The following is a 115,343-nucleotide window of genomic DNA, read 5'->3' as shown; positions in this document are numbered from 1 at the left end:
GACGGCCTCCTCGAAGAGCGACTGCTTGTCCCCGAAGGCCGCGTACAGGCTCGGGGCGCCGATGTCCATGACACGGGTGAGGTCGGAGACGGAGGTCGCCTCGTAGCCGTGTTCCCAGAAGGCGAGGATCGCCTTCTCCAGGGCGGTCGCGCGGTCGAAGGAACGGGGACGGCCACGGCGCTTGGACGCCGGCGGGGCGGCCGCCCTGATCTCGTTGCTCACCATGGAGTGCATTTTATAGCGGGCGCTAGACAAATACTCCGGGCGTGATCTACGGTCATTTCTGTATCGATCGCTAGCGAATGATGGAGGGGGCGGCGGCATGGGTGCGCTCGCGGGCAGGACGGTGCTCGTCACAGGGGCCGGCAGGGGGATCGGCCGGGGAATCGCCGAGCGGCTGGGGCGCGACGGCGCTCGGGTCGGCGTGCACTACGGCAGGAACGAGGCTGCGGCGAAGGAGACGGCAGCCGCGATCGAGGCGGCCGGCGGCTCGGCGTTCACCCTCGGTGTCGAGTTGGGGGTGCCGGGGGACGCCGAGGCGCTGTGGCAGGAGTTCGATCGGCACGCGGACGGGTTGGACGTGTTGGTGAACAACGCCGGGATCGGCAACACGCGACCGATCGAGGAGATCGACGAGCGGGAGTACGACGCGGTCTTCGCGGTGAACGTGAAGGCGCCGTTCTTCATCGTCAAGCACGGCATGACGCGCCTGCGCGACGGCGGCCGGGTCATCAACATCTCGTCGGGACTCGCCCGGACCGCGGTGATGCCGGGCAACATGGCGTACGCGATGACGAAGGGAGCGCTGGACATCCTCTCCCGCGACCTGTCCAAGGTGCTGGGCCCGCGCGGCATCAGGGTGAACTCGGTGGCCCCGGGTCTGATCGACACCGACAACACCGCAGAGTTCCTGCACGGGACCGAGGACGGCTGGGCGCAGGCCGAGGCGATATCGGCGCTGGGACGGGTGGGGACACCGGCGGACGTCGCGGACGTCGTGGCCTTCCTGGCCTCGGACGAGGGCCGGTGGGTCACCGGGAGCTGGGTGGACGCCACGGGAGGCTCGATCACCTGAGGGGACGCGGGCATCGGCCTCAGCCCGTCCCGGGACCCGGGGCAGCCGCTCGGGCCGCCTGGCGTGCCGCTTTCCGGCACGCGGAGCGCCCCCGCCGGGGCGGAGACCGGTCCGTCACCGTCAGCGCGTCTCCGTCACCTTCGCCAGGGCGCGCGGCGCGTCCGGGTCCTGGCCCCGGGCGATCGTCACCTCGTAGGCCAGGAGCTGGAGCGGGAGGATCTCCAGGATCGGCTGCACCTCCTCGGCGGCCTCGTCCGTGGGCAGTACGAAGCCGGCCGAAGCCTGCTCGACCTGGTGCCGGGGGCCGATGACGACCAGGTCGGCGCCGCGGCCGCGCAACCGGTCGAGGACCGGCTGAAGGGCCTCACCGCCCTTGCCGTCGGTGACGACGGCGATGACCGGGGAGACGTTGTCGACCATGGCGAGCGGGCCGTGCAGGAGGTCGGCGCCCGAGTAGGCGAGCGCCGGGATGTAGCTGGTCTCCATCAGCTTCAGGGCGGCTTCCTTGGCCGTGGGGTAGCCGTAGCCGCGGGAGGTGATCACCATGCGTTCGGCGAAGCGGTAGCGGGCGGCGAGGGCGCGGACCTCGTCCTGCCGGGCGAGGAGTTGCTCGGCCAGGCCCGGCAGGACCCGGGCGGGCGCGCCGTCGCCGCCCCGCAGCCCCTCGGCGAAGAGGTACAGAGTGAGGAGGGAGGCCGTGTAGGTCTTGGTCGCGGGCAGGGCCCTCTCGGGTCCGGCCATGATGTCGAGGTGGTGCTCGGAGACGGCGGCCAGTGGTGAGTCGGGGTTGTTGGTCACCGCGAGCGTGATCGCGCCGGCCTCGCGGGCGGCCCTCGTCGAGGCGACGAGGTCCGGGGAGCCACCGGACTGGCTGACCGTGACGACGAGGACATCGGTGAGGTCGGGGCGGGCGCCGTACGCCGTCGTGGTGGACATGGAGGTCAGCCCGCAGGGCAGGCCGAGGCGGATCTCCAGGAGGTACTTGGCGTAGAGCGCGGCGTTGTCGGAGGTGCCGCGGGCGGTGAGCAGGACGAAGCGGGGGGCGCGGGCGGCGATCTCCTGGGCGACCTTGCGGACGGCGGGGGCGCCCTGGGAGAGGATTCGGCGCAGTACGGCGGGCTGTTCGGCCATCTCCCGGGCCATGATGCGCCCGGGGAGGTCGTTGTGGGGGGCGTGGGGGTCGGGAGGATACGGGGTCGAGGGGGCGGTCGTCATGGGGCCCTTCCTGCTCTCGCGCGACATGCCGGACAAGGCGCCTTCCGGTTCGGGCGGACAGTCTCCATTGCACTGCGGAACACGGGATGACGCCTGCCCGAAGGGCTCGGAAAACGCCTCGTCCTCACGGCTTCGCGGAACGTCCGCGCCCTCCTCCTCCACCTGGGCCTCGCAGCCCTGCTCTGTTAGATTGGTCTAAACCACATGCCCCTTCAGGGCGCCCATCGAGTCCCTCTGCAGATCGGCAGGCCCAGCGTGGAAGTTGTCATCGTTCCGGACGCCAAGGCGGGTGGCGAGCTGATAGCCGAGGCCATGGCACAGCTCCTCAGGCGCAAGCCCGACGCGCTGCTCGGCGTGGCCACCGGGTCGACTCCGCTGCCCGTCTACACGGCGCTCGTGAGCCGGGCGCGCTCCGGTTCCGTGGACGTCTCGCGTGCTCGCATCGCGCAGCTCGACGAATACGTGGGGCTGCCCGCCGAGCACCCGGAGTCGTACCGGTCGGTGCTGCGGCGCGAGGTGCTGGAGCCGCTGGGGATCGGGATGGACGCGTTCCTGGGGCCCGACGGCACGGCCGAGGACGTACAGGGGGCGTGCGAGGCGTACGACGCGGCGCTGGCCGCCGCCGGCGGTGTCGATCTGCAGCTGCTCGGCATCGGGACGGACGGCCACATCGGGTTCAACGAGCCGTGCTCGTCACTGGCCTCGCGGACCCGGATCAAGACGCTGACCGAGCAGACGCGGATCGACAACGCGCGGTTCTTCGACGGAGACATCGAGCAGGTACCGCACCACGTCATCACGCAAGGGATCGGCACGATCCTGGAGGCCCGGCACCTTGTCCTGCTCGCCACCGGTGAGGGCAAGGCCGACGCGGTCGCCGCCACCGTCGAGGGCCCGGTCGCGGCCGTCTGTCCGGCCTCGGCGCTCCAACTGCACCCGCACGCCACGGTCGTCGTCGACGAGGCCGCCGCGTCGAAGCTGAAGCTCGCCGACTACTTCCGGCACACGTACGCCAACAAACCGGAGTGGCAGGGCATCTAGGTTCGTCGCCAGGATCTGGGCCGGCGTTCCCGCGGGGGCTGCGAGCCGGGCCGGAGCCGCACGCGGCGGCGGGCGCCCGACGGGGGTTCCGTCGTGCGCCCGCCGGAAATGGGCCACCGGTCCCGACCGGCGCCGGGCCGGGCCCGCGAAGTCCCGCCCACCCCAGGCGCCCGGCACGGCCTCCGGATGGAGGACGGGACTGCGCGGGGCACGACCTAGAGCAGGGCCGCCTCGTCCTCGGCCGGCTCGTCCTGGGCGGCCAGGCCGGCCACCCAGGACGGCATCACGAAGTGGGCCACCAGGACAGTGGCGAGGGCGGACACCGCGTAGGTCCGCAGGGCGTCACCGTCCGCGCCGGCCACCCCGAAAAGACCGATCACGGCCAGGACGAGGAGACAGAGCGTGATGCGGTAGGACCGGGCGAGCACCCGGTTGCGCTCGGCCACCTGCCGCTCGTCCAGGGCCCGGGTCCGCAGCTCCAGCAGCCCCCGGGTGGCGCTGTTGATCAACCCTTGCGCCACCATCCAGGGCAGTAGCAGCGCCGCCATGGCGAGGGCGGACCACATCGCCTCCCCGCGGGACAGGCAGAAGTGCCCGAACAGCGTCGCGATCGCCACGGTGAGCGCGGCGTGCGCCGCGACGGCCAGCCGGCGTCGCGCGACCGTGGCGTGCAGTTCCCTCCGCCGGGGGTCGTTCATCAACCGCAGCATGCTCCGGTCGTAGCGCGTCATCCGCGTCGTCGTCATGGCTGGTTCCTCCCGTAGACCTCGTCCGTGAGCGGCCGGAACGGTTCGAGGGAGAACAGGGCCTCGACCGGCAGACCGAAGAACTTCGCGATCTTCAGTGCCAGGTCGAGGCTCGGGTTGTACTGCCCCCGCTCGATGTAGCCGATGGTCTGGTAGTGGGCTCCCACTGCCTCGGCCAGGCTCTGGCGCGACACCTTTCGCTCGGCACGCACCATCGCCAGTCTGTTGTGCACCTGCTCGCTCATGTATAAGAAGTACTACATTCAGAGGCAGAGCTGCAACCGTCGCCCTTCGAGGCGTAAGGGGCGACGGTGCTCCGTCGGCGCCCTACGCCCCGGCGCCGCCCTCCGCCACCAGCACCTCCGCCGCCGCGCGTCCGCACACCCGGGCCGCGCCGTGCGTGGCGATGTGCAGGGCGCCGCGAGGGGGCGCCTGAGGGACGCCCATCTCGACCACGATCGTGTCCGGGCGGGCTCGCAGCAGGGTGTCGAGGGCCGTCACCATCCAGGAGTGGCGGTGCTCGTCGCGGACCACGGCCACGATCCGCCGCTTCCCCGCCGCGGCCAGGGCCTCCCGCCCCGCGTCCTCCCCCGCGAAGCTGCCCGTCTCCGTCCCCGGCAGCATGCGGCTCAGCTCAGCCGCCACGCCCCACGGCGTCTCGTCGCCGACGGCGATGTTCGCCACCGGGGTGAAGGCCGCTACATAGGGCGCCTCGGTGAGCGGACGGAAGTCCCCCGCCCCGGTCGCCCGCAGGGCGCGGCGGGCGGCGACGAGGCCGATGTCCGGCCGGGGCTCGCCCCCTCCCCCGACGGCGGTCGCCGTCCAGCGGGCCAGCTCACGCACCCGTCCGGCCGCCTGGGCCAGCCGTTCCTCGGGGAGTTCACCGGCGCGCACGGCGGCGACCAGGGCGTCGCGCAGACGCCGTACCGTGTCGTCGTCCGCGAGCCCCCCGCCCACGCAGATCGCGTCGGCGCCGGCCGCGACGGCGAGGACGCTGCCGCGTTCGATGCCGTAGGTGGCGGCGATGGCCTGCATCTCCATGCCGTCGGTGACGATCAGGCCGGTGTAGCCGAGTTCGCCTCGCAGGAGGTCGGTGAGAACCGGGCGGGAGAGGGTCGCCGGGTGGTCCGGGTCCAGGGCGGGGATCAGGATGTGGGCGCTCATCACCGCCCTGGTGCCGGCGGCGATCGCCGCGCGGAAGGGGGAGAGTTCGCGGTCCGAGAGCACGTCGCGGGAGGCGTCGATGCGCGGGAGCGCGTGATGGGAGTCGACCGCCGTGTCGCCGTGCCCCGGGAAGTGCTTGGTGCAGGCCGCGACGCCCGCCGACTGCAGGCCGGTGACATAGGCCGCGGTGTGGCGGGCGACCAGGGCGGTGTCGGCGCCGAAGGAGCGTACGCCGATCACCGGGTTGGAGGGGTTGGAGTTGACGTCCGCCGACGGGGCCCAGTTGAGGTTCACTCCGCAGGCGGCGAGGCGGCGGCCCAGTTCGGAGGCCACCTGCCGGGTCAGCTCCACGTCGTCCACCGCGCCCAGGGCGTGGTTGCCGGGGAAGCTGGAGCCGCACCTCACCTCCAGCCTCGTCACATCACCTCCCTCCTCGTCGATCGCGACCAGCACGTCGTCCCGCTCCGCGCGCAACTGCGCGGTCAGGGCGGCCAACTGCTCGGGCGAGGCGATGTTGCGGCCGAAGAGGCCGACGGAGGCGAGGCCCTCGCCCAGGCGGCGCAGCAGCCAGTCGGGGGCGCTGGTGCCGGTGAAGCCGGGCTGGAGCACGGTCAGGGCATCACGGGTCAGAGTGTCGGTGCCGCTGGCGATTGTCGTCATCGGGTGCGTTATCCCTTCACCGCGCCGGCCGTCAGGCCGCTGACAGCCCTGCGCTGCAGGAAGACGAAGAGGATCAGGATCGGGACGGCGAAGAGCGAGGAGGCCGCCATCGTGGCGCCCCAGTCGTTGCCGAAGGCGGTCTGGAAGCTGGACAGCCACAGGGGCAGGGTCTGCGCCTCCGCCTCCTTGTTCAGCACCAGGACCAGCGGGAATTCATTCCATGCGGTGATGAAGCCGAACAGGGACGTGGACATCAGGCCGGGCGCCAGCAACGGCAGGATGACCTTGCGGAAGGCCTGGGCCCGGGTGCAGCCGTCGACCATCGCGGCCTCCTCCAGCTCCCGGGGCACCGCGGCGACGAACCCGCGCAGCGTCAGGATGGTGAAGGGCAGGATCATCATCATGTAGAAGACCGTCAGCGGCAGCAGACTGTTCAGCATCGACGCGTCCCGCACGATCATGTACATCGCGATGATCATCACCTCCCACGGTGCCATCTGGGCCAGCATGAAGCCGATGACGAACCCGCGCCGCCCCTTGAACCGCATCCGGGCGAGGGCGAAGGAGCCGGCGAGCGCGATGACCAGGGCGAGGACGACCGCGCACAGCGTGACGATCAGCGAGTTGGTGACGTACGTCCAGAAGTGGTCGACGCCGGTGGCGCGCTCGAAGTGCTCGAAGGTGACGTCGGTGGGGAACCAGACCGGGTTCTCCGAGATGATGTCGCCGGTCGGTTTGAGGGCCGTGGCGAACATCCAGTACACGGGAAAGACGAAGCCGGTGAACAGGACGACGGCGGTGACGCCTGGCCACAGGCGGCCGAAGAGCGAGCGCTTCACAGCCCGGCCTCCTCTTCCTCTCGCTTGAGCACGATCCTGAGGTAGTAGGCCGTCAGGCCGAGCAGGATCAGGATGGTCAGGACGGCGATCGCCGCGCCCATGCCGTAGTGCTGGTTGCCCACGCCCTCGATGTAGGCGTAGACGGGCAGGATCTCGGTGAGCCGGTCGGGGCCGCCGCCGTTGATGGTGAAGACCTGCACGAACGCCTTGAAGACCCAGATGATCTCCAGGAAGGTCGTGGCGTAGAGGAACGGGCGCAGGAAGGGAAGCGTCACCGTCGTGAAGCTCTTCCACACCCCCGCCCCGTCCAGCGCCGCCGCCTCGTACAGCTCGTCGGGGATGGTGGTCGTGGCCGCGTACAGGTTGATCGCGACGAACGGGATCGACTGCCAGACGATCAGCACCGTGACCACGAAGAACGTCGACAGCTGGCTGCTGGTCCAGCTGTAGTCGGCCATGGAGTGCCAACCGAGCTTGTCCAGGACCCAGTTGACGACACCGAAGCGCTGCGCGAACAGCCACTGGTAGACGGTGGTCGCGGCGACCACGGGCATCGCCCAGGCCAGCACGAGCCCGACCATCAGGGTGACCCGCATCCGCTGCCCGAGGCGGGCGAGCAGCAGGCCGACCAGGGCGCCGAAGACCATGATCAGGACGACGTTGACCGCCGTGAACAGGATCGAGCGCAGGGTGACGCGCCAGAAGTCCTCGCCGCTGAGGACCTCCTTGTAGTTGTCGATGCCGTTCCACTCGGTGACGTGCTGGATCAGCTGCGCCATGTTGAGGTTCTGGAACGACAGCAGCACGTCCTTCACCAGCGGCCAGCCGAGCAGCAGCACGGTGGCCGCGCAGGCCGGCAGCAGCAGGAGGTACGGGGCGAGCGCGCCGACGCGCCACGCGGCTCGGCGCCCCGGCCCGGCGGGCCCGCTCTCGTCCCTTTTGACTACGTCCACCGGACCGGAGGGCGGCCGTTCGGTCTGCACGGTCATGCTCGCGCTCTCTCTTCTCGACCTGCGTACGTGGACCGCGTACGGTCGCCGGGGCGGGGGCGTCACGCGCGCCCCCGCCCCGGCGCGCACACCGGTGCCGTTACTGCTGCTGCGCCAGACGCTTGTTGAACTCGTCCTCGACCTGCTTGGCGGCCTCGGCCGGCGACTTGCCGTTCAGAACGGCGGTCATGTACGTCTTGACCGGGTTGGGCGCGTTCTCCACGGCGGCCCACTCCGGGATCAGCGGCGTGGTGCCACCGCCCGCGGCGGCCGGCGCGGCGGCCTCGGCGACGGCGTTGCCCTTGAGGTTGGTCTGCAGCGACTCCTTGTTCGGGATGACGCCGTTGAGCTTGGCCAGCTGCCCCTCGTGCTTGTCGGACAGGGCGATCCGCAGGAACTCCTCGGCCAGCTCCTGCTTCTTGCTGCCCGCGGCGACGGCGAGGTTGGAGCCGCCGAGGAAGACGCCCTCGGGCTTGTCGGCCGTGGCGCCCGGAATGGTGAAGTAGCCGATCTCCTTCTCGATCTTCGGGTTGGCCTTGATGGCGATGCCGGCCTCCCATCCCATGCCGATGAAGGCGCCGACGTTACCCTTGCCGAAGACCTCGCCCTGCTGCGGGGTGGCCTCGTCCTTGTCCTTGGGCGCCTTGGACAGCGACTGGAACTTCTTGTACGTCTCCATGGCGGCGGCGACCTTCGGGTGGGCGAGGTTGGAGACGTACTTGCCGTTCTGCTGCTTCACCAGCTGGACGCCCTCACCGATGGTCAGGCCCACGAAGTGGTACCAGTTCTGACCCGGCAGGTAGATGGGTTCGGCGTCGGTCTTCTCGCCGATCCGCTTGAGGTCGGCGTAGAACTCGTCGCGGGTCTTGGGGGTGTCCTTGATGCCCGCCTCGGCCCAGACCTTCTTGTTGTAGAGGACCACGCGGTTGGCGAAGTACCACGGCGCCGCGTACTGCTTGCCCTCGAAGATCGAGGACTCGTTGAGGGACGCGGTCCACTCGCCGCCGATCTCGTTCTTGAGCTCGCCCAGGTCGGCGAGGCCGCCGGTCTTGGCGTAGGCCGGGGTCTGGGTGTTGCCGATCTCGAAGACGTCCGGCGGGTTCTCCTCGGACAAGGCGGTGGTCAGCTTCTGCTGGATGCCGTTCCACTGCTGGATCTCGAACTTGACCTTCGCCTTGGTCTTCTTCTCGAAGGCCGCGGCGACGTCCTTCTGCCACTGGTCGGGCGAGGAGCCGTCCATCACCCACACCGTGAGCGTCTGGCCCGCGTAGCCGTCCGCCCCCGTCTTGTCCCCGTCGTCGCCGTTGTCTCCCCCGCACGCCGCCAGGGAGATCATCATGCCCGCGACACCGATCGCGGATATCAGCTTGCGCTTCACGCCACCCTCCTCAGGGATGCCACAAACCCCCCTGCCTCCCCGCACGAGCGTTGGGCCGGGACCTGGACCAATGGTGTAGACCAGTACCGGGAGCTTGGACCAGACCAGAAAGGGTGTCAAGGGTGCTCGAATAGGCTCCGACCAGCCGTTATGCGACCTACATATGCAGGAACCTTTAAGTAAGAAGGCAGCGAAAACAGCGGCGCCGGGGTACCCTCGTCCGCTAGACCACTGGGGACTGTGGACTAGACCAAAAGAGGTGGCGACGGTATACAGAGGGGATCACCGATGTGATCCGCATCCGGAGCCGGGAAGGCAGGCCATGAGCACCGACGTCAGCAGTGCGGAGAACGAGAACGGCGCCGCCGTCCGTACCGCCCGCGTGCCCAAGTACTACCGCCTGAAGAAACACCTCCTCGACATGACGGAGACCCAGGCCCCCGGCACCCCGGTCCCGCCCGAGCGCACCCTGGCCGCCGAGTTCGACACCTCCCGCACCACCGTTCGCCAGGCCCTCCAGGAACTGGTCGTCGAGGGGCGTCTGGAGCGCATCCAGGGCAAGGGCACGTTCGTCGCCAAACCGAAGGTCTCCCAGGCGCTGCAACTGACCTCGTACACCGAGGACATGCGCGCCCAGGGCCTGGAGCCGACCTCGCAGCTGCTGGACATCGGCTACATCACCGCCGACGACCGCCTCGCCGAGCTCCTCGACATCACCGCGGGCGGACGGGTGCTGCGCATCGAGCGGCTGCGCATGGCGAACGGCGAGCCGATGGCCATCGAGACCACGCACCTGTCGGCCAAGCGCTTCCCCGCCCTGCGCCGCTCCCTGGTGAAGTACACCTCCCTCTACACGGCGCTCGCCGAGGTCTACGACGTCCACCTCGCCGAGGCCGAGGAGACCATCGAGACCTCCCTGGCGACCCCGCGCGAGGCCGGCCTGCTCGGCACCGACGTGGGCCTGCCGATGCTGATGCTGTCCCGGCACTCGCTGGACCGGGAGGGGCAGCCGGTGGAGTGGGTGCGCTCGGTGTACCGGGGGGACCGGTACAAGTTCGTGGCGAGGCTGAAGCGGCCGCGCGAATAAGCCACTTGAGGCGGTGCACGCGGTGTGGCGCATCACCTCTTCCTGTTCTAGGTTCCTCCCGTCGCCGCATGGACGGGAGGCTCCCCGATGCGTACCGCGAACGTCCGCACCATCGCCGTCTGGACCCTGGTCGCGCTCGTCGGTGCCACCGGCTGGACCGTGCTCGCGCTCTCCCGCGGCGAGGAGGTCTCCGCGGCCTGGATGGTCGCGGCCGCCCTCGGCTCGTACGCGATCGCCTACCGCTTCTACGCCAAGTTCATCGCCGACAAGGTCCTGAAGGTCGACAGGACCCGGGCCACCCCCGCCGAACGCCTCGACAACGGCATCGACTTCCACCCCACCGACCGCCGCGTCCTGCTCGGTCACCACTTCGCCGCCATCGCCGGGGCCGGACCGCTCGTCGGCCCGGTCCTGGCCGCGCAGATGGGCTACCTCCCGGGGACCATCTGGATCATCGCGGGCGTCATCTTCGCGGGAGCCGTCCAGGACATGGTGGTGCTGTTCTTCTCGACCCGGCGCGACGGCAGGTCGCTGGGTCAGATGGCCCGCGAGGAGATCGGCCCGTTCGGCGGCGTGGCCGCGCTGCTCGCCACCTTCGCCATCATGATCATCCTGCTCGGCGTGCTGGCGCTGGTGATCGTCAACGCCCTCGCGCAGTCCCCCTGGGGCACCTTCTCCATCGCGATGACGATCCCGATCGCCCTGCTGATGGGCTTCTACCTGCGGGTCCTGCGGCCCGGGCGGGTCACCGAGGTCTCCCTCATCGGTGTGACGCTGCTGCTGTCCGCCCTGGTCGCGGGCCGCTGGGTCGCCGAGTCGTCCTGGGCCGACACCTTCACCCTCGCGCCCTCGACGCTGGTCGTCTGGATGGTGGCGTACGGCTTCATCGCCTCGATCCTGCCGGTGTGGATGCTGCTGGCGCCGCGCGACTACCTGTCCACCTTCATGAAGATCGGCACGATCGTATTGCTCGCGCTGGGCGTGGTCGTCGCGCTGCCGACGCTGAGGATGGACGCGGTCACGGACTTCGCCTCGCGCGGCGACGGCCCGGTCTTCGCGGGATCCCTGTTCCCCTTCGTCTTCATCACCATCGCCTGCGGCGCCCTGTCCGGCTTCCATTCGCTGATCTCGTCGGGTACGACGCCGAAGATGATCCAGAAGGAGACGCAGGTTCGGATGATCGGCTACGGCTCCATGCTGATGGAGTCGTCGGTCGCGGTGATGGCGCTGGTCGCGGCGAGCATCATCGACCCCGGCCTGTACTTCGCGATGAACGCACCCGCCGGGGTCATCGGCGACACCGTGCAGAACGCCTCGCAGGTGGTGGGCGGTTGGGGCTACCAGATCTCCCCCGAGGCGCTCGCACGGGCGGCGGAGAACGTCGAGGAGGCGTCCCTGCTCTCGCGCACCGGCGGCGCGCCCACCCTCGCGATCGGTGTCTCCGAGATCTTCTCCCAGGTCACCGGCGACGGCCTGCGGGCCTTCTGGTACCACTTCGCGATCATGTTCGAGGCGCTGTTCATCCTGACCGCGCTGGACGCCGGCACCCGCGTGGGCCGGTTCATGCTCCAGGACATGCTGGGCAACGTCTACCGGCCGTTCAAGAACGTCAGCTGGAAGCCCGGCCTGGTCCTCACCAGCGCGCTCGTGTGCGGTCTGTGGGGGTACTTCCTGTGGGTGGGCGTCCACGAGCCGCTCGGCGGCATCAACCAGCTGTTCCCGATCTTCGGCATCTCCAACCAGCTGCTCGCGGCCGTCGCCCTCGCCGTCTGCACGACGCTGCTGGTGAAGTCGGGGCGCCTGAAGTGGGCCTGGATCACCGGGATCCCGCTCGCCTGGGACGCCACGGTGACGCTCACCGCGAGCTGGCAGAAGGTGTTCTCCAGCGATCCGAAGGTCGGCTTCTTCAAGCAGCGCCAGGTCTTCCAGGACGCCATCGACCGCGGCGAGGTCCTGCCGCCCGCCAAGAGCATGGACGACATGCACACCGTGGTCACCAACTCCACGGTGGACGGCGTTCTTTCGGCCGTCCTCGCGCTCCTGGTCGTCGTGGTGATCGCCGACGCCGCGCGCGTCTGCGTCCGGCATGTGCGCCGGCCCGCCCTGTCCACGCTCAGCGAGGCACCGTACGTCGAGTCGAAGATCACCGCCCCGGCCGGGCTGTTCCCGACCAAGGAGGAGAAGGAGGAGGAACGCCGTGCGGTCGCTTCGTCAGGTCCTCGGTAGCGTCCGCTGGTACGTGCGTGAGCTGACCGACGAGTCGGCGTACGACCGCTATGTCGCGCACGTACGGCGTCAGCACCCGGACGCACGGGTGCCCTCGCGGCGCGACTTCGAGCGCATGCGGACCGACCGTCAGGAGGCGGACCCGCGCCAGGGCTTCCGTTGCTGCTGAGCGCCCCACCGTCGCGCACACCATTCCTCCACATCCGATATGCGGACGGGGTCTTCCGCTGTCGTCGCACCGTCACCTACATTGCCTGCGCGTTTCTCAGGTGATCAATGAGGGGACGGAGCCGTCAGATGTCAGATGCCCCAGAAGTGAACAGGGGGGTGGTGACCGCCGTGCGGGTGGTCATCGCGCTCTGCCTCGTGGCGCCGTTCGTGGCCATGCTGTGGGTCGGTTCGTACGCCAAGACCGATCCGGAGGTCGCCGGCATCCCGTTCTTCTACTGGTACCAGATGCTGTGGGTCGTGGTCTCCACGCTGCTGACGATGGTCGCGTACAAGCTGTGGCAGCGTGACCAGCGCTCCCGCACGTCCCAGAAGGGTGGTGCGTCGGAGTGAAGGACGGCGTGAACGGCGTCGCACTCGCCGTCTTCATCTTCTTCTTCCTGCTCGTCACGGTCATGGGCTTCCTGGCCGCGCGCTGGCGCAAGGCCGAGAACGAGCACAGCCTCGACGAATGGGGCCTGGGCGGGCGGTCGTTCGGCACCTGGGTCACCTGGTTCCTGCTCGGCGGCGACCTGTACACGGCGTACACCTTCGTCGCGGTCCCGGCGGCGATCTACGCCGCCGGCGCGGCGGGCTTCTTCGCGGTGCCGTACACGATCCTCGTCTACCCCCTGATCTTCACGTTCCTGCCCCGCCTGTGGTCGGTGTCCCACAAGCACGGCTATGTGACGACCTCCGATTTCGTGCGCGGCCGCTTCGGCTCCAAGGGCCTGTCGCTGGCCGTGGCCGTCACCGGTCTCCTGGCCACGATGCCGTACATCGCGCTGCAGTTGGTCGGCATCCAGGCAGTGCTCGACGTGATGGGCGTGGGCGGCGGCGAGACCACCAACTGGTTCGTGAAGGACCTGCCGCTGCTCATCGCCTTCGGCGTGCTGGCGGCGTACACCTACTCGTCGGGCCTGCGCGCCCCCGCCCTGATCGCGTTCGTCAAGGACACGCTGATCTACGTCGTCATCGCGGTGGCGATCATCTACATCCCCATCAAGCTGGGCGGGTTCGACGAGATCTTCGCCGCGGCGGGCGAGAAGTACACGAAGGCGGGGGCCGGCGGCCTGGTACCGCCGGAGGCGGGCCAGTGGACGTACGCCACCCTGGCGTTGGGCTCCGCGCTCGCGCTGTTCATGTACCCCCACTCGATCACCGCGACGCTGTCCTCCCGCAGCCGTGAGGTGATCCGGCGCAACACCACGATCCTGCCTCTGTACTCCCTGATGCTGGGCCTGCTGGCCCTGCTGGGCTTCATGGCGATCGCGGCCGGAGTCACGGTCACCAACCCCCAGTTGGCGATCCCGCAGCTCTTCGAGGACATGTTCCCCTCCTGGTTCGCCGGCGTGGCCTTCGCCGCGATCGGCATCGGCGCGCTGGTGCCGGCCGCCATCATGTCCATCGCGGCCGCGAACCTGTTCACCCGCAACATCTACAAGGACTTCATCAAGCCCGACGCCACGCCCGCCCAGGAGACCAAGGTCTCCAAGCTGGTCTCCCTGCTGGTGAAGGTGGGCGCCCTGGTCTTCGTCCTCACCATGGACAAGACGGTCGCGATCAACTTCCAGCTGCTGGGCGGCATCTGGATCCTGCAGACCTTCCCGGCCCTGGTCGGCGGTCTGTTCACCCGCTGGTTCCACCGCTGGGCGCTGCTCGCGGGCTGGGCGGTCGGCATGCTCTACGGCACGATCGCCGCGTACGGTGTGGCCTCGCCTACCCAGAAGCACTTCGGCGGCTCGGCGAAGGAGATCCCCGGCATCGGGGAGATCGGCTACATCGGCCTGACGGCGTTCGTCATCAACATCGTCGTCACGGTGGTCCTGACCTTCGTCCTGAAGGCGGCGAAGGCCCCCGAGGGCATCGACGAGACGAAGCCCGAGGACTACACGGCGGACGCCGGCGACCCCGGAGTGCAGGTCGAACTGCCCCCGGCGACGGCGGGCTCGTCCCACTGAGTGTTTCCGTGCCGACGGGCCGCCGGATCGATCCGGCGGCCCGTTGCCGTCGTGCTTGCCGTGCCCTTCCTGTCGCTCGTCGGCGAGGCGCGGACCGCGGCACCCGGGCCTTCCACGCCCTGATGCGCCTGGAGGTGGCGGCCGTGCCGATCCCGGACTGAGCGGCAGGTCTCCGAAGCCGCAGCCGGTGCCGTTGACGTCGGGGCGGCCGTCGGCCGGCATGGTCGGCCGACGGCCGCCTGCATGTACGGCAGTCACCCACCCGGCCGATCAAGCACGAGACGTCGTCACAGCCCCCAGGTCAACGATCGAGTCGCAACCCGTTCAGCAACCGGTCCAGGGCCTGCTCCGTCTGTTCCAGCGCCTGCGGACCCGCTGATCGGGCCAGCCACAACGCGGCCTCGTTCATCGCGCCCGAGAGCAGTCGCGCCAGCGGCTCCACCGGCTGGTCGGCGATGACTCCGGCCGCCACGAGGGCCTCCAGCGCCTCGGTCAAGTGCCGGGCGGAGGACTCCTCGTCCATGGCCCGCCATTCATCCCATCCGAGTACGGCCGGCGCGTCCATCAGCACGATTCGGCGCACCGTCGGATCGCGGCCGGCGGCGAGGAAGGCCCGGCAGCCGGCCTGCAGTTGCTCCCAGGGACCGTCGTACCGTTCGGCGGCCGCCGCGACCCGCTCACCGAGTTCTCGCTGCACCTCGGCCACCACGGCCCGAAAGAGCCCCGCCTTGCTCCCGAAATGGTGATAGGCCGCCCCCTTGGTGGCCCCTACCGCCTGCGCCACCTCGGCGAGCACCACGCCGTGATAGCCGTCGGCGGCGAACCTCCGTCGCCCCTCGGCCAGCAGTGCCCGTCGTGTCGCCGCCCGCTGCTCGGCCCTCGTGACAGCCATCCTCGGCCCACCCTCCGATTTCGCATACCCCCGGTATGCTACCGTCGATTTCACATACTCCGGGTATGCGAAATCGACGAACAGGCAGAGGGAGACAGGCCATGACGGTCAAGCTCGGCAGCTTCTACCCGGTGATCGCCACCCGCGATGTCGCCGCGTCACGCCACTTCTACGCCCGTCACCTCGGGTTCGAGGTGACGTTCGAGGCCGACTGGTACGTGAGCCTCCACCGCCCTGACGCCCCTCAGTACGAACTCGCCTTGCTCGACCACTCCCATCCGACCGTCCCCGAGGGGTACCGCGCCCCCCTCCAGGGCGGCCTGCTGCTCAACTTCGAGGTCGACGACGTCGATGCCGAACACCACAGGCTGGTCGGACAAGCGGGTCTGCCCGAACTCCTCTCCCTGCGGACGGAGGAGTTCGGGCAGCGCCACTTCATCGTCGCGGCGCCGGACGGCGTCATGATCGACGTCATCACCGTGGTTCCCCCGACCGACGAGTACGCCGGGCAGTACGCCGCCAAGCCCACCGAGCCTCGACAACTCCCTTGATCAGGGGACCTACGTCGTGCCAGGCGTCGCGGGGCAGGCGGGACTTTGCGGACACGACCTAGTCCCGCGTGCGCCGGGCCATCGCGCCCCAGAAACCGTCCAGTTCACGCACCCGCATGCTGACCCAGGGCGGGGTCTTCCTGCGCAGCCCCCTGGGCAGCCACCGCCGCACCCTGCCCGGCAACAGCGCCTGCTGCTGCCGGCAGAACGGCTCCCGGATCTCCCCCCTCGGCACACAGCCCCGGGGCGGATAGGGGCAGAGCTGGAACTTGCAGTCGGGCAGGCAGAAGGTGCCCGGCGTGGGCGGGTCCGAGATGCCGACCCGCAGGTCGGGCCGGAGCGGGCCCCGATCGCTGCGGATGCACGGCGGCAGCGACATACCCGGCTGCTCCGCGCGGGCCATGCGCTCCTCGACCTCGTCCGGGTGCCCGTCCCGTTCGATGAGGTTCAGCATCACCAGCACGTCGGCGACGAGGCGCTGGGCGCGTGCGTCGAGGGTGCTCCACCCGACCGAGGGCGGGATCCACAGACTGTGCCTGCGGTATCCCGCGGGGTTGCCGGTGCGCGCGCCGATGTTGTCGGCGACCCCCTTCTCGTCGATCCAGAGGAAGCGCTCGGGCTGTCCGGTCTCCAGCGCCAGCGCCACCAGGTCACCGGCCTCGGCGACGAAGGGGTGCAGGGCCCGTCGGGACGTCTCCGCGTCCGTATGGGGGTGGCCGGGTGGCCTGTTCACGGTGCCGGCCATCGACAGCCAGCGCTCCACGGTCTGCACGGCGGTCGCGCCGCCCATCGCCGGGGCCGGCTCCGGTGCCCCGGCGCGGTGGTCCCGGGTCCGCCGCGTCTCCTCGTCGTGCTCGTGGACGCTCGCGCTGTCCGGGAGCTCCCACAGACACAGCGCCTGGAGCAGGATGAGCTGCGAGTACCAGCACCGGGACTGCTGCAGCACGGTCTCCGCCTGGCGGATCAGGTCGGCACGACCGCCCGGGAACGCCTGCGGGTGCCGGATGCGCCGGTTGGCCGCGTACTTGAAGCCCTGGGCCAGCGCCGCTTCGAGGGCGAGGGGCAGGTCCGGGGTGCCGCCGGTGGCCTTCGGGTCGAGGTGGCGCAGCCACCTGGTGAGACGTTCCTGGGCCTCGTCGCGGTGCGCCTCGTCGACCGAGCCCAGCAGCATGGGGATCAGCCAGGCCCGCATCACGAACTCCCGGAACAGATCGACGCGCTTTCGGCGGTAGTCCTGGTTGAGCGCCCTGCGGTACTGCTGCAGGCGGCCGATACGCGCGGACCGCGCGCGTGAGGGAGGCGCGGCCCTCGCCGCCCCCATGCGCTGCGCCCACTTCTCGTACTCGTGCCGCTTCCAGGTCTTCAGCTCGCCGAGCCGGTCGTCGTACTCCTTGATGGGGTCGGTGTTCAGTCCGACCCGGGCACGGATCACGGCGAACGCCGCGTTGCCGCCGGTGCCGAACTCCTGGGCCGCGGCCAGGCGTATGGAGTAGTCGGGCTCCTGCACGCCGATCTCGAAGAGCTGCTCGTACAGCGGCGTGGTGTCGATCCGGTCCGAGACGCTCCGCAGCGCGGCCCCCAGCTGCTTGAGCAGCCTCAGTTTCGCGTCGTCGAGGGTGCGCCGGTCGCCCTTGAAACCGGCCCAGCTCCTGCGCACCCGTGCCACGATGTCGCCGAGCAGTCGCGGCTCGTCCTCCGCGCTCTCGACCTCCATGGCGGCCGCGTAGAGGTCCAGGGCCTTCGGGTCGTCCGTGCGGCGGTCGGCGGCCCGGCAGAGCCGGTGTGCCAGGGTGTGCCCGCGCACGGGTGACTGGCGGACCAGTTCCTCGATCTCCTTCTTCACCTCGGCGCGGACACCACCCGCGCGGGCCCGGAGCCTCGCCGCGCGCCGACGGGACAGCAGCACCAGGGCGATCAGCAGCTCGCGACTGGGGCCGGGCGGCTGCAGGGCGTGCTCGACGAGTTCGCCGGCGCCCCGCTCACCCAGGTGGTTCAGGACGCGGTAGCCGAAGTAGGCCTGCAGGATGCTGTGCGGGAACCTGACCCTGCGCTCGAAGCCCTCCACCAGGGCCAGCTTGTCCGCGTTGCTCGCGAAGCGGGCGAGGGCGGCCCGGCACTGGTCCATGTTCCCTTCACGCAGCCGCTTGCGCTCCTCCTCACCGAGCCGCTCGCACAGCGCGTCCCAGATCTGCTGGCGGTGCCACTCGGAGAAGACGTTGCCGCGTCTGCCGTACCGGTCGAAGGCGCGCCGGCTGGTCCACAGATGCTCGGCCCTGGCCTGCGCGCGCCGGGCCGGGCCCGGGTGGACGTCCGTGTCCAGCAGTTCCTCGAAGCCGACCTCCAGCTTGTCCTGGAGCAGGCCGACGCAGGCCAGCGCGGAGACCACCTCAAGGGTGTCACGGCGCTCCCGCGGCGTGAGTGCCACGTGCTCGCGCAGCCGGCCCCGGCACAGCGCCTGGTCCCATGTCTCCAGCAGCCACAGCCGCAGCGTGGCCCGGTCCCGGCTGCGGGTGTTCATGTGCTGCGGATCGGTGTCCGGCCGGTCGTGCTCCAGGGCTCCGTGACGGTGCAGTTCCCGGGCGATCTGGAGGTAGACGGGGGATTCGGTCACCTCCGCCGTCTCCACGATCCAGTCCACGCGGCGCTCGTCCGTCTCCGGGACGTGTGCCTGGACGAAGCGCAGCGCCTCCTCCTCGCTGAGCGGTTCCAGCTCCACGATCGCCGCCGAGGTGCTCTCCAGCGGGCTGTGCGGCCGTGAGGCGATCACGAGCGGCAGCTTCTCCTCGCGGGCGCGCTCGATGGCCCGCCGGATGATGTTGTCCCGGTTCTGCTCGTGACCGTCGCCGAGCAGGGCCTCCTCCAGTCCGTCGGCGATGACGACCGGCTTGTCGTCGGCGAGCAGCTGCTGCCAGACCCGGTCGATCTTGCCGCGCGCGAGGATGCCCCGGGGCGCCTCGTCGGCGAAGCGTTGCCTGGCCATGCGTTCGAAGTTCAGTTCGGTCCCGTCGGTCGCGTCCCGCAGCCGGATCGGCACGGGCACGGCGTTCTGCCGTGCCAGCAGTTCGGTGAGCCGGACCAGGACGGCGGTCTTGCCCACCCCGACCCCGCCGACCAGCAGATACGGCCTGCGGGTGTCGCGCTCCCGCAGCCGTTCGGCGATGACCTGGGCGACCTCCTCGCGGCCCACGATGTCGGCGGTGTCCGGGCCGGCGGTGGGCACCAGTCGGCGCGGATCGCCCCGCGCCTTCGCGAGGTAGCGCCGCTTGGTCCACCGGTACCACCAGAACAGGAAGAGGGTCGCGGCGACCGACGCGGTCAGTACCGGGCCGACGAAGCGCACGATGGTGTCGAACCCGTCGTTGCCCTCCCGCCACTGCTCGAAGCCCGTCGTGTTCTGCGAGATCAGGATGTACAGGCCCTCCACGCACCAGGCGAGCAGCGCGAGGACGGCCAACAGCCAGATGGCACGGGTGACGTTGGTGTAGGACACCGATCGGCGCCACTTCTTGGGGCGGGTGGTGCCGCGACGGGCCTCCAGACGGATCGTCAGCGCATGCCAGTGGCCCACGAATCCGCGCCTGACCCAGCTGCCGGCACGTCTCGGGGCCAGCGTCGCCATCGGCGCGTTGCGCGGCCGCTCCTTGCCGGGCGGGCGACGGACGACCCTCGTCATCATGCGTCTCCTTACGAGAGGGCTCTCGAACGGAGGGACCGCGGGCGCCGACACCTACCTCCATGGAATCACTCGCGGGACGGCACGCAACCCGGCCGCCCGCGCGAAAAGACGATCCGGATGCCCGCCCTCGACCGCGCGGCACACGGCCGGGGCACCGGGGAAGCGCTCGTGCGGGCCTGCATCGACCGCGCGAGGGCCACCGAGGGCCGCGCACGCATCGCCCTGGCGACCCAGCGCTCCATGCGCAGCGCCCACCGCGCCTACGAACGCCTGGGCTTCGTTCGCACACCCGAGCGGGACCGGAACCCGCTCCCCGAGCTCCTCGACCTCACTCTTCTCACCTACGAGTTGACGCTCTGAAACCACCGAGACACTACATCTGGGGGTGACACGACAGCCCGGCACAAGATGTATGCTCATGCTCGCTGTCGCCGCAGGGGAATCCGGTGCGAATCCGGAACTGTCCCGCAACGGTGTACTTGTGCATGTTTCGTGCACATGGTCAGTCCGAGGTCCTGCCGACAGCGCACCCGGCCGTCCGGCCGGTGTGCCCCTGACGTCCGGGCCTCGCGGAATGGGCCGGTGGACGCGACGCCGCGTGCGCTCGTGTGCTGCCCCCTGCCCTCGACGAGGCCCCCGTGCCGAGCGAGGGAGAGCCCCACGTGACCATCGCGCCAGCCGAACCGGCTTCAGCGGTCGAGCAGGAGAACGACGGTCCCGGTGCCGCGCTGCTGCGGACCCTGACCGAGCTGACCGCCGACCTCCCCGACGCCGACCCCGGCCGGGTCGCGGCCGCAGCGCTGCGGGGCCGGTCGTCCCGGGCCGACGAGGCGGAGCTGCGTGAGCTGGCCACCGAGGCGGCCGCCGGGCTCATCTCCGAGGACCCCGCCTACAGCAGACTGGCCGCCCGCCTGCTGACCATCTCCATCGCCGCCGAGGCCGCCTCGCAGGGCGTCACCGCCTTCACCGAGTCGGTGGCGGTCGGGCACCGCGAGGGCCTCATCGCCGACCGGACCGCCGACTTCGTACGGATCCACGCGGCCCGCCTCGACGCGCTCGTCGACCCGGCCGCCGACGACCGCTTCGGCTACTTCGGCCTGCGCACCCTGCACAGCCGCTACCTCCTGCGGCACCCCCTCACGCGCAAGGTCGTCGAGACGCCCCAGCACTTCATGCTGCGCGTCGCCGCCGGTCTCGCCGAGGACGACACCCCCCGCTCCGTCGACGAAGTCGCCGCGCTCTACGGGCTCATGAGCCGCCTCGACTACCTCCCCTCCTCCCCCACCCTGTTCAACTCCGGCACCCGGCACCCCCAGATGTCGTCCTGCTACCTCCTCGACTCCCCCAAGGACGAGCTGGACTCCATCTACGACCGCTACCACCAGGTCGCCCGGCTCTCGAAGCACGCGGGCGGCATCGGTCTGTCGTACTCCCGCATCCGCTCCCGGGGTTCGCTGATCCGCGGCACCAACGGCCACTCCAACGGGATCGTCCCGTTCCTGAAGACGCTCGACGCCTCGGTCGCCGCCGTGAACCAGGGCGGCCGGCGCAAGGGCGCGGCCGCGGTCTACCTGGAGACCTGGCACTCCGACATCGAGGAGTTCCTGGAGCTGCGCGACAACACCGGTGAGGACGCCCGGCGGACGCACAACCTCAACCTCGCGCACTGGATCCCGGACGAGTTCATGCGCCGGGTCAACGCCGACGAGCAGTGGTCCCTGTTCTCGCCGTCGGACGTGCCGGAACTGGTCGACCTGTGGGGTGCGGAGTTCGACGCGGCGTACCGCGAGGCGGAGGCGGCGGGGCTCGCGAAGAAGACCATCCCGGCCCGTGACCTGTACGGCCGCATGATGCGCACCCTCGCGCAGACCGGCAACGGCTGGATGACGTTCAAGGACGCCGCCAACCGCACCGCCAACCAGACCGCCGAGCCGGGCCATGTCGTCCACTCCTCCAACCTCTGCACGGAGATCCTGGAGGTCACGAACGACGGCGAGACGGCGGTCTGCAACCTGGGGTCGGTCAACCTGGGCGCCTTCGTGCACGACGGCGACATCGACTGGGAGCGCCTCGACGCCACCGTCCGCACCGCGGTCACCTTCCTCGACCGGGTCGTCGACATCAACTTCTACCCGACCGAGCAGGCGGGCCGTTCGAACGCCAGGTGGCGGCCGGTGGGCCTGGGCGCGATGGGGCTGCAGGACGTCTTCTTCAAGCTGCGGCTGCCCTTCGACTCCGCCGAGGCCAAGCGGCTCTCCACGCGGATCGCCGAGCGCATCATGCTGGCGGCGTACGAGGCGTCCGCCGACCTGGCCGAGCGCAACGGCCCCCTTCCGGCCTGGGAGAAGACGCGTACGGCCCGGGGCGTGCTGCACCCCGACCACTACGACGTGGAACTCACCTGGCCGGAGCGCTGGGCGGCGCTGCGCGAGCGGATCGCCACGACCGGCCTGCGCAATTCGCTCCTCCTCGCCATCGCGCCCACCGCCACCATCGCGTCCATCGCCGGCGTCTACGAGTGCATCGAGCCGCAGGTCTCCAACCTGTTCAAGCGCGAGACGCTGTCCGGCGAGTTCCTCCAGGTCAACTCCTACCTGGTGCACGACCTGAAGCAGCTGGGCGTCTGGGACGCCCGTACCCGTGAGGCGCTGCGCGAGTCCAACGGCTCGGTGCAGGGCTTCGCCTGGATCCCCGAGGACGTGCGCGCCCTCTACCGCACCGCGTGGGAGATCCCGCAGCGCGGCCTGATCGACATGGCGGCGGCCAGGACCCCGTTCCTCGACCAGTCCCAGTCCCTGAACCTCTTCCTGGAGACGCCGACCATCGGCAAGCTCTCCTCGATGTACGCGTACGCCTGGAAGTCGGGCCTGAAGACGACGTACTACCTGCGCTCGCGCCCCGCGACCCGTATCGCCCGCGCGGCACAAGCCCAGGCTCAGCCCGAGAAGACCATCCCCGTGCAGCAGGCCGCCGAGCCCGACGCCGTCGCCTGCTCCCTGGAAAACCCCGAGTCCTGCGAGGCCTGCCAGTAATGCCCAGCAACCAGAACCTGCTCGACCCCGGCTTCGAGCTGACTCTGCGCCCCATGCGCTACCCGGACTTCTACGAGCGCTACCGGGACGCCATCAAGAACACCTGGACGGTGGAGGAGGTCGACCTCCACTCGGACGTCGCCGACCTCGCCAAGCTCAGCCCCGCCGAGCAGCACCTCATCGGCCGTCTGGTGGCCTTCTTCGCGACGGGTGACTCGATCGTCGCGAACAACCTGGTGCTGACGCTGTACAAGCACATCAACTCCCCGGAGGCGCGCCTGTATCTGTCGCGCCAGCTGTTCGAGGAGGCCGTGCACGTCCAGTTCTATCTGACGCTGCTGGACACCTACCTGCCCGACCCGGAGGACCGCGCCGCCGCCTTCGCGGCGGTGGAGAACATCCCCTCCATCCGCGAGAAGGCCGGGTTCTGCTTCAAGTGGATGGACTCGGTGGAGAAGCTGGACCGGCTGGAGTCCAAGGCCGACCGGCGTCGCTTCCTGCTGAACCTGATCTGCTTCGCCGCGTGCATCGAGGGCCTGTTCTTCTACGGCGCCTTCGCGTACGTCTACTGGTTCCGCAGCCGGGGCCTGCTGCACGGCCTCGCCACCGGCACCAACTGGGTGTTCCGCGACGAGACGATGCACATGTCCTTCGCCTTCGACGTCGTGGACACCGTCCGCAAGGAGGAGCCGGAGCTCTTCGACGACCAGCTCCAGCAGCAGGTGACCGACATGCTGCGGGAGGCCGTCGAGGCCGAGCTGCAGTTCGCGCGCGACCTGTGTGGTGACGGCCTCCCGGGCATGAACACCGACTCGATGCGGCAGTACCTGGAGTGCGTCGCCGATCAGCGTCTGACGCGCCTCGGCTTCGCTCCGGTGTACGGCTCCGAGAACCCCTTCTCCTTCATGGAGCTCCAGGGTGTTCAGGAGCTGACCAACTTCTTCGAGCGGCGTCCGTCGGCGTACCAGGTGGCGGTGGAGGGCACCGTCGACCTGGACGAGGACTTCTGAGTCCGTTCCTTGTCGCGCTCCTGGGCCTCCCTGATCTGGCGGTCGATGCGCCGGTCGTGCACGATCCCGATCACTGACGGGAGGATCAGGAGGGCGAACATGCCGAGCACGGCGACCATGGCGAGCAGTCCTTCTGTCTGTGCGGTAGTCATGACACCACTGTCGCGTCGGACACTCCTTACGAACAGTGGCAGGACTGCCGTAGACCCTCGATTTACTGCCAGTGGCGAGGCACACTGGCAGCATGCTGAGGAACGTGGTCGCCGTCCTGCTCGACGGTGTGCATCCCTTTGAATTGGGTGTCGTGTGCGAGGTTTTCGGCATCGACCGTAGTGACGAGGGGTTGCCCACCTATGATTTCGCCGTCGTCTCGGCCGAAGGGCCGACGCTGGGAACGCATGTGGGCGGGCTCTCCGTCTCCACGCCGTACGGTCTGGAGCGGCTGGAGACAGCCGACCTGATCGCCGTGCCGGCCGGCAGCGGCTACGTCACCCGTGACTATCCGCCCCGGCTGCTGGACGCCCTGGTCAGGGCTGTCGACCGGGGCGCGCGCGTGCTCAGCGTGTGCTCCGGCGCCTTCGTGCTGGGCGCGGCCGGGCTCCTGGACGGGCGGCGGTGCAGTGTGCACTGGCGGCAGGCCGAGGAGCTGGCACGGCGCAACCCGAAGGCGGTGATCGAACCGGACGTGCTCTACGTCGACGAGGGCTCGGTGATCACCAGCGCCGGCACCGCCGCCGGCATCGACGCCTGTCTGCACATCGTGCGCCAGGAGCAGGGGCCCGAGGTCGCCAACAAGATCGCCCGGCGCATGGTGGTGCCGCCGCACCGGGACGGCGGGCAGGCCCAGTACATCGAGCGCCCGCTGCCCCGCTCCTCGTGCGACACGGTCGGTGAGGTGCTGGCGTGGATGGAGCGGCACCTCGACGAGGAGGTCACCGTCGAGCAGCTCGCCGAGCGCGCGCACATGTCCCCGCGCACCTTCGCCCGCCGCTTCCAGCAGGAGACCGGCACGACTCCCTACCGCTGGCTCCTGCGCCAACGGGTTCTGCTGGCGCAGGAGTTGCTGGAGGTGACGGACGAGACGGTGGACGCGATCGCCGGTCGGACCGGGTTCGGTACGGCGGCCGCGCTGCGGCACCAGTTCGTACGGGCGCTCGGGACGACCCCGAACGCCTACCGGAGGACCTTCCAGGGGCCGGCCGCCGCCTGAACCGGCCCCTCGAACCGCCCGGCCCCCGGCACTAGTGCCGGGGCAGCGGCCTCAGCAGCAGTTCGTGCGGGTGCAGCGTGATACCCACCCGGGTCGCGTCGTTCGAACCGGGCACCTGCTCGAACCGGTACCTGGCGGACAGCGCCGCCGTGAGCAGCGTCAGCATGGCCATGGAGAAGTGGTCGCTCGGGCATTTGCGGTTGCCGACCCCGAACGGACTCATGGCGTATTTGGGCACTTCCTTGGCACGCTCCGGAAGCCAGCGGTCCGGGTCGAACCGGAGGTGGTCCGGGTACGACTTCGGGTCACGCTGGACGGCGTAGGGGCTGTAGACGATGTCGGCCCCGGCTGGAATGCGATAGCCACCGAGGGATGTGTCGGCCACCGCTCGCCGCGTCAGAATCCAGATCGCCGGGCGCAAACGCATCGCCTCCACGACGACATTGTTCGTGTACCCGAGCTTGCGGACGTCCTGGAATGCCACAGGACGGCCACCGGTGACGGATTCGACCTCCGCACACACCTTGTCGGCGTGTTCCGGGTGGTCCGCGAGGACATGAAGCAGCCACATGATCGTGGAGGCCACGGTTTCGGCGCCCGCGGTGAGTATCGCGACGACCTGATCGTGGATCTCCTGCTCCCCGATCGGGTCGCCTTTCTCGTCCTCGGCCTCCAGCAATGCCGTCAGCAAATCGTCCGGCTTTTGACCGGATGCCCGGCGTTCGGCGACGATCTCGTCGACCAGGAGATGGAAATCGGCCAGAGCCCGGTTGAATGCGCGGTTGGCCGGGAGGGGCAGCTTGTAGAGCGGCCCGAGCGGGATCACCATCCGCCGGTACATGCCACGGAAGAGGGTGTCGAGCGCGGCGCACAGCCGCTCGGCCCGCACGTCCATGTAGGCGCCGCGCAGCAGACAGCGGGCCGCGATCCGCACGGCGATACGGAAGGACTCGGAGGTGCACTCGATCGTCTCGCCGGGTTTCCAGCGCTCGGTCAGCCCATGCGCCTCCTCCTCCATGATCGGCCCGTACCCGGGTATCGCGTCGAGCCGGAAGGCGGGCTGGATGGTGCGCCGCTGGCGGCGGTGCCGGGGGCCGTTGGCCGTGGCCACGCCCTCCTTGCCGAGCAGGCCTTCCAGGGACTCCCACAGCGGTCCGGCGATCTCGAAGTCGGTGCTCAGCGCCAGCGCGCCGGTGAGGTCCGGGGTGGTGACGGCGTACACCGCCTTCGGACCTAGCTTGATACGTACGACGTCGCCGTGCTCCCGGAGCGCGGTCATGAAGGCCAGCGGATCACGGACCAGCTTCCAGCCGTGGCCGAGAAGCGGAACCCCACCGCCGGCAAGGGGCGGTTCCCGCAGCTCCGAAGACGAACGGGGCCGGTCTTCGGGCTTCACGGACTCGACGGTCATTTCCCACCTGCCGCTTCGTCGCTGACGTACGGGGGCGTGGACCGGTCGTCCCAGTTGTCGATCCGGTACCGGCCGGACTCGTGGTGGAACCAGTAGACCGAGCTGAACCAGTTGCGCATATTGCCGACGCAGGCCCGCACGGCGGCACCGAGTTCCTTTCCGCGGACGGTGCCGTCGGCCAGGGAGTCGGCGAATTCCAGGGCGTCCCGCTCGGCGTCCAGGAAGTCGCAGACACAGGTCTCGGCGCGCCGCCTGACTTCTGCCACCGCCTCTTCCAGAGTCAGCCCCTCATGCACGACGAGACTGATTCCGAGATTGTGCACCTCATCCCCCGCGATTTCCTTCGGGAGCGAGCACAGATCGTTGTACCAGGCGGCGAATTCCTGACTGAGTAATGCCGCCCGCCGATATGCCGGATGTTTTCGCACACCGTCCGGGAGTTCCAGCTCGGCGCTCGGCTCCAGCAGGTCGGTCCAGATCCGGTGCGCGAAGGTGAGCCTGCGCAGTGCGAGGTATTCCGCGACGGTGGGAATACGCCCCTCGGTGCGGTTGCGGAATTCCCGGTCGTACGCCTCGATCACCGCGTGGAAATGCCGGGCGAACCGGGCGTTCCAGGTGCGGGGCAGGAACGAGTACAGCCGCACCATGCTGTCGGCGAGCCCCGCGACCAGCGGGTCGCCGTGGCGCAGATGGTCCCCGGGGGAGTCGAGGGCCGCGTGCAGCCGCAGGCGCAGCCGTCGCCAGGCGGCCCGGCGGTGGTGGACGACGTCCCGGTCGTGCCGGTCGTCCCAGACGAAGAACCATGCGCTGTAGTCCGCGATCGCCTGGAGGACGTTGTCGGGGGCTCCGATGTAGTACCCCGCCATGAGGTCCGTATAGCAAAGGCCGTCGGCATATTCTTCAACCTTGTCGGCCGGCATCAGCCGCTTTTCGAGGAGCCAGGTGCGGGTCTTCTCCTGGAGTCTGGGCCAATACGGGTGGAGCCGCCTGGGAAACGCCGTTTCGATCACCGGGAGAGAGAGCGCTGGTGGTACCGCGACCGCCGTCGGTGTCGATGTGGTGCCCTGTGGGAAAGCATGCACGAACAAACCCCTCTCAGCCCGCCGCCTGCGCACGCGGTCCCGCTGTGCCGGGCGTGCGCCGTTGCGTATCCCCGCACTTCCATTCAGCACCACAACTGACTGATCTGGGAACGCATTTGCTTCATTCACTACCCCCCAGGATCGGTATCTGCGGGTACGGGATCGAACGTGCGACGGACATGCGAACGGCGCCCGCCCAGGACGAGGGTCCTGAACGGGCGCCGTACGTAAGCGACTTGAGAGGGCTTCGAGCGAACCTCAGTCGTTGGCGACCACGGGGTAGCGGGGCTCGTTCTCGGCCATCTGCCGCAGCGCGTCCTTGCGCTCCCGCTTGGAGAGGCGGTCGATGTAGAGGTAGCCGTAGAGGTGATCCGTCTCGTGCTGCAAACACCGCGCGAAGTAGCCGGTGCCACGCACCTTGATCGGGTTGCCCTTCTCGTCCTGCCCGGTCACCTCGGCGTAGTCGGGGCGGGCCAGCGGCGCGTACGCCGTCGGCACGGACAGGCAGCCCTCGTTGCTGTCGTCGAGGCGGCGCCGGTCGGCGGGCAGGTCGACCAGCTTCGGGTTGCAGACCACGCCGACGTGCCGCACGCCCTGGTCGTCCTGGCAGTCGTACACGAAGACCTTCAGGTCGACGCCGATCTGGTTGGCGGCGAGGCCCACGCCCTCGGCGGTGCGCTGCGAGGCGAACATGTCCGCCACCAGCTGGTCCAGCTCCGCGCCGAACTCGGTGACGTCCTTGCACTCCTTGTGCAGCACCGGGTTCCCCACGACAGTGATCGGCCGCGAGGTGCCGCGCTCACGCCAGGCGTTCTCCCGCTCCTCCGCGTCCTCGGTGTCGACGACGAAGCCCTCGTCGTCCACGGGGAGCACGCCCGCGTGCTGCTGCTCGGTGTCCTGCTGGGCCATGGCCTACGGATCGCCTTCCTGCACAAACAAAGGAAAAAGGGGGATGTGATGCTGATACAGGGTACGGCGAATCCTCAGCAGACCTCTTCGAGGTCCCGCCAGTCCCTGGAGTCCGGGCTGTCCGCCACCCAGCCGTCCAGCAACCCCCGCACCAGCGAGGGCGGCGCCGCGACCCCGCACTCCCGCTCCGGCACCCACAGCTGCCCGTCGGTCCGATGTCCCAGCGGCCCGGGGTGACCCGGCTCACTGTGGTCATGCGGATCCAGGTGCTCGCCGTCACCCTCGTCGGACGGCATCCGCGACTCGGAGCACATCCGGCACAGCAGCCGTACCGACGACGACCAGTCCTCCGCGGCGAAGCCGGCGTCGGCCGCGAGCTGCTCCAGGGCGTCCCGGTCGGCCTCCGTCGCCGCCTCCAGGAGGACCACCCAGGTGGGCACCGGCGAGGGCGCCCACAGCTCGATCTCGTCGAAGACCGGATAGGCGTGCCCGGACGACGTGGTCCGCTCCCCGTGGGGCACCCCGTCGTGCAGCACGACCTCGCCCCAGCGCCGCCCGGACGACGGCAGCGGGATCGACAGCACCTCGATACGGGCCGGGTCGAGGCGCCGCCCCCACACCACCTCGGCCTCACCCTCGGGTGACAGCCGTACGGCGGCGCTGCCGAGGTCCATCCCGAGCGGCTCACCGGACTCGGTGGCCCCGCCGGGCACCCGCAGCCCGTACGCCTGCCAGGCGCGCCGGGCCAGCGGCCAGTCCTGCAGGGCTGTGGCCGCGATGCCCACGTTCCACCAGTCGGGCGCCCCGGTCTCGCGGTCGAGCAGCGCCACCGCACGCAGCCCCGCCGCGCGGGCCTGCTCCCAGTCGTGCCGGAACTTGTGCAGCAGCGCGAGGTTGAACCAGGACTCCGACAGCCAGGGCTCCAGATCGGCGGCCCGCGTCAGCAGCGCGCCCGCGTCCTCGTACCGGCCGTCACCGATCAACGTGAACGCCCGGTCGGTGGCCTGCCGCCAGGAGGCGGAGGGCCGGTGCCGTCCCTTGCCGAAGATCCTCACGATTCCCGCCTGCCAGTTCCGTGGAGTGGGCTGGCTAGTGCTGCCCCCGGACACCCTCTCATTCGCATCCAACCACGTACGGCTGGAAGGGCGCTCATTACCCATGGGTTACCCAGCTACAGGGGATGTCAGACAGTCTCTGGCCAGCACCCGTGCGAGCGATCCCACCACCTCCGGCGCATAGTCCCCGGCGGTGCCCAGCCGCAGCTCCTCCAGCGCCTTCAGCGGCCCGCCGGGCCCGGCGTCGCGCGCCTTCTCCTCGTAGGCGTTCACCGCCCGCACGATCCGCGCGGCCACGGGCTGCTCCGGGCAGGGATCGGCCAGCCGCTCCACGACCGTCGCCACCTGCGGGTTCACCCCCGTCTGCCGTACGACCGCGCCGCCCAGCAGCGCGATCCGCCGCTGTTCCTCGACGGGCAGCGCGGCGGTCGCCCCGGCGGGCACCGGATCGACCAGGCTGAGCTGCCCGATGTCATGCATGAGGGCCGCGTACTCCAGCACGGTGAGTTCCGCCTCCGTCAGACCCAGGTCCCGCCCCACCTCCCGGCTGAGCGCGGCCACCCGGCGGGCGTGTCCGGCGGGCGTGTAGCCGGCGATCTCGGTGGCCCGGGCGAGGGAGGCGATGGTCTGCCGGTACGTGGCCCGCACCGCGGCGTAGCGGCGCAACGACATCTGGGTGAGCAGCAGAGGCAGCGAGAAGACCGGCAGCGCCCAGAGCCCGACCACGGCGACCGCGAGGGCCATCACCGCGCCCGTCGCGCAGACGGCCGACCCGATGCCGAGCGTGGCCCGCATCTCGTCCCGCAGGAGCGGTCCGAAGGGCCACCGGGTGCGCGCGTGGGCCAGCGCGGCCGCGAGCAGGGCGTCGCACAGGGCGGTGAGGGTGAGGATCGCCAGCAGGAGCAGGGCGTACGCGGTGCCCCAGCCGTGGAACGTGCCCTGGTTGAACAGGGGCTGGAAGCACACGGCGGCGAAGCCGACGGTGAGTGCGCGCCGGGCGAGGTGGTCGAGCACGGGCCGCCCGCGCGCGATGTGCGGCACCGCGCCCAGGAGCGAGGCGACGAGGACGACGGTCAGGACCTGGAAGGCCCCGTGGTGCGTGGGGTCTCCGCCGTCCTCTCCCAGCAGGGCGTAGGCCAGGGCCGCGGCGGCGCCGAGCGGCGCGGCCTCTCTGCGCTCCGTGCCGGTCCACCGAGTGAGTTCACCGACGGTGACCAGGGCGCCGAAGGCGAGGGCGAGACCGCGTTCGTCGAGCCCGTGCCGCAGGGTGTCGAGGAGGGAGACCGCGGCCAGCAGGGCGGCGGCGGCGTGGACGAGGGTGAGCAGGAGCGGCGGCCTGCCGACGGCGCGCGGGGCGATCACCGGCGTGCTCCCGGTGCGCTGGTGACCGGCGGACGGGCCGGGGGCGTACCCGCGTCGTCGGCGGTGACCGTGGGATGCCAGCCGTAGCGGTCCACGGCTCTGACGAGGGCCGTGACCATCCGGGGGTCGAACTGCGAGCCCGCGCACCGCTGCAGTTCCCGCAGGGCGACCGGCACCGGCCGGGCCCGCGAATAGGACCGGGTCGACGTCATCGCGTCGAACGCGTCCGCGACCGCGACCACCCGAGCGGACTCCGGGATCTGGCGGCCCCTCAGCCCGTAGGGGTAACCGCTGCCGTCCAGCCGCTCATGGTGGTGCAGTACGGCGGCCCGCGCCTCGCCGAGGAAGGAGATGCCCCGGACCATCTCGTGCCCGTACTCGGGATGCAGCTCGATCACCCGCCGCTCCTCGGGTGTGAGCGGCCCGTCCTTGCGCAGCAGCCGCGTGGGCACCCCGAGCTTGCCCACGTCATGCAGGATCCCGGCGAAGCGCACCACCTCCACGCGTTCGTCGGCCATGCCCAGCTCCCGCGCGATCAGCATCGCGGCCTGCCCGACCCGCTCGCTGTGGCCGCGGGTGTAGCCGTCCTTGATGTCGACGGCCTGGACGAGGGCCCGGATGGTCGCCTGGTGTGCCGCCCGCTCCTGGTGGTACTGGGCGAACACCCACCACGAGACGCACATCGGCAGCAGCACGAGCAGCGCGGCGACCGGGCCGTACGGGCTGCGCCACAGCACGGCCATCATCAGCCCGGCCAGACCGTGCACGGCGATCGGCGCGAGCGAGCGCAGGAACAGCCCCCGCCAGACGCGCTGCCCCGACAGCTTCCCCCACTGCCTCAGGGACGCGGGCGGTGCCCCCGTCGCGAGCCTCAGGATCCCGCCTTCGAGCGCGGTCAGAACCAGGCAGAACGTCAGCACCGCGGCCCCGGCGGGCGCGAGGGCGTACGGGAAGTCGGACGCGGCGACGGCGTCCCGGCCGCCGAGCGCCTCATGCACCCGCGCCGCCGCCCACACCGCGAGGGTGAGCTGGGCGGCCCGCCACACCCGCCGCAGCCGGCGGGGCGGTCCGTCGACCGGGGAGGTCAGCGCCCCCGGCACCGCGACCAGGGCGGCGGCCGACGGCGGCAGCAGGAAGGCCCCGGCGAGGAGAACGGGGTAGAAAGGGCCCGAGATCCGGCCCCGGGCGGCGATCTGCTCGCCCCCGGCGTACAGGGCCGCGAGCAGGGCGACCGCCCACAGGGACGCGGGGGCCGGGGGCGGGGAGAGCAGGCATCCGACGGCGGCCGGCACCGCGCCGGCGACGTACGCACGCGCCCGGACCGGTGTCGCCTCCATGTCCGTCGCCCCTCCCACCATGACCTGCTCAGCTCACGCGGAGCTTAGGGGGGAAAGAGGGGCAACTGCGGGCCTATCACCCGCCGATTAGCACGTTCGAGTGACGACAGCCCGTTCCCGGAAGGGAGTTCAGGACTCCTGCGGCGTCGCCGTCACATCGTGCTCGGGGACGGCCTGGCCGGAGCGGATCAGCTCGATCCGCCCCATGACCTTGGCGCGCAGGTCCGTGGGCACGTCGTCATGGCCGCAGCACCGCTTGACGAGCTTCTTCACGGCCTCTTCCAGGCCGTACTTCTCCAGACACGGCGAGCACTCCTGGAAGTGCTGCTTGAACTTGACGCGATCGACGTCCGGCATCTCACTGTCGAGGAACTCGTACAGATGGTCCAGGACCTCACTGCAGTCCGTCTCGTGCGGCTCTCCGCAGCTCATGAGCCCGAGCCTTTCGCTTCGTTCGACTCTCCGGCGCCGGCCGGGACCAGCCCGCGCTCACGGGCGTAGTCCTCCAGCATGCCGCGCAGTTGACGGCGGCCCCGGTGCAGCCGGGACATCACCGTACCGATGGGTGTCCCCATGATGTCCGCGATCTCCTTGTACGCAAAGCCCTCGACATCGGCGAGGTACACGGCGATGCGGAACTCCTCGGGGATCGCCTGGAGTGCTTCCTTCACGTCCGAGTCGGGCAGGTGGTCGAGCGCCTGCGACTCGGCCGAGCGCAGACCGGTCGACATGTGCGACTCGGCCCGTGCGAGCTGCCAGTCCTCGATCTCCTCGGCGGCGGAGCGCTGGGGTTCGCGCTGCTTCTTGCGGTACGAGTTGATGAAGGTGTTGGTGAGGATCCGGTACAGCCAGGCCTTGAGGTTCGTGCCCTCACGGAACTGGTGGAAGGACGCGTACGCCTTGGCGTACGTCTCCTGGACCAGGTCCTCGGCATCGGCCGGGTTGCGCGTCATACGCAGGGCGGCCGAGTACATCTGGTCGAGGAATTCGAGTGCGTCCCGCTCGAAGCGCGCGCTGCGCTCGGCGGTCGTCTCCGTGGACGTCTCCACGCTCGTGCCCAGGCCCTCGGGCTGCTCCGCCTGGCCGTTGTCGGTCCCTGCGTCGGTACCGGGAACCGGACCCACCTCCTCAAGATTGCGGGCAGGACCGGCTCCGGTCCCACCTGAATCGGAGGATAGACGACCTGCCGTACCTGCCGCCCCTCGAATAGGAGCGGTCCTGGCCGCGTGCAGCACCGTCCAGTCCAGGTCTGCACGGCTGCCGGCGGTCGGGCAGAAGGTCGAACCCATGCGGCGGACTTCCTCTCCTACGACGTCTGCGCTGCTGCTTCAGCCTCGCTGTCCGCCACAACAGAGGTCCGGTCCACAACATTCCCGAAGCTTTACCCGAGTGACCCGGCCCACTTGACCACCGCGTCCGTGACGATCGCCACGGCCTCGTCCTGGCCGAGCGGCGCCCGCTTGGGTACGGCGAAGGCGTGATCGCCGTGCGGCACCTCGACGATCTCGTAGTCCCCGTCCGGGAACTCCTCCGGCTTCCCGAACGGATCGTTCCCGCCTTGTACGACGAGGGTGGGCACCCCCGCCCCGAGCAGTTCCTGCGCGCGGGACTTCTCGGGCCGGCCCGGCGGGTGGAGGGGGAAGCTGAGCGCCAGGACGGCGTGCGCGCCCAGTTCCGCGGCGGTACGGCAGGCGACCCGGGCGCCCGCGCTGCGGCCGCCGGAGATCACCGGCAGTCCGGGCGCGGCGAGCGCGGGCCACAGGCCCCGCCAGCCGACGTCCAGGGTCTTCGGCGCGGGCGCCACCTTCCTGCCCGCCACCCGCCAGGGCTGCTCCACACGGGCGACGGTCACGCCGTGGGCCGGGAGCACCTCGGCGAGCGCCCTCAGGTCCCGCGCCTCGATGCCGCCTCCGGCGCCGTGGCTCACGGCCAGGACCAGGCGCGCCTTCTTCGCCGGGTGCCAGGTGATGCGGGCGTCCCCCGCCTCGGTACCGATGATCCGGGTGGTCGTCTCGGAGTCGTTCGTCACGTCAGAAGAGTGTGCCCTCTTCGGGCCCGTCCAGCTCCTTCAGCAGCTCCGGGCCGTTGTTGCGGACATTGCTGACCAGGGTGGAGACGGGGTACGCGCGCATCATGCCGGGCGGCGGCGGGTCGAGGAGGGTCCGCAGCTCCTGCGGGTCGGTGCGGGAGGGGTCCAGCCAGGCGTCCCAGCGGTCCGGGGTCAGCATCAGCGGCATCCGGGGATGGATGTCGGCCAGTGAGCGCGGGCCCTCGGCCGGGGACACCGCCAGCGGAGCGGTCTCCGCCTCGGTGGTGATGACGGAACAGGTCACCCACCAGGCCTGCGGGTGCTCGTCCGGGAGCGTCTTGTCCCGCCAGAACTCGTACAGGCCCGCCATCGCGAACACCGACCCGTCGGCGGGCAGCACGAAGTACGGCTGCTTGCGCGGCCGCTTCTTCTTCCCCTCGACCTCCAGGTCCCGCTCCTGCTTGCCGGTGACCCACTCGTAGTAGCCGTCGGCGGGGATGATGCAGCGGCGGGTGGCGAAGGCACGCCGGTACGACGGCTTCTCGTGCACCGTCTCCGCCCGCGCATTGATCATCTTGAAGGCGCTCTCGGGGGTCTTGGACCAGCTGGGCACCAGTCCCCACTTCAGCTTCCGCAGCTGCCGAACCGGCCGGGGGTCGTCGGCGTCCTTCAAGGGACGGTCGAGGACGACGTGGACCTCCTTGGTGGGAGCCACGTTGAAGTCCGGTTCCAGGGTCTCCTCGGGCTCCCACTTCTCGATCTCGAAGATTCCTGCGAGATCCTCTGGTCCTCGACTCGCCGCATACCGTCCGCACATGCGTGCCACACTGCCAGATTCCATCCGACCCAAGGGAGCCTTCGCCGCACATGGACAGCACCGCATCCGCCTCGCTCGCCTCCCTCTGGGACGAGGTCTCCGGCACTCAGCCCGATCCCGACGTGTGGGTGGTTCTCGCCACCCTGGTCGCCGCTCTCGTCGTGGTCGTCCCGCACGGCCTGTGGCGCGTCTCGCGCAACGCGATCACCATCGCGCACGAGGGCGGCCACGGCCTGGTCGCGCTGCTGACCGGCCGGACCCTGACCGGCATACGTCTGCACTCCGACACCAGCGGCCTGACGGTCAGCCGCGGCAAGCCGTACGGCCTCGGCATGATCCTCACGGCGGCCGCGGGCTACACAGCTCCGCCGCTGCTGGGGCTGGGGGGCGCGGCGCTGCTGGCGTCCGGCCGGATCACGTTGCTGCTGTGGCTGGCGACGGCCCTGCTGATGGCGATGCTGGTGATGATCCGCAATGCGTACGGGGCACTGACGGTGTTCGTCACGGGGGGCACGTTCGTGCTGGTGAGCTGGTTGACCGGACCGCAGGTGCAGGCGGCCTTCGCGTACGCGGTGGTGTGGTTCCTGCTGCTGGGCGGAGTCCGGCCGGCGTTCGAGCTGCAGGCCAAGAGGTCGCGGGGCGGCGCGGGGGACTCGGACGCGGATCAGCTTTCGCGCCTGACCCATGTTCCGGCGGCGTTGTGGCTCTTCCTGTTCCACGCGGTGTCGCTGTGTTCGCTGATCGGCGGCGGCAGGTGGCTGCTGGCGCTGTGACCAGCCCGCCCGAGCGGTTCGGGCCCGTACCGTTCCTCGGCTCCGCCGCGGGGCGCGACCAGCCACAACGGCGCCGCACCCGAACGACTGCCTCCTTATAAAGTGAACCCATGGCCCAAAACCCCGCCGCACACACCGCCCTCTGGCCCGCCCCGCACGCGAGCGGAGCCGTCGACGCGACGGTCCACGTGCCCGGGTCCAAGTCGGTCACCAACCGCGCCCTCGTTCTCGCCGCCCTGGCGAGCGAGCCCGGCTGGCTGCGCCGCCCGCTGCGCTCCCGCGACACCCTGCTGATGGCCGGCGCGCTGCGCGCGATGGGCGTCGGCATCGAGGAGGGCGTCGGCCCCGAGGGCACCGGCGAGGCCTGGCGCGTGCTCCCCACGGGCCTGCGCGGCCCCGCCACGGTCGACGTCGGCAACGCCGGCACGGTGATGCGCTTCCTGCCGCCGGTCGCCGCGCTCGCCGACGGCCCCATCCGCTTCGACGGCGACCCGAGGTCGTACGAGCGCCCCCTGAACGGCGTGATCGACGCCCTGCGCGTCCTCGGCGCCCGCATCGACGACGACGGGCGGGGCGCGCTGCCGCTGACGGTCCACGGCGGGGGTGCCCTGGAGGGGGGCCCGGTGGAGATCGACGCCTCCTCGTCGTCCCAGTTCGTCTCGGCGCTGCTGCTGTCCGGCCCGCGTTTCAACCAGGGGGTGGAGGTCCGCCACATCGGCTCCGCGCTGCCCTCCATGCCGCACATCCGCATGACCGTCGACATGCTGCGCTCGGTCGGCGCCCAGGTGGACACCCCGGAGTCCGGGGGCGAGCCCAACGTCTGGCGGGTTACGCCGGGCGCCCTGCTCGGCCGCGACCTGACCATCGAGCCGGACCTCTCCAACGCCCAGCCCTTCCTGGCGGCGGCGCTGGTGACCGGCGGCAAGATCCTCATCCCCGACTGGCCGGCGCGCACCACCCAGCCCGGTGACCGGCTGCGCGAGATCTTCACGGAGATGGGTGGTTCCTGCGAACTCACCGAGTACGGGCTCGTGTTCACCGGTTCGGGTGCCATCCACGGCATCGACGTGGACCTGAGCGAGGTCGGCGAGCTGACCCCGGGCATCGCGGCGGTCGCGGCCCTCGCCGACTCCCCCTCCACCCTGCGCGGGGTCGCGCACCTGCGCCTGCACGAGACCGACCGCCTGGCCGCGCTGACCAAGGAGATCAACGAACTCGGCGGTGACGTGACCGAGACCGCCGACGGTCTGCACATCCGCCCGCGCCGGCTGCACGGCGGCGTCTTCCACACCTACGAGGACCACCGCATGGCGACGGCCGGAGCGATCATCGGCCTCGCGGTCGAAGGCGTACGGATCGAGAACGTGGCGACGACGGCGAAGACCCTGCCGGACTTCCCTGAGCTGTGGACCGGGATGCTCGGGGCGTAGGGACGCGGGGACACAGTCATGCGCCGCTACGGCAAGCACACCGACGAGGACGACATCCGCACGCGTCCCGGCCGCCGGAACACCCGGCCGCGTACGAACATCCGGCCCAAGCACGAGGACGCCGCCGAGGGCATGGTCCTCACCGTCGACCGAGGGCGGCTGACCTGCCTCGTCGAGGACCGGGTCGTGATGGCCATGAAGGCCCGCGAGCTGGGCCGCAAGGCCGCGGTGGTCGGTGACCGGGTCGCCCTGGTCGGCGATCTGACCGGCAAGAAGGACACGCTGGCGCGGATCGTGCGGATCGAGGAGCGCACGTCGTTGCTGCGGCGTACCGCCGACGACGACGATCCGTTCGAGCGGGTGGTCGTGGCCAACGCCGACCAGCTCGCCATCGTCACCGCCCTCGCCGACCCCGAGCCGCGGCCCCGGCTGATCGACCGCTGCCTGGTGGCGGCGTTCGACGGCGGCCTTGAGCCGCTGCTGGTGATGACCAAGTCCGACCTTGCGCCGCCGGACAAACTCCTAGAGCTCTACGGGGCGTTGGACATCCCGTATGTCGTCACCAGCCGTGAGGAACTGGAGGACGGCGGTGCGGCGGACCGGGTGCGGGAGCATCTGGACGGCCGGGTCACCGCGTTCGTCGGGCACTCCGGGGTCGGCAAGACGACGCTGGTGAACGCGTTGGTGCCGGAGGAACGCCGGCGTACGACCGGTCATGTGAACGCGGTGACGGGGCGGGGGCGCCACACGACGACGTCGGCGCTGGCGCTGCCGCTCGCGGTGGCGGACGGCTGGGTGATCGACACCCCGGGTGTGCGGTCGTTCGGTCTGGCGCATGTCGATCCCTCGCGGGTGATCCACGCGTTTCCCGACCTCGAACCGGGAACCGAGGGCTGCCCGCGTGCGTGCAGTCATGACGAACCGGACTGCGCGCTGGACGGCTGGGTGACGGAGGGGCATGCGGATCCGGCGCGGCTGTATTCGCTGCGGCGGTTGCTGGCCACGCGGGAGCGCACGGAAGGCGACTGACCTCCGCGTTGTTTGTCTCCCCGTGAGTCCGGTAAAGGCATAATCGCACCGAGCCGGACGCAAGCCTGATCAAAGCCTGATGAAGCGGTCACAGTTGGCGGGGATACGGGAGGACAGCACATGGCGTGGCTGCTGGTCATCGTGGCGGGGCTGCTCGAAACCGGCTTCGCCGTCTGCCTGAAGCTGTCGCACGGGTTCACTCGACTGTGGCCGACGATCGCCTTCTGCGTCTTCGCGCTGGGCAGTTTCGGGTTGCTGACGCTGTCTCTGAAGAAGCTGGACGTGGGGCCGGCGTACGCGGTGTGGACCGGGATCGGAGCGGCGGGCACCGCGATCTACGGGATGATCTTCCTCGGGGACATCGTGTCGACGCTGAAGATCGTGTCGATCAGCCTGGTGATCGTAGGGGTCGTCGGGTTGCAGCTGTCGGGGTCGGCGCACTGAGCGCGTTCTCCGGGTGGGGTCAGCCCGTCAACTGCCGGTGCAGCGCGAAGCGTACGAGGTCGGAGACGCCGCCTTCGCCGGGCGGGGCGGCGACGCAGGACAGGGCCAGTCTGACGGCCAGTTCGCAGGAGCGGGCGAGGTCGGCGGTGTCGGGCTTGTCGATGCCGGGACCGGGGCCGGGGCCGGGGCCGGTCAGAACGGCCATCGCCCGGTCGCGCACGATCGTCACGAAGTCGCCGGGCGAGGGAAGTGGCCCGTCGGCACGCCGCTGCGCCGGTACGGACGAGGAGGACGGGACGGCGGTCAGTGTCAGGGAGGGCAGGCGCTCGCTCCAGCAGCCGGTGAGCATGGCGCGGACGAGGGCGTTCTCGCGGGCGAGTGCGGCGGTCCACTCGGCGGTGGCGGTGAGGCGTTCGCGGGCGTCGCTGTGGGTGGCGAGGGCGCGGTCCACGCCGGCCAGGTAGCCGTCGGCCTCGCGGCGGACGAGGGCGCGGGCCAGGCCCTCCTTGCTGCCGAACTCGTTGTACAGCGTCTGCCGGGACACTCCGGCCGCCGCGGCCACGTCCACCATCCGCACGGCGGACCACGGCCGGCGCGCCAGCGCCGTGTAAGCGGCGTCCAGCAGGGATTCCCGCGCTGCAGGCATCATCGCCTCCCTGGGCGAGCGGCTCTGCGCCCAGATTTGACGCGTACAGACGCACTGTCAAGGGTTCGCGAGGGCACTCGGGGGCGCCATCCGGCCACACTGCGCGGGGGTGACGGGGCGGTGTGGGGGGCGCGTTGTGTGCCTGTGCGGTTCGGTGGGGGTGCGCGTTGAGGTCTGCGGTGCCTGTGCGGGGTCGGTGGGGGTGCGTGTTCTGTGCCTGCGGCGCCTGTGCGGGGTTATGGGGGTGCGTGTCGCGCCTGCGGGGGGTGGGTGGGGCGGGGCCGTGCCGGGGGGTGTCCGTCCTCGGGCCGGCGGTTGGGGGCGTGTGAGAAGTGCTGTTTCTTGACGCCGGCCGCTGCGGGCGGGCACCCCCCGGCACGGCCCCTCACCGCCGTGGGCGGCCGCGGGGAGGTGGGGGTACATCGTCGGCGGGCCGCGGGGCGGTGGGGGTGCGCCGTCGGCGGGCCGCGGGGCGGTGGGGGTGCGCCGTCGGCGGCCGTGGGGCGGTGGGGGTGCGCGGCCAATGATCGCTAGGCCCGGTGGCCCCATCCCTACCATGGCAGATACCGTTCGTTCCATGCCGGACTACCTTGACGATCTCCGCCTCGCCCACGTCCTCGCGGACGCCGCCGACGCAGCCACGATGGACCGATTCAAGGCGCTCGACCTCAAGGTCGAGACCAAGCCGGACATGACCCCGGTGAGCGAGGCGGACAAGGCCGCCGAGGAGCTGATCCGCGGGCAGTTGCAGCGGGCCCGGCCGAGAGACGCGATCCTCGGGGAGGAGTACGGCGTCGAGGGCACCGGTCCTCGCCGCTGGGTGATCGACCCCATCGACGGCACCAAGAACTACGTCCGCGGCGTTCCGGTCTGGGCCACCCTCATCTCGCTGATGGAGGCGGGCGAGGGGGGCTACCAGCCCGTCGTCGGCGTGGTGTCCGCCCCCGCCCTCGGCCGCCGCTGGTGGGCGGCCCAGGGGCACGGTGCCTTCACCGGCCGTAGCCTCTCCTCCGCGACCCGGCTGCAGGTCTCCCGGGTCTCGAAGCTGACGGACGCCTCGTTCGCGTACTCCTCCCTGAGCGGGTGGGAGGACCAGGGCCGGCTGGACGGTTTCCTCGACCTCACGCGGGAGGTGTGGCGCACGCGCGCCTACGGCGATTTCTGGCCGTACATGATGGTCGCCGAGGGCTCGGTCGACCTCTGCGCGGAGCCGGAGCTCTCCCTGTGGGACATGGCCGCCACCGCGATCATCGTCACGGAGGCCGGCGGTACCTTCACGGGTCTCGACGGCCGCCCCGGCCCGCACAGCGGCAACGCCGCCGCCTCGAACGGGTTGCTGCACGACGAGTTCCTGGGGTATCTCAACCAGCGCTACTGAGGCGCGCGGAGCCGGCGCCGGCGTATGGCGCCGGGCGCACACGGAGCCGCGTAACCAGCCGCACGCGCCCCCTTGTTGACCCGCGCTTTGCCTGCCACTCTGAGAGTCCCCCCACTTGTGAACTTGTGAAATGCCGAACAAAGGCGGGGGTACTCCAGGAGGTGGCTCCATTCCATGCTCGTCCGTGACGCCATGAGCACAGTGGTCCTCACCATCGGTCCGACCCACACCCTTCGCCAAGCCGCAGCACTTATGGCCGCCCGCCGCGTCGGCGCGGCCGTGGTCCACGACCCCGACGCCGGCGGCATCGGCATCCTCACCGAACGCGACATCCTCAACTCCGTCGGCCTCGGCCAGAGCCCGGACATCGAACGCGCCCACGACCACACCACCAACAACGTCGTGTTCGCGACCCCGTCGTGGACCCTGGAGGAGGCGGCCCGCGCCATGGCGCACGGCGGCTTCCGCCATCTGATCGTCCTGGACCACGAGGAGCCGGTCGGCATCGTCTCGGTCCGCGACATCATCCGCTGCTGGGCGCCCGCGCGGCAGCACGTGCCGGCATAGGGGGTCGGCGGCACACGGGACGGGCCGGAGGCCGGCGGGTGCCGGCCCGTCGCGTGTGGAGGGCTCCGCATGGTGTGGACTTTGTCCAATTCGGGTATTGATCCAAAGTCACACCCATTCGGAACCTGGTTACCCGGCTGTTAAGGTGTTCTCCATGAGTGACCTTCTGGAACGGCTGCGCGGACGCGGATGGCGGATGACCGCGCAGCGTCGCGTCGTGGCCGAGGTCCTCGCCGGCGATCACGTGCATCTGACGGCCGACGAGGTACACGCGCGAGCCGTCGCCAAGCTGCCCGAGATCTCCCGCGCGACCGTCTACAACACACTGGGCGAGCTGGTCACCCTGGGCGAGGTCCTTGAGGTCTCCACCGACAAGCGCGCCAAGCGCTACGACCCGAACGCCCACCGGCCTCACCACCACCTGGTCTGCGCCCAGTGCGGCGCGATCCGGGACGTCCACCCGACGGGCAACCCGATGGCCGACCTTCCCGACTCCGAGCGCTTCGGCTTCACGGTCTCGGACGTCGAGGTGACGTATCGCGGCCTCTGCCCCAACTGCGCCAAGGCCTGACCCGCATCCACCCCCGGCACCGGAGAGCGCCGGGGGCATTTGTGTGCGCCTACACAGAGCAAGGGCCGGGATCCCTAAGGATCCCGGCCCTTGGCCTTCAGTAGCGGGGACAGGATTTGAACCTGCGACCTCTGGGTTATGAGCCCAGCGAGCTACCGAGCTGCTCCACCCCGCGTCGGTGAACGCAACATTACGTCAACACCGCGGACAGAAGCAAATCGCTGATCATCGCCCGGCCCACCCTCACGCCGACAGCTCCTCCCGCAGCGCGTCCCGCAGCCGAGCCGCCCGCTTCGCGACCTCCTCCGGGCCCAGCGCCACCGCGCGGTCCGCCCAGCGCTGCCCCTCCGCCAGCTCCCCGCGACGCGCGTAGACCAGGGCCAGCCGCAACGCCGACCGCCCGTGCCCGGCGTCGGCCGCCCGCGTCCACCACATCGCCGCCTCCGGCTCACTCCCCTCCCGGGCGAGCAGCAGCCCCAGATTGAACGCTCCGTTGCGCGACCCGGCCTCCGCGGCCTCCCGGTACCACCGTGCCGCCTCCACCACGTCACCCCGAGCCGCGGCCAGCATCCCGACCCGCACCATCGCCCGCCGGTGACCCTGGGAGGCCGCCCGCTCGTACCACTCCTCGCACTCGGTCTTCTCGTGCACCGACTCCCCGAGCTCGTGCGCGGGCTCCGGCGGCCGCCGAGCATCCAGCAGGGTCGCCAGCCGGTACGCCGCCTCCGCGCTGCCGGCGCCGGCCGCGCACCGCAGGTGCCGCTCCGCCTCCGGCTCGTCCCCGTCCCGCAGCCGCGCGATGCCCACCTGGAGCGCCGCCTCGGTGTGCCCGGCGGCGGCGGCACGCTCGTACCACCGCAGCGCGGCCCGCTCCTCGCCCCGCCCGGCGTGCAGGATGCCCAGGTTGAACGCGGCGTCCACGCTGCCCGCCTCCGCGGCCTTGGAGAACCAGGGCTCGGCGCCGGTCGCGTCCCCGCCCTGCAGCAGCAGGATCGCCAGCGCGTTCGCCGCCTCACGGTGTCCCGCGTACGCCGCCCGCCGGTACCACTGCTCGGCCTGCGGGGTGCGCCCCTGCTCGGCGCAGAGCAGCCCGAGGTTGTACGCGCCGTTCACGTCCCCGGCGTCCATCGCGGCCCGGTACCACCGCTCGGCCGTCTGCGTCTCGCCGCGCTCGGCGTGCAGCGCGCCCAGCGCGTTGGCCGCGTTGCCGTCGCCGTCCTGCGCGGCCCGCAGCCACCACACGGCGGCGCTCTCGGTGTCCCCCGCGTCCCGCAGCAGGAACCCGAGCGCGCAGGCGGCCCGCGCCTCCCCGTCCTTCGCGGACGTCAGGTACCAGCGCCCGGCCTCTTTCAGCTCCCCGCGCTTCTCCAGGATCGCCCCGAGGTGCAGCGCGGCTCTGCGGTGCCCGCGCGCGGCGGCCTGCCGATACCACTGCTCGGCCTCCTCCAGCAGCGGCGCGTCCGCAACGACACCGTTGTCAGGCCCGTCCTCGCCCGCACGCACCGCCTGCCGGTCCAGCGCGCGCGCCAACCGGTACGCCGCCTCACGGTGCCCGCGCTCCGCGGCGGCCCGCATCCACTGGCGGGCCCCGGCGTCGCCTCGGTGCTCCAGGAGATCGGCGAGGGCATACGCGCCCAGCACATGGCCCTGCTCGGCGGACTGGCGCAGCCAGTACTCGGCGGCGGGCTCGTCGCCCCGCTCGCGGTGATGGCGTCCCAGCGCGTGCGCGGCCGCCGCCGACCCCGCGACGGCGGCGATCCGCCACCAGCCGGCCGCCTCGTCGGCGTACCCGCGTTGATGCAGCAGGACTCCCAGGTTGTTGGCGGCGGCCCTGTCCCCGGCGGCGGTGGCGGCGCGCAGATGAGGCTCGGCGTCGTCCAGATCACCGCGGCGCAGGAGCATCGCCCCGAGCACGCTCATCGCCTCGACATCACCGGCCTCGGCGGCGAGCCGCTGCCGCGCCACCTCCGCGGCCTCCCCCGCCTCGTCCCGGTCCGTCGGCCGGTCGAGGGCGAGGTCGCCCTCCTGCTGTGCGACGTCCCCCGCCAGCTGCACGAAATCGCCCGTCGGCTGCTCAAAGTCGGCAGGCTGCACAAACCGCCCTGTCTCCCACAGAGTTGCCTTGTCCCCCATAACGTCCATCGTCGCACCACCTGCAACCTGGGTACACCTCGTATACCGCAGCCAGTGAGGTCACTTCAGCGTTTTGTCGACATGCCCACAGAGAGACAAGTCAAACACAGTTCTGCCAACTCCCCGCAGTGGCACGACCGTCCCGCCCTCCGGCACATGCGTTCGCACACGACGAAGGCCCGGATCCCTTGTCGGATCCGGGCCTTCGCTGTCGTACGAATTTCTCGTCGACTTCAGTAGCGGGGACAGGATTTGAACCTGCGACCTCTGGGTTATGAGCCCAGCGAGCTACCGAGCTGCTCCACCCCGCGCCGTTGCGTTGCAACCGTATCACGGCGCGGGATGGGCTTTTCGATCAGCCGGCGTCCCTACGTGCCGGTGGGGCTGCCGGACGGCTTCGGACTCGGGCTCGCTCCGCCGTCACCGGCGCCGCCCGTGCCCTTGTCCGCCTGCTCCTGGGCGTCCTCGGCCCGCTGCAGCGCCTCCTGGAGGTCCTCCTGCGCCCGGCCGTACGCTTCCCAGTCGCCCTTCTTCAGAGCTTCCTGACCGGCGTCGAAGGCCTTCTGCGCGTCGTTGAGCGCGTCTTGGACCGTCGGGTTGGTCGACGTCGGCGGAGGCGGCGTGGTGCCGCCCTCCTCCTCGCCCTCGTCCGGTGGCTCGGTGGTCGGGCCCTCCGCTCCGAAGACCTTGTTCAGCGCCTCGTCGAGGGTGTCCTCGAAGGCGGTCGTGCCGCCGTAGGACACCAACACCTTCCGCAGCAGCGGGTACTTGAGGCCACCACCGCGCACATAGACCGGCTCCACGTAGAGCAGTCCGCCGTCGAGCGGTACCGCCAGCAGATTGCCGTACTCGACCTCGGAGTCGCCGCCTCTCAGCAGCCTGATGGTCTCGGCGATGTTCTGCTCGGAGTTGAACTGGCTCTGGACCTGACTGGGGCCGTTGACCGTGGTGTTGGTCGGCAGTTTCAGGATTCTGATCTTGCCGTAGTCACTGGTCCCCGCCTCGGCGTCGACCGCCACGAAGGCACTGAGGTTGTCCCGTCCACTCGGCGTGAGCGTCGTCGTCAGCGAGAACGCCTGCGCCTTCTGGTCGGGCATCTTCATGCTCAGGTAGTACGGCGGCACCGCGCTGCCCGACTTGTTGGTCGGGTCGTCCGGAACCTCCCAGACCTCGCTGCCGCTGAGGAACGTCGTGGCGTCCTTCACGTGGTAGCGGGTGAGCAGCTCACGCTGGACCTTGAACAGGTCCTGCGGGTAGCGCAGATGGGCCATCAGGTCCTGGGAGATCTCGCTCTTGGGCTTCACCGTGTCGGGGAACGCCTTCATCCAGGTCTTCAGGACCGGGTCCTTGGTGTCCCACTGGTACAGCTTGACCTCGCCCGTGTAGGCGTCGACCGTCGCCTTCACCGAGTTGCGGATGTAGTTGACCTGGTTCTGCTGCGCCACGACCGCACGCTGGTCGTTGTTCGCGGTCAGCGAGTCGGCCGTCGTGTCACCGAGGGTCGTGCGGGACGAGTACGGATAGCCGTTCGTCGTCGTGTACGCGTCGACGATCCACTGGATACGACCCTTCACGACCGCCGGGTAGGCGTCACCGTCGATGGTCAGCCACGGGGCGACCGCCTCGACGCGCTCCTTGGGCGTGCGGTTGTACAGGACGCGCGAGCCGTCTCCGATCGCACCGGAGTACAGGATCTGCGGCTCGCCGAACGCCACGGCGTACGCGGCCCGGTTGACCGGGTTGGACAGGCTGACGCCGCTGTCGCCCTTGTAGCTGTAGGTTTTCTCACCACTGTCGTCGGAGTAGTCGATCTCCTTCTGGGGACCGCCGACGATCGAGTACATGGTGGTCTTCTCGCCGTAGTAGACCCGCTGCTCGTACGTCCCGAGGTCGCCCTTTGACGGCAGGTCGGACTCGGTGAAGTCCGGCCGGCCCTGGGAGTCGGCGCTGGTGCCCTCGGCGGCGACCACGCCGTAGCCGTGGGTGTAACGGAAGTGGTCGTTGATCCAGTTCCGCTTCGGGATGCCGTTGAGGTTGATCTCGCGCAGACCGATGACCGTGTCCTGGTCCTTGCCGTCCTTGCTGTACCGGTCGACGTCCAGGTTGGTCGGGAACGCGTAGTAGTTCCTGATCTGCTGGAGCTGCTGGAAGGTCGGCGAGACGATGTTCGGGTCCATGATCCGGATGCTCGCCGTGGCGTCCACGTCGTCGCGCAGCTGGGTCTTGTCCTCGGTCGTGCTGGTGCCCGGGTAATCGGTGACCTTGGTTCCGTCGATGCCGTAGGCCTCGCGCGTCGCCTTGAGGTTCTTCTCGACGTACGGCGCTTCCTTGGCCTGCTCGTTCGGCTGAACCTGGAACTTCTGGACGATCGCCGGGTACAGGCCGCCGATGAGGATCGCCGAGAGCACCATCAGGCCGAAGCCGATGACGGGCAGCTGCCAGGTGCGCCGCCACAGGGTGGCGAAGAACAGCAGCGCGCAGATCACGGCGATGCAGAACAGGATCGTCTTGGCCGGCAGATAGGCGTTGGCGTCGACGTACCTGAGTCCGGTCCAGCTGTCGGTCGCCTTGAAGTCGCTGGACTTCACCGCGAGTCCGTACCGGTCGAGCCAGTACGCGATCGCCTTCAGCGCGACGAAGATGCCGAGGAGGACCGACAGATGGCCGGTGGCCGCGGCCGTGGCACGTGCGCCGGGGCTGGTGATGCGCAGCCCGCCGTACAGGTAGTGCGTCAGCGCGGCGGCGATCACGGAGAGGATCGCGGCGGCGAAGCCGAAGCCGAGCAGGAACCGGTACCAGGGCAGGTCGAAGGCGTAGAAGGAGACGTCGAGATTGAACTGCGGGTCCTTCTCACCGAAGGACACGCCGTTGACCCACATCAGCCAGGTCCGCCACTGGCTGGAGGCGGAGGCGCCGGCGATCAGGCCGACCAGCGCAGTGATGGCGATCAGCAGCCACTTCTTGTACGGCGCGATGCCCATGCGGTAGCGGTCGAGACTCTGCTGCTCCATGGACATGGCGCTCAGCGGCGGGCGCAACCGGTGCGCCAGCCAGATGTTGAGGCCGACCGCGAAGGCCATGAGCAGGCCGAAGACGAAGAAAAGCCCGATCTTCGTCCACAGTGTGGTGGTGAACACGGACGAGTAGTTCACCGACCGGTACCACAGCCAGTCCGTCCAGAAGCCCGCGAACATGGTGAAGGCCATGCCGAGGACGGCGAGGACGCCCAGTGTCATGAGCAGGGTCCGGACGCGCCGGGACGGGCGGCCCACTCTCATCCGTGGCCCGGTCGGGCCTCCGCCGCGGTCCGGCATCTGGAAAGCCAAGGTTCGCACCCCGAAGTTCGCTGTTGATCCGTCAGGCCCGCGTCTTCGTGGACCCTCCGTGGCCCCCCGTGATCGTGGGCCCACACCTATGCAACTTACTCACCCTTTACTCGGTTCCCGATTCCGGTCAGGAACGAGGCAGGATTGTGACCATGTCCAACACTCCCATGGCGGCGAGCCCGCTGACCCGGGCGGTCCTGGAGATCGACGAGTACGCCTCCGGTCTCGGCTGGGATCAGCCCGCCCGCCTCTTCGCCCTCGTAGACACCGCACGGCTGCGCGCCCAGGAACCCGGGCTCGCCGCCCAGCTCGGCCTGGGGGACGAGCAGGAGTCCTCCGGCCTGACCCCGATCGAGCAGGACGAACTGCCAACGGGCAAGCCGCTCGACGAGTTCCTGGGCACGATCGCCTGGCCCGACGCGGTGGTGGGCTGTGCGCTCACCGTCGAGCGCCTGATGCTGCCCCCGTCCGCCGAGGCCCAGGTTCCGCAGGGGCTGAGCGAGGCCAAGCTCACCAAGTGGGTGGCGGAGCATCCGGACCGCCAGGAGGTCCGCATGACGGTCGCGGTCCTGCGCGACGGCGCCCGTGAGTCCGCCCTGCGGCTGCGCGAGAAGGACACTCCGACCGAGGTTCTGACCGGCCCTGACCTGGTGCCCGGCCTGGCGGAGGCCCTGGCCGCGACGTTCGCGGACTGAGCTCTTCCGGTACGGCGACGATCTTGCGCCGGTACGGCGGTGGGGGTGCCCCTGAGGTGAGGGGCACCCCCACCGCCGTACCGCGTCCGGTCTTCAGCTCTTCGCCGTGCAGCTGGGCAGGCCGGCGGTGTCGCCGGAGCGGATGTCCTTCAGCGCGCCGAGGGCGTCGTCCATGGTGCCGACCTTGACCAGGGTGAGCCCTTCGGGGACGTCCTCGGCGGCGGTCGCGCAGTTGTCGGCGGGCGTGAGGAAGTACTGCGCGCCCTTCTCGCGGGCGGCGATGGTCTTCATCTCGATGCCGCCGATGGGGCCCACCTTGCCGGCGTCGTCGATGGTGCCGGTGCCGGCGACGAACTTGCCACCGGTGAGGCTGCCCGGGGTGAGCTTGTCGTAGAGCCCGAGCGAGAACATCAGGCCGGCGCTGGGCCCGCCGACGTCGGCGAGCTTGATGTCGATGGTGAACGGGAAGGTGTGGTCGGTCCCGGCGGAGATGCCGACGATGGCACGCTTGGTGCCACTGTCGTCGGACTGGGCGGTCCTGATCGTGACCTTCTCGGTCTTCGTCGGCGTCCTGCGTTCCTTCTCGGCGGCGATCTGCTCCTTCGCCGGCACGATCGTGAAGACGACGTCCTGCCCCGGCTTGTGCTTGGTCACCAGCTCGGCGACGTCCCCGGGCTTCTTCACCGCCGTACCGTCGACGGCCTTGATCACGTCGCCGGCGTGCAGCTCTCCCTCGGCGGGGCTGCCCTTGACGACCGTCGAGACGATCACCCAGCTCTGCACGGGGATGTCCAGCGCCTTCAGGGCGGCGACCTTGGCGCTCTCCTGGGACTGGCTGAACTCCTCGGCGTTCTCCTGGGTGGACTCCTCCTCGGTCTTGCCGTCCGGGTAGAGGGTGTCGTGCGGCACGACCTTGTTGTCGTGCGCAAGCCACCCGTACACGGCCTCCACCAGGTTCATCTTGTAGTCGGCGCTGGTGACCCGGACGGTGGTCATGTTGAGGTGCCCGGTCGTCGGATAGGTCTTGCGCCCGGAGATCTGCAGCACCGGCTCGCCGTCGTGCCCGCCGAGGGTGTTCACCGTCGGCCCCGGGGACATCTCCGCGTACGGCACGGGGATGAAGACTCCCGCGCACAGGAGCGCGATCAGCATCAGGGTGGAGGCGAGCATCGTCGCGGTGCGGCGTGGCATGCCAAGACAGTACGTGACACTCCTGTCAGCGCCCCGTCAGGGCCGCTGAACCAGGCTCCTGATCATGTGCGCGACGGAGGCTTCTCCATGGCCGCGCGGAACCGGGCATAGCCGTCGAGCTCCGGCCCGTCCCCTCGTACCCTCCGGGTGCGGTTGGCCCAACTGCCCCACAGACCGGCGCCGATCGCAGCCACAAGCGGAATCAGCAACCAGGCGAGCGCCGCCATGCCGTCCTCCCATCCCCAATGAGTGACCGCAACTGACTGATCAGCAGATTAACCACTGGCACTGACAACGCTCACGCCAGGGGTGCGGTTACGCAACCGGAGTGGGATGGACGGGTAGGACGCGGACGTCAGCAGGCGCCGACCCACTCCTCGGTGCCGTCGGAGAACCGCTGGTGCTTCCAGATGGGCACCTCGTGCTTGAGGTCGTCGATCAGCTTCCGGCATGCCTCGAAGGCCTCACCGCGATGGGGGCAGGAGACCGCGACGACCACGGCGAGATCGCCGACCTTCAGCTCGCCGACCCGGTGAACGGCCGCGAGGGCCCGCACCGGGTACTCGGCGACGACCTTCTCGGCGATGCGCCGCATCTCGGCCTCGGCACTGGGGTGGCACGAGTATCCGAGCTCGTCGACGTCGGCACCCCCGTCATGGTTGCGCACGGTTCCCACGAACAGCGCGGTCCCGCCGGCGGCGGCGTCCCCGACGGCCTGGAAGACCTCGTCCACGGAGAGGGCCGTCTCGCGTATCCCGATGAGCTTGACGGGGTCCTGAGCGCCCTGCTCGCCGGGGTGGTCGTTGGTAGGTGCCATGGCCCCATCGTGCCCCACGCGCGCGGGGACGGGGAATAGCGTCATCGCCCGGCACACACGTGTGCCGCTTTGGAGCCTCCTACATGTGGTGAGGTTCCTGCGGCCGGGAGGCGGGCCCACCTGCTGACCTGGGCCGTGGTCCTCTCAGATCCGCCGCCGGGCCTTCCGCGCCCGTCGCACCACTGCCGCCGCGCCCAGCAGGGCGACGGTCGCTCCCGCGGCACCGGCCGCCGTCGCGTCCTTGCGCCCGAGCCTGCGCCCGGCGACGGTGTGCCGTCCGGCGACCTCCTCCAGCAGTTCCTCAAGCACTTCCTCGTTGGTCCACTGCGGACGCCACCCCGCGTCATGAAGCCGGCTCCCGCTCACCACCCAGGGGTACATCGTGTAAGCCAGATCACCGGCCGGGGAGGGGGTCAGTCCGATCCGGTGCAGCCGGGCCGCCGCACCCAGGGCGACCGCCGACGGCAACTCCATGCGCCGGATCCCGCTGAGCTCCTCGACCTCCTCCTGTTCCAGCCATCCGTCGCATCCCACGGCGAGTTCCCCGTCGACCTTCTCCAGGACGGCGTACTCCAGGGCGCTGCACAGGTCCTCGACGTGGCAGAACTGCCAGGCGGGCCGCGAACCGGCGACGACCAGCAGCCGAGGCGACTCGAAATACCTGGTCAGCGCGGTGTCGGTGCCTCCGACCAGTACGGCGGGGCGGACGACGGTGACATTGAGTCCGGGGTGGGCCCGAGGCGCCCTGCGCGCGAGACGCTCGATCTCCAGCAGGTCGCCGACTCCGGTGGCCTCCGCGGTCGCCCGCAGCTCGGCGTCCTCGGACAGCGGAAGCTCGTTGTCGGGCAGCGCTCCGTAGACCATCGCGGAGGTGCACAGCACGACCCGGTGGATCCCGGCCGCCGCCGCGGCCGTCAGCACGGTCTGCGTCCCCCGGACGTTGTAAGCCGTCCGGGCGGCCGGATCCGTCTCCAGATCGAGGTCGAGGGCCAGGTGCACGACCACGTCGGCACCCCGCAGCTTGTCCGCGATCGCCGGGTCCCGGACATCCAGGATGTGCCACTGCGCCTCGGCGCACTCGCCGCGCCGCTCGTCGATGGCGATGACCTGCTTGACCTCGTCCGACGCCGCGAGCCGCTCGGTGAGCAGCGCGCCGATGCCCGACGCGGCACCGGTCACCGCGACGACGGGTCCGCGCGCGGCGGCAGGGGTTGACCGGTTTCGCGCTGCGCGAACCTGCGGATCAGGGGAACTCACCGGGCGTCTCCTGCGGTTGTCTTCAGTACGTGCGCGAGTGACGCGTACGTACCAGGTGGCATCCATCCTGCCGCAGGCAGAGAGTCGGCGAAGCACCGAGGCCCGAACGGCTCGCGGTGTCTACGCTGGGTGGTGTTATCGGGCAGTCGCGCCGCCGGTACCAGCCGGTGGCCTTACCAGCCGAGGAATCCCGTGAGTGACACCCCATTCGGATTCGGCCTTCCGCCGGAGGAGCCGGACGACGGCGACGAGGGCAAGAAGAAGGACCAGCAGAGCGGCGGTGGTCAGGGACCGGCCAACCCGTTCGGTTTCGGCGGGCTGCCCGGAGCCGGGGGCTTTGGCGGCCCGGGCGCCGACAATCCCTTCGCAGCCATGTTCGGTTCGCTCAACCCCAGCGACCTGGGCGCCGCGTTCCAGCAGCTGGGGCAGATGCTCTCGTACGAGGGCGGCCCGGTGAACTGGGACATGGCCAAGCAGATCGCCCGCCAGACCGTCTCGCAGGGCACCGCGGACGGCACGAAGGACGCCAGTGTGGGCCCGGCCGAGCGCAACGCGGTCCAGGAGGCCGTCCGCCTGGCCGACCTCTGGCTGGACGACGTGACGTCCCTGCCGTCGGGCGCTGGGTCAGCCGTGGCCTGGAGCCGCGCGGAGTGGGTCGAGGCGACCCTCCCCGCCTGGAAGGAGCTCGTCGACCCGGTCGCCGAGCGTGTGGGCACCGCCATGGGCGACGTCCTGCCGGAGGAGATGCAGGCCATGGCCGGCCCGCTGATCGGCATGATGCGCTCGATGGGCGGCGCCATGTTCGGCACGCAGATCGGGCAGGCCGTCGGCGTGCTCGCGGGCGAGGTCGTCGGCTCGTCCGACATCGGCCTGCCGCTCGGCCCGGCCGGCAAGGCCGCACTGCTGCCGGTGAACATCCAGTCCTTCGGCAAGGACCTGAGCGTCCCCCAGGAGGAGGTGCGGCTGTACCTCGCCCTGCGCGAGGCCGCACACCAGCGCCTGTTCGCCCACGTGCCCTGGCTGCGCTCGCATCTGTTCGGCGCGGTCGACGGCTACGCGCGCGGGATCAAGGTGGACACGGCCAAGCTGGAGGACGTGGTCGGCCAGTTCGACCCGCAGAACCCCGAGCAGCTGCAGGACGCACTTCAGCAGGGCATGTTCCAGCCCGAGGACACCCCGGAGCAGAAGGCGGCCCTGGCCCGTCTGGAGACCGCTCTGGCCCTCGTCGAGGGCTGGGTCGACGCCGTGGTCCACGCGGCCGCCAAGCCCCGCCTGTCGTCGGCGGACGCCCTGCGCGAGACGCTGCGCCGACGTCGCGCCTCGGGCGGACCGGCGGAGCAGACGTTCGCCACGCTGATCGGCCTGGAGCTGCGCCCGCGCCGTCTGCGTGACGCCTCCCGGCTGTGGGCCTCGCTCACCGACGCGCGCGGCGTCGACGGCCGGGACGCCCTGTGGCACCACCCGGACATGCTGCCGACGGCCACCGACCTGGACGACCCGGACGGCTTCGTGCACCGCGAGCAGATCGACTTCTCCGAGCTGGACAAGATGCTCGGCGAGGCGGCGGACGGCTCCGCCGGGAAGCCGAACCTGAACAAGGACGACGACTCCAAGGGCGACGACACCGAGTGAGCCTGTACGACGACGCGGTCCTCGTGCTCAAGGGGTACGAGGACCAGGAAGAGTTGCGCCAGACGTACCTGGAGCACTTGGAGACCCATCCGGACGGCATGTGGAAGGCCTGCGGCGACGGGCACATCACGGCGAGCGCGCTGGTGATCGACCCCGCGCGCGAGCGAGTGCTGCTGACGCTGCACAGGAAGCTGCGCATGTGGTTGCAGATGGGCGGTCACTGCGAGCCGGTCGACGAGACGCTGGCGGCGGCCGCCCTGCGCGAGGGGACCGAGGAGTCGGGCGTCGCGGGACTGTCGCTGCTGCCGGGCGGCCCGGTGCGCCTGGACCGCCATCGCACGCCGTGCGCCTGGCACCTCGACGTCCAATACGCGGCGCTCGCTCCGGCCGGCGCTGTGGAGGCGATCAGCGACGAGTCCCTCGACCTGCGCTGGTTCGCCTATGACGAGGTCGCGGAGGTCGCCGACGAGTCGGTCGTACGGCTGCTGGAGGCGGCGCGGGCGAGACTCGCGGCCCGTGCCTGAGGTGACGGGTTCCTGGGACGACACCGGTCGGCTGAGAGGCCTGACGTACGGGTAAGGGGCGACCGCCATGGCGGTCGCCCCTTACGTCTGCTTTCCGGCGGGTCAGTTCCAGACGTTGCCCTGGTTCTGTGCCCGGGCCCCTTGCTGGCCCATGCCGTACTGCGCGGCGAGGCCCGAGCCGATCTGGGCGTTCTGCGGCGGCAGCAGCTCGCTGGGCTGGACGATCGCGTAACCGCTGCCCATGAAGCTGAGCTCCCAGCCCTCACCGGTGTTGCCGCGGCGCCGCCACACCCCGGAGGAGTGGGTCTGTGCCTGCATCTGGACACGCAGGCCGGTCGACCAGGCGACGATCGCGTCCGCGTCGCAGTTGACGTACTTGTCGGGCGTCACCTGCATCATCAGCGGCATGCCGGAGGTCATGAGGGCGACCTTGCCGCGACCGGTGATGTTGAGCTGGTACTTGCCGGAGCCGGAGATGCCGTAGAGGCTGTCGACGGCGATCACCTCGTGGTGGAGTGAGGACTCCATCGCCAGCACATAGCTGCTGTCGACGGTCAGCCCGTCCTGGTCCACGTCCACCAGGTGCACGTGCTGCTTGAGGTTGGCGAGGTAGACCGTGCCCTGCCCGTGGCAGCGCATCAGGTCCAGGCCCTCGCCGGTCTGCGCACGCGCGCGTCCCTGCTGGTTGCTCTGGAACTCGGCGTCGAACTCGACGAGTCCCTGGTAGGCGACCATCGTGCCCTTGCGGGCGAGGATGTCGTCGTGGCCCTCCAGGTTGACGCGGAGCATCTGCTTGTTCTGCAGGCTCCAGCGTTCCTGGGTCTGCTGGTCGTTGTAGGCGAAAAGCGGGCTCTGCATGGCTTTCTGGCTCCCCCTCAGCCCCGGACCCGGAGGCGGTCGGTGCTGTCCTCGCTGGGCTGGACTACGACGATGCCCTGGCCGGAGAAGGCCATCTGGTAGGCCTCCCCGCTGCCCCGGCCGATGAGCGACTGCGCCTTGAAGCTGCGCTTGCCCTTCACCTTGAGGTTCGGCGACCAGGCGACGAGCGCGTCGGGGTCGACGTAGGTCTCGTCCTCGCCGCCGCCGCAGTCGACGACGACCGGCTTGCCCCGGGAGGTCAGCGCGACCCAGCCCTGCCCGGAGATCTTGGTGTTCCACAGGCCCTGCCCGGCGAACTTCGCCAGGCCCTTCACGCGCTCGACGCCCCACGTGAGGTGCGCGTCGAAGGCGAGGAGGTTGGTGGCGTTGACGGAGATGCCGTCGCCGTTGAGGTTGATGACGACGACATTGGCGCCGTAGTCGGCGAGGTAGAGCAGGCCGTCGCCGGAGCACTTCATCAGGGGCGCGCCCTCACCGGTCATCCAGTCCTTGGCGATCTGGCGAACGGCCGGCGGGTTCGGCTCGTACTGGACGAAGCCCTCGTAGGCGACCATCGAGCCGACGCGCGCGAGGAGGTCGTGCCCGGTCTGCATGGCGACCTTCAGCATGTGGTTGCCGTGGTTCTCCATGCGGGCGGTGACGGGTGCGGGGGCGTAGCCCGCGAGCGGCTGGTTCATGACGGGCTCTCCCTCAGATCTCGTAAGGCTGGACGACGATGAAGTTGCCGGGCGCGCCACGGAACTGGAGGTTCACGCTCTCGCCGGTGTCGCCCGGGTAGGCGTTGCGGCGCATCCGCACCTGGCTGGAGACGACCACCTGGGAGGCGGCCGACCAGGCGACGACCGCGTTGCAGTCGGCGAACGTCGTGGGCGTGACCGGGAGGACCACGGGCGTGCCGTGGGTCTTCACGACGATCGTGCCGGTGCCCGTGAACTGCATCGTGAACAGCGCGCCACCGGGGATGCCGTGGCCCTCGATGCGACGGATCTCGTACTGGAGGCTCTCGTCGAAGGCGAGGACGTTCTCCGCGGAGACGCAGATGCCGTCGCCCTGCAGCTCGATCGGGTGCAGCATCGTCGAGTTCTCGGCGAAGAACACCTGGCCCTGGCCCGTACAGCGCATCAGCTGCATCTCCTGGCCGGTCGCGTTGCCCACGATCCGGCCGGCGAACCCGGCGCCCTTGTAGCTGAAGTCGACCTTGCCCTGGTAGAGCACCATGCTGCCCTGCCGGGCCAGCACGGCCTGCCCGCCGATCCCGAGGTCCACCCGGACCAGCTTCTTGTTCTGCTGCGTCCAGCGCTGACCGGTGGGCGTCTCCTTGAACTGCTGGAGCGCCGCGGCCACCCCGGGGCCCTGGGGCGCGCCCTGCGGGGCACCTTGCGTGGCTCCGTGGGGGGCCTGCTGGCCCGGGACCTGGCCGTAAGAGGGCTGCTGGCCGTAGCCGGGGGGCGGGGTGGGCTGGCCGTAACCGGGCGGCGGGGCCGGGGACTGGGGTGCCTGGGGCTGGGCGTAGCCGGGGGGCGGTGGGGCGGTCGGGGCGGCGGCCTGGCCGTACGGCGCCTGCTGCGCGGGCTGGCCGTACGGCTGCTGCTGGCCCGGCTGGCCGTAGGGCGCGGGCGCCGGCGCGGGAGGCGGCGGGGTGCCGCCCGGCGGCGTCATGGGCGCGACGATGGTGGGCTGGGCGTGCACCGGGGGTGCGGGCACCTGCGACGGGGGCGGCGGGGTGGATCCCGGCGGGGGCGCGAAACCCTGGGCGGCGGGCTGAGGTGCGGGCGCGGGGGCCGGCGTAGGTGCGGGCGCGGGAGCCGGTGCCGCCGGGGCGCCGAACGCGGGCGGTGCCGCGGCCTGCGCGGGCGGCGCAAAGCCGGGAGCCGCGCCGGTCTGGGGCTGCTGCGGGGCGGCCGGCGCCTCTTCCTCGGCGACCTCGCCGCCGAAGTTCCTCAGCAGCGCGTCGAGGCCACCGTCGAAGCCCTGCCCGACGGCGGCGAAGCGCCAGACGTCCTTGAGGTAGAAGTCACCCAGCATCACCGCGCGCTCGGTGGAGAACTCCGAGCCGTTGAAGGCGTACCGGGCCACCTCCTCGCCGCCCGCCACGATGCGGATGTATCCGGGGTTGATCTGCGACATCTGTCCGGCGCCGTCGATCGTCGCCGTGAAGGACAGCTTCTGGATCTGCGGGGGGATCCTGTCGAGCGTGACCCGGAAGGACTCCGTGTCGCCGGCCTGGGCGCCCAGGAGCTGAATGGACTCCTCGGGGGTCTTCGGCTGGTTGAAGAAGACGAAGTAGCGGTCGTCCGAGAGCCGTTCGGCGGCGTCGAGACCGAAGCAGCTGATGTCGAAGGTCAGCCCTGGAGCGGAGATCTGCACGCCTACGTACAGATCCGTGCCCGCGGTGAGGTCACTGATCCGGGCCTTGTGGCCGCGTTGGAATTCCCTGGCCATGCGTAACGACCGTCCCCCATCCCGAGTGTGAGTGCGTCGCGCCAGGCTAACGGCAAACTCCGACATCGGACGAAGCCGGTACAGACCCGGTACACAACGCGTGCCCGGCCGGAACGGAAGCACTGCCTCCGCAGGGGCCCCGCAGGTGTCTCAGCTCGCGGTCACTCGCCGCGCGCGACGGGCACATGGGGCAGTCGCTCGGCGGCGACGACGCCTTCGAGGTAGCCCTTGGCCCGCTCGGTGCGCGGATACGCCTCCAGCAGCCGCCAGAAACGGGGCCCGTGACCGGGCACCAGCAGATGGGCGAGCTCATGGAGGAGGACGTAGTCCACGACGTACTCCGGCATTCCCTGCAGGCGGTGCGAGAGACGGATGCTGCCCTCGGCCGGCGTGCACGAGCCCCAGCGAGTGTTCTGGTTGGTGACCCAGCGCACCGACCTGGGCCGGGCACGGCCGTCGAAGTACTGCGCCGACAACTGCTCGGCACGCTCGGCAAGTTCGGCGTCGCCGAGGACCTGCTTGCTCTCCTGGGCGGCCAGCTTGTCGAGCATGACGTTCACCCAGCGCTGCTCCTCCGCCTCGGACATCCGGGCGGGGATGAGCACAATGGTGCGATCGCCCTCGCGGTACGCCGAGACCGTCCGGCGGCGCCGGGCGCTCCTGCGGACCTCGATCACGCTCGCCCCCGAGCCGCCCGACGGCAGGCTCGTCGTACTGCGCTGTGGGGTTCCGGCGCGGTGCAGTGGGTCGGCGGACACGCCCCGACGTTACCCGCTGCACACGGGGGAAGTCCCGACTCCGGAACGGTTCTGTGCCGATCCCCCACCGAGCGTTTGATTTGTACGACGAATATCCACCGCCTGTGGACAACTTCGGACGACCAGCGACACTCCAGGGCATGCTGGCTGTGGCCGGCGGGGCTGCGACCGAGCGCCACCGGCAGACGGGGACGTTCCACGACGGCTACGGGGGCTCGTTCATGCATGCGGCGATTTCATCCACTTCATCATGTTCATCTACTTCGTCGGGTTCATCGGCTCCATCGACTTCACGGGCCTCATCGGCTCCATCGACTCCATCGGCTTCAACCGCCGCAACGGGTTCGACGGCTTCCGCAAGTACGGCGCACATGCCAGCAAAACCGAACACGTTGGACGCGTCGGACTCGCTGGACGCGCCGGGCTCGCTGACCACCTCGGGCTCCGCACGGTCGGCGACCATGGTGGCTCCGCTCATGAAACCCGCGCTCAGGCGCGGATGGCGTGACCTCAACACCGTGCAGTTCGGAATGGCTCCGGCACATGCGATGACCCTGGGCCCGGTGGACACGGCGACGGGCAGTTTCCTCGACCTGCTCAACGGCACGCGCGGGATGGAGTTGCTGCGCGAAGAGGGCCGCCGCATGGATCTGCCGGACGGCCATGTCGACGAGTTGGTGCGGCGACTGGAACGGGCCGGACTGCTCGACGACGCCAAGGGCGGCGGCCCGGCCGCCGACGAGCTGCGCCGCAGGAAGGAAGTCCTGGACCGGCTGCTCCCCGATCTGGCCTCACTGTCCCTGGCCACGTCCGAGCCTGGCGAGGCGATCGGCCGCCTGATCGCCCGCCGCTCCGCCCGGGTCCAGGTGAGGGGTGCCGGCCGGGTGGGGGCGATGGTGGCCTCCCTGCTGTCGGGCGCGGGGGTCGGCGAGGTCGACGTGCGCGACGTCGGCCGTGTCGAACCGTGGGACGTGGGACCGGGCGGACTGCCCGCCGAAGCGGTCGGCGACCGCAGGGACGAGGCCGCGCGACGGGCCGTACGACGCGCGGCACCCGACCGGCCGCCGCGCCGGACCCCGCAGTCACCACCTGGGCACGAGTGTGCGGGTCACTCCCTTGTGATCATCGCCCCCCGGGACGACGTCGCCGTGCACGCCCCCTCCCCCTCGGCGGCCGAACCTCTCATCACTTCCGGCACGCCCCATCTGTACGCGGGCGTCGTGGAGGGAACCGGTGTGGTCGGCCCGCTCGTCCTGCCGGGCGAGACCGGCTGCGCCGGCTGTCTCCATGAGGGACGCGCAGACCGGGATCCGGTCTGGCCGCGTCTTGTCGCGCAGTGGCGCTCGGGGGCGGGGAGGACGCGCCATGTGCGGCCCTGCGACCTCGCTCTCGCCACCACGGTCGCCGGGCTGGTGGCCGCGCACGCCCTCGCTTTCCTGGACGGCCGCGTTCCGTCCAGCGTTGGTGCACGCTGGGAGGTGTCACTACCCGGTCTGAGCTGGCATGCCCGGCCGGTGTGGGCGCACCCCGCATGCCCGTGCGGCGCCGCGGAGAAAGGTGAGGGAGAACACCCCTCCGAGTACGAGGACTCGCACGAGACAATGGCGGAACAAGGGCCGTCGTCCGGGTCACGCCGCAAGGCGGACGCGGAGCGGCCGGCTGGGACCTGGAGGGCGCATGTCTGATCTTCCCCGCAAGGCGGTCACGCGTACCGCCAAGCTCGCCGCGCTTCCCCTCGGCTTCGCCGGGCGGGCGACCTGGGGACTGGGCAAGCGGATCGTCGGCGAGTCCGCGGAGCTCGTCGGCCGCGAACTGCAGCAGCGCACCGCCGAGCAGATGTTCAAGGTGCTCGGCGAGCTCAAGGGCGGCGCGATGAAGTTCGGCCAGGCCTTGTCCGTCTTCGAGTCCGCGCTGCCCGAGGAGATCGCCGGCCCCTACCGGGTGGCGCTCACCAAGCTGCAGGAAGCGGCACCACCGATGCCGACCCGCACCGTGCACACGGTGCTGGCGGAGCGGCTCGGCGAGGACTGGCACGACCTGTTCCTGGAGTTCGAGGACAAGCCCGCGGCGGCGGCGTCCATCGGCCAGGTGCACCGCGGGGTGTGGCACGACGGCCGTGAGGTGGCGGTCAAGGTGCAGTACCCGGGCGCCGGTGAGGCCCTCCTCTCCGACCTGAACCAGCTGAGCCGTTTCGCGCGGCTGCTGGGCCCGCTGGTCCCCGGCATGGACATCAAGCCGTTGATCACGGAGCTCAAGGACCGCGTCTCCGAGGAACTGGACTACGGCCTGGAGGCACAGGCCCAGCAGGCACACGCGGAGGAGTTCGCCGACGACCCGGACGTGGTCGTGCCCGCAGTGGTCCACCACTGCGACCAGGTTCTGGTCACGGAGTGGATCGACGGTATTCCGCTTTCCGAGGTGATCTCCGGCGGAACCCAGGAGCAGCGTGACCGTGCCGGCCAGCTCCTGGCACGCTTCCTCTTCTCCGGCCCGGCCCGCACCGGCCTGCTGCACGCCGACCCGCACCCCGGAAACTTCCGCCTGCTGCCGGGCGGCCCGGACGGCGAGGACGACTGGCGACTCGGAGTTCTGGACTTCGGTACGGTCGACCGCCTCCCGGGTGGCCTGCCGGTCCCCATCGGTGACTCCCTGCGCATGACCCTGGACGGCGAGGCGGATGCCGTCTACGAACTGCTGCGCACCGAGGGCTTCGTCAAGGAATCGATCGACCTGGAGCCCGACGCCGTCCTGGACTACCTCCTGCCGATCATCGAGCCGGCCCAGGTCGAGGCGTTCACCTTCACCCGCGGCTGGATGCGCAGCCAGGCCGCCCGGGTGGCCGACCCCCGCTCCCCCGCCTACCAGTTGGGCAAGCAGCTCAACCTGCCGCCGGCCTATCTCCTCATCCATCGTGTGACATTGAGCACCATCGGCGTCCTGTGCCAGCTGGGCGCGACGGTACGTCTGCGCGAGGAACTGGAGGAGTGGCTGCCGGGGTTCGCGCCGGAGGCGATGACGGACGAGGAGGACTCAGCGGTGGAGGCCTGAGCAGCCGTCCGGGCCTACCACCAGTCGGAGTCCAGTCGCCCTTCGATCGCCCTCAGGTTCTCCCGGGAGCAGGTGTCGCAGAAGTAGTGGCGTTCGCCGCTCTCCACGGAGAAGGTCCAGGTGGGTTGCGGGACCTCGGCCCGGGTGCCGCAGCGGGCGCACACGAGGGGCTGGGGTTCTTCGGCTGAGCCGGCGTCGTCACTGGCTCCGGAAGGACTCGTCACTCGGCGACGATAACGCCGCCGTGACAGATCGGCGGGCCCAACGCACCGCGGGGGCCAGCCCGTTCGCACGGACCGGCCCCCGCAGGGAGTGGCTGCCTTCGAGGCAGGAGGGTCACCGCCTGGCGGTGTGGGCGACTACTGCATGACCGCCATGGCGAGCGCGCGGCGGGCACGCAGCGAGGCGCGCTCGGCCCTGCGCTGCATGCGGCGAGCGGACGCCAGGCGCACGGCCCGGCGTTCCCGCTCGGCCTCGTACTGTCGCTCGTGCATATGCGCACGTGCGAGGGCTTCTTGGATGAGTTGCATCTCTCGGGTCCTGTTCTGACGCGAGTCGTTCGCGCCACTGGTGGTGAAGTCTTCGGGCGTGGAGCCCGCTGGTTCGTGGGTGGACGGCTTCATCGGGGCCTGCTTCTGGGGATCGTGCGTGAGGGGGCGGTCGATTGTTCCTGCGATGTTCATGCCGTGACCGGGTTCTTGCGCGGGCGGCCACGCGGCCGCTTCCGGGCGACGACGACACCCTGGACGAACAGCTCGCCACCCCAGACGCCCCAGGGCTCACGCCGCTCCTTGGCGCCGGCGAGGCAGGCCTCCATCAGCGGGCAGGTGCGGCAGAGGGACTTGGCGTACTCGACGTCCGCCGGCGACTCGGCGAAGAAGACCTCCGGGTCGTAGGAACGGCAGGGGACGGGTACGCCGAGGTTCTCGATGGCGTCGTCGAGCGCGGTGAGCGCAGTGAGCGGGGTCAAGGTGGAGTCCTCCGTGAGGCCGGGCTTGGGGATCGTGTCTGAGGGCGGTACGGACGGGGCGTGCGCTTCGAGTTGCACGGTTCGTCTTCCTCGTCTGGTCGTTCCGGCCCTGTTGGGCCGGGTGGCGGCTGGTACCGGGTCTTTTCTTGTCCCGAGGCCCCTTCGCTCCGTCATCCCTGTTCAGGGACAAACAGAAGGGCCGCGGATCCCGGATGGGGTTCCGCGGCCCTGAAGGCGCCGGCCTGATCGGCGATCAGGCTGGATCACTCCAGGGTTCTGGCCCACGGAAGGCCCACATCAGGTGGTGCTGCGTCGTCTGCTTCCGGAATCCGGCACCGGTCGCCGTAAAGGCATAGGCCTGCGCCTGTGCCGCTACTGCCGCTTCCAGTGCCTTGGTCGGTCGCTCATTGCGCTCACGGACGGGAAGGCCCGCGAGGGACAGGGAGGACGCCGGACGGACGGCACGAATGCCGGACAGACCGGTGCCCTGGTCCGAGGCGCCGAGCATGCACAGGGAGGCGACGACCGAGCGATCGGTCATTTTGGCGGTGCTGATGGAGCTGGCGTTGATGCTGATCACTGGACTCGCCTCCTCTCGGCGTATCGGGGGACTGGGGTGAACCAGTCCGGCGGGTATGCAAGTACATCACGGAATTGGGGCCTCCGAGAAGGCCTCCGTTCCCGTGGCTAAGAACCTATGGGGATTGCCGGGGCATGCGCAAACTATTTTTTCGACGAGTTCGCTTCATTCCCCTTCCGCTCTCTCACCGAGCGCCTGACCAGCGCAGATGGCCAGGACATCGGATCCGTAGCGGTCCAGTTTGCGTTTGAGGACGCCTGGGATGGCGGACAGTTCGACCGGAGTAGTTGGCTCCGCTTCGGCGATCGCCATCAGCGTCCGATCCGTGAAGACGCAGAAGTCCGGCTGCCCGCTGAGCCGGGCCTGGACCGCACGCCACTCCCGGAGCCGTTCGTAGAGGCCCTCGTCCATCTCGGAGGGACAGTCCTCGCAGCGCATCAGCTTCATCTCGCCGGCGTCGGTGAGGGTGCGTCCGCAGACGCGGCAGCGGGCCGGGGTGCGCTTGATCCGTCTCGGGGCGACATCCGGCCTGCTCGTGAAACCGCGCTCCACACCACCGCCCCGGCCGGCGGCGGAGCGGCCGACGGTGGCGGCCGAGCCGGGACGCAGGCCGTCGAGAAAGCGGCTGGGGCGGCGGTTGGGCCGACCACCGGGCGCTCGCGTGAGCGCCCACGAGACATGGAGGTGCTGCCGGGCGCGGGTGACACCGACATAGAGGAGGCGGCGTTCCTCCTCGACCTGTTCGTCGGTCCTGGCGTAGGTGATCGGCATCATGCCCTCGGCGACGCCGACCAGGAAGACGGCATCCCATTCCAGGCCCTTGGCCGAGTGCAGGGAGGCCAGGGTGACGCCCTGCACGGTCGGGGCGTGCTGGGCGTTCGCCCGTTCGTCGAGTTCGGCGACGAGGTCGGCGAGAGTGGCGCCGGGTTTGGCGGCGGCGAAGTCCTGGGCGAGGTTCACCAGGGCGGCGAGCGACTCCCAGCGCTCTCTGACGGCACCGGAGCCGGCCGGGGGCTGGGGCGTCCAGCCCTCCCCCGACAGCACGGCGCGTACCTGCGAGGGCAGGTCGACGGCGTCGTCGAGAAGTGAGTCGTTGCCGCCGAAGCGGGCCGCGCCGCGCAGGGCGATGCCAGCCTTGCGCACCTCGGGCCGGTCGAAGAACCGCTCGGCACCGCGCAGCTGGTAGGGGACGCCCGCGTCGGCGAGGGCCTGTTCGTAGGTCTCGGACTGGGAGTTCGTACGGAACAGGACGGCGATCTCGCTGGCCGGGACGCCCTCGTCCATGAGTTCCCGGATGCGACGGGCCGCGCCCTCGGCCTCGGCGGGTTCGTCGGTGTACTCGGTGTAGAGGGGTTCGGGGCCGGGGTCGCGTTGTGACACCAGTTCCAGGCGGTGGTCGGCGGCGCGGCCGCGGGCTTGGGCCAGCAGGCCGTTGGCGAGGTGGACGACCTGGGGTGTGGAACGGTAGTCGCGGACCAGCTTGACGACGGTTGCACCGGGGTGGCGGATGCGGAAGTCGAGGAGGTGGTCGGGAGTTGCTCCTGTGAACGAGTAGATCGTCTGGCTGGCGTCGCCGACCACGCACAGGTTGTCGCGGTCGCCCAGCCACAGCTCCAGCAGGCGCTGCTGGAGCGGGCTGACGTCCTGGTACTCGTCGACCACGAAGTGCTGGTACTGGGAGCGGACCTGATCGGCGATGTCGTGCCGGTCCTGGAGGATGCCGACGGTGAGCAGCAGGACGTCCTCGAAGTCGATGACCGAGCGGTCCCGCTTGAGGTCCTCGTAGACGTTGTAGAGCTGGGCGATCTCGGCCGGGTCGCGGGGGGACTCGCGGCCCGCCTTGGCGGCGGCGGGCGCGTAGTCGGCGGGGACGGTCTGGGTGACCTTGGACCACTCGATCTCGGCGGTGACGTCCCGCAGTTCGTTGCGGTCGAGGCGGATGCGGCAGGCGGCGGCCGCATCGGCGACGAGCTGGATCTTGCGGTCGACGAGCCGGGGCATGGAGCCACCGACCGCTTTCGGCCAGAAGTACTGGAGCTGGCGAAGGGCTGCCGAGTGGAAGGTGCGGGCCTGCACCCCGGCGGCGCCGAGCTGGCGCAGCCGGCCCCGCATCTCTCCGGCGGCGCGGTTGGTGAAGGTGACGGCGAGCACGCTGGAGGGCTGGAGGATTCCGGCACGGACTCCGTAGGCGATGCGGTGGGTGATCGCCCGGGTCTTGCCCGTCCCGGCGCCCGCGAGCACGCACACCGGACCGTGCAGGGCGGTGGCGACCTCGCGCTGCTCGGGGTCGAGCCCGTCGAGCACCGCGTCGGCAGAGTCCGGTGCCTGCGGGAAGAGGGTGGAGTGCGTTGCTGCTGTCACACCGCCATGCTGCCAGGTCCCCCGAGACGGCTGCGCCGGTTGTCCACAGGCAGGCCCTGATAGTCGTACTAATGCGGCAGGCGTCACGGAGCAGCCATACCCCGGGTGGGAATGGCGGCCGGATCCCGTACGTTCCTTCACTGGACGACCTGGTCCCCGAGCAACCCTAAGGAGCGCGCGAGACATGCAGGGCACTGTGACGATGTACAGCACCACGTGGTGCGGCTACTGCCAGCGGCTGAAGAAGCAGCTGGATCGCGAGGGCATCGCGTACACCGAGATCAACATCGAGCAGGACCCCGAGTCCGCGGCATTCGTCGAGAAGGCGAATGGCGGAAACCAGACGGTTCCGACGGTTCAGATCGTGCCCTTGGGCGGTGGCTCCGAGGTCGTGATGACCAACCCGAGCCTGGCCCAGGTGAAGCAGGCTCTCAGCGCCTGACCGACGGCAGCGACCGGCCCTCGCCCTACACACATCGGCGAGGGCCTCGTCAGTGCTCCCGTTGATCAAAACAGGGCTGCTGATCGGTGATCGAAGCGGCCACCGGCACCAAGACGCCGAGCAGCGGGAAGAGCTGCGGCTGATCGTGGCGGACTGCCGACGCACCACCAGCGTCGCGTCCGCGGTGCCGCCCCCGGCCCGGCTGCCCCCTGCGCCGGCGCCGTCCTTGCGGCGGCGGCCTCTTCGATCGCCTTGCGGGTCCCCGCTCTGGGGACGTGCTCAGGGTCCGCCGGGTCGTGGTCTGTCCCACACGACTGTGTAGCGCCACAGCAGTCGACGGCGGAAGCGGCAGCCCGGCAGAAGCCGCAGTGCCGCCTGCCGGACCTCGCCCCAGTGCATGCTCGAATCCTCGACGGGCATGTCGACAGGGCCCGCCTCACCGCCTCGCAGACGGGTCTTCCACAGGTTCACCGGGACACCGCAGCAGCTGATCACCCAGTCCAGCGGCGTCCTGTCGTACGCCATGCCGACGATCACCAGGCGGCCTCCGGGGGCCAGCAGCCGTACCAGGCGACCGACGGCGTTCTCGAACGGCGCGTGATGGACCACGGCCACAGCGCTGACGAAGTCGTACGCCCCCTCGGGGAGGGTGCCTTCCTCCAGGTAGTCACCCTCCACGTACGTGACGTCGCCGGGCGTGTGCTCCTTCGCGAGGCGGATCATCCGCGCCGAACGATCCACGCCCGTCACCGACGCCGCCCTGGCCGCCAGCTTCCGCGCGAGCAACCCGTCACCGCAGCCCACGTCCAGAGCCGCGCCGCAGTCTTCGGGTACGGCGGCCAGGACCGTGCGGTGGTAGTGGACGTTGTGGTTCCAGTACGGGTCGGGCATCGACCCGGTGCCCGTCAGACGCTCCTCGTCGGCAGCGGTTTGCCGTACCAGAGCTCGATCAGTCGGGCCGCGATCGAGATGCCGTACGGAGGCAGGACCTCGCCGGAGTCGAAGGCGGCGCGCAGTTCCTCCCGGGAGAACCAGCGGGCCTCGTGGATCTCGTCGCCGTCCACGTCGACCTCGGTGGTGGTGGCACGGGCCATGAAGCCCAGCATCAGGCTTGAGGGGAACGGCCAGGGCTGACTGGCGACGTACTCGACCGGCCCGACGCTGACGCCGGCCTCCTCGTAGACCTCGCGGCGCACCGCCTGCTCGATGGACTCGCCGGGCTCGACGAAGCCGGCGAGCGTCGAGAAGCGGCCCTCGGGCCAGTGGACCTGACGGCCGAGGAGAATACGGTCGTCCTCGTCGGTGACAGCCATGATCACGGCGGGGTCGGTGCGCGGGTAGTGCTCGGCACCGCACGCGGGGCAGCGGCGGATGTGGCCGGCCGCGGCGATCACGGTGCGTTCACCGCATCGGGAACAGAAGCGGTGGGTGCGCTGCCAGTTCTCCAGGCCGACGGCGTGCACCATGAGTCCGGCGTCGCGCGGCGACAGCAGCAGGCCCGCCTCTCTCAGGCCGGCGGGGCGCGCGGACTGGTCGATACGGCCGGGCAGGGCGTCCTTCTGGAGGGCGAAGTAGCTGACGCCGTCCTCGTCGATGCCGAGGAAATAGCGGTGCGCCTCGGTGAGGGGGGCCTCGAACGAGGGGGTCGTGACGAGTTCGGTGCGCCCGTCAGCCGTCTCGTCGATGAGGACCTGGCCGCCGGAGACCACGAAACACCGGGTCGTGGGGTGGCTCCATGCCGCCGCGAGCCAGGCCTCGTCGAGCCGGTGGTGGGCGGCGCGGTCGATGCCGCTCGGGGCGGTGAGCGAGACGGGTCGGTCGGCGGTGTGGTCGGTCCAGGTGGTCACGGGTGCTTCCAACTCCCCCAGTGGAACGGTGTGCTTCGGCGGGTGGATCGGCGGGACGTGCGGCGGGTGGCGACCGGACTCGGCAGGGATCGGTGCGTGGCGGCCTTCTCAGTGTGCCCCGCGGACGCCGCCGGTCCGGACCGCCGGCGGCGCTCAGGGCGCATGGCGCCAGTGCGCGGCGAGGTCGCCCCACAGGTAGGCGGTGGTCTCGACGCCTTTGAGGAGGAGGTCCAGCTCGACCTTCTCGTTCGGCGCGTGCCAGCCGTCGGAGGGGACGGAGATGCCGAGGAAGAGCACGGGCGCGCCGAGGACGTCCTGGAGGTCGGCGGCGGGTCCCGAGCCGCCTTCGCGGGTGAAGCGGACGGGGCCCTCGAAGGCGCGGCTCATGGCGCGTACGACGGACTGCAGGGCCGGGTGGTCCAGGGGCGTCAGGCACGGGCGCGTACCCGCCGAGAACGTGATCTCGCTGCGGATGCCCGCGGGCGTCTGCTCGGCGGCCCAGGCGTGGACCACCTTCTCGATGTGGTCGAGGTCCTGCCCCGCGACCAGGCGGAACGAAAGCTTCACCATCGCGGAGGACGGGATGATCGTCTTGCTGCCCGGGCCCTGGTATCCGCCGCCGATGCCGTTGACCTCGGCGGTGGGCCGGGCCCAGATGCGCTCCAGGGTGGTGTGGCCGGCTTCACCGTGGGTGGCGTGCGACTTGGCGGTGCGCAGCCACTGCTGCTCGTCGAAGGGCAGTTCGGCGAAGAGCTCGCGCTCGCGCTCGGTCAGTTCCACGACTCCGTCGTAGAAGCCGGGGATCGCCACGCGCGCGTGCTCGTCGTGCAGAGCGGCGACCAGGCGGGCCGCGGCCGTCGCCGGGTTGGGGACTGCGCCGCCGAAGGAGCCGGAGTGGATGTCCTGGTCGGGGCCGTACAGCCGGATCTCGCACTCGGCGAGGCCGCGCATGCCGGTGCACACGGTCGGGGTGTCCTCGGACCACATGCCGGTGTCGGAGACGATCACGGCGTCGGCCGCGAGACGCCCGGCACGCTCCTCGACGAGCGCGCGGAAGTTCGGGGAGCCGGACTCCTCCTCACCCTCGATCAGGAGCTTCAGGTTGACGGCCGGGGTGGTGCGGCCCGCGGCGGCGAGGTGGGCGCGGACGCCGAGTGTGTGGAAGAACACCTGGCCCTTGTCGTCGGCCGCCCCGCGCGCGTAGAGGCGTCCGTCGCGGACGACGGGCTCGAAGGGCTCGCTGTCCCAGCCGTCCTCCCGGGCGGCGGGCTGCACGTCATGGTGGCCGTAGACGAGGACCGTGGGCGCCTGCGGGTCCTCCGCGGGCCACTCGGCGAAGACGGCGGGCGCGCCCGGGGTCGGCCAGACCTCCGTGGTCGGGAAGCCGGTCTCCTTGAGTTTGGCGGCGAGCCAGTCGGCGCTGCGGCGTACGTCGGGCGCGTGGTCGGGCTGGGCCGACACGGAGGGGATGCGCAGCCACTCGGCGAGGTCGTCGAGGAAGGCGGCACGATGCTGCTCGATGTACGTACGGACGGCGCTGTCCGGGGTCTGGCTCATGGTCACGAGCCTATCGGCCCGCACCGACATCCTGGCTGGGCGATTGCTCACAGTGCGCCTGCGCGCCCGGCTCCTGCGTCAGCAGCCGCTCCAGCGCGGCCCGGTCCGGCAGGGCGTCCGGGCGTACGACCTCGCCGCTGCGGACGTACAGGAAGGCGGCGTCGACCGACTCCAGGGGCACGCCCTGCTGCTCGGCCCAGGCGAGCCGGTAGAGGGCCAGCTGAAGCGGGTCGGCGGTGCGGGTGCGGTTGGTCTTCCAGTCGACGATCTCGTAGGTCGCCCGCTCACCGTCGCCCTCCTTGTAGACGGCGTCGATACGGCCCCGTACGACGCGCCCGGCGATCGACAGCTGGAACGGGGCCTCGACCCGGTACGGGGTGCGGTGCGCGTACTCGGTGCGCTCGAAGGCGTCCTTGAGGGCTTCCAGGTCCCGTTCGTCGGCGATCTCGGCCTCGCTGCCGGGCAGATCCTCCGGCTCCAGCATGGGCAGCGTCAGCTCCTCGAATCGGGCTTCGACCCAGGCGTGGAACCGGGTGCCCCGGCGTGCGGCGGGTTGTGGCGGGCGCGGCATGGGGCGCGCGAGTTCCTGCGCGAACCCGTCCGGGTCGGCGGCCAGACGCAACAGCTGGGAGGCGGTGAGGGAGGCGGGCAGGGGGACGTCCGTGACGCTCGCGCGGGCGCTCAGGAGTTCCCCGGTGAGGGCGTCGAGGTCGCGGTCCCAGGAAGCGATGGTGCGTGCCTCTTCCGGTGTGAGGGGTTCCGGTTCCGTGGGGCGGGGGTGTGCCGACGGGGGGACGGGGTCCGGAGAGGCCGCCTGGTGCGGGACCGTGGGGCGGTTGGTGGGAGCGGAGGAACGGCCTGTTGGCACCGAGGGGTGGTCGGTGGGCAGCGAAGGGCGGTCGGTGGGCACAGAGGGGGTGTCGGTGGGCACAGAGGGGGTGTCTGTGGGCGCCGAAGGGTGGGTCGTAGGTGCCGAAGGGGCGCTTGCTGACGCCGAGGGGCGGTCCGTGGTCCAGGAGTCCCAGTCCGCGGGGTCCTCCGCGGCGAAGGGGTCCTCCTCCGTGTACGCCTCGACGAAGGACTCGTCGTCGTCCTCCGGTGGCGGGGGCCAGTCCGGGTCGTCGTACGTGTCCGGGTCGTGTGTCGCCGCAGGGCCTGTCTCCTCGTCGGAGGCGCGGTTCAGGGTCTCCAGGTGGGCCAGGACCGTGTCGGCCGCCGCGCGGCGGCGTGCCAGGGCGGCCTCGTCCAAGGGCAGGGGCCAGACCTGGTCCGCGCTCTCCCGGTGCAGGGCCGGGTTCTCCGCGTCCTCGGCCGGTTCGTCGGCCCACGCCTCGATCTCGCCGTATCCGGCCGCGCAGTGGTCGTGGAGAGCCTGGAGGAAGTCGGAGGGCCCGCGGGGCTTCTTCTGGTTGGGGCCCCACCAATGGCCGGAGCCGAGGAGCAGGGAGCGGGGGCGCGTGAAGGTGACGTAGCCGAGACGGAGTTCCTCGGTGAGCTGGTGTTCCTTCATGGCCTCGTGGAAGGCCTTCAGGCCGCGGGAGTCCCAGGACGCGACGTCGGGGAGGGTGTCCGCGTCCCCGCGCAGTTCGTGCGGGAGCACCTTTCCCTGGGCGGTCCACTTCTCGCGGCCCTGGGTGCTGGGGAAGGTGCCGGTCACCAGGCCGGGGACCGCCACGACGTCCCACTCCAGGCCCTTGGACTTGTGGGCGGTGAGCACCTTGACCGTGTTCTCGCCTCCCGGCAGGGCGTTGTCGAGCCCCTTTTCGTACTGGGCGGCGGTACGCAGGAAGCCGAGGAAGGCGAGCAGGGTCGCCTCGTTGTCGCCGGCGGCGAAGGAGGCGGCGACGTCCAGGAAGTTGGACAGGGTCTCGCGGCGGCGTGCGGCCAGGGCGTGCGGAGACGCCGACAGCTCCACCTCCAGACCGGTGACGGCGAGGACGCGGTGCAGGATGTCCATGAGCGGGTCGGACAGGGATCGGCGCAGATCGCGCAGCTCGGTGGCCAGGCGCGCGAACCGCACGCGCGCGTCCGGCGAGAAGGGCAGGCCGTCGTGGGCCGCGTCGCCGCCCAGCGGCGTCTCCAGGAACGTGTCGAGGGCGTCCGCGAGGGAGATCACCTCGGCGGGGTCCACGCCCTGGACGGCTTCGGCGAGACGGCGGTCCGGGTCGTCGTCGCCGTCCACGCGTGCGTGGGACACCAGCAGCCGTGCGCGGCGTCCCAGGAGGGCGAGGTCGCGGGGCCCGATGCGCCAGCGCGGTCCGGTGAGCAGGCGGACCAGGGAGGCGTTGGCGCCGGGGTCCTGGAGGACCTCGCAGACGGCGACCAGGTCGGCGACCTCGGGCAGATGCAGCAGCCCGGACAGGCCGACCACCTCGACGGGGATGTCCCGGGCGACGAGCGCGCCCTGGATCTCGGCGAAGTCGGTCGCCGTGCGGCACAGGACGGCGATCTCGCCGGGCGCCTTGCCGGTCCGTACCAGGTGGGCGACGGAGTCGGCGAGCCAGTCGATCTCCTCGGCGTGGGTGGGCAGGAGCGCACAGCGGACCGTGCCGTCACGCTCAGCGCCGGGGGCCGGACGGAGGGCCTCCACGCCCGCGTGCATGGCGCGCAGGGGCTCGGCGAGGCCGTTGGCGAGGTCCAGGAGGCGGCCGCCGCTGCGGCGGTTCTCGCTGAGCGCCTGGCGGGTGGCCGGGCGGCCGTCCGCGTGGGCGAAGTGCTCGGGGAAGTCGTCGAGGTTGGCGACGGAGGCACCGCGCCAGCCGTAGATGGCCTGGCAGGGGTCGCCGACCGCGGTCACGGGGTGGCCGGTGCCGCCCCCGAACAGGCCCGCCAGAAGGACGCGTTGGGCGACGGACGTGTCCTGGTACTCGTCCAGGAGGACCACGCGGAACTCGTCGCGCATGATGCGGCCCACTTCGGGGATCCCCGCGAGCTGTGCCGACAGGGCGATCTGGTCGCCGAAGTCGAGCAGGTCGCGCTCCCGTTTGGCGGCGCGGTAGCGGCCCACGAGGTCGGCGAGTGCGCGGCGGGCCGCGGCCGCCTCGGGGACCTTGCGCAGATCGGCGTTGGTGAGTTTGGCGCCTTCGAGGCGGAGCAGCAGCTGGGCGTCGTACGCGCGCAGGGCCTCGGGGCGTACGAGGTGCTCGGCGAGTTCGGCGTCGAGGGTGAGAAGGTCGCTGACCAGGTCGGCGAACGAGCGGGTCAGGGCCGGGTACGGGCCCGGAGCCTCGCGCAGCACACGTGCGGCGAGCTGGTAGCGGGTGGCGTCGGCGAGCAGGCGGGAGGTCGGTTCGAGGCCGATGCGCAGGCCGTGGTCGGTCAGCAGACGGCCCGCGAAGGCGTGGTACGTCGAGATCACCGGCTCGCCGGGCGGGTTGTCCGGGTCGATGACGTCGGGGTCGGTGACGCCGGCCCTGACCAGCGCCTTGCGCACGCGCTCGGCGAGTTCACCGGCGGCCTTGTTGGTGAAGGTGAGGCCCAGTACCTGTTCGGGAGCTACCTGGCCGGTGCCGACCAGCCACACCACGCGCGCCGCCATCACCGTCGTCTTGCCCGATCCCGCTCCGGCCACGATCACCTGCGGGGCGGGCGGCGCGGTGATGCAGGCCGTCTGCTCCGGGGTGAACGGGATCCCGAGGAGCTCCTTGAGCTGCTCGGGATCGGTGATACGGGCGGACACCTCAGAGAGGCTAGCGGCGGGCACTGACAGCGGATGCCGCATCGGCCCCTCGGGCCGGGATATACGCAGGTCAGCACGTGAGGTGCGATCGATCACTCCGGTCCGCGGACCCGTCGGCCGCTCGATCCCCCGGCTCGCGCCGCCTCAGGGCCCTCGACCGGACCGGCTGCCCGGCACCTCGGGCTCCCCAGCCGACGTCACCTCACGGCACCCCGGACGCACTCACCAACCCGACACCTCAGGCCGGTCGGCCGCACCGCCTGCCCGCCGCCACCGGCCACCCGACCGCTCGGCCGCTCGGCCACTCGACCACTCGACCACTCGACCACAACGGTCACTCTGACCGCACCGGCCACCCCAAGGCCCCGGTCACTCTGACCGCACCGGCCACCCGAAGGCCCCGGTCACTCGACCACGTGCCGCCCCTCGGGTCGCGCACTGCACGACGCCCGGAACGCGCAGTGCGTGCAGTGCTGGCCGGTACTCGGCGCGAACCGTTCGTCGAGGACCTTGCCCGCCGCCGTGGCGAGCAGCTCGCCGACCCACGCCCCTTCCGGGCCCTCCAGGGGGCCCTGCCTTTGCACCTTGGGCAGTGTCTCGCCGCCGTCCCGCTTGGCGGCGCCCTGACGCAGCTGGACGAGTTCGGCGCCGCCCGGCTCGGGACGTATGCCGTCGAAGGCCTCGTCGACGGCGCCCTCGCGGACGGCGAGCTGGTAGACGGCGAGCTGGGGATGGCGGGCCACCTCGGCCGAGCTCGGCGCCTGCTTGCCGGTCTTGAAGTCGACGACGTAGGCGCGGCCCTCGCCGTCGGCCTCGACGCGGTCCATCTGGCCGCGGATGCGCACCTCGACGTCGCCGGCCTCCAGGGTCACGTCGAAGTCGTGCTCGCTCGCCACCGGTGTGCGCCCCGCGCGGTCCATCACATGCCACTCAAGGAAGCGTTCGAGCGCCACGCGCGCGTTTGCCTTCTCCTGGTCCGACTTCCACGGCGCGTCGAAGGCGAGCGCGTTCCACACGGACTCAAGGCGCTCCATGAGGACGGCGAGGTCGGCCGGGGTGTGTCCGGAGGCCACCTCGTCGGCGAGGACGTGCACCACGTTGCCGAAGCCCTGAGCCGCGGTCGCGGGCGCGTCGGCCTTCACCTCGCGGCCCAGGAACCACTGCAGGGCACACGTGTTGGCGAGCTGGTCGAGGGCGCTTCCGGACAGCACGACGGGCTGGTCGCGGTCGCGCAGCGGCATCTTGGACTCGGTCGGTTCGAACATGCCCCACCAGCGGTAGGGGTGCGCGGAGGGGACCAGCGGGCGGCCGTCCTCGTCGGCGAGTGCGGCGAGCCGGGCCAGCCGGCGGGCGGCGGCTTCCCTGAGAGCATCGGAGACGCGCGGGTCGACCGTGGTCGCCCGGAGTTCGGCGACGAGCGCCGCGACGGACAGGGGGCGGCGCGGGCGGCCCGTGACGTCCTTCGCTTCGACGCCGAGTTCGGTCAGGAAGCGGGAGGGCTGGTCGCCGTCGTCGGCCGGCGCCTTCACCGCCGTGACGACGAGGCGTTCACGCGCGCGCGTGGCGGCCACGTAGAACAGGCGGCGCTCCTCGGCCAGCAGCGCGCCCGGGGTGAGCGGTTCGGCGAGTCCGTCACGGCCGATGCGGTCGGCCTCCAACAGGGAACCGCGGCGGCGCAGGTCCGGCCACAGGCCCTCCTGGACCCCGGCGACGACGACCAGGCGCCATTCCAGGCCCTTGGAGCGATGCGCGGTCATCAGGCGCACGGCGTCGGGCCGTACGGCACGCCGCGTGAGGGTGTCCGCGGCGATGTCCTCGGCGTCGATCTCCGCGAGGAAGTTCAGGGCGCCCCGGCCGCCCGTGCGCTCCTCCGCGCGGGCCGCTGTCGCGAACAGGGCGCATACGGCGTCGAGGTCGCGGTCGGCGTTGCGTCCGGCCGCGCCACCGCGTCGGGCGGCCCGCTCCAGCCGCGTGGGCCACGGTGTGCCCTCCCACAGGTCCCACAGCGCCTCCTCGGCCGTACCGCCGCCTGCGAGGCGCTCGCGGGCCTTGCGCAGCAGCGCGCCGAGACGCTGGGCGCCGCGCGCGTACGAGGGGTCGTGCACGGCCAGCCGCTCCGGCTCGGCCAGGGCGCGCGCGAGCAGCTCGTCCGAGGGCGGCGGCAAGGGGTTGCCCGCGGCCCGCTCCTCGTCGCGCAGGGCACGCCCGAGACGGCGCAGATCGGCCGCGTCCATGCCGGCCAGAGGCGAGGCGAGCAGAGTGAGGGCGGTTTCGGTGTCCAGCCAGCAGCCGTCCGGCCGGGGCTCGTGAAGGACGGGTTCTCCTCCGGGGACGGCCTCCGAGGACTCCTCCCGCCCTGCTGTCCGCGCCGCCTCGACAAAAGCATCCGGCGTCACCGCTTCCGCATCCGCCCTCTCGGCGGAAACCCCCGATGCCGCCGACCCCGCGTCCGCCGACGCCAAGGAAACCCCCGACGACGACTCCTCCACCCCGGCCGCATCGGACGGACCCTTCGGCTCCGCCCCGCTCGCCACCCCGGAGGAAGCCTCGCGGGTCGCCGCTTCCTCCGCCTCGGGGTGCGCCGCGCGCTCCCCCGCCTCCGCGCCGGCCACCGCCCGCAGCGCAGTCAGCAGGGGTGTGACGGCGGGCTCGTGGCGCAGGGGCAGGTCGTCGCCGTCGATGTCCAGGGGCACGCCGGCGGCCGTGAGCGCCCGGCGCACGGTCGGGATGGTGCGCGCGCCCGCACGCACCAGTACGGCCATCTCACTCCAGGGGACGCCGTCTTCGAGGTGCGCCCTGCGAAGGATGTCGGCGATGTTGTCCAGTTCCGTGCCGGATGTCGGATAGGTGAAGACCTCGACACGGCCGCCCTCGCGGGCCGCGGCGAGCTCTCGGTGGGCGCGGACCTTCTCCGCCGGGAGCCTGGTGAGGGGCATGCGCTGGGTCAGCAGCCGCGTCGCGGTCAGCAGGGCGGCGCCCGAGCGGCGCGAGGTGCGCAGGACCTCGACCGGCGCCGGACGGCCGTCCGCGCGCGGGAAGGCCCGGGGGAACTCCAGGATGCCGTTCACGTCGGCGCCCCGGAAGGCGTAGATCGACTGGTCGGGATCGCCGAAGGCGACGAGGGTGCGGCCGTCGCCGGCGAGGGCGCGCAGCAGGCGCACCTGGGCCGGGTCGGTGTCCTGGTACTCGTCGACGTACACGGCGTCGTACCGGGCGGCGATACGGGCGCCGGCCTCGGGGCGGCGGGCGAGGAGCACCGCGCGGTGGACGAGCTCGGCGTAGTCGAGCACGCCCTGCATGTCGAGCACGTCGAGGTACTCGGCGAGGAAGAAGGCCGCGGTGCGCCAGTCGGGGCGCCCGATGCGGCGGGCGAAGGCGTCCAGGGCCTCGGGGCCGAGGCCCAGTTCGCGGCTGCGGGCGAGGACCGCGCGGACCTCGTCGGCGAAGCCGCGGGTGGTCAGGCAGGCGCGCAGTTCGTCCGGCCAGCGCACGTGCGCCAGCCCGAGCCGCTCCAGGTCCGGCTGGCCCGCCAGCAGTTCCCGGACGGTGACGTCCTGCTCGGGACCGGACAGCAGCCGCAGCGGCTCCACGAACAGGTCGCTGTCCTGGTGGGCGCGGACCAGGGCGTAGCAGAAGGAGTGGAACGTGGTCGCCTGGGGCGCGCGTGCCGCCCCGATGCGCAGCGCCATGCGGTCGCGCAGTTCCACGGCGGCCTTGCGGCTGAACGTCAGCACGAGGATGCGTTCGGGGTCCCCGCCACGGGCGATGCGCGCCGCCACCGACTCGACGAGCGTGGTGGTCTTCCCCGTGCCGGGACCGGCGAGAACGAGCAATGGGCCGGCCGCGTGGTCAACCACGGCACGCTGTGCGGCGTCAAGAGGAGGGGGAGCCTCTTGGGCGACAGGGGTACGCACCAGCCGGTAAGCGCCACGGGTCCCCTGCCGTACCCCGGGGTGCGACAGGCGCCTGATGGAGGAAGAGGAGCTCACGTGGTTCGCCGGTCCTGGTGGGTGTGCTGGTGGGTCGCCCCTCGCGCGTGGAGGGCGGTGGCCGCGGTATGAGGGCGACACGTGCAGCCGACGCTACGCCGACGGATGACGCGGAAGCAGGGCTTCCGACTCATCCCTCGGGTCACTCGTGGCACGTGGGTCCCTCGACTCACGAACGTACGTCATGCCACAGACGTGCCCCTCTTCCCCCGTACGGATCACGGGTCACACCGAGGGCCGTCCGATGGCGGAAGCTGTCAGGTGTGACCCAGTGCGCGCTCGCCGCCGTCCCACCGCGCCCGCTTCATGTCCAGGCGCGGAAGGTGGCCCTCGGCGGCCCTGCTCGCCCCCTTCAGAGGCGTGCCCTCCGCCCGGTAGTGCCCCAGCGCCCTCAGCTCGTGACCCGGCAGCAGGACGCCGTCCGCCCGGACCACGCGCCACCAGGGCACCGCTCCCCCATACAGGGCCATCACCCGGCCGACCTGGCGCGGGCCGCCCTCCTCCAGCCACTCCGCGACGTCCCCGTACGTCATGACACGCCCCGGCGGGATCAGTTCGGCGACCTCAAGCACCCTCTCGGCGTACTCCGGCAGCGCGTCCGCGTACTCCGAGCGGGCGTCGTCGTACTCCGGACGGGCCTCGTCCGGACGGCTCTCCTCGCTCATCCGCCCCATCCTGCCCCACGCCACCGACAATGTGACGCGCTCGGCACTGTGCGTATCCCTCGCCCCTGGGCGACGCTTCGGGCAGACTGTCGGCCCCCGCATTTGCACCCTGATGCCCCCGTGTGTCGGTGCGGCATGCCACCATCGTGCGGGCGGTGACTGGTGATACGAGATCAAGAAGAGACGATGAAGCAACAGGGTGCGCACCCGGAGGACGCGGAGAGCACCTCTGACGCTTCGTCGCGCCCGGGCACCGCGAACGGCGACAAGACGGACGCCGACGACAGGGGCGGCGGCAAGGACGAGAAGGCCGACGCCGGGCAGGACGCGCCGGACAACGGCGCCGGCACGAGCGACGCCGGGCGCAAGGCCCTCGGACAAAAGGCCGTCGAGGGCAAGGCCGCGTACGACCTCGACGAGGCCCATGCGGACGAGGTCGAGGGCGACGAACCGCTGCTGCCCGCGCGCGTGCACCGCCCGTCGGACCTGATGCGGCTTCTGGTGGGCGTGCTGGGTATCGCCCTGCTGCTCGCGATCGCCGCGTTCGCGCACGGCACCACGTCGGGTCTGGAACAGGACATCAACAAGGGCACCGGCCAGGCACCCGACGTGTTCAGCAAGCTGGCCGGACTCGTCTCCAGCATCGCGATCCTCCTGGTGCCCGTCGCCTTCGCCATCGAGCGGCTGATCAAGCGCGACGGGCTGCGGATCGCCGACGGCGTGCTCGCGGCGGTCCTCGCGCACGGGGTGACGCTCGCCACCGACCTGTGGGTGGCGCGGGCCGCCCCGGAGTCCATCCGGGACGCGCTCACCCAGCCGTCCCCCGGCGACGTCGGCTCCCTCACGGACCCGGTGCACGGCTACCTCGCGCCCGTCATCGCGTACATGACGGCCGTGGGCATGTCCCGCAGACCCCGCTGGCGTGCGGTCCTGTGGGCGGTCCTGGTCCTGTACGCGTTCTCCATGCTGGTCACCGGCTACACCACGCCCTTCTCGATCCTGCTGACGCTGCTGATCGGCTGGACCGTCGCCTACGGCACGCTGTACGCGGTCGGCTCCCCCAATGTGCGGCCCACCGGACGGACCCTGATGGCGGGCCTGCGGCACGTGGGCTTCCGCCCGGTGAGCGCGGCGCGCGAGGAGGTCGCCGACACCCACGAGACGACCACCGACCGCGGCCGGCGTTACTTCGTCACCCTGGAGGACGGCCCACCGCTGGATGTGACGGTGGTCGACCGGGAGCAGCAGGCGCAGGGCTTCTTCTATCGCGCGTGGCGCAATCTGACGCTGCGCGGGTTCGCCACCCGCAGCAGCCTGCAGTCGCTGCGTCAGGCCCTGGAGCAGGAGGCGCTGCTCGCGTACGCGGCCATCGCGGCGGGCGCCAACGCGCCGAAGCTCATCGCCACCTCCGAGCTCGGTCCGGACGCCGTGATGCTCGTCTACGAGCACACCGGCGGGCGCACCCTGGACTCGCTGCCGGACGACGAGATCACCGACGACCTGCTGCAGGGCACATGGCACCAGGTCAAGGCGCTGCAGTCGCGTCGCATCGCGCACCGCAGACTGGTCGGCGACGCGATTTTGGTGGATCGTTCCGGCAAAGTGATCATCACAGATCTGCGCATCGGTGAGATCGCGGCGAACACTCTGCTGCTGCGCATGGACATCTCCCAGCTGCTGGTGACGCTGGGCCTGCGGGTGGGAGCCGAGCGCGCGGTGGCCACGGCGGTGAGCGTGCTCGGCCCCGACGCGGTGGCCGACTGCCTGCCGATGCTGCAGCCCATCGCACTGAGCCGCTCCACGCGCGCGACGCTGCGCCGACTCGCCCGCGAGCGTGCCGAGCGGGAGCGCGAGGCGGTGCTGGAGGCATCCCGGCACGCCAAGCACGCCCGCAGCGAGGAGGACACGGGCGACGCCGCGGCCGTACCCGGCAAGCCGGACAAGAAGACCGTGCGGGCACAGGCGCGGGCTGAGAAGCGGGCCATCGACGAGGCACTGGAGGAGGCGCGCGAGGAGGATCTGCTCACGCAGATCCGGCACGAGGTGCTGCGGATCAGGCCGCAGGCGCCCGTCGAACCGGCCCGGCTGGAGCGAGTGCGGCCACGTACGCTCATCAGTTTCATCGCGGGTGCCATCGGCGCGTACTTCCTGCTGACGCAGCTCACGCACATCGAGTTCGGCCCGCTCATCTCCAACGCGCAGTGGGGCTGGGTGGCCGCGGCGGTGCTCTTCTCGGCGGCCAGCTACCTCGCGGCGGCGATGGCGCTGCTGGGGTTCGTGCCCGAGCGGGTGCCCTTCCGGCGGACCGTGGCGGCGCAGGTCGCCGGGTCCTTCGTGAAGATCGTCGCCCCCGCGGCGGTGGGCGGCGTCGCCCTCAACACACGCTTCCTCCAGCGCGCGGGCGTGCGGCCGGGGCTCGCGGTGGCGAGTGTCGGCGCGTCGCAGCTGTTCGGGCTCGGCTGCCACATCCTGATGCTGTTGTCGTTCGGCTATCTGACCGGCACCGAGAAGACCCCGTCGCTGTCGCCGTCCCGGACGGTCATCGCGGGTCTGCTGACGGTGGCGGTGCTGGTGCTCGTGGTGACCTCGGTGCCGTTCCTGCGGAAATTCGTCGTCACGCGCGTGAGGTCGCTCTTCGCGGGCGTCGTGCCGCGCATGCTCGACGTACTCCAGCGGCCGCAGAAGCTGATCACCGGCATCGGCGGCATGCTGCTGCTGACCGCGTGCTTCGTGATGTGCCTCGACGCGTCCATCCGGGCCTTCGGCAGCGAGGGCACCTCGATCAGCATCGCCAGCGTGGCCGTCGTCTTCCTCGCGGGCAACGCACTCGGTTCCGCCGCCCCCACCCCGGGCGGCGTGGGCGCCGTGGAAGCCACCCTGACCGTCGGTCTGATCGCCGTCGGCCTGGAAAGCGAGGTCGCCGCGCCCGCGGTGCTGCTGTTCCGGCTGCTGACGCTGTGGCTGCCGGTACTGCCGGGATGGCTCGCCTTCAACCACCTCACACGCAAGGGCGCGCTGTAGCGGCCGTCGCGCGGCGCATCGGCCACGGGGCGGCGCCGGGGACGCCGACGGCGACGATCTCGCCCGGTCGCGACACCCCCGCATGACGGTCTTTTCGCATCAAAAGCCTTGTCGTACGAGCAGGACGGCGTCGTACGTTGTAAGGCACAGGAGGTGAGGCGTCGCGGTCCCTCGTACGGCCCGCGCTCCGAGCGCCCCACCCCACACGACCGCAGGATGAGACCATGCCGAACCCTGCCCGGACGCGCGCCGCCGCCCTGACCGCCACCGCACTGCTGCTGTCCTCCGTGCTGGCGGGCTGCAGCAGCGACGACAGCTCCGGGGAACAGGACCTGACAGCCCAGGAACTGAGCTGGGAGGACTGCCCGGCACCCTCCCAGGCTCAGGGCGGCGGGGGCAGCCCGTCACCCCTGCCGGGCGGAGACGGCTGGCAGTGCGCCACGATGAAGGCGCCCCGCGACTGGGACGACCCCAAGGGCGACACGATCGACATCGAGCTGATCCGGGCGAGGACCAGCGGCGACGAGAACCGGCGCATCGGCTCCCTGATCTTCAACTTCGGCGGCCCCGGCGGTTCGGGCGTCACCACGCTGCCCGCTTTCGGCGAGGGTTACGAGAAGCTGCGCAGCCGCTACGACCTGGTCAGTTTCGACCCTCGTGGGGTCGGCCGCAGCGAACCCGTGCGGTGCGAGAGCGACCAGGAGCTCGACGCCTACTTCCAGCAGGACGCGACGCCGGACGACACCGCCGAGCGGACCGAACTGGTGGCTGCGACCAAGGACTTCAACGAGGCGTGCGAGGAGAACTCCGACGGGATGCTGCCGCACGTGCGCACCACCGACGCGGCCCGTGACCTGGAGCTGATGCGCCAGGTCCTCGGTGACGACAAACTGCACTACTTCGGCATCTCCTACGGCACCGAACTCGGCGGCGTCTACGCCCACCTCTTCCCCAAGAACGTCGGCCGTGCGGTCTTCGACGCCGTGGTCGACCCGACGCAGAATCCCGAACAGGGCTCACTCGGGCAGGCCAGGGGTTTCCAGCGCGCGCTCGACAACTTCGCCGAGGACTGCACGTCCAAGACCGAGGCGTGCCCCATCGGAGACACCGCCCAGGACGTCAAGGACCGCATCGCCGACCTGCTGGCGGACCTCGACAGCACGCCGATCCCCGGTATCCTCCCGCGCCAGCTGACACAGTCGGCCGCGGCCGGCGGCATCGCCCAGGCGCTGTACTCGCAGGAGTTCTGGCCCTACCTCACCCAAGGGCTTGAACAGGCGTACGGCGGCAACGGCCAGATCCTGATGCTGCTGTCCGACTCCATGAACGGACGCGACAAGAACGGTGAGTACAGCAACATCACCCCGGCCAACATCTCCATCAACTGCGCGGACGACAAGCCCCGGTACACGCCGCAGTACGTGCAGCAGAAGCTGCCCGAGTTCCGCGCGGCCTCGCCCCTGTTCGGGGAGTTCCTCGCCTGGTCCATGATCAGTTGCACCGACTGGCCGGTGGCGGGTGAGGCCGACCATCCCGACGTGAGCGCGCCCGGCTCGGCACCGATCCTCGTCGTGGGCAACACCGGCGACCCCGCCACGCCGTACGAGGGTGCACGCAAGATGGTGCAGGCGCTGGGCAAGGGTGTGGGCGTCGAGCTGACGTACCGGGGGCAGGGACACGGGGCGTACAACAGCAAGAACAGGTGCGTGCAGGACGCGGTGAACGGCTATCTGCTGGACGGGAAGGTACCGGCAGCGGGCACCGTCTGCTCGTAAGAGATCACTGAAACTGCAGGTCAGAAGGTTATCCACAGGCTCCGACGGGCTTTTCTCGATCCGCCTACTATGGCCTGACCGCCATCCGCGGCAGCGTGCGGACGGCCTGCGAGGGGGAAGAGCATGGCGCGTTTTGTGCGTTGGACGGCCCTGACGGCCGCCGCCGCGCTCCTGGTGACGGGCTGCAGCGGCGGCTCGTCCGGCGGCGAGGGCAGTGGTGAGGCGAGCGGGACGGGTTCGGCGTCCGCCGGCTCGACGACCCCACTCCCGGCCTCGCTGACCTCGCAGAGACTCCACTGGGGAGACTGCAAGGCCACAGCGGACTCCCCCGAACCGGGCGGCGCATGGCAGTGCGCGACCCTCGAAGCACCGCTGGACTGGGCGAAGCCGGACGGCGAGACGATCGACCTCGCGCTGATCCGCGCCAAGGCCGACGGCGGTGACCGCATCGGCTCGCTCCTTTTCAACTTCGGCGGCCCCGGTAGCTCAGGGGTGTCCACACTGCCGTGGTACGCCTCCTCCGTCACCGAGCTCGGCAAGCGCTACGACCTCGTGAGCTGGGACCCGCGCGGGGTGGGCGCCAGTGAGGGCCTGCGCTGCCGCAGCGACAAGGAGATCGAAGCCTCGGAGTCCGTGGACATCACCCCGGACACCTCGGCCGAGGAGACGGCCTACTTCCGGGACGCCGCCGCCTTCGGCAAGGGCTGCCAGAAGTCCGCGGGAACGCTGATGGCGCATGTGTCGACCACCGACACCGCGCGCGACATGGACCTCATGCGCCAGGTCCTCGGGGACACGAAGACGCACTACTTCGGTATCTCCTACGGCACCGAACTCGGCGGCGTCTACGCCCACCTCTTCCCCGAGAACGTGGGCCGGCTCGTCCTCGACGCGGTCTCCGACCCGAGCGCCGACGCCGTGGGCCACGCCGAGAACCAGACCAGGGGCTTCCAACGCGCCCTCGACAACTACCTGAAGTCCACCGGTCAGAGCACCGAGGACGGAACCCGGAAGATCGTGGACCTGCTGAGGCGGATCGACGCGAACCCGCTGCCCACGTCCTCCGACCGCAAGCTCACCGAGGCACTCGCACTCATAGGTCTGCTGTACCCGCTGTACAGCGAGGCGAGCTGGCCGAGGTTGACCAGTGCAGTGGAGGCGGCCGAGCAGGGAGACGGCACGGAACTGCTGGCACTCGCCGACGACTACAACGACCGCGACACCTCGGGGCACTACATGACGGGGAACCACTCGCAACGAGTCATATCGTGCCTGGACGACAAGCAGCGCCCCACCGTCGAGGAGACGAAGAAGCTGCTGCCGCGCTTCGAGAAGATCTCGCCCGTGTTCGGACCCATGCTGGGCTGGGACACGGCCGGCTGGTGCCACGACTGGCCGGTGCCCGGGCAGTACGACACCCCCGAGGTGAGCGCCCCGGGTGCGGCGCCGATCCTGCTCGTCGGCAACACCGGCGACCCGGCCACACCCTACGAGGGCACCCGGCGCATGGCGGACGAGCTGGGCAAGGGCGTCGGCGTGATGATCACTTGGAAGGGCGAGGGCCACGCCGCGTACGGAAAGGGGAGCGACTGCGTCGACTCCACGGTGAACGCGTATCTGCTCAAGGGGAGGGTGCCCGAGGACGGCAAGGTCTGCTCCTGAGGGACCGACCCCTGAATGAAACTTTGTGTGCAGATGTGTTGCCCTCTGTTGGGATCGTCTTCTAGTTTGCGGAGCCATCGAGTCCGCGACGCCTGTGTGCGGTGGGTTGCGAACACAACTGCTCAGAAGGGGATGCCGTGCCACGAGAGAACCATCGCCGGACAGCTTGCCTCGGCGCCTTGCTGGCCTGCGTGACGGCGTTCGGGGGAGCGCTCACCTCTCCCGCGTCCGCCTCTTCCACCTCGGGCAGCGCGGCCGTGCCGCCCGTCAGCGACTTCCACGGGGTGAACTGGGCCGACCCCCGCGACAACTACGCCGATGACGCGGTGGTGCCCTCGGGCCTGTCGACCTCCGACGACTACGCCACCACGTACGCCAAGTCGGAAGCGATCATCAGCGGGTTTGCCGAGCTGGGGGCCAACACCGTCCGGCTGCCGGTCAACCCGACGTCCGTCAACGGCCCCTTCTGGAAGTCCTACAAGGGAGCGATCGACGCCGCGAGCAAGAAGGGGTTCAAGGTCATCCTGGGCTACTGGGAGGCCGACAACGCCAAGGACGGCAGGATCGACGACCGGGCCGCCTACGACCGGATGTGGGCACGGATCACCTCGGCGTACGCACGCGACTCCCGGGTGCACTTCGAGCCGATGAACGAGCCGTTCGGATACACCTCCCAGGAATGGCGCGACATCGCCGCCCGCTGGGTGACGACCCACCGCTTCGTGCCCCGCCACCGGATCCTCATCGGAGGGGTCAAGTACAGCGAGGACGTCAAGCCCGTGTGCGCCGACAGCCGACTGGACGGCACCCGGCTGGCCCTGCACAACTACGGCTTCTGGCACACCGACTGGACCGGCTACGACCAGTGGAAGCAGGACTTCCGGCAGCGCATAGGCACCTGCGCCTCGCGGACCGTCCTCGACGAGTTCGGCGCCACCATGACCTCGGGTCTGAACTACACGGGGCCCGTCAACGGCTCCCACGAGATCGCCTACATCCAGGCCGCCACCGACACCATCCGTGAGATGGGCCTGGGCTCGGTCTACTGGCCCGGCCTGCGCAACGGGGACACCTACTCCCTCACCACCCTCCAGGGCACGGGCACCGACTTGAGCCTGCGGCTGAACAACCAGAGCGGGCTGGACCGCCTGCACTGGGCCTGGAAGCAATAGCCGGCCGGCCGGGGACGGAAGCCCATGGCATCCGGAGTGGCGGGATGACGTGGGCTTCTTCTGCTCCGCCGGGCGGCGGCGAGGGCGGCGGGCCGGCCGGCGAGCGTGACGATCCCCAGGAGCGGCCGGAATACTTGCCCGCTAGGGCTACAGCTCGCCTTCGCGGAAGGGAGCAGACCGTTCAGACCGGCGCAGCCCGACCGGCAGGCGGTGTCACACCTGGGCGTTGAGTACCTCGGCTTGGGTTTCCTTGAGATTCCGGTACGACTCCCGGACGTAGACCACGAAGTCCGCCCCCGGGTGGCTCACGAGAGCCTTCCCTTCCTCCCCCGCCTCCCACTCGGCCACCGTGACCTCGTACGAGGCGATGTGGGCGCAGAAGTCGAGGACTACGTGCGGGATCCGGTCCTCGATGAACAGGTCGCCGTGGTCCACGATGACATCCCGCATCCGGCGCGCCGACGGCAAGAACACCGTGAGAACCCAGCGGCGCCAGAGTTTGCGCTGTTCCTCGGTCAGCTGCGCGCCCCGCCGACGTTCCTCCGCCGACGGTAGATGCTGCCTGCGGAAGGCGTCCCAGGTCCGCTCGTTCGACTCCACGAGCACCAGGAGCGGCCCGTACAGATCCCGCAGCTGGGAGTCGACACGCTCCAGGCGTGCCTGGCGGCGGGCGCGTGCGAGTTCCCCGCGCTGATTGAGCACGTAGGCGAGGACGGCGATGAGGACGCTGGCGATGGCGGTGACCAGCGCGGCGATCAGGGCGGACAGGGGGACTCCTTCACCGGGACATCAAGGTTCGAAGACCAGGGTCTGCTCGTCATCGGTGACCTCGATCGCGGTGCCGAGATGGCTGGCGAGCGTCTGCAGCAGCCCGTAGTTCTCGGTGGCACGACGATGCCCCTCAGCGTCACAGCGCACGGTGATCCCAGTCCTCGCCGGGCTCATCTCCTGGATGTGACGCTTGTCGATGATCTTGTGGACGCCCTGGACGACCGCCAAATTCCAGGCGACATCCACGCCGTCATTCACGGGGACGTCCGGGTCCGGCCGGGCAGGAGTGGTGACCGCCGAGGCCGTTCCGGCCGCCTCCAGTCTCCGTTCCAGCACTTGGAGTCTGATGTTCTGGTCCCGGACGAGGCGGACGAGCTCGTTGAGGATCTCGGGCGTCTTCCGGGGCTCCTCGGTCACCGGCTCCGCCGTCGCCCTGATCCTCTGCAGCTTCGCGTCGAGTTCTCCCCAGTACTTGTCGAAATGGCTCCGCAGAACGCCGGGTTGCACCGGGCTGGCGCACGCATCGTTGATCGTCTTGACCATCTCCCACACATGATCCTTGTCGGAGGAGTCGGTGGCCTGAAAGCTCGCCAGCGGCCCGGACTTGAGGTCCTTGTCCCGCAGATCGATGAGGAACGGCATGACCCGGCTGTAGGAGACCGCTTTCGACAACGCTCCTGCCTCGAAGTTGAGCCAGGGGGCCGTCTGGTTGCCGCGGGTGACACACACGATGCCCACGTCGGACTCCCGCAGTTCCTCAGCGATCCTGACCCTCGCCAGCTCACCCTTCGCGATGCCGGTGGGCGAGCAGAACGGCTGGATGGTGTGGTTCATCTTCTTGATCCACTCCTCCAGGACCAAGGCGCACTGCCGGGCCTTGTCACCGGACCAACTGATGAAGAGCTTCACTTAGGCAGGTTCCTTGAGACGAGGGCGTGCGGCGGCCCGGCCCTTCGACCGGGCCGATTCATTGTCAACTCCGGTCCTGTTCAAGTCCACTGCCGATAGACTGCCCCTTCTTCCTCTCCACTTGATGCACGAGGCACAACGGGGGTCACGTGTCCGTGATGAACTCCGACGGGATCTCGACGGCAGCCCGGGATCTCGAACTGTTCCTGTCCGGCCGAGGGCGCAGCGCCGAGGGGAGCTACTCCCCGGCGGTGCTCAAGGGCGTGGGGCCGTTCGCGGTGTTCCTGCACCGCAGGGTCGCCATGGCGTCGTCGGTGCTGGTGCCGGCGGCGCAGCGAGTGGTCAGCCCCAGCCCACACGTCCTGCTGCTGCCCCGGCTGTGCCAACGCGCGGCGGCCGTGGACGAGCATGCGCTCGCCGAGTTGCTGGACTGGGCGGAGATCGCCTGGTCCGGGCGCACCAGCCAGCGCTACTTCTACGCCCGTCGTGCGTTGCCCGAGCCCGTGTACCAGCATCTGCACGAACTGGTGACTCGGCATGGCGCCGTGATGCGCCGGGCCACCGGATCGCTGGCGCTGCGCGCGCGGGCCGACCACCTGCGGGCGGAGAAGGACCGCCTCGCGGGTGTCGACCGCACGTTCACCCGACCGTTGTTCGTCAAGCCTGTCGAAGCGGTCCTGCATGACCTCAGCCGGGGCGTGGTCGACGACCACGGGCTGCTGGAGCATTCTCCGGAAACGCTCGTCGCCCGGGCCAACACCGCCCACCGCGGCCAGGGCAATCTCGCGCCGGTCCCCAGCAGCGGCAAACGCTGGCCGGTGCTGGTGAAGAACACCGCCGAGGTCTGCGAACTGCTGCGCGACCTGCTGGAGATCGCGGCCGAGCACACCTGGGAAGGGCCCGACGTCTCCATGCCGCCGCTGGACCGGCTCGACCCCGGTCTGGCGCCTGTCGTCGAAGCGCTGCTGTTCGCCTCCGCGGATCCGAACGAGCCCCGTGCCGACGGCGACGGCAGCTGGGTGGCGCGGGTCGCCGCAGAGGCGCTGATGCTGGCGGCCGCCGAGCACCGGCATCTGATCGCCCTGTCCGCAAGGGGGGCCGGCGTGCCGGACGAGGTGACCGCGCCGGCACTTGAGCCGCTGGAGAGGATCCGCGAGCATGCGGACACCCTGTTCCGGGGACTGGCGCGGGATCCGGACGGGGAGGGTGAGGACCTGCACAGTCTGATCCTCGACGCCTTGGTCCGCGGTGATCTGCCCGACGCCAGGCAGGGCCTGGACATGCTGGAGGAGCTGGCCGGACGCACGGCCGTGGAGGCCAGGGCGGCGGCCATGCGGCAGGCCCTTGCCGGTCTCCAGGACAGGAAGGCGGCCGAGGCCGTAGGGCTTCACCTGCGCACGGTGGAACTACACCTGGAAGGCGGTGACCTGCGTGCGGCCGAGTCCTACATCGCCCAGGCCGAGCAGGCCATGCCCCTCGACCCGGAACCGGCACCTACGCAGCAACCGCAGGACGCGGAGCCGACAGCGGCGCCCATAGAACCGGAACAGCACACCCCCACCACCCATGCCGAGCCCGGGGGCACCGTCCACGACGACGAGCTGCCCGCCCGCATCCTCGCCGCCGCCCGGACCCCGACGCAGCAGACGGCTGACCGGGCACGACTGGAGCGGGACATACAGCAGCTGGGCCAGTCGGGTCCACTGTCCGACGTGGTCGGCATCGCCCGTGACCTGCTGCACGTCGCACCCGACCTGGTCCTGGAACTCACCGACCTGACACTGGGCCGGGCCCGCCCCGCCCTGCGTCCCTCCCTGTGGCAGCTGCAGTACGACGCGCTGCGCGCCCTCGGCCACACGGAACGAGCCGAGAGTGTCTTCCTTCAGGGCCATCCACCGCTGCCACCCGAGAGCCTGCCGGTCGGCGAGGCCGTACCAGGTGCAGACCTCCTCACCCCGTACTTACGACCGTTCCACGGGCCGGACGACGCCGCGGAGCCGGGCGGCGGCCCAGGAGCCGGGCCGCGCACGCCGGAGGAGGAGGCGCGACTGCACGCACGGTCACTCGAGGAGGGCAACACGGCCGCGCTCGGCTACGCCATCGGCTGGGCGGTCCGTGCGGACAGGGCCGCCGACGCCCTCGACCTCTACCGGCGGTTCGGGCCTTACCAGTACATCAACGCGGCGGCCGCGTGGAACATCGCCGCCGCATACGCCGCCGTCGGCTACGCCCGGCAGAGTCTTCAGGCCCTGGACGTCTTCCAGAACATCCTCTCCCGCATGGAACCCGTCCAGCGGCGTGCGATGACGGAGTTCATGGCCCTGCACCAGGTACGCCCCGCAGCCGAACCGGCTGGTACACCCGGTGCCCCCACCGGTCTCCCGCAGCCGGAAGAGGAAGCCAAACACCTGCACGCCGTGGGCCGTGCGAAGGAGGCGGCGGCCCGGCTGGAGCATCTGCTGTCGACCAACCCGCGCTCCCCCGGCGCCTTCCTGCTGCTGCGCATCCACCGCGAGGGCAACGACCTGGCCGGTGCCCGTTCGGTCGTCGACCGCATCGAGGCGGCCGGAGCGGCGACCTGGCGGCACCACCTCGAACTCGCCCGCAACGCCGTGGACGCCGGGGACCTCGCCCTCGCGGGGGAACGCCTGCAACGCGCCCAGCAGATGGGCGCCACCGCCTACTGGACGGAGAAACTCCTCCAGCAGCTGCGCGCCCAGCAGCGCGACCGGAGCGAGATCCGGCCCACGCCCGTGCCCGTCACCGGCACGGCACCACCGCCCGCCAGCACCAACGACATCGAGGCCTGGCGGAAGTTCTTCGCCACCCAGCTGCGCACGCAGGGCCTCCATGACGTCCTGGAGGCCACCACGTGGACCTCGCTGCGTGAACCCGTCATCGTCGGCGTGCTCACCTCCCAGCTGCGGATCCTGGGCATCCCCGTGCCCCGCACCGACATCACGGAACGACTGATCGGCCTGGTCAACCAGTGCCGTGACTCCTTCCTCAGCCGCGACCTCGCCATGTGGCTGATCAACGGCGGCGACCCCCGCACGGCGGTACGGGTGCTGCAGGACTGCGTGGCCTGGACACCGCCCGAGCGGCTGCCCCGCGTGGTGTTCCTGCGGGACCAGGCCGTCCGCAAGGGCGGGCTGCGCGAGGTCGACTACGACCCGCCTTCACCGCCGACCCGGGTCACCAGCGCCCGGCGGGCCGTCGTGGATCCGGCGATCGTGCCCGAGGTCCACGTCCAGGAGATCGGCGGGCCGGCGGCGGCCGACCCCCTCATCCACGACGCCCAGCAGCTGCCGTCGAACACCGACCCCTCGGTCGTCGCCGACGCCTGGCTGAGAGCCGCACGCGACGGGCACTCGGTGGCCCTGGGCAACGCCCTGGCGACGCTGGTGCGCGCCTCCCGGGCCGAGGAGGCGATCGCCTTCTACGACAGCGTGTCCGACCGGTACTGGCTCGGCGGCGCCGCGGCGTGGAACCTGGGCTGCGCCTACACGGCGTCCGGTCACGTGGAGGAGGCCGTCACCACCTTCGAGTACCACGCTCGTGTGTCCACGTGGAGCTACAGCGACGAGCAACGCAGGGCCCTGACCGCCCTGTTCGCGTCCGTGGGCCGCCCGGTGCCCACCCCCGCGGGCAGCAAGCCGCTGCCGGTCCGGGGCGGCAACGCACGGCCCGACACAGGCGAGCAGGCCGTCGCCGGGCTCGGCGACGCGGCCGACAGCGCCGAGGGGGAGGCGGCCCGACGGATCGCACAATGCAGCGGCGCACCCACCAGCCACAACTTCTACTCCGCCGGTACAGCGGTGCGCCGGGCCATGCAGTCCGGACCGCCCGGCAATGTCGCCCGGTACCTGGCGACGATGCGGAACCTCTTCGCGCTGGTGACCGACCCCAACCCGAACGCCGTCGCCGAGATGGCGGCCGTACTCGAAACGGCCGGCCGGGCGGAGGAGGCCTGGGACCTGCTTCTTCAATGGATCGACCGGACCCGAGCGGAATCCGCGCTGCTGGCCCCCGCGGTGCGCATCTCCCGCGAGCTGGGCCGCGACGGGGAGTTGCGCAGGCTGCTTGAGCGGCACCACAGGAACAACTCCCGCTACGAGATCCACCTCAGCCTGGCCAAACTGGCGCAGCGGCAGAACGACGAGGCGGCGCTGCTCAAGTACGCCGACCTCGCGCTGCAGCGAAACCGCCGGTCCGTGGAGGCGGCCGTCCTCAGGGAGAGCGCCGCAAGCCGCCAGACGCCCCTTCCGGGGGACGACCGGGGCGTTCTGGCCAAGGTCAAGAACCCCGCCATGCGGGAGAACCCGGCGATTCAGCAGCTGATGCACGAGTACGCCGACGAGGTGCGCACGCTGCGGCTGAAGGCACTCACCTGGTTCCAGCCGAAGATCGACCAGGCGGACTTGGAAAGCCGTCTGTCCACGTCGCTGCGGACGCGAGCCGAGCCCGCGTTCCGAGCCGCCGCGGAAGAGGACTGGGAGACCGCGACCAGGCTGTTCAAGGAGCTGCTGGAGCAGCATCCCAGGAACGTCGCCCTGAGCCGGGCGACGGTGGCCTGTCAGCTCAAGTGCGGCATGGTGGACGACGCGGCCGCCGTCGCCGGAGCCCTCGGGCACCTTCCGGACGGGGTACGCCTACAGGTGCAGGTGGCCTGCAACCGGGGTGACTACACCGAGGCCGGCCGCCTCCTCGAACTCTTCCTCACGCTGCACGACGGTTCGCCGGAGGAGGCGATCGCGCAGGCCGGTCTGCTCACCCACCTCGTCGCCAACCGCGCCCCCGTGGCGCCGAAACTGCTCCTGGAGTTCGCTCGGCGGCGCAGGCCGGGTACCTCCGACCTGCCACTGGCCATCGCGGTGGTGCTGGCCGACCGGCAGCGCAAACGCGACCTCGCGCGGGAAGCGGTCCGGGAGCTGCGCCGCCCACCCGGCAAGGAGCCGGACGCCCTTGTCACGCAGGCGATCGAGTACAACGTCCCCCACATCCTCAACGACACGGTCGCACCGCCCCTGGGCGTGGGGCACCTGGAGCGCATGGTCCAGCACCTGCGCACGGACACCCCTCGGCTGCTGTGCTTCCTCCAGGACCACCTAAGGCGCACGGCGACCGCCCTGGACAGCCCGGTGGTGCGCGAGGCCCGCGAGTACTGCGCGACGCTGCTCGCCGAACACGGGTTGGTGCGCGACGCCTACGCCATCTGGCACAAGCTCGTCGAGAACGCGCCCACCACGGAGGAGAAGAGCAGGGCCCTGGACAAGCTGAAGTCCTTCTGCGAGCAGATCTCGTTCGCGGAGGGCTACCGCTACGCCCTGGTCACCCTCCCCGAAGTCGGCATCGACCCGAGCGACGAGGACCTGGCCCATGTCGACGACCTGTCCTCGGAGACGGAACCGCAGGCTCTGCCGGAGGAGACCAAGGAGCTGGTCCAGGCGGTGGCGGCCCGCCGATCCGGGCCCCTCGCGGAAGCCCTGACCGCGGCCGTCGACCAGCTGAAGGCCGAGGCGGGACCCCAGGACGCCGTTGCCCTGGAGAGGTTGAGGGGACTGTGGACGGGGCTGGCCGAGCGGCTGGAGGATCCCGAGACGGCCTCCCGCCTGGCCGGCAGGACGACACATGGTCTTGTCGAGTCGGCGACTCGTGTCGAGAGCGAGCTGCACATGCAGCACCGGCTCGCGAAGAACCTCATCTCGACGGCACACGGCGAGGCGGCCGTCCAGCTCTCCGACGCGCTGCACGCGGCGTGGGACGAGGTGGCGCGGCATCACCTCAAGAGCGGCGGAGTCCAGCGCCGACTCGATCTGGCGGTGCACAGGGCGACCCGACTGGGCACCGGACCCGTCGAGATCAAGGTCGAAGTCACCAGCTTCCGCCAGCCGTTGCGGCCGGTCACGGTGCGCGTCGACACCAAGACGTTCATGGTGGGCGATCTGGAACCCCACTCCTCCGCGACACGACGCTACGTCCTGGCCGGTGACGCCCAGGAAGTGACGGTCACCGCCTCGGGTGTGATCGACAGGCCGGACAAACCGGCCGAGAAGACACTGACGGCACAGGTCACCGACTACCCGCATGACCAGCGACTGGCCGCGCGCTTCAACCCGAGCGATCCGGTGGACCCGGACTTGTTCGTCGGCCGCACCAAGGAACTGGAGGACCTGACCCACCACTACGAGAAGGCAGCCCGCACCAACACCCGGGCGCTGTTCATGACCGGCTCGCGTCAGGCGGGCAAGACCTCGATCGCGTACCAGCTCAGCAAGGTGCGTCCACCCGGCGCCGCCGAACTGCCGCCGCCCGGCAAGTGGCGCATCCCGAGGGTGTTCCCCGTCTATCTGAACGCCGAGATGACCGCCGACGGGGACGGCCACCTGATGACCGACATCGCCAAGGCGGTCGCCCTCGCCGTGGACCAGGCCCTTGACGGCCAGGCACCGGACGTCGGCATGCCCGAGGGTTCCGGTTCGCTGGACTTTCTGCGCTGGTGGCGGGACGTCCGGCAGCGACTGTGGCAGGAGAGAGTGGGGCTGCTGCTGATCCTCGACGAGTTCCAGCATCTGCTGTGCCGGCTCAAGGAGTCCGGATCCCTGGAGTCCGCGCTGAGCGACCTGCGCGGACTGAAGAACGGGGGCGATCTGGCCTTGCTGTTCTGCGGGGCCGCCACCACCGAGGGGATCAGGGAACTGCTGGAGGGCACCCGGTTCCAGCAGGAGTTCACCACGCCGTACGTCATCGGGCCGCTGGACATGGAAGCCACGCTGCAGGCCTTCCATCAGGGGTTCCTGCCGCCCGTCGATGTGATGCCCGAGGCCGCCGCACGGGTGTGGGACCGTACCAAGGGGCACCCCCAGCACATTCACATGCTCGGCAGTGCGGTCCTGGAACTGCTGCGCGAGGAGCAGCGGACGATCGTGGACAGCGACCTCGTGGAGAAGGCGTTCCAGCGGGTCGTGGCCGACGACGACGCGGTGATCAGTTTGCTCGACCCCTACGGTGTGGGACGCCGCGAGCAAGCCCTGGAACTGCTGCACAAGATCGCCGGGCTCATCGACGAGGGCGCGTCCGACGCCGCGGTGAAGGCGCAGCTCGGCACGGAGTTCAAGGACCTGGAGGCACTGCGCGCGTTCGGCATCCTCGTCAAGGCGCAGGACGAGTGGCAGTGGATCAACGAGATCGTGCGTACCTGGCTGGACAAGCGGCGGCCGCAGAACTCCGAGCGCACGCAGTCCGGCTGGCAGGCCGACGAGGAGGCCCTGAGGAGTGCGGGCTACCTGGTCGTCAGCCGCGAGGACGGCGACGGGCCGAAGACGTGCCTGGTGCAGCACCCCAGTCATCCGGAGCCGCTGGTGGCCCGCCACCACCCCGGTCACCGGGGTGCCCTGGCCCGCCTCAACGAGATCCTGCACGACCCCACGAGCAACGTTCCGGGTGTACCCGACATGCTGTCCTGCTGCGGGGACTGGGTGCTGTTCCGCGCGGTGGAAGGGGTCAGTCTGCGGCAGAAACTCGACGCCAGGCTGGCCGGAAGCGTCGGGATCAGCCCCGTCGACGCGGCTCGTTGGATCGCCGACGCGTGCGTCACCCTGCACGGGATGCTCGACGCCCGGCACATCACGCACGGGAACCTCCGTCCCGAGAACCTCGTGCTGGTCGGGGAGGACCCGGGCGAGCTGCATGTGCTGGACTGGGGATACGGCGCCGACCTCGTGCCTGACAAGCCCCTGCTTCCAGCCGGGCCTCCGTCGGTATACGCGCCGCCCGAGGCCCGCGGCGGCACGTCACGGGTGGCCTCGCCGCAGGACGACGTGTTCGCGCTGTCGGCGATCCTCTACCAGTTGCTGCACCCGTCCGGCGCCCTGCCCTACGCCGACGAGGAGTCGTTCCGGTCCGGCCCGCCGCCGCTCCCCGGGTACGGGCTGTTGAACAGCACCGTATGGCAGGCCGTGAGCAAGCGCCCCGACGCCCGCTTCCCCAGCGCCCTGGAACTGCGCAAGGCCCTGGAAGAAGCCGTGCCCGAACTGCGGCGCACAGGCGGGAAGGCGGCGGAGGCGTCCGGAGGCAGTCCTTCGGCAGCCCTCCCCGGTACGGCGCAGGCCGAACTGCGGGGCAAGCTGGACCAGCTGACGGAGGTGATCGAGTTCCTCACGGACAGCCTCACAGGGGATGAGGAGAACGACGTCGAACGCGACCGCTCCCAGCTCACCGAGGCTGTTCGAGCCGATGCCCCTGATCCCCGCCGGGTCACGCGGTTCGCGCGGCGTTTGCGGGAGACCCTCGCCAACCTGGGAACTCCGTCGTCTGCCATATCACCGGCCATCCGTATGGTGGACGAGATACTGGAGGTCACCCGGTCGTAAGTCACTCGGCGGCGAACGACCGAAGCCCACGGCATCCGAACTGATCGGATGCCGTGGGCTTCTTCTGTTCCGCCGGGCGGCGGAAAGGCGGTCAGTAAACCGGCTTGTGCGGTTCGATCTGGTTGACCCAGCCGATCACGCCGCCGCCGACGTGGACGGCGTCGGAGAAGCCCGCGGACTTCAGGACCGCGAGGACTTCCGCACTGCGGACACCCGTCTTGCAGTGCAGGACGATCTTCTTGTCCTGCGGGAGCGACTCCAGGGCGGTGCCCATGAGGAACTCGTTCTTCGGGACCAGCCGGGCGCCGGGGATCGAGACGATCTCGTACTCGTTGATCTCGCGGACGTCGATGATCTCGATGTTCTCGCCGTCGTCGATCCACTCCTTGAGCTGCTTGGGAGTGATCGTCGAGCCGGCGGCGGCCTCCTGGGCCTCCTCGGAGACGACGCCGCAGAAGGCCTCGTAGTCGATGAGCTCGGTGACGGTCGGGTTCTCGCCGCAGACCGCGCAGTTCGGGTCCTTGCGGACCTTGACCTGGCGGTACTGCATCTCCAGCGCGTCGTAGATCATCAGGCGGCCGACCAGCGGCTCACCGGTACCGGTGAGGACCTTGATGGCCTCGGTGACCTGGATGGAGCCGATGGACGCGCACAGCACGCCCAGGACGCCGCCCTCGGCGCAGGAGGGGACCATGCCGGGGGGCGGGGGCTCCGGGTAGAGGCAGCGGTAGCAGGGGCCGTGCTCGGACCAGAAGACGGAGGCCTGGCCGTCGAAGCGGTAGATCGAGCCCCACACGTACGGCTTGTTCAGCAGCACGCAGGCGTCGTTGACCAGGTAACGCGTGGCGAAGTTGTCCGTGCCGTCGACGATCAGGTCGTACTGGCTGAAGATGTCCATCACGTTGTCGGCCTCGAGCCGCTCCTCGTGAAGGATCACGTTCACGTACGGGTTGATGCCGAGGACGCTGTCCCGCGCGGACTCGGCCTTGGAGCGGCCGATGTCGGACTGGCTGTGGATGATCTGGCGCTGCAGGTTCGACTCGTCGACCTCGTCGAACTCCACGATGCCGAGCGTGCCCACGCCCGCGGCGGCGAGGTACATCAGCGCCGGCGAGCCCAGGCCGCCGGCACCCACGCAGAGCACCTTGGCGTTCTTCAGCCGCTTCTGCCCGTCCATCCCGACGTCGGGGATGATCAGGTGGCGGGAGTACCTGCGAACCTCGTCTACGGTGAGCTCGGCAGCGGGCTCGACCAGGGGTGGCAGCGACACGGGGACTCCGTTGCTCGGTCTATCACTACGGTTGTTCTCTCCGTAACACTGCCATGGGCTTTTTCATTCCGAGACACCTGTTCCGATCCGCGAGACGATTTCGTCCCAGTAGCCGGGCATGGTCTCCCAGGGGTCGGTGCGGCCGCCGCGATCCGTGCGGTCGGTGAACCAGATCGTCGAGGCGCCCTGCCAGCGAGCGATGCGCAGCGCCTCGTCGAGATGTCCGAGCGGCACCCCTTGGACGAAGTGGCAGAAGCGGTCGGGCGGATAGTCGGCGGTCCACTCCGCCACCTGCGACCAGCGGTAGTCGCTCCACGAGCCCCGGAAGGTGACCAGCTGGTCGGCGCACTCGGCGTAGCCGGGGTGGGGGTGGGTGCCGTGGCCGAGGACGATGTGGGCCTGGTCACGCAGGGCGCGCAGTGCACTGACCGTGCGGCGGGTTGCGGGCAGGGCGGCGCGTTCGGCCGGGCAGCGGTCCAGGAGGAAGCCGTCGACCCGGTACCAGTCGAGGTACCGGTGCGCCTCGGAGATCACCTCGCCGAGGGGGCTGCCGCCGCGCGCCAGGTCGAGGTGGCCGAGGACGCGGACACCGGCGTTGCTCAGCCGTCCCGCGGCCTCCAGGCAGTGCGGATCGGGGCGGGTGCCGGGGCCGTCGGCGACGTTCAGGACGGCCCAGTGCAGGGGCGTGCCCGGTCGGGTGAGTTCGCCCCATTCGGTGGGGGCGAGCAAGGGGTGGGCGTAGCCCGGGACGCCTAGGCCGGTGCGGAGGGCGGTGCTCGACGCGGCGGGTGTGGTGCGGGTCAGATACGGCATGCGGCCTCCATCCAGATGTCGCCGAGGGACTCTTCGAGGTTGATGCGGGGGCGCCAGCCGAGCCGGTCGCGTGCGGTGCGCACGTCGGCCTGCTGCCAGCTGCCGCAGCCGTCCGGGTACGGGTAGGCGACCGGGGCGGCGTGGCCGGCGTGGACCGCGTGGTCCGAGTCGGCGCGGGGGTGGCCGATGGACGGCCGCAGCGGGCCGGGCGGGCCGTCGAGTTCGTGGAGGGCGCCGCCGTAGCCGGCCACCCGGGCGAGGACGGCGGCGGCGTCGCGCAGGCGGACGGCTCGGCCGGAACCGATGTTGATCACGCCCTGTGCGGCGGAGAGCGAGGCGGCGTGGACGGCTCGGGCCACGTCACGTACGTCGACGAAGTCGCGTTGGGCGCCGAGGCCGGTGAGCTTGAGCTCGCCGTCGCCCGACTGCATGGCACGCCGCATGGCCTCGGCCAGGCGCCCGAGGGGGGAGCCGGCGGGGGTGCCGGGACCCGCGGGTGAGAAGACGCGCAGGACCACGGCGTCCAGGCCGGAGCCCAGGACCAGTTCGGTGGCGGCGAGTTTGCTGACGCCGTAGGGGCCGCCGGGGCGGGGGACGGCGTCCTCGGCCGTGGAGGAGCCGGGCTGGCTGGGCCCGTACTCCGCGCCGCAGCCGATCTGGACGAGGCGGGCACCGCAACCGCTGCGGCGCAGGGCCTCGCAGACGGTGGCGACGGCGACGGTGTTGTGCCGGGTGAGCTCGCGGGCGCCGCCTCGGGTGGCGCCGGCGCAGTTGATGACGACGCCGGGGTGGACCGCGTCCAGGAACCGGGTGAGGGCACCGGGGCTGCCGGACGCGAGGTCGAAGCGGACGTCGGCGTCGTCGCCGCGGCCCAGGGCGGTGAGTTGGACGGCGGGGTCGGCGAGGAGGCGGTCCGCCACGAAGCGGCCGAGGTAGCCGTTGGCTCCGATCAGCAGGACTCTCATCGGGCGGCTCCCGGGGCCGAGCGGTGGTCGGGTCGGGAGGTGATCATTGGGGGGTCTCCTTGGAGGGCTTCGGGCGGGAGGTCTTTCGCGGGCTTCATGGGGACGGGCTGGGGGGAGACGGGCCCGGACCGCATGGCGTGAGCGGGGGCGCGGATGGGTGCGTGTGCCTGCGGTGGGCCACGCCGCCGGGCGGGGGCTCGTAGGCCTCCGGTGGGCCGTGCCGCTGGGTAGGGGGGCGTATGCCTGGGGTGCGTATGCCTGGCGTGCGTTTACCTGTAAGCGATGGCCCGTGCCGCCGGACGGGAGATGCGCATGTATGCGGCCGTGCAGCCGGGCGGGGATCCGTACGGCGTGTCACGGTTGGCCGGCGATCGGGATCGCACCACGTGCGGTGCCGCCGGGTCACCACGGCCGGTCCTGTGAGGCGTGGGCCGATGCCCTCGTCAAGGTCCGCATCGAATGGAGCAGGAGCACCAGGGCGCCCGCGCCGCAGGCCGTCGCCGGGACGGCGCCCGGACCCCACGTGTCGACGAGGGTCTGGAACGGTGTCGCCAGCCAGGCGCAGCCGGGGAGGCGGGAGGCGAGGGCGGTGGCCAGGGCCGTTGCCTCGGCTGTGACGGTGGCGGTGAGGACCAGGGCGGGGGCGTGGGTGAAGCCGTGGGTCGCGAGGAGGCGGGACAGGAGCAGCAGGGCGCCGAGGGCGAGGGTCTGGGGGTGGGCGGCGGGCTCGTCCAGGGCCGTGCTGGTCAGGAGCACGAGGGCCGTCAGGGCGCTGAGGTACAGCGCGAAGGTGCCGAGAAGCAGGGGCTTCACGGAGGTGGCGAACTCCTCCAGGGCTCGGCTGGCCGAGAGCTTGCGGTGTGCCCGTACGGCGAGGAGGTGGGCGCACCATGCCGCGGGTGCGACGGACAGAGTGAGGGCCAGGACGGGCGCGACGGCGAGCGGCCAGGAACTGTCGGTGGCGGGGAGGGGGTCGGGGGCCGCGGCTGCCCGCAGGAGGCCGTCGCCGAGAAGGGCGTAGGCGATGAGCCAGCTGATCCGGGCGGCGGTCGGGTGTGTCCTGTCCCTGGTGGCGAGGGGGCCCCGGGCCAGGGCCGCGCGCACGGCGAGGGCGACGGCGACGGCTCCCGCGGCGGCCGTGATCAGACGGGACTGGCCGTGGGTGAGGTGCAGGCCGGTGACGGTCGCCGCGCAGAGCGCTCCGGGGAGGAGGGTGAGGAGGAGCCAGCCGGCTCGTGCGCGGGGCGGGGTGACGGCCGGGGACGCAGGGGGCGTGTCTGCGTCGCGGGGGACTCGGGCGTACATCTCCTCCGCGAGGGAGAAGACGTCCCGGTGCAGGAAGCGGGCCGCGGTGCGGTCGGTGATGCCGTGGGCTTCCAGGCCGGCGGCGATCTCCAGGGGGTCCACGGCGCGTTCGCACAGGTCGCGGTGGTGGTGCATGAGCGCCTTCACGGGGTCGGCGCCGGTGCGACGGGCGGGGGGCCGGCGCTTGCCGGAGCCGTCGGCCGGGGACGGTTCGTCGCCACCGGCCGTGAAGGGCGTCCCTGCCGAGGAGGGCACATCGAGGCCGGAGGACGCATCGAGGCCGGACGGCACATCGACCCCGGGGGACATGTCAGCACCGGACGGTCCCTCGCCCCAGGAGGACATGTCGGCACCGGACGGCTCACCGCCGCCGAAGACCGCCTCACCGCCGGAGAACGTGCCGGCGGCCGCCTCCCCCCGCGCAGGCGTGTCCCGTACGGCCGTCTCCGCCAGGAGCCACTCCTCCGACCGCTCGTCCCACGCGCCGGGGCTGCTGGGGGCCCCTGGCCGGTCCAGCCCTCCCACGCCGCTCACCGCGCACCCTCCGTCGCGGTCCGCACGGTGGCGCGCACGGGACGTGCCGTCGGCCGCTCGGGGCCGACGCGGGCCACCAGGCGTGGGGTGCGCTCGGTCCAGCGGCCGGGGACGTGGGCCTCGGCGGGGAAGGCGAAGGGCAGCGGGTCCCCGGCCTGGTCGAGGACCACACGGCGCACCGGTGTGCGCGAGACGATCTCCAGGTAAATGCCGTGAAATGCCGCGACGTTCTGCTCGACGGTGAACAGTTCGAGCGCACGCGCGCGTGCCGCCGCGCCCAGGCGTACCCGGCGCTCGGGGTCCCGCAACAGCGTCACGCAGGCCTCCGCCAGCGCCCGGGGGTTGCGCGGGGGGACGACGAGGCCGGTGCCGCCGATGACCTCCACCACCGCGCCGACATCCGTGGACACCGTGGCGCGGCCGCACAGCATGGCTTCGACCAGGCTGATCGGGAAGCCCTCGACGACGCTGGACAGGACGGCCACGGCCCCCGAGGCGTACGCCTCGGCGAGGGTCGGGAGTTCCGGGCCGCCGATCTCCTCGAAGGAGACCGGGTTGTCACCGGCCGTGTGCGGCCCCTCGGCCTCGTCGGGGAAGAGCTGAGCGGCCAGCGCCCGGCAGTGGCCGAGGTAGGCGGCGCCCTCGGATCCCGAGGGGCTGCCGACGATACGCAGGCGGGCCTTCGGCTCCTCCTTGCGGACCTCGGCGAAGGCGTGCAGCAAGGAGACCAGGTCCCTGGCCGGTTCGACCCGGCCGACCCAGACCAGCGTGTCCGGGTCCGCGGCCTCCGTGGCCTCGCCGACCTCGGCGAAGCGGGTGGCGTCCATGCCGGGGTAGACCGTGCGGAGCTTGGCGCGGTCGGCGCCGCAGCGCTCCTGCCAGCGCCGGGCGTGGGCGTTGCCGGGCGTGACGAGGGCGGCCCGGGCGTAGGTCTCGGCGGCGAGCCTGCCGTGGAAGGCGGCGAGCAGGGACCGTACGGCCGGTGAGGGCTCGGTGGTGGCCAGGTAGTGCGCGCGGAGCCGGACCCCGTACTCGGTCAGCAGCAGCGGTACGCCCCAGAAGTGGTGGGCGAGCAGGCCGGGCAGGGCCGCCGAGCCGCCGGAGGCGGCGTGGCACAGGTCGACCGCGCCCAGTCCGTCGCCCTCGTACCAGTCGAGCGAGAGGGGGCGCAGGGCGCGTTCCAGATGCGCGGTGACGGCCAGCAGATCGGGAACGCGCGCCTCCCGCGCCGGGCGCAGGGCGCCCCGCGCCCGGCAGGCGCGCTCCAGGGTGCGCACGGCGGACTCGGAGCGCAGCGCGGCCACGAGCCCGCCCTCGTCGCGGGCGAGTTCGGCGAGTCCGTACAGCGCGTTGCCGAAACGGTCCGCCTCAACGGCGGAGGCGTCCTGCGGTGCTCCGGACGACTCGGCACCGGCCCCCGCGCAGAGCACGGCCACCAACTCGCCGTAGCACTCGGCGAACCGGCGACGCGCACGGCGGCCGTAAACCACCCCGTCCTCCTCGGCCGTCCACAGCGGTGCTGTACGCACCCGGCTGACCTGCGGCGGAAGGGGAACCCAGCCCTCGTCCTCCTGCTGCTCGCTGCGGCTGAGCGCGTAGAGGTCGAACGCGTGCTGTTCGAGCCCGCGCACGAGCCGGTCGCACCAGAGCCTGGCCTCACCGCTCACATACGGATAGCCACCCTCCGCAATCAGTCCGATGCGCACGAGTGCACCCCCGATCTCCCGTAAGGGGAGCCGCCGTTCCCCCGGCGGCTCGCAGCGGGAAGAACGTATGCGGACAAGGCGGTGGCGCGACGGACGGTTGTCCATCGCGCCACCAAAAGGGGTGAACGGTCGTAACTTTCCCGTGCGGTTCGCGTTCCGTCGCGCTAGGAGATCGCGCGCGTACGCACCGTCACTCCCGCCCCATGAGTACGACCTGTTGAGCACGGCCTGTGCGGTCACACCACGGCCAACTCCCTTCGCGCCGCCCGGCGCTGGGCCGCGACGCGCGGGTCGAGCGCCGGTACGGCGGCCAGGAGCCGCTTGGTGTACGGGTGCCGCGGGTTGTCGTACACCTCGTCGGCGGGGCCCTCCTCGACGATCCGCCCGTGCCGCATGACCGCGACCCGGTCGCTGACCCGGCGGACGACGGCGAGGTCGTGCGCGATGAAGACGAGCGCGAGTCCCAGTTCGCGCTGCAACTCGCCGAGCAGGGCGACCACCTGGGCCTGGGTGGTGACGTCGAGGGCGGAGACGGGCTCGTCGCAGACGATGAGGCGCGGTTCGGCCGCGAGCGCCCGCGCGATGCCCACGCGCTGGCGCTGACCGCCGCTGAACTCGTGCGGATAGCGGTCGTGGTGGGCCGCTTCGAGCCCCACGCGCTCCAGCAGCTCACGCACCCGCGCGCGGATACGCCCCTCGTCGCGCTCACCGCGTGCGCGGAGCGGGTCGGCGACCGACTCGCCCACCGTGCGGCGGGGATTGAGCGAGGAGAGGGGGTCCTGGAACACCATCTGCACCGCCGGATCCACGCCCACGCGCGCGTGCCCCTCATGGCGGACCTCCCCCGCCGTCGGCTGCAGGAGGCCGACCAGCATGCGCCCGAGCGTCGTCTTGCCGCTGCCGCTCTCCCCGACGATCCCGAGGGTCCGGCCCCTGTGGATCGTCAGTGACACGTCGTCCACCGCCGTGAAGGCACGTTTTCCACGCCCGAAGTCCCGCCGCAGTCCGGACGCCTCCAGAACGATCTCAGCCCGGCCCTCCAACGGCCCCTGCGGCTCCGACGACCCCCGCGGCTCCCGCGGCTCCTTCGGCTCCACGGCGACGGCGCGCCGCGGGTACGCCTCGGCGACGGCGCGCGGCGCGTCCACGCGCGGGACCGCGCCGAGCAGCTCGCGCGTGTACGGCTGCGCGGGCGACCCCAGTACGGCGGTCACCGGCCCGTGTTCCACCGCCCTCCCGTGCCGCATGACGAGCACCTCGTCGACGCTCTCGGCGGCGACACCGACATCGTGCGTGACCAGGAGCAGCCCCGTGCCGGTCTCCTCGCGGAGCGCGTGCAGGAGGTCGAGGATCTGCGCCTGGACGGTCACGTCGAGCGCGGTCGTCGGCTCGTCGGCGATCAGCAGGTCGGGCTCGCAGACCAACGCCATGGCGATGAGGGCGCGTTGGCGCATACCGCCGCTGAACTCGTGCGGGCGCGCACGGGACCGCCGTACCGCGTCCGGGATGCCGACCCGGTCCAGCACCCGCACCGCACGCGCGCGTGCCGCCCTGCGCGAGGCACGTGTGTGGACGCGGTACACCTCGGCGATCTGGTCCCCGACGGCCTGGTAGGGGTCCAGGGACGACAACGGGTCCTGGAACACCATCGCCGCCTTCCCGCCGCGCAACCGCCGCAGTTCCTCCTGCGGCGCCTCGCGCACGTCGACGCCGGCCACCTCGATCGCACCGCCCACCCGCGCGCCGGTGCCGCGGTGCAGGCCGAGCAGGGCCGAGGCGACCGTGGACTTGCCGGAGCCGGACTCTCCGACGAGGGCGAGGGCGGCCCCGCGCTCCAGACGGAAGGAGAGCCCGTCGACGGCACGCAGACCGCCGAAGTCGACCGTCAGACCGGCCACTTCGACGAGGCTCGCGAACGAGTCCTCGCCGCTTGGCGCGGGGATCTTCCCGATGTCGCTCATGCCAGCACCACCCGCCGGTCGGCCACCGCGTACAGCACGTCCGCGACGGCATTGGCGACGACCACGAAGAAGCCGATGACCAGGACCATGCCGACCACCACCGGAAGATCGACCAAGGTGACCGCGTGGACCAGTTCCTTTCCGATGCCGGGCAGGCCGAAGAGCGTCTCGGTGAGTACGGCGCCGCCGACCGCACCGCCGAAGTTGTTGGCGTTGAGGGCGATGACCGGCGCGAGGGCCCCGCGCAGCGCGTGCCGTCCGATGATCGCCCGCTCACCTACGCCGTACGCCCGGAAGGTCCTGATGTGCTCCTCGGCCAGGGTCTCCAGCATCGCCGCCCGGGTGAGGCGGGCGAACGCGGCGGCCTCGATCAGGGCGAGCGAGAGCCAGGGCAGCAGCAGGTTCCAGGCCCACTGTTCCGGATCGTCGGTGAAGGCGACGTACTGCGGGAACGGCAGCAACCGCAGCTGTCCGCAGACGACGATCATCAGGACCAGACCGATGACGAAGACCGGAGTGGCCACGCCCGCGAGCGTGACGCCGGTCAGCAGCCGCTCGGTGAGGCGGCCGCGCCGCCATGCCGACAGGACGCCGGTGCCGACGCCGAGGACGAGCCACAGCACCATCGCCCCGGACACGAGCGACAGGCTGACCGGCAGCTTCGCCAGGATCAGCTCGGTGACCTGCTGGTCGCTCTGGTACGACAGGCCGAGGCAGGGCGCGGGGCAGTGCCGCACGGCGGTGCCGGTCGAGTAGTCCTGACCGGTGACGAGGCCCTCCAGGAAGTGCCAGTAGCGCGTGTACAGCGGTTCGTGCAGGCGCAGTTGCTCGGCGACCTGGTGCACCTGGGCGGGCGAGCAGCGGGGGCCGCAGGTGATCTGGGCGACGTTGCCGGGGGTGACGTAGAAGACGACGTAGACGATCATTGAGAGGGCGAGCAGGGTGACGACGGCGCCGACGGTCCGGCGCAGGACGAATCCGGTGAAGCCGCTCATGCCCCGGCCTCCCTCTCACGGCCGGATCCGACGCGCAGCCGGGACGACGCGCGCGGGTCGAGCGCCGTGCGCACGCCGTCCCCGAGGACGGTCAGGGCGAGGACGGTCACGAAGAGCGCTCCGGCGGGGAACAGCAGGTACTGCGGGGCGGCCTGGTACCAGACGTCCGCCGCGCTCAGCATCTGCCCCCAGGACGGTGTCGGCGGCTTGACGCCGACACCGAGGAAGGACAGGGCGGCCTCCACGGTGATGTTGGCCGGGACGAGCAGCGCCGCGTACGTGATGACCGGCCCGGCGACGCCGGGCAGCAGTTCACGGCGGGCGATCCGCCAGGGGCCCCAGCCGCTGAGCCTGGCGGCCAGGACGTGGTCCAGCTCTTTGAGGGTGAGCGTCCGGGCGCGCACGATCTTCGCGATGTTGCCCCACGCGACCAGGCCGATGACGAGGGCGACCAGCACGGGCCGCGGGAAGCTCGACGGCACGATCGACAGCAGTGCCAACGCCATGATCATCAGCGGCATCGCCACGACGATGTCCGTGAAGCGGCTCAGCAGCTGGTCGATCCACCGGCTGCCGAGCGCGGCGGCGACGCCGACCACGACCCCGAGCAGGACCTGTACGGCGGTCGCGGCCAGCGCGACCCCCAGGGAGACCCTGGCGCCGTACACCAGCCGCGCGAACAGGTCCCGGCCGGTCTGCGGCTCGACGCCGAACCAGTGGTCGGCGCTCACCCCGCCGAACGACCCGATGGGCACGCCCCCGCGCGCGGAGTCCACCAGGGAGGGGTGGTACGTGGTCGGGTCCTGGCCCTCGATCGCGGTGAGCAGCGGCGCGCCGAGCGCGGCCAGGACGAGCAGGGCGACGACGACCGCCGCGACGAGGGCGGCCGGCTGCGTCCGCAGCCGCCGCCAGAACCGACGAGCCCCCGAAGCTCCCGGGACGACGGTGTCCGTCCCGGGAGCGCGGGAGGTCAACAGGGTGACGCTCATGATGACTTGACCAGATCCGTCGACGGCTCGGACTACTTGACCGCGACCTGGGAGATGTCCAGGACACCGGTCCAGTCGCTGATCACGACGTTCCTGACGTCCTTGCCGTACAGCCGCTTGTAGACGGGGTGGAACAGCGGCACGGTCAGCGCCCGCTCGCCGATCTTCCGGTCCAGTGCGCCCCACCGCTCGGCGGCGGTGTCGAGATCGGTCAGCTTGTTGATCGCGTCGATCTCGGCGTTGACCGCCTTGTCGTTCAGCAGACCGGTGTTGAAGTTCGCCCCGTCCTCGACGATCTGCCTGCCGTCGAAGATCGGAGCCAGGAACGGACCGCCGGAGGGCCAGTCTGCGCCCCAGTGGGCGAGGAAGAACCCGGGCTCGGTCTTCACGTCGTGGATCCTGGCGGAGTAGTCGTTCTCCTCGAGGCCCCGGAGTTCGACCGTGATGCCGGCCTTCTTCAGCGCGTCCTGGACGGCGGTCGCGATCTCCGGGCCGGTCTCGAAGTCCCTTGCGTCGGAGTGGGTCAGCGTGACGGTGAGCCCCTTCTCGTGACCGGCCTGCTTCAGCAGTTCCTTCGCCTTCGCCGGGTCACCGGCCTTGCCGGCCGGGAAGTGGTCGTACGGCGTGTGGCCGAAGGACCTCTGGTTCGGCAGGAAGGTCGTGGCGGGCTCGGCCAGCGCCGAACCGCCGGCGGCGTTGACCACGGACGACCGGTCGATGGCGTACGAGATCGCCTGGCGCACCTTGATGTCGTCGAACGGCTTGACCCTCGGGTTGAAGGCCAGGTAGTTGGTGTAGCCGAAGCGCCCGGTGCCGACGCGGGAGGCGAGTTCCCTGTCGCCGGTCACCTTGGCCAGCTCGGCCGGGCCGAGGTTGGTGTCCGTGGTGACCGCGGCGGCGTCCGCGCCCTGGGACGAGGACAGCCGCTGGTTGATCACGGACGAGTCCAGCCCGGACCGTACGTCGATCCTGTCGGGGTACGCCTTGCGCTCGGCGTCCGTCGAAGCGGACCAGTGCGGGTTGCGCTCCAGGACGAGCCGCTCACCGTCGTTCTCGTTCCTGGCGACCTTGTAGGGCCCGGAGGAGATCGGGTGCTGCTCGTACTTCGTGCCGGTGTCCTTGGCCTTGGGGACGGGCGTGAACTGCGTCTGCGTGGCGAGGTACGGGAACTCGCCCTCGGGCTTGTTCAGACGGAAGACGATGGTCCGCGCGTCCGGCGTCTCGATCGCCGTCAGGCCCTTGCCGCTCTTGTCCTTGTACGGCCCCTGGTAGTCGGCCGCGCCGACCAGCCAGTCCCGCAGATAAGGGGCGCCGCCGGACAGCTCGGGGGCGAAGGAGCGCTCGATGCCGTACTTGATGTCGGCCGAGGTGATCGGCGTGCCGTCCTCGTACTTCAGGCCCTTCTTCAGGGTGTACGTCCACACGGTCGCGTCCTTGTCGGGGCGCCCGGTGTCGGTGGCCAGGTCGGGGACCACCTCGGCACCCGCCTCGCCGTTCTCACGGTTGCGGGTGGTGAGGGTGCGGAAGACCAGGGACGGGACGTTGCCGCCGCCGGAGGTGTACAGGCGGGCGGGGTCGAAGTCCTGCTGGGGGTTCGAGTTGAGGACCGTGAGCGTGCCGCCCTTGTGGGGCGTGGAGTCGCCGGCGGCGCTCCTGGCATCGTTGTCCTTCGGCCCGCAGGCGACGGCGCCCGCTGCCACGAGCAGGCTGACGGACACCGCGGCCACGCGGCGGGCTATGACGGACGGTTGACGCATCGGAGACGACCTCTCGGATATGGGTCTCGAATGGCGAGACGAATCGACGCGGAGTGAGACGCGTAGGGACAGACGTCTGCCTTGGCGCCGGGTCGCCGGATGCGCGTACGGAAGCCCGGGGGTCGGAGAACCCCGCGACAACTCACGGACGAGGAAGAGAGATCGCGACGCGAACGCCTGAAGGCGGGCGTCAGCGACAGTTGATGTCGGCCACGCACAGAGCGGTCACGCCGATGAGCGCCAGTTCGATGGCGGCGCGAGAGGAGGCGTGACGGGTCGACATGTGCAGAAATATGGACGACCGGGCTGCACATGTCAATGTGACAGGTGAGTCACCCGTCAACTTCCGGGATACGGCCAGGGGTTGGCGCGGCAACGGATCCCGTCGTGGTCGAGGAACTTCGTCTGCTGCTGCATGACCGGGGCGAGGTCGCCGTCCTTGTCGCAGGTGACGTGGTTGAAGCCGAGCCGGTGGCCGATCTCGTGGTTGATCAGCATCTGCCGGTACTCGTGCATACGATCGCCGTAGGTCCGTGATCCCTGCGCCCATCGGTAGGCGTTGATCATCACGCGCTCGGTGGCGGCCGAGTCGCAGGACACGTTGTCCTCGGTGGTGTCGAGCCCGGACTTGGCACACCACACGGCGGTGGTCCCGGGGCTGGCCAGGGTGATGACGAAGTCGGGCTTGCCGGAGTAGACGCGCTCGAAGGTGCGGGCGCCGCTGTGGGCCCAGCTCCGGTCGTCGTTGAGTGTCTTGTGCACCGCCTCGGCGAAGAGTTCGCCGTCGAGCCCGAGCCCCTTCTCCACGTCCACGCGATAGGTGAACTTCTGTCCCGTGCCGGGCGCCTTGTCGATGCCCCGGATCGCGTCGAACTCGCCCGGGCCCTCGAATGTGGCGCTGAGCGCGTACCGCTTGCCGATCTTCTGCTCGTACGTCAGCGGCGCCGCGCTCGGTGGATCGGCCGGCGTCGGCCGGCCGTCCCCGCGCGAGGCCGGGTCACGTGCGTCGCGCGCCTGCTCGTCGGCGGTCTGCGACCGCAGGTCGCCGCCGTCCCCTCCCTCCGCGACCTGACCGGCGACGACGACAGCCAGCACGGTGACCACGGCGGCCGCCGCGATGCCGGTGAACGCCCGGCCCTTGCCGCCCTTCGCCGCCACGGGCGCACCGGTCGGCGGAGCGTCGTCGAAGTCGGTGTCGCTCGCCACCCCGACGTCCGCACCGGTGTCCCAGTCGGTGACGGAGGCGTAGGGGTCGAAGGCGTGCGCGGCGGCGTCGGACCCGCGGGGCGCGAAGACGTCGGCGTCCTCGCCGAAGGCGTCGAGGTAGTCCTGCCGGGGCCCCTCGGACGGCGACGCCCGCCGGGGGCGCGGCAGCGGAACACCCGCGGGCGGCGCACCGGCCCCGCCCTGCGCGGACCCGGACCTCCCCCTCAACTCTCCCCAGCCACCCCCGGGTTCGCGCTGCTCGGGGTGCCCGGCACGGGTGTGGGGGACGCCGTGGGCGGGGGTGCCGTCGGGCAGCCTGGGGAAGCCGTGCGCGGGAGTGCCGTCCGGGAACCTCGCGACCCCCTGGGCCGGCGTCCCGTCCGGAAGCCTCGGAAAACCGTGCGCGGGAGTGCCGTCCGGGAACCTCGCGACCCCCTGCGCCGGCGTCCCGCCCGAGGGCTCTCGCCCTGCGTACGTCGGTGTCCCGGCCGTCGGCATACCCGGTCGGCCGGGCGGCGGCACCCGGCGACCGCCGGGACCACCCGGGCCGCCCGACTGCGGCCAACCGCTCTGACCCGCACCCGGCGCCGTCCCGGGCCGCGCGGCCGTCGGCCTGCCCGGTCCCCCCGCACCCGGGGCGGACGGCCCCCGCTGGCCGGGGCCCGCCTCGGGCTGCGCTCCTCGGGAACCCTGTCGCGCGGTCGTGTTGTCGGCGTTGTCGCGCTGCGCGGCGAGCCCGCGGCGGCTGTGGCGTCCCACGTCGCGCCTCAGCTCCCCGCGTTCTCGGTCACGGCCTCGCCCTTGCCCGCGCTCCCGGTCACGCCCGCACGAACGGCGTGCCCGGGCGGTGACTCCCCCGCCTGCGCGACGAGGTCGCGGAACGCACGGGCGACCATCTCGGGGTACTCCATCATCGCCACGTGCCCCGCCTCCGGCAGGGTCACCAGACGGGAGTCGCGGAAGCTGCGCGCGGCCTTGCGGCACATGCGGTAGCCCACGAGCTGGTCCCGGCCGCCGTAGACGAGCAGCGTCGGCGCCAGCACCCGCTCCGCCTGGCGCCACAGCGCGTGCTGGCCGCCCAGGGTGTAGGCGTTGACCAGTCCGCGCGCCGAACGCGTCATCGCGTCCCAGAAGTACGGCAGTTGCAGCCGGCGTTCCATCTCCTCGACCGCGTGCCGGAATCCCTCGGGCGTCACCCGCCCGGGGTCGCCGTAGCACAGCTGCATGACTCCCCGCACCCGCTGCTCCGCCGTCCACTGCCTGGTGAGCCGGGTGAAGAGCGCGGTCACTCCGGGCACCGCCAGCAGCCCGGTGGGCACGGCGGTGCGCTGGACACGGAGCTCCGGAAGCGCGGGCGACACGAGGGTGAGGGTACGGACCAGGTCCGGCCGGACCGCGGCGACGCGCGTGGCGACCGCGCCGCCGAGCGAGTTGCCGAAGAGGTGTACGGGACCGCGGTCGGAGGCGTCCAGACAGCGAATCACCGCGCGTGCGTGCGCGGTGATCGAGTAGTCGCCGTCGTCCGGTGGCGGCGAGTCGCCGAAGCCCGGCAGATCGATGGCCTCGCCGTCGACATCGCCCTCCAGCTGCTGCATCAGCGCCGACCAGTTCTGCGAGGAACCGCCGAGCCCGTGGACGTACAACGCGGGCGGCAGCCCCTCGCGCGCGGGCGGCCTCGACCGCACCGTCAGCGTCATTCCCGGCAGTCCGACCGACCGCAGCCGCTCGCCCTCCGCGACCCTGACGGTCGCCACCCTGGGAAGCACATTGGCGGCCGGCACGGACGGCAGCTCGGTCGAAGACATGCGGCAATGTTACGAGACGATCACGCCCTGATTCATGTGTTCGCCGTCACAAGTCGTCACGTACATGGCAGAGATCCGGACGGGGAACACGGCACGGGCACCGCCGTCATGAAAGCCGCCCGGCGCACGCTTGAATCGACCGCACATCCCCGGCACATCACATAGCGTCCGGAACCGGTGTCTCCTAGGCTCGTACGCAGGGCACCCGTAGGAGCACCCCTGCTTCACCCAGGGACGTCGTGCCCCCCGGGGACGTTCTAGGAAGGGAGCCCGCCATGTCCGTCGACCCCACAGACCCCGAGACGTTCGCGACCGACGACTCCGAGGAAGCCCCGGAGTTCGACGTCGAGGCCCCCGCGGCCGACGCCGTAGAACAGCACGCCGACGTCAAGCCGGATCGCGACGATCCGCTGACGGGCGTGGACCCGGACCGGGCCAACGAGGCCGACCTGGTCGAACAGGCGCGCGTCGTCTCCATCGACGAGGACGACTACCGGTGACAGGAGCCCCTCCAGGGGGCCACTGAACAGGAAAGAGCCGGATCCTTGCCCGTTCTGCATCGGTTTCAAACCTTCTGTGCGACTTTCGTCACCGTCCGGTCCGTGAAATTCTGCGCTCACACCGCGCACACCCGGGTTACCGAAAAGTACGATGGCGGCGCGGCGCACACCGCATGTGGACGATCTTGGGAGGCGGCGTGACAGCCATCGAGCAGACAGAGGCGGCACGCCCGCGGGGCACTCGCCTGCCACGCCGTGCCCGACGGAACCAGCTGCTGGGCGCCGCCCAGGAGGTCTTCGTCGCGCAGGGCTACCACGCTGCCGCGATGGACGACATCGCCGAGCGCGCCGGCGTCAGCAAGCCGGTGCTGTACCAGCACTTCCCCGGCAAGCTCGACCTCTACCTCGCCCTGCTGGACCAGCATTGCGAGTCGCTGATCCAGGCCGTACGCAATGCGCTCGCGTCGACGACCGACAACAAGCAGCGCGTGCGGGCGACGATGGACGCGTACTTCGCGTACGTCGAGGACGACGGCGGCGCCTTCCGCCTGGTCTTCGAGTCGGACCTGACGAACGAGCCCGCCGTGCGCGAGCGCGTCGACAAGGTCACGAACGACTGCGCCGAGGCGATCTGCGACGTCATCGCCGAGGACACCGGCCTCTCCCGCGCGGAGTCGATGCTGCTCGCCTCCGGCCTCGGCGGGCTGGCCCAGGTCGTGGCCCGCTCCTGGCTGCACAGCGACCGCAGCGTCCCGCGCGACCAGGCGGTGCAGCTGCTCACCTCGCTGGCCTGGCGCGGCATCGCGGGCTTCCCGCTGCACGGCTCCGAGCACCACTGACTGCGACCCGCACGCGCGCGTGGCGCCTTACCGGCATCCACGCGCGCGTGCGGGCGGTTCGTTCCCGGCCGCTGTTCGCTCCTGGCGTTCTCGGGCGGAGGGTGTACGTCCCCTCACCGGGCTAATGTGTGCTGGGTACGGCGCGTAAAGGTCGCGCACTTCACTGACCGTCGGAGGGACATAGCCGTGGAGGTCAAGATCGGCGTGCAGCACGCGCCCCGCGAGATCGTTCTGGAGAGCGGTCAGAGTGCCGAGGAGGTCGAGCGGGCGGTGTCCGAGGCGCTGGCCGGGAAGTCGCAGCTGCTGAGCCTCGTGGACGAGCACGGCCGCAAGGTCCTGGTCCCGGCCGACCGTCTCGCGTACGTGGAGCTCGGTGAGCCGGCCCCGCGCAAGGTGGGCTTCGGAGCGCTGTAGGAAGGCGCCGGAGGACAGAGGTGACGGGAGGGGCCCGGCGACTCAGGTCGCCGGGCCCCTCCCTTTCGGCCCGATGGGCCCCCGCCACCGCTCATCCTCCACGGATGGAGCACAGATCGATCACAGGGGATGATTGCCTTCCGCAGGTCAGGGGTATGACGGGCTACGACTGTTTCGTGCAGGCCGGCCATGTGGGAGGGACCCCGACATGCTCTTGGAAGCGCTGAGTTCCGCGATCCTCGGCCTGGCCCTGGCGTGGGCTGCCGCCCACCGCCTGCCCCACCGCATGCCCGCCCGTTCCCTGGTCCTGCCGACGGGTGTCGCCGGTGCTCTCTTCGGCGCCTTCATCACGCACACGGCGCTGGATTTCGGCAACCTCTTCGTGATCCTGGTCGGCTCGGCGATCGTCTCCGCCGCCTCGCTCTCCCTCCTGGTACGCCCGGCGGGAAGACTCCGCCGGCACTCGGCGACCGCGTAGACCCCGAGGACCGGCCGCCGCGAACGTGACGTGCCTTCAGGCGCCCCGGGGTGCGAGCGGGCGTCCGGGGGCCAGGGGCCCCCGGAGCCGGAGCGGTGTCAGGCCGCGAGCCCCAGGGCGGCCATCCGCTTCGTGTGCGCCTCGGTGATCCGCGAGAACATCTTTCCGACCTCCGCGAGGTCGAACCCGTCCGCGACGCCGCCCACGAGCATCGTCGACAGCGCGTCCCGGTCCGCGACCACCCGCTGCGACTGGGACAGCGCCTCCCCCATCAGCCGGCGAGCCCACAGCGCGAGCCGCCCGCCCACGCGCGGATCGGCGTCGATCGCGGCCCGCACCTTCTCCACGGCGAACGACGCGTGCCCGGTGTCATCGAGCACGGCGAGCACGAGCCCGCGCGTGTCCGAGTCGAGCCGAGCCGCGACCTCCCGGTAGAAGTCACTGGCGATCGAGTCGCCGACGTAGGCCTTGACCAGCCCTTCCAGCCAGTCCGACGGCGCCGTCTGCTTGTGGAACCCGTCCAGCGCGGCGACGAACGGCTCCATGGCCTCGGTCGGCTCGGCGCCGATCTCGGTGAGCCGGTCCCGCAGCTTCTCGTAGTGGTGGAACTCGGCCGACGCCATCTTGGCCAGCTCCGCCTTGTCCGCCAGCGTCGGCGCCAGCTTGGCGTCCTCCGCGAGCCGCTCGAACGCCGCCAGCTCCCCGTAGGCCAGCGCGCCGAGCAGGTCCACGACAGCGGCCCGGTACTGCGGATCGGCGGAGGCCTGCGCCCAGTCCTGGGCGGCGACCCCGGTGTGTTCGACGGTGGAGGCGGCGGTCTCGGAGGCGTCAGGGGTGTTGTCAGGCGTCGTCATGAAGCGCACAATAGCCCGCTCACCGTGTCACGGAAGGCCCTGGTCAACCAGTGTGACGCCGACTACGTGACCAATTCGGCCATCGCATGTGCGCGTTTCCGGGGTATGGTGGTAATGCGCCCGCTGAGTACTCTGACGTACTCGACGGGCCGCACGTTATGAGGATGCCCGGTCGGTGGCCCGATCGGCTCCGACCCGACAGCCCTCCCTGGCCGTACGGCACTGTGCGTACGACGACCGGAGGGACACCCTCAGCGGTACGAGCGCTAGAGCGTCGGCAGTGGTCCCGTGTCTTACGGCCCGACCGTACGGCAGCCGACGTCCCCGGCACGGTCCGTCAAGACCCCCGCGCTCGCCTCGCACCGCGTACACAGAAGAGGCAGCACCCTGACTACGACTTTCCGAGAGCTCGGAATCCTTCCCGAGACCGCCGAGGCCCTTGAGGCCGTCGGCATCGTCAACCCCTTCCCCATCCAGGAGATGACCCTCCCCGTCGCCCTCTCCGGCACGGACGTCATCGGCCAGGCGAAGACCGGCACCGGCAAGACGCTGGGCTTCGGTCTGCCGCTCCTGGAGCGCGTCACCGTCCCCGCCGACGTCGAGGCCGGCCGCGCCAGGCCCGAGGACCTCACCGACGCCCCGCAGGCGCTCGTCGTCGTGCCCACCCGCGAGCTGTGCACGCAGGTCACCAACGACCTGCTGACCGCGGGCAAGGTGCGCAACGTGCGCGTCCTCGCGATCTACGGCGGCCGGGCCTACGAGCCCCAGGTCGAGGCCCTCAAGAAGGGCGTCGACGTGATCGTCGGCACCCCGGGCCGGCTGCTGGACCTCGCGGGCCAGAAGAAGCTCGACCTCAAGCACATCAAGGCGCTCGTCCTGGACGAGGCCGACGAGATGCTCGACCTGGGCTTCCTGCCGGACGTCGAGAAGATCATCGACATGCTGCCGACCCGGCGCCAGACCATGCTGTTCTCGGCGACCATGCCGGGCGCGGTCATCGGCCTCGCGCGCCGCTACATGTCGCAGCCCACGCACATCCGCGCCACCGCGCCGGACGACGAGGGCGTGACGGTCGCCAACATCGCGCAGCACGTCTACCGCGCGCACAACATGGACAAGCCGGAGATGGTCGCGCGCATACTGCAGGCCGAGGGCCGGGGACTCGCCATGGTCTTCTGCCGCACGAAGCGCACGGCGGCCGACCTCGCCGACCAGCTCCAGCAGCGCGGCTTCGCCTCCGGCGCGGTCCACGGCGACCTGGGCCAGGGCGCCCGCGAGCAGGCGCTGCGGGCGTTCCGCAACGGCAAGGTGGACGTCCTCGTCTGCACCGATGTCGCCGCGCGCGGTATCGACGTCGAGGGCGTGACGCACGTCATCAACTACCAGTCGCCGGAAGAGGAGAAGACGTACCTGCACCGCATCGGCCGCACCGGCCGCGCGGGCAAGACGGGTACGGCGATCACGCTCGTCGACTGGGACGACATCCCGCGCTGGCAGCTGATCAACAAGGCGCTGGAGCTGGACTTCAACGACCCGCCGGAGACGTACTCCACGTCCCCGCACCTCTTCGAGGACCTGAAGATCCCCGCGGGCACCAAGGGTGTCCTGCCCCGCTCGGAGCGCACGCGCGCCGGGCTGGCGGCGGAGGAGCTGGAGGACCTCGGCGAGACCGGTGGACGCGGTGCGCGCGGCCGCGGTGGCCGGGGTGGCCGGGACGAGTCCCGCTCCTCCTCGGACCGTGAGCGCCCGGCGCGTACGCCGCGTCGCCGCCGCCGTACGCGCGGCGGGGCACCGCTGGACCCGACGTCGGCGCCCGCCGGTACGGCGACGCCGGACGAGACGGCCGAGTCCGCCACGGCCGAGTCCGTCACCGCGCCTCGCACGCCGCGCCGTCGCCGCCGCACCCGCGGTGGGGCGACGGCCGAGCCGGCCCCGGCCCTCACGACCGCAGCGGAGCCCGCCGAGGCCGCCGTGACCATGGCGGAGGGTCCGACCCTGGACACCGCCGAGGAGGCCCCGGCGAAGCCGCGCCGTCGCCGGACGCGCAAGTCGGCCGAGACCGAGGCGACTTCGGCCGAGACCGTGACGGCGCCCGAGGCGGAGGCCACGCAGGTCTCGGAGCCCGAGGAGGCTCCCGTCACCAAGCCGCGCCGCCGCACCCGCAAGGCCACGGCCGCCGCCGAGACGGCGGTGGCCACGGCGGAGGGAGCCACCGAGGCCGTACGGGAGACCCCGGCGGCGCCGGAAGCCCCGGAGGCCGAGGAGGCCAAGCCGAAGGCCCGCCGCACCCGCAAGGCCACCGCCGCCGCGGAGAGCGCCGTCGACACGGCCGAGGCCACCGAGGCCAAGCCGAAGGCCCGCCGCACCCGCAAGGCCGTGGCGTCCGTCGAAGCCGCCGCCCCGGCCCAGGAGCCGGAGGCCGAGGAGGCCAAGCCGAAGGCCCGCCGCACCCGCAAGGCCACCGCCGCCGCGGAAAGCGCCGTCGACACGGCCGAGGCCACCGAGGCCAAGCCGCGCCGCACCCGCAAGACCGCCGCGGCCGTCACCGAGCCGGACGCGGGCGAGGCCACCGAGGCCAAGCCCAAGGCCCGCCGCACCCGCAAGGCCACCGCCGCCGCGGAAAGCGCCGTCGACACGGCCGAGGCCACCGAGGCCAAGCCGCGCCGCACCCGCAAGACC

At 70.9% G+C, this 115,343-nt stretch carries 92 protein-coding genes, 2 tRNA genes, 1 pseudogene and 1 riboswitch (1 of these 96 only partly in view); of the genes and pseudogenes, 36 read left to right on the top strand and 59 right to left on the bottom strand.

Going from position 1 to position 115,343, the window contains the following annotated elements:
• Positions 1-225: the 5' end (the start) of a TetR/AcrR family transcriptional regulator gene (locus ACWCPI_RS21645; RefSeq protein WP_451039635.1), read on the bottom strand. 405 nt of this gene lie to the left of the window's left edge; only the first 225 of its 630 coding nucleotides appear in the window; its start codon is at positions 223-225; the stop codon falls past the left edge of the window.
• Between the two features lie 97 nt (positions 226-322).
• Between ACWCPI_RS21645 and ACWCPI_RS21640 the strand changes: the two genes are divergently transcribed.
• A complete protein-coding gene (locus ACWCPI_RS21640; protein WP_388801846.1) occupies positions 323-1,075 on the top strand; it encodes an SDR family oxidoreductase in 753 nt (250 codons plus the stop codon).
• Positions 1,076-1,195: 120 nt separating this feature from the next.
• On the opposite strand, the gene ACWCPI_RS21635 is transcribed toward ACWCPI_RS21640, so the two are convergent.
• Entirely contained in the window at positions 1,196-2,290 is a 1,095-nt protein-coding gene (locus tag ACWCPI_RS21635; protein ID WP_451039634.1) for an SIS domain-containing protein, read from the bottom strand.
• A gap of 255 nt (positions 2,291-2,545) precedes the next feature.
• Here ACWCPI_RS21635 and nagB point away from each other — a divergent pair, with 255 nt between their 5' ends.
• The gene (nagB, locus tag ACWCPI_RS21630) at positions 2,546-3,331 is read left to right on the top strand and encodes a glucosamine-6-phosphate deaminase (protein ID WP_451039633.1); all 786 of its coding nucleotides are present in this window, start codon (positions 2,546-2,548) and stop codon (positions 3,329-3,331) included.
• Between the two features lie 215 nt (positions 3,332-3,546).
• Here nagB and ACWCPI_RS21625 read toward each other — a convergent pair whose 3' ends face one another.
• The 6 genes from ACWCPI_RS21625 to ACWCPI_RS21600 form a co-directional block, all read right to left on the bottom strand.
• Positions 3,547-4,077 carry a hypothetical protein gene (locus tag ACWCPI_RS21625; RefSeq protein ID WP_451039632.1) on the bottom strand — a complete coding sequence of 177 codons (531 nt, stop codon included), beginning with the start codon at positions 4,075-4,077 and terminating at the stop codon, positions 3,547-3,549.
• Positions 4,074-4,322 (bottom strand): helix-turn-helix transcriptional regulator, encoded by a 249-nt coding sequence (locus ACWCPI_RS21620; protein WP_356436346.1) that lies wholly within the window; start codon positions 4,320-4,322, stop codon positions 4,074-4,076. Before ACWCPI_RS21620 ends, ACWCPI_RS21625 begins: the two co-directional genes overlap by 4 nt.
• Positions 4,323-4,404: 82 nt before the next feature.
• Positions 4,405-5,901: a glycoside hydrolase family 3 protein gene (locus ACWCPI_RS21615; protein ID WP_451039631.1), complete on the bottom strand. Its 1,497-nt coding sequence runs from the start codon at positions 5,899-5,901 to the stop codon at positions 4,405-4,407.
• 8 nt (positions 5,902-5,909) lie between these two features.
• Positions 5,910-6,740, bottom strand: a complete 831-nt coding sequence (locus ACWCPI_RS21610) for a carbohydrate ABC transporter permease (RefSeq protein ID WP_451039630.1) — start codon at positions 6,738-6,740, stop codon at positions 5,910-5,912.
• Positions 6,737-7,729 (bottom strand): carbohydrate ABC transporter permease, encoded by a 993-nt coding sequence (locus ACWCPI_RS21605; RefSeq protein WP_451039629.1) that lies wholly within the window; start codon positions 7,727-7,729, stop codon positions 6,737-6,739. The genes ACWCPI_RS21610 and ACWCPI_RS21605 overlap by 4 nt, the downstream gene beginning before the upstream one ends.
• Before the next feature lie 100 nt (positions 7,730-7,829).
• Positions 7,830-9,107, bottom strand: a complete 1,278-nt coding sequence (locus ACWCPI_RS21600; protein WP_451039628.1) for an extracellular solute-binding protein — start codon at positions 9,105-9,107, stop codon at positions 7,830-7,832.
• Between the two features lie 322 nt (positions 9,108-9,429).
• Here ACWCPI_RS21600 and ACWCPI_RS21595 point away from each other — a divergent pair, with 322 nt between their 5' ends.
• From ACWCPI_RS21595 to mctP, 5 genes are all read left to right on the top strand, one after another.
• On the top strand, positions 9,430-10,194 hold the full coding sequence (locus ACWCPI_RS21595) for a GntR family transcriptional regulator (protein WP_388801871.1): 765 nt from the start codon (positions 9,430-9,432) through the stop codon (positions 10,192-10,194).
• Positions 10,195-10,281: 87 nt separating this feature from the next.
• The gene (locus ACWCPI_RS21590; protein WP_451039627.1) at positions 10,282-12,420 is read left to right on the top strand and encodes a carbon starvation CstA family protein; all 2,139 of its coding nucleotides are present in this window, start codon (positions 10,282-10,284) and stop codon (positions 12,418-12,420) included.
• Complete coding sequence (locus tag ACWCPI_RS21585; protein ID WP_451039626.1) at positions 12,392-12,589, top strand: YbdD/YjiX family protein; 198 nt, start codon at positions 12,392-12,394, stop codon at positions 12,587-12,589. The genes ACWCPI_RS21590 and ACWCPI_RS21585 overlap by 29 nt, the downstream gene beginning before the upstream one ends.
• A 128-nt stretch (positions 12,590-12,717) precedes the next feature.
• Positions 12,718-12,981, top strand: coding sequence for a DUF3311 domain-containing protein (locus ACWCPI_RS21580; RefSeq protein WP_451039625.1), 264 nt, complete (start codon positions 12,718-12,720; stop codon positions 12,979-12,981).
• Positions 12,978-14,588 carry a monocarboxylate uptake permease MctP gene (gene mctP, locus ACWCPI_RS21575; protein WP_451039624.1) on the top strand — a complete coding sequence of 537 codons (1,611 nt, stop codon included), beginning with the start codon at positions 12,978-12,980 and terminating at the stop codon, positions 14,586-14,588. Before ACWCPI_RS21580 ends, mctP begins: the two co-directional genes overlap by 4 nt.
• Positions 14,589-14,889: 301 nt before the next feature.
• Here the strand turns inward: mctP and ACWCPI_RS21570 are convergent, their stop codons facing one another.
• Positions 14,890-15,480 (bottom strand): TetR/AcrR family transcriptional regulator, encoded by a 591-nt coding sequence (locus ACWCPI_RS21570; protein WP_451039623.1) that lies wholly within the window; start codon positions 15,478-15,480, stop codon positions 14,890-14,892.
• 101 nt (positions 15,481-15,581) lie between these two features.
• Between ACWCPI_RS21570 and ACWCPI_RS21565 the strand changes: the two genes are divergently transcribed.
• Positions 15,582-16,031 (top strand): VOC family protein, encoded by a 450-nt coding sequence (locus tag ACWCPI_RS21565; protein WP_451039622.1) that lies wholly within the window; start codon positions 15,582-15,584, stop codon positions 16,029-16,031.
• Positions 16,032-16,089: 58 nt separating this feature from the next.
• Here the strand turns inward: ACWCPI_RS21565 and ACWCPI_RS21560 are convergent, their stop codons facing one another.
• On the bottom strand, positions 16,090-19,704 hold the full coding sequence (locus ACWCPI_RS21560) for an ATP-binding protein (RefSeq protein ID WP_451039621.1): 3,615 nt from the start codon (positions 19,702-19,704) through the stop codon (positions 16,090-16,092).
• Between the two features lie 96 nt (positions 19,705-19,800).
• On the opposite strand from ACWCPI_RS21560, the pseudogene ACWCPI_RS21555 reads away from it, so the two are divergent.
• The 3 genes and pseudogenes from ACWCPI_RS21555 to ACWCPI_RS21545 all read left to right on the top strand — a co-directional run.
• Positions 19,801-20,067, top strand: a pseudogene (locus ACWCPI_RS21555) (GNAT family N-acetyltransferase); the annotation flags it as partial.
• Between the two features lie 52 nt (positions 20,068-20,119).
• A riboswitch (cobalamin riboswitch) is annotated at positions 20,120-20,244 on the top strand.
• Between the two features lie 125 nt (positions 20,245-20,369).
• Positions 20,370-22,739 carry a ribonucleoside-diphosphate reductase subunit alpha gene (locus ACWCPI_RS21550; protein WP_451039620.1) on the top strand — a complete coding sequence of 790 codons (2,370 nt, stop codon included), beginning with the start codon at positions 20,370-20,372 and terminating at the stop codon, positions 22,737-22,739.
• Positions 22,739-23,749 carry a ribonucleotide-diphosphate reductase subunit beta gene (locus ACWCPI_RS21545; protein ID WP_451039619.1) on the top strand — a complete coding sequence of 337 codons (1,011 nt, stop codon included), beginning with the start codon at positions 22,739-22,741 and terminating at the stop codon, positions 23,747-23,749. The genes ACWCPI_RS21550 and ACWCPI_RS21545 overlap by 1 nt, the downstream gene beginning before the upstream one ends.
• Here ACWCPI_RS21545 and ACWCPI_RS21540 read toward each other — a convergent pair.
• A complete protein-coding gene (locus ACWCPI_RS21540; RefSeq protein WP_451039618.1) occupies positions 23,662-23,901 on the bottom strand; it encodes a hypothetical protein in 240 nt (79 codons plus the stop codon). The genes ACWCPI_RS21545 and ACWCPI_RS21540 overlap by 88 nt on opposite strands.
• A 92-nt stretch (positions 23,902-23,993) precedes the next feature.
• Here ACWCPI_RS21540 and ACWCPI_RS21535 point away from each other — a divergent pair, with 92 nt between their 5' ends.
• Complete coding sequence (locus ACWCPI_RS21535; protein WP_451039617.1) at positions 23,994-24,959, top strand: helix-turn-helix domain-containing protein; 966 nt, start codon at positions 23,994-23,996, stop codon at positions 24,957-24,959.
• 31 nt (positions 24,960-24,990) lie between these two features.
• Here ACWCPI_RS21535 and ACWCPI_RS21530 read toward each other — a convergent pair whose 3' ends face one another.
• From ACWCPI_RS21530 to ACWCPI_RS21485, 10 genes are all read right to left on the bottom strand, one after another.
• Positions 24,991-26,370, bottom strand: coding sequence for a bifunctional albaflavenone monooxygenase/terpene synthase (locus ACWCPI_RS21530; protein ID WP_451039616.1), 1,380 nt, complete (start codon positions 26,368-26,370; stop codon positions 24,991-24,993).
• Entirely contained in the window at positions 26,367-27,452 is a 1,086-nt protein-coding gene (gene cyc1, locus ACWCPI_RS21525) for an epi-isozizaene synthase (RefSeq protein WP_451039794.1), read from the bottom strand. The genes ACWCPI_RS21530 and cyc1 overlap by 4 nt, the downstream gene beginning before the upstream one ends.
• Positions 27,453-27,710: 258 nt before the next feature.
• Complete coding sequence (gene def / locus ACWCPI_RS21520; protein ID WP_451039615.1) at positions 27,711-28,361, bottom strand: peptide deformylase; 651 nt, start codon at positions 28,359-28,361, stop codon at positions 27,711-27,713.
• A 74-nt stretch (positions 28,362-28,435) separates the two neighbouring features.
• Positions 28,436-29,416, bottom strand: a complete 981-nt coding sequence (locus tag ACWCPI_RS21515; RefSeq protein WP_388801916.1) for a tetratricopeptide repeat protein — start codon at positions 29,414-29,416, stop codon at positions 28,436-28,438.
• A gap of 108 nt (positions 29,417-29,524) precedes the next feature.
• Positions 29,525-30,778, bottom strand: coding sequence for an HD-GYP domain-containing protein (locus ACWCPI_RS21510; RefSeq protein WP_451039614.1), 1,254 nt, complete (start codon positions 30,776-30,778; stop codon positions 29,525-29,527).
• Positions 30,775-32,115: an HD-GYP domain-containing protein gene (locus ACWCPI_RS21505; RefSeq protein WP_451039613.1), complete on the bottom strand. Its 1,341-nt coding sequence runs from the start codon at positions 32,113-32,115 to the stop codon at positions 30,775-30,777. The genes ACWCPI_RS21510 and ACWCPI_RS21505 overlap by 4 nt, the downstream gene beginning before the upstream one ends.
• A 129-nt stretch (positions 32,116-32,244) precedes the next feature.
• The gene (gene rsrA, locus ACWCPI_RS21500) at positions 32,245-32,547 is read right to left on the bottom strand and encodes a mycothiol system anti-sigma-R factor (RefSeq protein WP_019755892.1); all 303 of its coding nucleotides are present in this window, start codon (positions 32,545-32,547) and stop codon (positions 32,245-32,247) included.
• Positions 32,544-33,239 (bottom strand): RNA polymerase sigma factor SigR, encoded by a 696-nt coding sequence (sigR, locus tag ACWCPI_RS21495; protein WP_388801929.1) that lies wholly within the window; start codon positions 33,237-33,239, stop codon positions 32,544-32,546. Before sigR ends, rsrA begins: the two co-directional genes overlap by 4 nt.
• A 257-nt stretch (positions 33,240-33,496) precedes the next feature.
• The gene (locus tag ACWCPI_RS21490; RefSeq protein ID WP_451039612.1) at positions 33,497-34,144 is read right to left on the bottom strand and encodes an alpha/beta hydrolase family protein; all 648 of its coding nucleotides are present in this window, start codon (positions 34,142-34,144) and stop codon (positions 33,497-33,499) included.
• Between the two features lies 1 nt (position 34,145).
• The gene (locus tag ACWCPI_RS21485; protein WP_451039611.1) at positions 34,146-34,961 is read right to left on the bottom strand and encodes an SOS response-associated peptidase; all 816 of its coding nucleotides are present in this window, start codon (positions 34,959-34,961) and stop codon (positions 34,146-34,148) included.
• Positions 34,962-35,011: 50 nt separating this feature from the next.
• On the opposite strand from ACWCPI_RS21485, the gene ACWCPI_RS21480 reads away from it, so the two are divergent.
• The 4 genes from ACWCPI_RS21480 (at position 35,012) to ACWCPI_RS21465 (ending at position 38,637) form a co-directional block, all read left to right on the top strand.
• The gene (locus tag ACWCPI_RS21480) at positions 35,012-35,734 is read left to right on the top strand and encodes a M50 family metallopeptidase (RefSeq protein WP_451039610.1); all 723 of its coding nucleotides are present in this window, start codon (positions 35,012-35,014) and stop codon (positions 35,732-35,734) included.
• 110 nt (positions 35,735-35,844) lie between these two features.
• Positions 35,845-37,164, top strand: coding sequence for a 3-phosphoshikimate 1-carboxyvinyltransferase (aroA, locus tag ACWCPI_RS21475; protein ID WP_451039609.1), 1,320 nt, complete (start codon positions 35,845-35,847; stop codon positions 37,162-37,164).
• An 18-nt stretch (positions 37,165-37,182) separates the two neighbouring features.
• On the top strand, positions 37,183-38,193 hold the full coding sequence (gene rsgA / locus ACWCPI_RS21470; protein WP_451039608.1) for a ribosome small subunit-dependent GTPase A: 1,011 nt from the start codon (positions 37,183-37,185) through the stop codon (positions 38,191-38,193).
• A 120-nt stretch (positions 38,194-38,313) separates the two neighbouring features.
• Positions 38,314-38,637 carry a DMT family transporter gene (locus ACWCPI_RS21465; RefSeq protein ID WP_388801948.1) on the top strand — a complete coding sequence of 108 codons (324 nt, stop codon included), beginning with the start codon at positions 38,314-38,316 and terminating at the stop codon, positions 38,635-38,637.
• 19 nt (positions 38,638-38,656) lie between these two features.
• Here the strand turns inward: ACWCPI_RS21465 and ACWCPI_RS21460 are convergent, their stop codons facing one another.
• Entirely contained in the window at positions 38,657-39,286 is a 630-nt protein-coding gene (locus ACWCPI_RS21460; protein WP_451039607.1) for a TetR/AcrR family transcriptional regulator, read from the bottom strand.
• A 574-nt stretch (positions 39,287-39,860) separates the two neighbouring features.
• On the opposite strand from ACWCPI_RS21460, the gene hisN reads away from it, so the two are divergent.
• From hisN to ACWCPI_RS21445, 3 genes are all read left to right on the top strand, one after another.
• Positions 39,861-40,661, top strand: coding sequence for a histidinol-phosphatase (gene hisN / locus ACWCPI_RS21455; RefSeq protein WP_451039606.1), 801 nt, complete (start codon positions 39,861-39,863; stop codon positions 40,659-40,661).
• Between the two features lie 174 nt (positions 40,662-40,835).
• Complete coding sequence (locus ACWCPI_RS21450; protein WP_451039605.1) at positions 40,836-41,228, top strand: CBS domain-containing protein; 393 nt, start codon at positions 40,836-40,838, stop codon at positions 41,226-41,228.
• A gap of 154 nt (positions 41,229-41,382) precedes the next feature.
• Positions 41,383-41,799 carry a Fur family transcriptional regulator gene (locus ACWCPI_RS21445; protein WP_451039604.1) on the top strand — a complete coding sequence of 139 codons (417 nt, stop codon included), beginning with the start codon at positions 41,383-41,385 and terminating at the stop codon, positions 41,797-41,799.
• A 101-nt stretch (positions 41,800-41,900) separates the two neighbouring features.
• Here the strand turns inward: ACWCPI_RS21445 and ACWCPI_RS21440 are convergent.
• The 4 genes from ACWCPI_RS21440 to ACWCPI_RS21425 all read right to left on the bottom strand — a co-directional run bounded on the left by ACWCPI_RS21440 (position 41,901) and on the right by ACWCPI_RS21425 (position 47,246).
• A tRNA-Met gene (locus ACWCPI_RS21440) sits at positions 41,901-41,974 on the bottom strand.
• Between the two features lie 68 nt (positions 41,975-42,042).
• Complete coding sequence (locus ACWCPI_RS21435) at positions 42,043-43,941, bottom strand: tetratricopeptide repeat protein (RefSeq protein ID WP_451039603.1); 1,899 nt, start codon at positions 43,939-43,941, stop codon at positions 42,043-42,045.
• A 228-nt stretch (positions 43,942-44,169) separates the two neighbouring features.
• Positions 44,170-44,243, bottom strand: a tRNA-Met gene (locus ACWCPI_RS21430).
• Between the two features lie 57 nt (positions 44,244-44,300).
• Complete coding sequence (locus ACWCPI_RS21425) at positions 44,301-47,246, bottom strand: UPF0182 family membrane protein (protein ID WP_451039793.1); 2,946 nt, start codon at positions 47,244-47,246, stop codon at positions 44,301-44,303.
• 164 nt (positions 47,247-47,410) lie between these two features.
• Between ACWCPI_RS21425 and ACWCPI_RS21420 the strand changes: the two genes are divergently transcribed.
• Complete coding sequence (locus tag ACWCPI_RS21420) at positions 47,411-47,953, top strand: PPA1309 family protein (protein WP_451039602.1); 543 nt, start codon at positions 47,411-47,413, stop codon at positions 47,951-47,953.
• A gap of 93 nt (positions 47,954-48,046) precedes the next feature.
• On the opposite strand, the gene ACWCPI_RS21415 is transcribed toward ACWCPI_RS21420, so the two are convergent.
• The 3 genes from ACWCPI_RS21415 to ACWCPI_RS21405 all read right to left on the bottom strand — a co-directional run bounded on the left by ACWCPI_RS21415 (position 48,047) and on the right by ACWCPI_RS21405 (position 51,218).
• Entirely contained in the window at positions 48,047-49,144 is a 1,098-nt protein-coding gene (locus tag ACWCPI_RS21415; RefSeq protein ID WP_451039601.1) for a YlbL family protein, read from the bottom strand.
• A gap of 355 nt (positions 49,145-49,499) precedes the next feature.
• Positions 49,500-49,961 carry a molybdenum cofactor biosynthesis protein MoaE gene (locus tag ACWCPI_RS21410; protein WP_451039600.1) on the bottom strand — a complete coding sequence of 154 codons (462 nt, stop codon included), beginning with the start codon at positions 49,959-49,961 and terminating at the stop codon, positions 49,500-49,502.
• 144 nt (positions 49,962-50,105) lie between these two features.
• Entirely contained in the window at positions 50,106-51,218 is a 1,113-nt protein-coding gene (locus tag ACWCPI_RS21405; protein ID WP_388801972.1) for an SDR family oxidoreductase, read from the bottom strand.
• Positions 51,219-51,410: 192 nt separating this feature from the next.
• Between ACWCPI_RS21405 and ACWCPI_RS21400 the strand changes: the two genes are divergently transcribed.
• Positions 51,411-52,850: a zinc-dependent metalloprotease gene (locus ACWCPI_RS21400; RefSeq protein WP_388801975.1), complete on the top strand. Its 1,440-nt coding sequence runs from the start codon at positions 51,411-51,413 to the stop codon at positions 52,848-52,850.
• A complete protein-coding gene (locus ACWCPI_RS21395) occupies positions 52,847-53,374 on the top strand; it encodes an NUDIX hydrolase (protein ID WP_451039599.1) in 528 nt (175 codons plus the stop codon). Before ACWCPI_RS21400 ends, ACWCPI_RS21395 begins: the two co-directional genes overlap by 4 nt.
• Positions 53,375-53,476: 102 nt before the next feature.
• Here ACWCPI_RS21395 and ACWCPI_RS21390 read toward each other — a convergent pair whose 3' ends face one another.
• From ACWCPI_RS21390 to ACWCPI_RS21375, 4 genes are all read right to left on the bottom strand, one after another.
• The gene (locus ACWCPI_RS21390; RefSeq protein WP_451039598.1) at positions 53,477-54,232 is read right to left on the bottom strand and encodes an AIM24 family protein; all 756 of its coding nucleotides are present in this window, start codon (positions 54,230-54,232) and stop codon (positions 53,477-53,479) included.
• A 17-nt stretch (positions 54,233-54,249) separates the two neighbouring features.
• Positions 54,250-54,930, bottom strand: a complete 681-nt coding sequence (locus tag ACWCPI_RS21385; RefSeq protein WP_451039597.1) for an AIM24 family protein — start codon at positions 54,928-54,930, stop codon at positions 54,250-54,252.
• Between the two features lie 13 nt (positions 54,931-54,943).
• Positions 54,944-56,695 carry a TerD family protein gene (locus ACWCPI_RS21380; protein WP_451039596.1) on the bottom strand — a complete coding sequence of 584 codons (1,752 nt, stop codon included), beginning with the start codon at positions 56,693-56,695 and terminating at the stop codon, positions 54,944-54,946.
• Positions 56,696-56,856: 161 nt separating this feature from the next.
• The gene (locus ACWCPI_RS21375) at positions 56,857-57,453 is read right to left on the bottom strand and encodes a M48 metallopeptidase family protein (protein WP_451039595.1); all 597 of its coding nucleotides are present in this window, start codon (positions 57,451-57,453) and stop codon (positions 56,857-56,859) included.
• A gap of 250 nt (positions 57,454-57,703) precedes the next feature.
• On the opposite strand from ACWCPI_RS21375, the gene ACWCPI_RS21370 reads away from it, so the two are divergent.
• The 3 genes from ACWCPI_RS21370 to ACWCPI_RS21360 are packed head-to-tail and all read left to right on the top strand — an operon-like array spanning position 57,704 to position 60,501.
• Positions 57,704-57,961: a hypothetical protein gene (locus tag ACWCPI_RS21370; protein ID WP_451039594.1), complete on the top strand. Its 258-nt coding sequence runs from the start codon at positions 57,704-57,706 to the stop codon at positions 57,959-57,961.
• Positions 57,918-59,138, top strand: a complete 1,221-nt coding sequence (locus tag ACWCPI_RS21365; RefSeq protein WP_451039792.1) for a TOMM precursor leader peptide-binding protein — start codon at positions 57,918-57,920, stop codon at positions 59,136-59,138. The genes ACWCPI_RS21370 and ACWCPI_RS21365 overlap by 44 nt, the downstream gene beginning before the upstream one ends.
• A complete protein-coding gene (locus ACWCPI_RS21360; RefSeq protein WP_451039593.1) occupies positions 59,131-60,501 on the top strand; it encodes an ABC1 kinase family protein in 1,371 nt (456 codons plus the stop codon). The genes ACWCPI_RS21365 and ACWCPI_RS21360 overlap by 8 nt, the downstream gene beginning before the upstream one ends.
• Positions 60,502-60,515: 14 nt before the next feature.
• Here ACWCPI_RS21360 and ACWCPI_RS21355 read toward each other — a convergent pair whose 3' ends face one another.
• The 5 genes from ACWCPI_RS21355 to ACWCPI_RS21335 form a co-directional block, all read right to left on the bottom strand.
• On the bottom strand, positions 60,516-60,725 hold the full coding sequence (locus tag ACWCPI_RS21355) for a hypothetical protein (protein ID WP_451039592.1): 210 nt from the start codon (positions 60,723-60,725) through the stop codon (positions 60,516-60,518).
• Positions 60,726-60,860: 135 nt separating this feature from the next.
• Entirely contained in the window at positions 60,861-61,184 is a 324-nt protein-coding gene (locus tag ACWCPI_RS21350; RefSeq protein ID WP_451039591.1) for a hypothetical protein, read from the bottom strand.
• Positions 61,181-61,549, bottom strand: coding sequence for a WhiB family transcriptional regulator (locus ACWCPI_RS21345; protein ID WP_019754617.1), 369 nt, complete (start codon positions 61,547-61,549; stop codon positions 61,181-61,183). The genes ACWCPI_RS21350 and ACWCPI_RS21345 overlap by 4 nt, the downstream gene beginning before the upstream one ends.
• A 175-nt stretch (positions 61,550-61,724) precedes the next feature.
• Positions 61,725-62,051 (bottom strand): hypothetical protein, encoded by a 327-nt coding sequence (locus ACWCPI_RS21340; RefSeq protein ID WP_451039590.1) that lies wholly within the window; start codon positions 62,049-62,051, stop codon positions 61,725-61,727.
• A gap of 165 nt (positions 62,052-62,216) precedes the next feature.
• On the bottom strand, positions 62,217-64,412 hold the full coding sequence (locus ACWCPI_RS21335; RefSeq protein ID WP_451039589.1) for an ATP-dependent DNA helicase UvrD2: 2,196 nt from the start codon (positions 64,410-64,412) through the stop codon (positions 62,217-62,219).
• Between the two features lie 184 nt (positions 64,413-64,596).
• Here ACWCPI_RS21335 and ACWCPI_RS21330 point away from each other — a divergent pair, with 184 nt between their 5' ends.
• On the top strand, positions 64,597-64,854 hold the full coding sequence (locus ACWCPI_RS21330) for a mycoredoxin (protein WP_451039588.1): 258 nt from the start codon (positions 64,597-64,599) through the stop codon (positions 64,852-64,854).
• Between the two features lie 279 nt (positions 64,855-65,133).
• Here the strand turns inward: ACWCPI_RS21330 and ACWCPI_RS21325 are convergent, their stop codons facing one another.
• From ACWCPI_RS21325 to ACWCPI_RS21300, 6 genes are all read right to left on the bottom strand, one after another.
• On the bottom strand, positions 65,134-65,745 hold the full coding sequence (locus tag ACWCPI_RS21325; RefSeq protein WP_451039587.1) for a class I SAM-dependent methyltransferase: 612 nt from the start codon (positions 65,743-65,745) through the stop codon (positions 65,134-65,136).
• A gap of 14 nt (positions 65,746-65,759) precedes the next feature.
• Positions 65,760-66,701 carry an NAD(+) diphosphatase gene (nudC, locus tag ACWCPI_RS21320; protein ID WP_451039586.1) on the bottom strand — a complete coding sequence of 314 codons (942 nt, stop codon included), beginning with the start codon at positions 66,699-66,701 and terminating at the stop codon, positions 65,760-65,762.
• 153 nt (positions 66,702-66,854) lie between these two features.
• A complete protein-coding gene (locus tag ACWCPI_RS21315; RefSeq protein ID WP_451039585.1) occupies positions 66,855-68,258 on the bottom strand; it encodes a dipeptidase in 1,404 nt (467 codons plus the stop codon).
• Positions 68,259-68,268: 10 nt separating this feature from the next.
• Positions 68,269-71,937: a UvrD-helicase domain-containing protein gene (locus tag ACWCPI_RS21310; protein WP_451039584.1), complete on the bottom strand. Its 3,669-nt coding sequence runs from the start codon at positions 71,935-71,937 to the stop codon at positions 68,269-68,271.
• A gap of 404 nt (positions 71,938-72,341) precedes the next feature.
• Entirely contained in the window at positions 72,342-75,926 is a 3,585-nt protein-coding gene (locus tag ACWCPI_RS21305; RefSeq protein WP_451039583.1) for an ATP-dependent helicase, read from the bottom strand.
• Between the two features lie 257 nt (positions 75,927-76,183).
• On the bottom strand, positions 76,184-76,591 hold the full coding sequence (locus ACWCPI_RS21300; protein ID WP_451039582.1) for an MGMT family protein: 408 nt from the start codon (positions 76,589-76,591) through the stop codon (positions 76,184-76,186).
• Positions 76,592-76,777: 186 nt separating this feature from the next.
• On the opposite strand from ACWCPI_RS21300, the gene ACWCPI_RS21295 reads away from it, so the two are divergent.
• The 4 genes from ACWCPI_RS21295 (at position 76,778) to ACWCPI_RS21280 (ending at position 84,221) form a co-directional block, all read left to right on the top strand.
• Positions 76,778-79,612: a lysylphosphatidylglycerol synthase domain-containing protein gene (locus ACWCPI_RS21295; protein WP_451039581.1), complete on the top strand. Its 2,835-nt coding sequence runs from the start codon at positions 76,778-76,780 to the stop codon at positions 79,610-79,612.
• 224 nt (positions 79,613-79,836) lie between these two features.
• Positions 79,837-81,387 carry an alpha/beta fold hydrolase gene (locus ACWCPI_RS21290; RefSeq protein ID WP_451039580.1) on the top strand — a complete coding sequence of 517 codons (1,551 nt, stop codon included), beginning with the start codon at positions 79,837-79,839 and terminating at the stop codon, positions 81,385-81,387.
• A 123-nt stretch (positions 81,388-81,510) separates the two neighbouring features.
• Complete coding sequence (locus ACWCPI_RS21285; protein ID WP_451039579.1) at positions 81,511-83,049, top strand: alpha/beta hydrolase; 1,539 nt, start codon at positions 81,511-81,513, stop codon at positions 83,047-83,049.
• 137 nt (positions 83,050-83,186) lie between these two features.
• On the top strand, positions 83,187-84,221 hold the full coding sequence (locus tag ACWCPI_RS21280; RefSeq protein WP_451039578.1) for a glycoside hydrolase family 5 protein: 1,035 nt from the start codon (positions 83,187-83,189) through the stop codon (positions 84,219-84,221).
• A gap of 213 nt (positions 84,222-84,434) precedes the next feature.
• On the opposite strand, the gene ACWCPI_RS21275 is transcribed toward ACWCPI_RS21280, so the two are convergent.
• Both ACWCPI_RS21275 and ACWCPI_RS21270 read right to left on the bottom strand, forming a co-directional pair.
• On the bottom strand, positions 84,435-84,923 hold the full coding sequence (locus ACWCPI_RS21275) for a hypothetical protein (protein ID WP_451039577.1): 489 nt from the start codon (positions 84,921-84,923) through the stop codon (positions 84,435-84,437).
• 87 nt (positions 84,924-85,010) lie between these two features.
• Positions 85,011-85,901: a hypothetical protein gene (locus ACWCPI_RS21270; protein ID WP_451039576.1), complete on the bottom strand. Its 891-nt coding sequence runs from the start codon at positions 85,899-85,901 to the stop codon at positions 85,011-85,013.
• 158 nt (positions 85,902-86,059) lie between these two features.
• Here ACWCPI_RS21270 and ACWCPI_RS21265 point away from each other — a divergent pair, with 158 nt between their 5' ends.
• Complete coding sequence (locus ACWCPI_RS21265; protein WP_451039575.1) at positions 86,060-94,273, top strand: hypothetical protein; 8,214 nt, start codon at positions 86,060-86,062, stop codon at positions 94,271-94,273.
• A 91-nt stretch (positions 94,274-94,364) separates the two neighbouring features.
• On the opposite strand, the gene moeZ is transcribed toward ACWCPI_RS21265, so the two are convergent.
• The 12 genes from moeZ to ACWCPI_RS21205 form a co-directional block, all read right to left on the bottom strand.
• The gene (gene moeZ / locus ACWCPI_RS21260; RefSeq protein ID WP_388802047.1) at positions 94,365-95,543 is read right to left on the bottom strand and encodes an adenylyltransferase/sulfurtransferase MoeZ; all 1,179 of its coding nucleotides are present in this window, start codon (positions 95,541-95,543) and stop codon (positions 94,365-94,367) included.
• A gap of 63 nt (positions 95,544-95,606) precedes the next feature.
• Positions 95,607-96,356 (bottom strand): spherulation-specific family 4 protein, encoded by a 750-nt coding sequence (locus tag ACWCPI_RS21255; RefSeq protein WP_451039574.1) that lies wholly within the window; start codon positions 96,354-96,356, stop codon positions 95,607-95,609.
• Entirely contained in the window at positions 96,344-97,321 is a 978-nt protein-coding gene (locus ACWCPI_RS21250; protein ID WP_451039573.1) for an NAD-dependent epimerase/dehydratase family protein, read from the bottom strand. Before ACWCPI_RS21250 ends, ACWCPI_RS21255 begins: the two co-directional genes overlap by 13 nt.
• Before the next feature lie 402 nt (positions 97,322-97,723).
• Positions 97,724-99,160 (bottom strand): hypothetical protein, encoded by a 1,437-nt coding sequence (locus ACWCPI_RS21245; RefSeq protein WP_451039572.1) that lies wholly within the window; start codon positions 99,158-99,160, stop codon positions 97,724-97,726.
• Positions 99,157-100,866, bottom strand: coding sequence for a DUF3492 domain-containing protein (locus ACWCPI_RS21240; protein ID WP_451039571.1), 1,710 nt, complete (start codon positions 100,864-100,866; stop codon positions 99,157-99,159). Before ACWCPI_RS21240 ends, ACWCPI_RS21245 begins: the two co-directional genes overlap by 4 nt.
• 236 nt (positions 100,867-101,102) lie before the next feature.
• Positions 101,103-102,827: a dipeptide ABC transporter ATP-binding protein gene (locus ACWCPI_RS21235; protein WP_451039570.1), complete on the bottom strand. Its 1,725-nt coding sequence runs from the start codon at positions 102,825-102,827 to the stop codon at positions 101,103-101,105.
• On the bottom strand, positions 102,824-103,822 hold the full coding sequence (locus ACWCPI_RS21230) for an ABC transporter permease (RefSeq protein WP_451039569.1): 999 nt from the start codon (positions 103,820-103,822) through the stop codon (positions 102,824-102,826). Before ACWCPI_RS21230 ends, ACWCPI_RS21235 begins: the two co-directional genes overlap by 4 nt.
• Positions 103,819-104,811, bottom strand: coding sequence for an ABC transporter permease (locus ACWCPI_RS21225; RefSeq protein ID WP_451039568.1), 993 nt, complete (start codon positions 104,809-104,811; stop codon positions 103,819-103,821). Before ACWCPI_RS21225 ends, ACWCPI_RS21230 begins: the two co-directional genes overlap by 4 nt.
• 32 nt (positions 104,812-104,843) lie before the next feature.
• Positions 104,844-106,568 carry an ABC transporter substrate-binding protein gene (locus tag ACWCPI_RS21220; protein WP_451039567.1) on the bottom strand — a complete coding sequence of 575 codons (1,725 nt, stop codon included), beginning with the start codon at positions 106,566-106,568 and terminating at the stop codon, positions 104,844-104,846.
• A 190-nt stretch (positions 106,569-106,758) separates the two neighbouring features.
• A complete protein-coding gene (locus tag ACWCPI_RS21215) occupies positions 106,759-106,851 on the bottom strand; it encodes an Ms4533A family Cys-rich leader peptide (RefSeq protein ID WP_451039566.1) in 93 nt (30 codons plus the stop codon).
• A gap of 56 nt (positions 106,852-106,907) precedes the next feature.
• The gene (locus ACWCPI_RS21210; RefSeq protein ID WP_451039565.1) at positions 106,908-108,533 is read right to left on the bottom strand and encodes a DUF3152 domain-containing protein; all 1,626 of its coding nucleotides are present in this window, start codon (positions 108,531-108,533) and stop codon (positions 106,908-106,910) included.
• 8 nt (positions 108,534-108,541) lie between these two features.
• Positions 108,542-109,579: an alpha/beta fold hydrolase gene (locus ACWCPI_RS21205; protein ID WP_451039564.1), complete on the bottom strand. Its 1,038-nt coding sequence runs from the start codon at positions 109,577-109,579 to the stop codon at positions 108,542-108,544.
• A gap of 275 nt (positions 109,580-109,854) precedes the next feature.
• Here ACWCPI_RS21205 and ACWCPI_RS21200 point away from each other — a divergent pair, with 275 nt between their 5' ends.
• The 4 genes from ACWCPI_RS21200 to ACWCPI_RS21185 all read left to right on the top strand — a co-directional run bounded on the left by ACWCPI_RS21200 (position 109,855) and on the right by ACWCPI_RS21185 (position 111,810).
• The gene (locus tag ACWCPI_RS21200) at positions 109,855-110,079 is read left to right on the top strand and encodes a hypothetical protein (protein ID WP_451039563.1); all 225 of its coding nucleotides are present in this window, start codon (positions 109,855-109,857) and stop codon (positions 110,077-110,079) included.
• Between the two features lie 197 nt (positions 110,080-110,276).
• Entirely contained in the window at positions 110,277-110,918 is a 642-nt protein-coding gene (locus ACWCPI_RS21195) for a TetR/AcrR family transcriptional regulator (RefSeq protein ID WP_388802071.1), read from the top strand.
• 186 nt (positions 110,919-111,104) lie between these two features.
• A complete protein-coding gene (locus ACWCPI_RS21190; RefSeq protein ID WP_019754243.1) occupies positions 111,105-111,332 on the top strand; it encodes a DUF3107 domain-containing protein in 228 nt (75 codons plus the stop codon).
• 208 nt (positions 111,333-111,540) lie between these two features.
• Positions 111,541-111,810, top strand: a complete 270-nt coding sequence (locus ACWCPI_RS21185) for a hypothetical protein (protein WP_451039562.1) — start codon at positions 111,541-111,543, stop codon at positions 111,808-111,810.
• Positions 111,811-111,908: 98 nt separating this feature from the next.
• Here ACWCPI_RS21185 and ACWCPI_RS21180 read toward each other — a convergent pair whose 3' ends face one another.
• Positions 111,909-112,673 carry a ferritin-like fold-containing protein gene (locus tag ACWCPI_RS21180; protein ID WP_451039561.1) on the bottom strand — a complete coding sequence of 255 codons (765 nt, stop codon included), beginning with the start codon at positions 112,671-112,673 and terminating at the stop codon, positions 111,909-111,911.
• A gap of 471 nt (positions 112,674-113,144) precedes the next feature.
• On the opposite strand from ACWCPI_RS21180, the gene ACWCPI_RS21175 reads away from it, so the two are divergent.
• On the top strand, positions 113,145-115,343 hold a 2,199-nt coding region (locus ACWCPI_RS21175; RefSeq protein WP_451039560.1), incomplete at its 3' end, for a DEAD/DEAH box helicase.

This window comes from Streptomyces sp. NPDC001920, assembly GCF_053594495.1.
The sequence above is the reverse complement of the archived record's forward strand: the minus strand, read 5'-3'. Positions and strand labels throughout refer to the sequence as shown.

Excerpts from the sequence above, each read along its gene's own strand:
- ACWCPI_RS21640 (WP_388801846.1), top strand. The coding sequence starts at position 323 with ATGGGTGCGCTCGCGGGCAGGACGGTGCTCGTCACAGGGGCCGGCAGG.
- ACWCPI_RS21635 (WP_451039634.1), bottom strand. The coding sequence starts at position 2,290 with ATGACGACCGCCCCCTCGACCCCGTATCCTCCCGACCCCCACGCCCCC.
- ACWCPI_RS21625 (WP_451039632.1), bottom strand. The coding sequence starts at position 4,077 with ATGACGACGACGCGGATGACGCGCTACGACCGGAGCATGCTGCGGTTG.
- ACWCPI_RS21620 (WP_356436346.1), bottom strand. The coding sequence starts at position 4,322 with ATGAGCGAGCAGGTGCACAACAGACTGGCGATGGTGCGTGCCGAGCGA.
- ACWCPI_RS21615 (WP_451039631.1), bottom strand. The coding sequence starts at position 5,901 with ATGACGACAATCGCCAGCGGCACCGACACTCTGACCCGTGATGCCCTG.
- ACWCPI_RS21605 (WP_451039629.1), bottom strand. The coding sequence starts at position 7,729 with ATGACCGTGCAGACCGAACGGCCGCCCTCCGGTCCGGTGGACGTAGTC.
- ACWCPI_RS21595 (WP_388801871.1), top strand. The coding sequence starts at position 9,430 with ATGAGCACCGACGTCAGCAGTGCGGAGAACGAGAACGGCGCCGCCGTC.
- ACWCPI_RS21590 (WP_451039627.1), top strand. The coding sequence starts at position 10,282 with ATGCGTACCGCGAACGTCCGCACCATCGCCGTCTGGACCCTGGTCGCG.
- ACWCPI_RS21580 (WP_451039625.1), top strand. The coding sequence starts at position 12,718 with ATGTCAGATGCCCCAGAAGTGAACAGGGGGGTGGTGACCGCCGTGCGG.
- ACWCPI_RS21570 (WP_451039623.1), bottom strand. The coding sequence starts at position 15,480 with ATGGCTGTCACGAGGGCCGAGCAGCGGGCGGCGACACGACGGGCACTG.
- ACWCPI_RS21565 (WP_451039622.1), top strand. The coding sequence starts at position 15,582 with ATGACGGTCAAGCTCGGCAGCTTCTACCCGGTGATCGCCACCCGCGAT.
- ACWCPI_RS21560 (WP_451039621.1), bottom strand. The coding sequence starts at position 19,704 with ATGACGAGGGTCGTCCGTCGCCCGCCCGGCAAGGAGCGGCCGCGCAAC.
- ACWCPI_RS21545 (WP_451039619.1), top strand. The coding sequence starts at position 22,739 with ATGCCCAGCAACCAGAACCTGCTCGACCCCGGCTTCGAGCTGACTCTG.
- ACWCPI_RS21540 (WP_451039618.1), bottom strand. The coding sequence starts at position 23,901 with ATGACTACCGCACAGACAGAAGGACTGCTCGCCATGGTCGCCGTGCTC.
- ACWCPI_RS21535 (WP_451039617.1), top strand. The coding sequence starts at position 23,994 with ATGCTGAGGAACGTGGTCGCCGTCCTGCTCGACGGTGTGCATCCCTTT.
- ACWCPI_RS21530 (WP_451039616.1), bottom strand. The coding sequence starts at position 26,370 with ATGACCGTCGAGTCCGTGAAGCCCGAAGACCGGCCCCGTTCGTCTTCG.
- def (WP_451039615.1), bottom strand. The coding sequence starts at position 28,361 with ATGGCCCAGCAGGACACCGAGCAGCAGCACGCGGGCGTGCTCCCCGTG.
- ACWCPI_RS21505 (WP_451039613.1), bottom strand. The coding sequence starts at position 32,115 with ATGGAGGCGACACCGGTCCGGGCGCGTGCGTACGTCGCCGGCGCGGTG.
- rsrA (WP_019755892.1), bottom strand. The coding sequence starts at position 32,547 with ATGAGCTGCGGAGAGCCGCACGAGACGGACTGCAGTGAGGTCCTGGAC.
- ACWCPI_RS21485 (WP_451039611.1), bottom strand. The coding sequence starts at position 34,961 with ATGTGCGGACGGTATGCGGCGAGTCGAGGACCAGAGGATCTCGCAGGA.
- ACWCPI_RS21480 (WP_451039610.1), top strand. The coding sequence starts at position 35,012 with ATGGACAGCACCGCATCCGCCTCGCTCGCCTCCCTCTGGGACGAGGTC.
- aroA (WP_451039609.1), top strand. The coding sequence starts at position 35,845 with ATGGCCCAAAACCCCGCCGCACACACCGCCCTCTGGCCCGCCCCGCAC.
- rsgA (WP_451039608.1), top strand. The coding sequence starts at position 37,183 with ATGCGCCGCTACGGCAAGCACACCGACGAGGACGACATCCGCACGCGT.
- ACWCPI_RS21465 (WP_388801948.1), top strand. The coding sequence starts at position 38,314 with ATGGCGTGGCTGCTGGTCATCGTGGCGGGGCTGCTCGAAACCGGCTTC.
- ACWCPI_RS21460 (WP_451039607.1), bottom strand. The coding sequence starts at position 39,286 with ATGATGCCTGCAGCGCGGGAATCCCTGCTGGACGCCGCTTACACGGCG.
- hisN (WP_451039606.1), top strand. The coding sequence starts at position 39,861 with ATGCCGGACTACCTTGACGATCTCCGCCTCGCCCACGTCCTCGCGGAC.
- ACWCPI_RS21450 (WP_451039605.1), top strand. The coding sequence starts at position 40,836 with ATGCTCGTCCGTGACGCCATGAGCACAGTGGTCCTCACCATCGGTCCG.
- ACWCPI_RS21445 (WP_451039604.1), top strand. The coding sequence starts at position 41,383 with ATGAGTGACCTTCTGGAACGGCTGCGCGGACGCGGATGGCGGATGACC.
- ACWCPI_RS21435 (WP_451039603.1), bottom strand. The coding sequence starts at position 43,941 with ATGGACGTTATGGGGGACAAGGCAACTCTGTGGGAGACAGGGCGGTTT.
- ACWCPI_RS21425 (WP_451039793.1), bottom strand. The coding sequence starts at position 47,246 with ATGCCGGACCGCGGCGGAGGCCCGACCGGGCCACGGATGAGAGTGGGC.
- ACWCPI_RS21420 (WP_451039602.1), top strand. The coding sequence starts at position 47,411 with ATGTCCAACACTCCCATGGCGGCGAGCCCGCTGACCCGGGCGGTCCTG.
- ACWCPI_RS21415 (WP_451039601.1), bottom strand. The coding sequence starts at position 49,144 with ATGCCACGCCGCACCGCGACGATGCTCGCCTCCACCCTGATGCTGATC.
- ACWCPI_RS21410 (WP_451039600.1), bottom strand. The coding sequence starts at position 49,961 with ATGGCACCTACCAACGACCACCCCGGCGAGCAGGGCGCTCAGGACCCC.
- ACWCPI_RS21390 (WP_451039598.1), bottom strand. The coding sequence starts at position 54,232 with ATGCAGAGCCCGCTTTTCGCCTACAACGACCAGCAGACCCAGGAACGC.
- ACWCPI_RS21385 (WP_451039597.1), bottom strand. The coding sequence starts at position 54,930 with ATGAACCAGCCGCTCGCGGGCTACGCCCCCGCACCCGTCACCGCCCGC.
- ACWCPI_RS21380 (WP_451039596.1), bottom strand. The coding sequence starts at position 56,695 with ATGGCCAGGGAATTCCAACGCGGCCACAAGGCCCGGATCAGTGACCTC.
- ACWCPI_RS21370 (WP_451039594.1), top strand. The coding sequence starts at position 57,704 with ATGTTCATCTACTTCGTCGGGTTCATCGGCTCCATCGACTTCACGGGC.
- ACWCPI_RS21360 (WP_451039593.1), top strand. The coding sequence starts at position 59,131 with ATGTCTGATCTTCCCCGCAAGGCGGTCACGCGTACCGCCAAGCTCGCC.
- ACWCPI_RS21350 (WP_451039591.1), bottom strand. The coding sequence starts at position 61,184 with ATGAACATCGCAGGAACAATCGACCGCCCCCTCACGCACGATCCCCAG.
- ACWCPI_RS21330 (WP_451039588.1), top strand. The coding sequence starts at position 64,597 with ATGCAGGGCACTGTGACGATGTACAGCACCACGTGGTGCGGCTACTGC.
- ACWCPI_RS21325 (WP_451039587.1), bottom strand. The coding sequence starts at position 65,745 with ATGCCCGACCCGTACTGGAACCACAACGTCCACTACCACCGCACGGTC.
- ACWCPI_RS21315 (WP_451039585.1), bottom strand. The coding sequence starts at position 68,258 with ATGAGCCAGACCCCGGACAGCGCCGTCCGTACGTACATCGAGCAGCAT.
- ACWCPI_RS21300 (WP_451039582.1), bottom strand. The coding sequence starts at position 76,591 with ATGAGCGAGGAGAGCCGTCCGGACGAGGCCCGTCCGGAGTACGACGAC.
- ACWCPI_RS21295 (WP_451039581.1), top strand. The coding sequence starts at position 76,778 with ATGAAGCAACAGGGTGCGCACCCGGAGGACGCGGAGAGCACCTCTGAC.
- ACWCPI_RS21290 (WP_451039580.1), top strand. The coding sequence starts at position 79,837 with ATGCCGAACCCTGCCCGGACGCGCGCCGCCGCCCTGACCGCCACCGCA.
- ACWCPI_RS21285 (WP_451039579.1), top strand. The coding sequence starts at position 81,511 with ATGGCGCGTTTTGTGCGTTGGACGGCCCTGACGGCCGCCGCCGCGCTC.
- ACWCPI_RS21265 (WP_451039575.1), top strand. The coding sequence starts at position 86,060 with ATGAACTCCGACGGGATCTCGACGGCAGCCCGGGATCTCGAACTGTTC.
- ACWCPI_RS21255 (WP_451039574.1), bottom strand. The coding sequence starts at position 96,356 with ATGCCGTATCTGACCCGCACCACACCCGCCGCGTCGAGCACCGCCCTC.
- ACWCPI_RS21250 (WP_451039573.1), bottom strand. The coding sequence starts at position 97,321 with ATGAGAGTCCTGCTGATCGGAGCCAACGGCTACCTCGGCCGCTTCGTG.
- ACWCPI_RS21235 (WP_451039570.1), bottom strand. The coding sequence starts at position 102,827 with ATGAGCGACATCGGGAAGATCCCCGCGCCAAGCGGCGAGGACTCGTTC.
- ACWCPI_RS21230 (WP_451039569.1), bottom strand. The coding sequence starts at position 103,822 with ATGAGCGGCTTCACCGGATTCGTCCTGCGCCGGACCGTCGGCGCCGTC.
- ACWCPI_RS21225 (WP_451039568.1), bottom strand. The coding sequence starts at position 104,811 with ATGAGCGTCACCCTGTTGACCTCCCGCGCTCCCGGGACGGACACCGTC.
- ACWCPI_RS21220 (WP_451039567.1), bottom strand. The coding sequence starts at position 106,568 with ATGCGTCAACCGTCCGTCATAGCCCGCCGCGTGGCCGCGGTGTCCGTC.
- ACWCPI_RS21215 (WP_451039566.1), bottom strand. The coding sequence starts at position 106,851 with ATGTCGACCCGTCACGCCTCCTCTCGCGCCGCCATCGAACTGGCGCTC.
- ACWCPI_RS21205 (WP_451039564.1), bottom strand. The coding sequence starts at position 109,579 with ATGTCTTCGACCGAGCTGCCGTCCGTGCCGGCCGCCAATGTGCTTCCC.
- ACWCPI_RS21200 (WP_451039563.1), top strand. The coding sequence starts at position 109,855 with ATGTCCGTCGACCCCACAGACCCCGAGACGTTCGCGACCGACGACTCC.
- ACWCPI_RS21185 (WP_451039562.1), top strand. The coding sequence starts at position 111,541 with ATGCTCTTGGAAGCGCTGAGTTCCGCGATCCTCGGCCTGGCCCTGGCG.